This window comes from Cognatilysobacter xinjiangensis (assembly GCF_014651995.1).
GTDB lineage: Bacteria > Pseudomonadota > Gammaproteobacteria > Xanthomonadales > Xanthomonadaceae > Cognatilysobacter > Cognatilysobacter xinjiangensis.
This window is the reverse complement of sequence record NZ_BMXY01000001.1, coordinates 229,389-341,909: the sequence shown is the minus strand read 5'-3', so window position 1 is coordinate 341,909 and position 112,521 is coordinate 229,389. Positions and strand designations below refer to the sequence as shown.

Sequence of the window (112,521 nt, the reverse complement as noted above, 5' to 3'; positions counted from 1 at the left end):
CCCGGCTTCTTGAGCTTGTCGACGGAGTTGGCGACCAGCATGCGCAGGAACTCGCGCACGCGCGCGCCGCGCAGGTCGACCACGGTCATGTGGGAGACGTCGAACATGCCGGCATCGCGGCGCACCTGGTGGTGCTCGTCGATCTGCGAGCCGTAGTGGATGGGCATGTCCCATCCGCCGAAGTCGACCATCTTGGCGCCGTGGGCGCGGTGGGTCTCGTTGAGGACGGTCTTGTTCGTCATGACGGGATCGCAGCCGGTTGGGGCCGACGATTATCCCGGATCGGCGCCGACCGCGCGGACGCCCGCGTAGGGCACCCGCGCCGGGGCGCATTACTGCGGCCGCACCTCGAGCGTCATGCCGCGCACACCGACGATACGAACACGCGTGCCGACGGGAAGGTCGGGGCCTTCCACGTCCCAGAGCGCGTCGGCGATCTGCACTCGGCCGCGGCCGTCGACGATGGGCGCGACGAGGGGCTCGACGCGGCCGATCAGCTGCTCGGCGCGACGGTTGAGCGCGGGTTGATCGCTGGACCGTCCGGCGCCACGGAACCAGTGGCGATAGGCGAGCACCGAGGCCACGCTCAGCACGGCGAAGACCAGCATCTGCGCGATCACCGGCAGCTCCGGCAGTGCGAACACGATCAGGCAGGTGGCCGCCGCGGCGATGCCCAGCCATAGCATGAAGGCGCCCGGTGCGATCACCTCGGCGGCGATCAGTCCCAACGCGGCGAGCGCCCAGGCGGTCGTGGCAAGTTCCCAGCGCATGGCGATGGCCTCAGCGTGGTACCGCGGGCGGACGCGGCGTGGACGGCCGGTCCAGCGCTTCCTTGGCGAGCTCGGCGATGCCGGCGATCGAGCCGATGATGCCGCTGGACTCCATCGGCATCATCACGAATTTCTGGTTCGGCGCCTCGGCCAGCGACTTGAACGCCTCGATGTACTTCTGCGCGACGAAGTAGTTGATGGCCTGCACGTTGCCGGCGGCGATCGCGTCGGAGACCAGCTGCGTGGCGCGCGCCTCGGCTTCGGCCAGGCGTTCGCGGGCCTCGGCCTCCCGGAACGCCGCTTCGCGGTCGCCCTCGGCCTCGAGGATCTTCGACTGCTTCTCGCCCTCGGCCTTGAGGATCGCGGCCTGCCGGAAGCCCTCGGCCTCCAGCACGTTGGCGCGCTTCTCGCGCTCGGCCTTCATCTGGCGCGCCATCGAATCCACGAGGTCGCGCGGCGGCGCGATGTCCTTCAGCTCGATTCGGTTGACCTTGACGCCCCAGGGGTGCGTGGCCTGGTCGACCGCCACCAGCACCTTCGTATTGATCTCGTCGCGCTTGGACAGCGACTCATCGAGGTCCATCGAGCCGATCGCGGTGCGGATGTTGGTCATCACCAAGTTGAGGATGGCGATCTCCAGCGTCGCCACCTCGTAGGCGGCCTTGGCCGCATCGAGCACCTGGAAGTAGACGACGCCGTCGACCTTGACCACCGCGTTGTCCTTGGTGATCACGTCCTGGCTGGGGACGTCCATCACCTGCTCCATCATGTTGATCTTGCGGCCAACGCCCTGGTAGATCGGGATCAGGAAGTGCAGGCCAGGCGACATGGTGTGGGTGTACTTGCCGAAGGCTTCCACCGTCCATTCGTAGCCCTGCGGCACCATGCGCACCGCCTTGAACAGCACGATGACGACCACGGCGGCGATGAAAAGCCCGACGATCGAAATGCCCATGGTGTTCCTCCCCTGTCGTTGAACCGAGTATAGGCGCCGGGCGGCTGCGACGGTTTCGCCGCACCGCGCATCTGGAAGGGGGATGACGCTCGCCATGACTGCCGACGCACCCCGGACCGCGACCGCTGCGCCCGCCCCGGCGCGCAGCAGCTTCGCGATCGACGTGCCGGCGTCGCTGCTCGAACGTGCCCGCGCCGGCGAGCACGCGGCCTTCGAGCAGCTGTTCCGCTGGTTCGAGCGGCCGGTCTACACGTTGGCGTTGCGCCTCTGCGGCGACCGCGACGACGCCGCGGACGTACTGCAGGACACCATGCTGAAGGTCTTCGGCAATCTGCGGTCGTTCCGCGGCGGCAGCCCGTTCTGGGGGTGGCTGCGCCAGGTAGCGGTGAACGAGGCGCTGCAGAAGCTGCGCCGTCGCCGGCTGCTGGACGACGAGCTGCCGATGGGCGAGCACGAGTTCGAGGATCTCGCACCGCCGCCCGCCGCTGCAGCGGATGCCGCGACGCTGACCCGCGCACTGCTGCGACTGCCGCCGTCGACGCGCAGCGTCCTCTGGCTCTATCACGCCGAGGGCTACACCCACGAGGAGATCGCCGGGCTGTTGCAGCGCACTGCGAGCTTCTCCAAATCGCAACTCGCGCGCGGCGGCCGTCGGCTTCGCGCGCTGCTGGAAACACCCGAGGAGGCCGACCGTGGCTGACGCCGAGCATCCGCGCACGCCGGATATTCCCAACTGGCAGCAGGCATTCGCGGCGCTGCCGCTCGACGGGCCGCCAGCCGACGCCTGGTCGCGTCTCGCGGTCTCGCTGCCGACAGGTACAGCCGCATCGCGACCCCACGGGCCGTCGTCGCAGCGCACGCGCTGGGCGATGGCGGCCGCGCTCGGCGTCGCGGCGGTCGGCGGCCGGGTGACGATGCGGACTTCGCAGCCGTCGCTGCCGCCGGTCGTTGCGACCGCCGATGGCAGCGCAGCAACCAGGCATCCGACGTCCGATGCGATGCCGGCGCGCGATGCGGGGCCGGTCGCCAACGACGCGCCGGCGGTTGCCGCGGGCGTCGGCGCGGTCGCATCCGAACCGGAAGCCATTGCGGCGGTAACCGGGGCCGCGCCGGCGACCCCACCGCGGCGCGAGAGGGCCGCAGGTCTCACGGCGTCATCTCCGAGCCGGCCGGCACAGGCCGTGACCACCGCACAGCGGTCGGGAAACGACGCGGTCGCCACATCGACAACCGCACTGGCGAGTGCGGCGCGCGCGGACGGCGTCGCCCGCGCGCTCGATGAGCTTCGCGGCGAATCGTCGCGCCTCGAAGCACTGGTCGCCCTGGCACGCCAGTCGGGCATGCAGAGCGGGCCGGCGCTGGTGCTTACCGCCGACATCGACGATCGCCTGCAACTCATCGACGCCGCGCTCTCGCAGCCGTCGCTGGACGAGGCCGAACGCGCCGACCTGTGGCGGCGTCGCGTCGACACGCTGGGGGAACTCGCCGCCGTCGAGGGTACGCAGCGCTGGATGGCCGCGCAGGGTTATTCCATGGACGCGGTCGCACGCGTCGACTGATTACAGACCACCACTCCGAGGTCGCCATGCAACGTCCATCTCCCCGCCAATCCCTGCTCGCGCTCGCGGTGGGCGCGCTCGTCGCCTTCGGCGCGGCCGCCCAGACCGATGATCGCGCCGCCAAACAGAAGGAACTGGAAGCCGCACGTGCCGAGCTGCAGGCGACCGCGCGGAAGGTCGCCGCACTGTCGCGCGAGCTCGGCGAAAGGAACGACGGCGTGTTCGTGTTCGAGCAACGCGCCCTGAGCCGGCCCGTGCTTGGCGTGCTGCTGGATGCGGATGCATCGCGCGGCGTGCGGGTCAGCGGCGTGACACCCGACAGCGGCGCGGCGAAGGCCGGCCTGCGTACCGGCGACCGCATCCTGAGCATCGACGGCAAGCCCGTCGAAGGCGCCGACGGCAATGCGCGACTTGAGCGCCTGCGCGCGATGCTCGCGGATATAAAGGAAGGCAGCACGCTGCGCATCGGCTATGAGCACGACGGCAAGGCTGCGGCCGCATCGGTGACGCCCCGGCGTTCGGCGTCGATGACGCTCTTCAACGCCGACGGCAGCGAGGTGAGGCCCCGCGGCGATGTCCGCTTCATGGGCAGCGCAGACGGCGGCATGACGTTCGAGGCGGATTCGGTCGAAATCAAGCCGGGCCAGCCGCTGCAGGTGCTCAAGAGCACGAGCGCCGATGGCAGGACCGTCACCCGTCGCATCGTCCGCACCGACGGCACGGGCGCCGGCCGCGATGTCCTGGCCGAGCTGCCCGGCGTCTCACCGCGTGTCCACAGCGAAATCCTGCGCCTGGCGCGCGACGGCAGCTGCAAGGACGGCGAGAACTGTCGCTCCTTCGCGCTCGCCGAGGCGTTCCGCTGGAACGGGCTCAACCTGGCGTCGCTGGACGCGAACCTCGGACGCTACTTCGGTACCACCGACGGCGTGCTGGTGGTCAGCGCGGGCCCGGAACTGGCGGGGCTGCAGTCGGGCGATGTGATCCGCAAGGTCGACGGTCGTGGCGTGGCCAGCCCGCGCGAGGTCATGGACGCACTGCGCGGCAAGCCCGAGGGCGCGACGGTCAGCGTCGAGTATCTGCGCGATCGCAAGGCCGCCACCGCACAGCTGAAGGTGCCCAAGGCCATGCGCATTCCGCTGCCGCCGGCACCGCCTGCCCCGCCCGTGCCGCCGGCACCGCCGAGCCATGCCGCGCCTGCACCGCCGCCGCCGCCGGGCGATGCGCCGCCACCGCCACCGCCGCCGGCGCCTCCCGCCGCACCGCCGGCACCGCGCGTCGCGGCACTGGTGCCTCCGGCGTTGCCTCCCGTGCCGCCCATGCCACGACAGGTCGACTGACCACCACAGCTTTCCCTCGGCGCCGGTCTCCGGCGCCTTTTTTTATGCGGCCGCAGCTTCGACCCGCTGCCACGCCGCCTCGTCGAGCGCGTCGACCAGCGCGAGCGCACCGAGGTTCTGCAGCAACTGCTCCACGCGGCTCGCGCCGAGGATCACCGTCGACACATGCGGATTGCGCAAGCACCAGGCAATGGCCAGCGTCGCCGGCGCATGGCCGAGAGCGCGCGCGGCCTCGGCGAAGTGGCGTGCCCGTTCCGGTCGACGCTCGCTCTCGTCGCCGACAACGATGCGCTTGAGCCAGCCCATGCCCTCGCGCTCGAGCCGCGCGGGGGCGTCGCCCGAGGGCTCGGCGTACTTGCCGGTGAGCAGGCCCGAGGCCAGCGGCGAGAACGTCGTGGTGCCGAGGCCGAGCTCGGCGTACAGCGGCGCGTATTCCAGCTCGACGCGCTCGCGGTGAAGCAGGTTGTACTGCGGCTGCTCCATCGTCGGCGCGTGCAGGTGATGGGCCCTGGCGACGCGATGCGCCTCGCGGATGAGCGGCGCGGGCCACTCCGACGTGCCCCAGTACAGCACTTTGCCCTGGCGGATCAGCGTGTCCATCGCCCACACGGTCTCCTCGACCGGCGTGTCCGGATCGGGTCGATGGCAGAAGTAGAGATCAAGCGCGTCGACGCGAAGGCGCCTGAGCGCGGCCTCGCAGGCATCGCGCACGTGCTTGCGCGAGAGGCCGCGCTGCGTGGGCCGCGGGTCCTGCGCCGAGCCGAAGAACACCTTGCTCGACACGCAGAAGCCGTCGCGCGGCAGCCGCAGGTCGGTGATGACGTCGCCCATCACGCGCTCGGCGTCGCCGTTGGCATAACCCTCGGCGTTGTCGAAGAAGTTGATGCCGTGGTCCCACGCGGCGGCGATCAGGTTGCGGCATTCGCTGCGCGAGATCTGGTTGCCGAAGGTCAGCCACGCGCCGAATGAAAGCGCGGAGAGCTTGAGGCCGGACGATCCGAGTCGGCGGTACTGCATGGGTCGGCTCCGTGGTGGGCGCCGCATCGTAAACCGCGCGCCGCGGCCGGCATGCGAGCAGCGACGATTGGCGGGGCCCTGTGGCGGGCGGGTACAATGCGCGCACCTTTCGGGGAGTAGTCCGCCGTCGCAACGACGGCCCGCGCGTCAACACACTCGGCCAGCCGGCCGTGGCGCGCGGAGGATCGCCTGGCGATCCGGGGCAAGACCGGAGGCGATGCGCGACCGCCGGGCCGTGCCTCGCCTTCGTGCATGCCCGGCCCCTATCGGACAGTCCCTTGAGCGCATTCCTGATTTCGACCGGCACGGTCGCCCTTGCCGAGATCGGCGACAAGACCCAGCTTCTCGCCCTGATGCTTGCCGCGCGCTACCGGCGCCCTTGGCCGATCGTCGCCGGCATCACCGTCGCCACCGTGCTGAACCACGCGCTCGCTGCCGCGCTGGGCGACTGGCTGTCCACCGTGCTGACACCGGAGATGCTGCGCTGGATCGTCGCCGCCAGTTTCCTTGCCGTGGCGCTGTGGACGCTCAAACCCGACACGCTGGACGAGGGCGACGCCAAGGCCGCGCGCTATGGCGCCTTCTTCGCCACCACGATCGCCTTCTTCATCGCGGAGATCGGCGACAAGACGCAGGTGGCGACCGTCCTGCTGGCGGTGCGTTTCCATGATTTCTGGTGGGTGGTGGCCGGCACGACGGTCGGCATGCTGCTCGCCAACGTGCCTGTCGTGCTGCTCGGCAGCCGCTTCGCCGACCGCCTGCCGCTGAAGGCCGCGCGCCTCACCGCCGCCGCCGTATTCGCGGCGCTCGGCCTGTGGGCGCTGTTCGTCGGCATCGGCTAGTCAGCTTCCCGCGCGGCCGGCGTCTTCACCACGGCCGCTTTTGCCTCTACGCTGCGGCGACTTCCGCGCCGCACCAGGACCGCCCGTGAACCTCAAGCTCCGCCTCACGCTGATGAACTTCCTCCAGTTCTACATCTGGGGGGCCTGGCTCATCACCATCGGGCGCTACTGGTTCGAGAACCGGGGCTGGTCGGGCACCGAGTTCGGCTGGGTGTTCTCGACGATGGGCTTCGCGTCGCTGTTCATGCCGGCGCTGATGGGCGTACTGGCCGACCGCAAGATCAACGCCGAGCGCCTGTACGGCGTGCTGCACATCGCCGGCGGCATCCTGCTGGCCTGCGTGCCGCTGATGGACAGCCCGCGCGCGCTGATCGGGCTCATGATGCTGACCATGTGCTGCTACATGCCGACGCTCGCGCTCGGCATCGCGGTGGCTTACAACGCGCTCAAGCGCGAAGGCATGGACGTCGTGCGCGACTACCCGCCGATCCGCGTCTGGGGCACCGTCGGCTTCATCGCCGCGCTGTGGACGACCAGCCTGCTCGGCCTCGAAACCTCGCCCGGCCAGTTCTACATCGCCGCCGGCGCCGCCGTCGCGCTGGGCCTGTACGCCTTCACCCTGCCGCCCTGCCCGCCCAAGCTCGTGCGCGGCGACAGCCGTTCGATGGTGGACGTGCTCGGCCTGTCTTCGTTCCGCCTGTTCCGCGACCGCAACATGGCGGTGTTCTTCATCTTCGCGATGATGCTGGGCGCGGCCCTGCAGCTCACCAATGCGTACGGCGGCACGTTCCTCGGCGAGTTCAGCGCCGACCCGACCTATGCCGACAGCCTCGCGGTGAAGTACCCCGCGATCATCATGTCGATCTCGCAGATCAGCGAAACGCTGTTCATCCTGACCATCCCGTTCTTCCTGCGCCGCTTCGGCATCAAGACGGTGATGACGATCTCGATGATCGCGTGGTTCCTGCGCTTCGGCCTGCTCGCCTACGGCGACCCGGGTGCAGGCCTGTGGATGATCATCCTGAGCTGCATCGTCTACGGCATGGCCTTCGACTTCTTCAACATCTCGGGCAGCCTGTTCGTCGAGCAGCAGAGCGATCCGACGATCCGCGCCAGCGCGCAGGGCCTCTTCATGGTGATGACCAACGGCATCGGCGCGGTGCTGGGCAGCCTGGTATCGGGCTACGTCATCGATGCGTTCTTCACCGGCGCCGACGGCGCGAAGGACTGGCACGGCATCTGGTCGGCGTTCGCGCTTTACGCGCTGGCCATGGCCGTGCTGTTCGTGCCGCTGTTCCGCCATCGCCACGACGCTGGCGCGCGCGTCGCGGTGCACGGCGCGGCCGACGTCAACAATCCCTGACCGATGGGCGCGACGGTCGTGGTGGTCGGCAGCTTCAACGTCGACCACGTGTGGACGCTCGATGCCCTGCCCGCGCCGGGCGAGACGCGCTCGGGCGCGTACGCCAGCGGCCCGGGCGGCAAGGGATTCAACCAGGCCGTCGCGTCCGCACGTTCCGGCGTCGCGACGCGCTTCGCCTGCGCACTCGGCGACGACGCGGGCGGCCAGTACGCGTGCGCACTGGCCGTCGCCGACGGCATCGACCTGCGCGACGCTGTGGCCGATGCACCCACCGGCTCGGCCGGCATCTTCGTCGACGCCAACGGCCGCAACTCCATCGTGGTGGCGCCCGGCGCGAACGACGCACTGGACGCCGCGCACGTCCAGGCCGCGTTCGACGGCGAGCCGCCGCGCGTGGTGCTGTCGCAGCTCGAGACGCCCGCGGCCGGCGCGCAGGCCGCCTTCGCCGCGGCTCGTGCCGCCGGTGCGCTGGCGATCCTCAACCCTGCCCCGGCGAATGCCGCGGTCCCGGCATCGCTTCTCGACCAGGTCGACCTGCTGACGCCGAACGAGACCGAGTTCGCCGCGCTGGTGCGTACGCACCTGGGCGTGGCTCTCGACCCCAACACGCTCGCCGCCAGCACCGACACCGACCTGCACGCGCACTGCCGACGCCTGCTGCCGCGGGGCAGCGTGGTGGTGACGCTCGGCGCGGCCGGCGTCTTCATCTCGCACGCGTCGGATGTGCTGCGTGGCGACGGCGACGCCTGCTACCGCGTGCCCGCCTGCAAGGTCGCGGTGGTCGACACGACGGGCGCCGGCGATGCGTTCAACGGCGCGCTCGCGGCCTCGCTCGCGGCGGCGCCCGAGCGGCCGTTCGCGGCGCATGCGGCTTATGCAGTCGCCTATGCCGGCCTGTCGACCGAACGACCGGGCGCTGCGCTATCGATGCCCTCGCATGCCGACGTCGCCGCCCGCTTCCCGGATGCCGCCGGCCCCGCCTGAGCCCGGCGCGTAGAATCGCGACATGCGCATCGGCCCCTATGAGATCGCGCCCCGCGTGGTCCTCGCGCCCATGGCGGGCGTTACCGACAAACCCTTCCGGCTGCTGTGCAAGCGGCTGGGCGCCGGGCTGTGCGTGTCGGAAATGACGACCTCCGACCCGCGTTTCTGGAACACGGCGAAGTCGCGCCACCGCATGGATCACGTCGACGAGCCCGCGCCGATCAGCGTGCAGATCGCCGGCACGGTCCCCGAGGTGATGGCCGAGGCCGCGCGCTACAACGTCGAGCACGGCGCGCAGATCATCGACATCAACATGGGCTGCCCGGCCAAGAAAGTCTGCAATGCCTGGGCGGGCTCGGCGCTGATGCGCGACGAGGCGCTGGTCGGCCGCATCCTGGATGCCGTGGTGAACGCGGTCGACGTGCCGGTGACGCTGAAGATCCGCACGGGATGGGCGGCGGACGCGAAGAACGCGCTGACGATCGCGCGCATCGCCGAAAGCGCAGGCATCGCCTCGCTCGCGATCCACGGCCGCACGCGCGACCAGCAATACACCGGGTTCGCCGAATACGACACGATCGCGATGGTCAAGGCCGCGCTGTCGATCCCGGTGGTCGCGAACGGCGACGTCGATTCGCCGCGCAAGGCCGCCGATGTCCTGGCGTACACCGGCTGCGATGCGGTGATGATCGGCCGCGCCGCGCAGGGTCGGCCGTGGATCTTCCGCGAGGTCGCGCATTACCTCGCCACCGGCGAGGAACTGCCACCGCCGTCGCTTGAGGAAGTGCGCGACGTGCTGCTCGGCCATCTCGACGCGCTGCATGCCTTCTACGGCGAGATCTCCGGCGTGCGCATCGCCCGCAAGCACCTGGGCTGGTACGCCAAGGACCGGCCGGAGAACGCGGCGTTCCGCGCCGTGGTCAATCGCGCGGAAACGGCCGAGGCACAGTCGCGCCTCACCCGCGACTACTTCGACGCGCTGATCGCCGGCGAGCCGCCGGCACGGGAAGCGGCCTGACCTCACGGCGGCTTTCCGGGCGCGACGCGGGAATCCGCGCACCAGGAGTTCCGCCATGACCGACACGAACGACGCCGCCGTCTACCTGCACGGCTTTTCGCGCACCGAGCAGGCGCGGCTCATGAAGCAGGCGCGCATCGCCGAATCGACGATCTTCCGCAACATCGACTACACCGGCGCGCGGCACCTGCTGGAGGTCGGCAGCGGCGTGGGCGCGCAGACCGAGATCCTCCTGCGCCGCTTTCCCGAGCTGCACGCCACCTGCGTCGACCTGAGCGACGCGCAGCTCGCCGCCGCGCGCGAGCACCTAGGCGGCATGCCGCACCTCGCCGACCGCTACACGCTGCAACAGGCCGATGCCGGTGATCTGCCGTTCGAGCCGCGCAGCTTCGACGCTGCGTTCCTGTGCTGGGTGCTCGAGCACGTGCCCTCGCCCGCGCGCGTGCTGAGCGAGGTGCGCCGCGTGCTCGCGCCGGGCTCGCCGGTCTACATCACCGAGGTGATGAACTCCTCGTTCCTGCTTGATCCGTATTCGCCCAACGTCTGGCGTTACTGGATGGCGTTCAACGACTTCCAGCACGAGCACGGCGGCGACCCGTTCGTGGGCGCGAAGCTCGGCAACCTGCTGCTGGCAGGGGGCTATCGCGACGTCACCACCGAGCTCAAGACCTTCTATTTCGACAACCGCGAGCCGGCGCGCCGCAAGGTGATGATCGGCTTCTGGGAGGAACTGCTGCTGTCGGCCGCCGACAAGCTCGTCGAGGCGGGCGCGGTCACGCAGGAGATCGTCGACGGCATGCGCCGCGAGATGCACCAGGTGCAGAACGACCCGAAGGCGGTGTTCTTCTACGCCTTCGTGCAGGCCCGCGCGGTCGTCTACTGACGCGCGTCCGCGCCGCGTGCGCCCGCCACGATCGGCTCGGCCCAGATGCGATGCCACATGTCCGGCAGCCGGCGCGTCGCCTCCCACGGCCACTGCGGCTGCTCGGGCGGGACCGCCGACCATCGCCCCCGCGCATCGCGGCGCGCGACGGCGAAGCGGAACGTGTAGTCCGGCTCGGCGCCCATGCGCAGGTCGCTCAGCACGAGCCGGCCGTCGCGCACCTCCGCCTTCATGAAGCCGCGGTTGAACCAGGCGAGCCGCCGCACCGCGGGCAGCGCCGACACCGCCTGCAGTGCTTCGACGTCCGAGCGGTAGCGGCGGAAGCGCATGGGCCCGCGATCGGCCACGATCGAGCGCTCGCCCTCGACGAAGCCGTCCGGCGTCATCGCGACGACGCGCCAGAGCAGCGTGTTGAACGGCATCGGCACCGAGAAGCGCGGCGCATCGGCGAGCCCGAGGGCCGCGAGATCGCGCCCGGCCTGGCGGTCGACGATCGACTTCGCGACGAGCGACCAGCCGAGATAGCCGGTGCTCAGCACCAACGCGACGACCAGTGCACGCTGCGCACCGCGGCGCTCGCGCAGCCACCACGCCGTGGCGCAGCCGATGATCAGCCACACGGTGTAGAGCGGATCGACGATGAAGACGCTCGACCACATCGTCGGCGGCGGGTGCAATGGCCACAGCAGCTGCGTGCCGTAGACGGTGAACGCGTCCAGCAGCGGATGCGTGACGAGCGCCAGCTGCATCGCCCAGAACCAGCGCCGCGGCGCCTCGGCCACGCGTCCGCCGCGCGAGCGCAGCCAGGCCCACAGCAGCGTCCCCAGGATCGGCAGGACGAACAGCGAATGGCTGAAGCTGCGATGCCAGGTCATCCGCGCGACGGGGTCGTCAGTGAACGGGTTGATCAGCAGCACGTCGAGGTCGGGCAGCGTCCCGAGCGCGGCGCCCGCCAGCAGCGCGGCCCGGCGATGACGCGGCGGCGCGACGGCGGCGGCCACCGCGGCGCCGAGCACGATCTGGGTCAGCGAATCCATCGCGCGATGCTAGCCGCCCGGGCGGCCGTGGCGTTTCCTTGACCGGAACGGAATGGCACCGCGCGCAGAATGCGCGGGCGGGGCCGAGCCTGTATCATGCGCGGCCATCCTTTCATTCGAATACAAGGATATAGCCGATGTCCAGCTATCTCTTCACCTCCGAATCGGTCTCCGAAGGCCATCCGGACAAGATCGCCGACCAGATCTCCGACGCCGTCCTCGACGCGATCCTCGCGCAGGACAAGCGCGCCCGCGTGGCCTGCGAGACGATGGTGAAGACCGGCGCCGCGATCGTCGCCGGCGAAGTCACGACGTCGGCCTGGGTCGACATCGAGTCGCTCGCCCGCAACGTGATCAACGCGATCGGCTATGACAACTCGAACGTCGGCTTCGACGGCCACACCTGCGCGATCATCAACATGCTCGGCAAGCAGTCGCCGGACATCGCCGCTGGCGTGGATCGCACCTCGCCGGAAGAACAGGGCGCGGGCGACCAGGGCCTGATGTTCGGCTACGCCTGCGACGAAGCGCCGGAGTTCATGCCCGCGCCGCTGTACTACAGCCACCGCCTCGTCGAGCAGCAGGCGCGCGTGCGCAAGAACGGCACGCTGAACTGGCTGCGCCCGGACGCGAAATCGCAGGTCACGCTGCGCTACGACGCCAACCACAAGGTGCAGGGTCTCGATGCCGTGGTGCTGTCGACCCAGCACGATCCGGACATCGCGCAGAAGGACCTCGTCGAGGCCGTCTACGAGGAGATCCTGAAGCCGGTGCTGCCGGAGGAATGGCTGTCGGCGCTGCCCAAGCACAAGGTGCACATCAACCCGACCGGCATCTTCGTGATCGGCGGTCCGGTGGGCGACTGCGGCCTGACCGGCCGCAAGATCATCGTCGACACCTACGGCGGCATGGCCCGCCACGGCGGCGGCGCGTTCTCGGGCAAGGATCCGTCGAAGGTCGACCGCTCGGCCGCCTACGCCGCGCGCTACGTCGCCAAGAACATCGTGGCCGCCGGCATCGCCGAGCGCTGCGAGGTGCAGGTGTCGTACGCGATCGGCGTCGCCGAGCCGACCTCGATCTCGGTCACCACGTTCGGCACCGGCAAGATCTCCGACGAGCAGATCGAGAAGCTGATCCGCGCGCACTTCGACCTGCGCCCGTACGGCATCGTCAAGATGCTCGACCTGATCCATCCGGTGTACCAGCCGACCGCCGCCTACGGCCACTTCGGCCGCGCGCCGTACGAACTGACCTACACCGGGCAGGACGGCAAGTCGGAAACAGCGACCGCGTTCTCTTGGGAAAAGACCGATCGCGCCGACGCGCTGCGTAAGGAAGCCGGGCTGTAATCGCCCCCGCGTTTGGATGTACATGGAACGGGCCGCGAAAGCGGCCCGTTTCTTTTTGGGTGCGAGGCAAGCGCCGACGTACGCAGCTCTGCCCCCGCGGCGCCGCTCGCCTTGACCTCCATGCGTGGCCGCGGCTACCGTCGACGCGACCCACACGGACCGTGACCATGACCAAGCGCCCGCCGTGGCCCGCTGCCACGCTCGCCTCGCCGCTTCTGTTCCTCGCCCTGCAGGGATGCGCAACGCCGATGCCCCCATCCGACGCCCGTCCGACCTATCCGCCACCGGGGCATTTCCCGCCGACGTTGAATCGCGTGGCGGACGGTCCGCTGCGCTTCTGGCAGCACAATTTCGGCGCTTATTGCTTCAGTACGTGGGGCTGCCGCGTTCGTTACGGGTCGATGCTCGTGGTCGACCATTCCCCGGACGAGTGGCAACGGCCGCTCGAAGACGCTGTGGGCGACTTTCGCGCGCGCATGCGCGGCGGGTACATCGGCCTGCGCAACTTCGAGGGGCCCGTCGTCCTCGAGTGGCAGGACGCAAAGCGCAATCCACTTCACATGGAGCTGGACCTCGGCACGATCTTCGCCGACGGTCTGATTCGTCACCGCGTGCCCTTGGACGAGATTCGGAGAGACTCGTCGGTCGGCAATCCCGACATCATCGTCGAGATCAACGATCGCACTGTCCGCCTGTACATGCGCGCGCACATTCCACTCGAAAAGCCGCGTGATCCAGGCAATCGTTATTCGAATTTCGTGGACGAAAACGTTCTGGTGCTTGAACAGATCCTCTAAGGAGATGTGCCATGGAAGGCCGCTATCCGGGTGGCGTCTCACGCCACGCCGCCGATGCTCACGACCTTGCGAGCTACGCCAACACGGAGCACGAACTCTCGCGGATGCCTGTCCCCGTCCTGCACGACAGTCGAGATCCGTCGTCGCGCATGTTCATCGCGTTCTTCGACGGCACCGGAAACGACATGCGAAAGACGGACCGGGGGCAGACCAATGTGGCCCAGCTGTTCGACGCCACCAAGGAGGCTTCCCGCCAGCACCCCGGGCTAGGCAGTCATTACGTTCCGGGCCCAGGAACGCAGTCCAATGCGTTGGTTGCGCTGGCCGATGGCGCGCTGGGTGTGAGCTATGACGCCCGACTGGAAACGATGTACGTCGAGTTCTGCCGGCAGGCGAAGCAATGGCTGGCTGAAGATTCGAACGTGCGCATCAGCCTTGCGAACGTTGGCTTCAGCCGCGGCGCCGAGCAGGCCGCCGGCTTCGCAAGGCTTGTTGCCGAGCGCGGGATTATCGATGTCGACGAGGGCCACCTGACTCGCAATCGCGACGGCTTGATCGTCAATGCGCGCTACAGCGGCAAGGTCCTGATGACTGGCGATCAAATCGCCCAAGCCGAACTCCTGTTCGACCCCGTCGGCACCGGCATCCCGCACGAGCGCGATCGCCGGCCGCCGCCGCAGGTGCTGACGGGCCTGCAGATCACCGCCGAGGACGAGCGTCGCGACGCGTTCAAGGGCTCGTGGATCATGGATCCCGGTTTCACCCATGGCGGGCGATTCCTCAACGTCATGGTCGGCGGCTGCCATTCCGACATCGGCGGCAGCTATGGCGAGGACGGGCTCGCCCGGCGTAATTACAACCTCGGCGTGGACTTCCTCAACGCGCTGTCCGACCGCCCGTTCCTGTCCAAGCAGCACCTGCGACCGGATCTCGATGTCGTCCATCGCTCGGTCGAACACGCGCACTTCTACGACGACGACGTCTATCGCCGAAACGAGCGCAGGGGCCTGCCGGAAGAGTCGCGGCGCGGCATGGTCGATGCGATCGGCGGCAACCGCCGGGATCGCAGCCCGGCAGCGAGGGACGCCGAGCCGATCGACAGCGCACTCGATGCGCGCTATCCGCGCAGACCGGTGGAGATCATGCCGGTGCCGGAAACACCCGCGGAGGTCCGCGATCGGCCGCCCGCGAGCGAGCGTCAGGATCTGCAACCGCATGCGCAGCCGCGACCGATTCTGCAGCGCGTGATCGGGATCGTCGCGGAGTCGGAGATCAAGGGCGATCGCGACCTTCGCGACGAAGCGCTCGATGCTTACCTCGCCAGCGCCTACGGCAAGGCCTTCGCAGCGCGCGTCGATGCGGCCTACGAGGCGGCCCGCGATCACCAGCGCGAGGCGGCCGTGGTCGCGAGCCAGGATTCGCAGGCGCCACGCGCGCGAGCGATGGCGGTCTGACATGGCGCTTCCGAACGATCTGGACTTGCTCACCGAGCAGACACTGCAACTGGCGGTCGTGGCCCGCGCGCTCGACGAGCGCAGCCAGCAGGCGACGCGCACGCTCGAACGCGCCGCGCAGGAGCTCGCGGCCGCCGCGGCGCAATTGACGGGCGCGGGCGAGCGTGTCGGACGCGACGCCTCGCGTGTCATCGCACACGAGGCCTCGGCACAGGCCCGGCGCGCCGCGGCCGACGCATTCGCCGATGCGCGCGCAGCGCTGGATACGCATGCGGCGCGCGTGCGGGAACTCGATGCGACGCTGCAGGCAAGCCGCGACGCGGTGGTGGCGATGCAACGCCGCTGGCTGCTGATCGCGCCGGCGGCGGTGCTGGCGGGTTGCGTGCTGTCGGTCATCGGAGCCACAGCCTGGGTCGCCGCGGCACGCGCTGACGTCGAGCGCCATCGCGTGGACGCGGCGACGTTGCGGGCGGTGGATGCCGCGGACCTCGTGCGCTGCGGCGATTCGCTGTGTGCGCGCGTGGAGCGCGGCGCCGCGCCCGACGGCTATCGGCGAGTGGCGCTGCGCGGCGGCCCCTAAGCGCTGCGGCGTCGCCCGCGACCCGCGGTTTCCGCTCCCGCGGCGCCTGCTCCTCCCCGCGTACGACGACGTTGGAGGCGCCGGCCCACATCCAGTCTCTGCGTTTCGGCTTATGGCTTTCGACGTCCGGTTTCCGACTCTCGTCTGCCGTCTCACCGCTCGCGGCTTGCGGCTTGCGGCTTGCGGCTGGACGCTAGCCGCTGGTCCCGTCCGCGCGTTTCCGACCATTGCAAGCGTCGGCCGCCGGCAGAAAACGGGCCGCATGCGCGGCCCGTTTAGATACCTCCAGCGCGCCCCGCTTACTTCCCCGGCGCGCTCTTCGATGCCGCCGTGGCGTTCTTGACGTACTTCGTCAGCCAGTCGTCCGACTCGGCGAGCATGGTCATGATCGACTCGCGCGCGCGGTAGCCGTGCGCCTCGCGCGGCAGCATCACCAGCCGTGCCGTGCCACCGGTGCCCTTGATCGCGGCGAACATGCGCTCGCTCTGGATCGGGAAGGTGCCGGAGTTGTTGTCGTCCTCGCCGTGGATCATCAGCAGTGCGTCCTTGATGTCCTTGACGTAGTTGAAGGGCGACATCGTCATGTAGGTGTCGCGCGCGTCCCAGTAGTTGCGCTCCTCAGCCTGGAAGCCGAACGGCGTCAGCGTGCGGTTGTAGGCGCCGCTGCGCGCGATGCCGGCCTTGAACAGGCGGGTGTGCGCCAGCAGGTTGGCGGTCATGAACGCGCCGTACGAATGCCCACCCACGGCGACGCGGTTGCGGTCGGCGACGCCGCGGCGAACGACCTCGTCCACCGCTGCCTGCGCGCTCGACGTGAGCTGCTCGAGGTAGGTATCGTTCGGCTCGCGATCACCCTCGCCCACGATGGGCATCGACGGATCATCGAGCACCGCGAAGCCGCGCGCGAGGAAGGGCAGCGGGCCCCAGTAGCTCACGGCGTTGAAGCGGTACGGCGAATCGGTGACCTGCGACGCGGCCGCGGCGGATTTGAACTCGGCCGGGTAGGCCCACATCAGCAGCGGCAGCGGACGGTCCTTGCCCGGCTTGAAGCCCGGCGGCAGGTAAAGCGTGCCGGTGAGCTCGACGCCGTCGGCGCGCTTGTAGCGGATCTGCTCCTTGCGGATGTCCTTGAGCTGCGGCGTCGGGTGCTTGAACGCGGTCAGCGCGCGCAGCGGGCCCTTCGCATCGCGCACGAAGTAGTTCGGCGGGTTCGCCGGCGACTCCTGCGTGACCAGCAGGCGATTGCCCGTGTCGTCGAGCACCGCGACCGGCGCCGTGTAGTTCGGCGCCTCGGAGCGGAACACGCGCGTCGTAGCGAAATCGGCGAGGTTCACGCGATCGACGAACGGGCGATCACCTTCCGGGGAGGCACCCGCACCGATTCGGAAGAACGCGCTGCCGTCGCCAGTGAACTGCAGGCGCGGCAGGTACGAGCCCGTGCGCGAGGCGACGGCGCGTCCCGGGTCGGCGTAGCGATCCTCGCTGGACCCTTCATGCACCAGGCGCGGCGCGGTCGACGGTGCGTCGGGCGCCACAAGCCACTGCTTCTCCTGCCGGTTCTTCCACCAGTACTCGTCGATCAGCGCGACGTCGCCGCGGCCCCAGGTCGCGCCCGCGAAGCGCGTCGAAAGCTTGGCGAGAACCGCCGGCTTGCCGTCGAACGGCGCGGCCTGCTGGTAGACGATGTCGCGTACGTCGACCTGCTTCGCCGGATCGCCACCGTCCTGCGCCTCGGCCCAGACCAGCGCGGCCGGCGCATCGCTGCGCCATTCGATGTCGCGCACCCCGGTCGGCACGGCGTCGTTGCCGTTGGGCAGGCCTTCGAACAGCGGCAGCCTGGCGACCGTGTGCTCGACGCGACCGTCGAGGCCGATCACCTCGATGCGCCGCGGGAAGTAGAACAGCGGGACGATGTAGGAGTACGGACGGTCGATCGTCTGCGCGAGCAGGTGGCGGCCGTCCGGCGACGGCGCGAGATCCACGTACTTCGCGGGTTCGCCGATGCGCGTGACGCTGCCGTCGAGTGACACGATGGCCGGCTGCACGGTGAGGTAGTGGTCGAGCACGCGCGCGTCCTGTTCGCTGCGCAGCATGTCCTGGTACGTGCGCAGCTGGCGGACGGTGCCCGTGCCCGCGGTTTCCTGCACGTTCGGGCCCGTCGGGTCGGTGTCGCCGGCCGGCGGCTCGCCCTGCCCGGCCGGGCGCAGGTTGACCAGCAGGCGCTTCGAGTCCGGCATCCAGCGCGGCGGATCCATCACGGTGTTGAGGCCGCCGGCGAGGCGACGGGCCTTGCGTGCCTGCACGTCGACCAGCCACAACTCGTTGGCGCCGGTGACCGGGTCCTGCTGGTTCAAGGCTACGTGGCGCTGGTCCGGCGACCACACCGCCGACGCCAGCGAGAGCGGCTGCGGCAGGCCGTCGATGCGGATGTCCTTGCCGGTGGCGACGTCCTTCAACCAGAAATCGCTGCCGAACGAGAAGCGGCTCTGCGCGTAGCTGCGTGCATTGATGCGCACGCCCGCGAGCTTGAGCTCGGGCTGGGCAACGAGCTGGATCGACGGTAGCGGCGGCACCTGCATCATCGCGGCGACGTCGCGCTGCGGGCCGAGGATGAGCTGCGGCGGACGCGGTGCATCGACGATGGCCTGCAGTTCGGCGGCCGGCATGCGGTAGCTGTTTTCCGACTTCGCGGCGGCCGGCGCGGTGGCGGGCTGGGCCGCCAGCGTGCCCATGCACGCGAGCGAGATCAGGGCGGGAAGGACGAGGCGGCGCAGGACGGGGGCGGCGGTCGGCACGGTGGCATCCGTAAAGTCGATCGGACCGCGATGCTTCGCGTACGGCCGGCTGCCTGTCAATGCGCCGGAAGTGCTGGTCGGGCGATGGGGATCGCGCTTCGGGCTCACGAGCGCATCGGCCGTGGTTGCACCGTGGTGCCGCCTGACGAGCCTCGCTTCTTCGGCCCTCCACGGCACACAGCGTTCAGGTCGCGCCTTCGGCCCATTGCACGCCGCGGTACAATGTGCGGCCCATCGAGGGGCGCTGCGACCGTCGCGCGGACCTCCGCGCCGGCCCTTCATCGAAGGCGCCGACGGCCAGGCTCGGTGGCTTTCTTTCCAACGGCGCCCGTGCAGGAACCGAACGCATCCACTGCCGGTTCCCCACGACCACGGAGCTACCCATGAACGCAATCCAGAAGTCCTTCTCGACCGAAGGCGATTACAAGGTCGCCGACATCTCGCTGGCGGACTGGGGCCGCAAGGAACTCGACATCGCCGAGCAGGAAATGCCGGGCCTGATGTCGATCCGCCGCAAGTACGCGCCGAGCAAGCCGCTCGCCGGCGTGCGCGTGACCGGCTCGCTGCACATGACAATCCAGACCGGCGTGCTGATCGAGACGCTGAAGGACCTCGGCGCCGACGTGCGCTGGGCCTCGTGCAACATCTTCTCGACGCAGGACCATGCCGCCGCCGCGATCGCCGCGTCGGGCACGCCGGTGTTCGCGTGGAAGGGCGAGTCGCTCGAGGAGTACTGGGACTGCACGCTCGACGCGCTGACCTTCCCCGGCAACCTCGGCCCGCAGCTCGTCGTCGACGACGGCGGCGACGTCACCCTGCTGATCCACAAGGGCTACGAGCTCGAGAACGGCTCGACGTGGGTCGACGAACCGGCGTCCTCGCACGAGGAGCAGGTCATCAAGAACCTGCTCAAGCGCGTCAAGAACGAGCGCCCGGGCTTCTGGCACACCGTCGTCAAGGACTGGAAGGGCGTCTCGGAAGAGACGACCACCGGCGTGCACCGTCTCTACAAGCTGGCCGAGGAAGGCTCGCTGCTGGTGCCGGCGATCAACGTCAACGACTCGGTCACCAAGTCGAAGTTCGACAACCTCTACGGCTGCCGCGAGTCGCTGGCCGATGGCCTCAAGCGCGCGATGGACGTGATGCTCGCCGGCAAGGTCGCGGTGGTCTGCGGCTACGGCGACGTCGGCAAGGGCTCGGCGCACTCGCTGCGTGCCTACGGCGCGCGCGTCGTGGTCACCGAGATCGACCCGATCAACGCCCTGCAGGCCGCGATGGAAGGCTTCGAGGTCAATACCGTCGAGTCCACGCTCGGCCGTGGCGACATCTACGTGACGACGACCGGCAACAAGGACGTCATCACGCTCGATCACATGAAGCGCATGAAGGACCAGGCGATCGTCTGCAACATCGGCCACTTCGACAACGAGATCCAGGTCGATGCGCTGTACCAGTCGGGTGCGAAGCACACGAACATCAAGCCGCAGGTCGACAAGTACACGTTCGAGGGCGGTAACTCGATCTTCCTGCTGGCCGAAGGCCGCCTGGTGAACCTGGGCTGCGCGACCGGCCACCCGAGCTTCGTGATGTCGAACTCGTTCTCGAACCAGACGCTCGCGCAGATCGACCTGTGGGCGAAGAAGGACGAGTACGAGGCGAAGGTCTACATCCTCCCGAAGAAGCTCGATGAGGAAGTCGCCCGCCTGCACCTCGAGAAGATCGGCGTGAAGCTGACGGTGCTGACCGACGAGCAGGCGGCGTATCTCGGCGTCGACAAGGACGGCCCGTACAAGCCTGACCACTACCGCTACTGATCCAGGCAGCGGTATCGACGAAAGGAACGGGCGCTTCGGCGCCCGTTTCCGTTTGCGCCCATCACTCCCGATGTGAGTGCCGAGTGAAGCAACTTGCACGAATCGCGCAGCCGCGCACATTCATTTAGGAAGCCACACGACTTTCTGCGATCGCGCGCACGGAGCGGGGCTGCCGTTGCGCGAGGATTCCCCCAGGGGATTCGTTCGCGGGACATCGTGTGAAGCGCGCTTGCATGGCGGCAGTGGCCGCCCTTTTCGCCGTCGCGGGGAGCGTCGGCATGGCTTCGGCGGCCGAGACCATCGTCGATGCCGACGTCCGATTCCTGCCTGCCGACCAGGCGATCCGCATCGAGGGCGCCATCGGCGCGCGCTTCGACGCCGACGTGCGCGCCGCGCTGGAGGCCCATCCCGACGCACGCCACATCGTCATCACAAGCCCGGGCGGCATGCGCGCACCGGCGATGCGGGTGGCGGAGCTGGCGAACGCGCGGGGCCTCACCGTGCGCGTATCCGGCCGCTGCGCGAGCGCCTGTGCCCTTCTGTGGGCGGCCGCCGACCGCCGCGAGATGACCTACGACTCCGGCCTCGGGCTGCACCGCAGCGGCCTGGACCCGTCGCTCGGCCTGCCCGACGTGCTGCGTCGACGGATCATGGCGCGCAACGATCGCCAGACCGACGACGTGCTGCGAAATGCCGGCTTTCCGGAACGCGTGATCGCCGTCGGGGCGGCGACGCCGGCGGAGTCGATGAGTTGGTTCAGCCCCTACGAGCTGCAGACGGGCGGCGTGTCCTTCGTGCTGCTCGACGGCACCGGCCATGCGGCGGCGTTGGACATTGCGACGGGCCACGTGCTGACGGGCGCGACCGTCGCGCGCTGAAGGCGGAAGTCGAGCGGTTTCTCTTCATCGCGATAGAAAGATAGAATCGATGCCAGATTCCGCCGCGGCGTCGACATGGTCCCGATCAGCTTCGAGTTCTACCCCCCGAAGACTCCCGAACAGCATGTCCAGCTCGACAAGACGGTTGCCAAGCTGCAGGCCCATGCGCCGGAGTACGTGAGTGTCACCTTCGGCGCCGGCGGCTCGACGCTGAGCCATACGCCGGAAACGATCCGCAAGTTGCGCGGAACCGGCCTCGACGCCGCCCCGCACATCACCTGCATGGGCGGCTCGCGCGAGGAGATCCGCAGCCTGCTCAAGCTCTACCGCGCGCTCGGTGCGAAGCGGCTGGTGGCGCTGCGAGGCGACCTGCCCTCGGGCATGGTCAGCGCCGGCGAGCTGCGTTATGCCGACGAGCTGGTGCGCTTCATCCGCGAGGAGACGGGCGACCACTTCCACATCGAGGTCGCGGCTTATCCCGAGATGCATCCGCAGGCGCGCGACGCGCAGGTCGACCTGAAGAACTTCATCGGCAAGGTGCGGGCCGGCGCGAATGGCGCGATCACGCAGTATTTCTACAACGCCGACGCCTATTTCCGCTTCGTCGACGACGTGCGCCGAGCGGGCATCGACGTGCCGGTGGTGCCCGGCGTAATGCCGATCGCCAACTTCAGCCAGATCCGCCGCTTCTCGGAGCTTTGCGGCGCCGAGATTCCGCGCTGGATCTCGCAGCGCATGCTGGCCTACGCGGACGATGCGGACAGCATCCGCGCCTTCGGTGCGGAAGTCGTGGCGCAACTCTGCCGACGGCTGGTCGACGGAGGTGCGCCGTCGCTTCACTTCTACACGCTGAACCTCTCGAGGCCGACGCTGAACGTTCTCGCACAGCTGGGCTGATTCCGGCAGGACGGTTCGAAACCGGTTCAGTTCCGGGCGGTTCGTCACACTTCTCGTTGACACGCGCGTTCCGAGCATCTCCCGCATCGGTTGCGGAAGGTGCGTGCCATGAAAACTTCGATGTCCGTTCTGACCCTCGCGCTCGGCCTGGGGCTCACCCTGCCCGCCGCCCCCGAGGTCCAAGCCGCCTATACCGGCATCCAGCGCTGCCGCGCGCCCGATGGCACCACGCTCTACACCGACAAGCCCTGCGCCGCGTTCAACGCAACGCCCGAGGCGGCATCGGTCGAGCTCGGAATGCGGCTCGCCAACGAAGCTCGCATCGATCCCCGGGCTTACGAGGACGCCGCACGCAACGACGAAATCGCCGCGACCGGCGCGGCGCCGGGGCGCCGTTCGCTGCAATCAGGCTGCGCGCGCAGCCCCACGCAGCTGGCCATGGACATCCAGGGCGCGATCGCGCTGCATGACGTCAACCGGCTCGCGGAGAGCTGGTACTGGGTCGGCATGACGCAGAAGCAGGCGATGCCGATCATGTCGAAGCTCGACAGCATCGCGCGCGGCGACGTGGTGTCCACGCAGTACTACAACGCGCAGATCGGCTTCGGGCTGCAGCTCGCATCCGCCGACGACGCCCAGGTCGATGGCCGCGCCGGCATCCTCCAGGTGGCCGTTTCCGGGCGACATGCGCAGTCGCTCGAGCTGAACGTCGAACGCTACGCAGGCTGTTACTTCGCCCGCTTCTGAACCATCGCCGCTCCATGGGGCGCCGCGCCGGCTTAACCTTCCGGGATGCCGTCGCGTCCTTACGTCCTCATCGCCCTGCTTGCACTGGTTGCGCCATCGTCCGCGCTGGCGGAGGTCAGGCGCTGCGCGTTGCCCAACGGCTCGATCGTGTTCACCGATCGCCGCTGCGACACGATCGGCGGCGAGGAGCGCGCGGCACCCACGGAGACCGCGCAACTGCGCAGTCATCGTGCTGCGTGCCCGCGCACGCTTCGCGATCTCGCCTACGAGGTACGCGCGGCGGTGGACGCGCATGACGTCAACCGCCTTGCCAGCGTGTACCTGTGGAGCGGCATGGGAACGCGCCAGGGCTATGCGCTGATGGACCGACTTCAGGCGGTCGTCGACCGCCCCCTCGTCGACCTGCAGCCGATCTACCCCGGTACCGACGAGCCCTATCCGACCACGGTTCCGCTGCGTCCGCCGACCGGCCTGCGGCTCGAACAGACCTCGATCCGTGGCGGCACGCCGCTGCGCGCGGTGTTCGGGCTGCGCAAGCACCTGGGTTGCTGGTGGATTGTCGAGGGCGGCACCCGACGCGTCACCCCACCGCCCTCCGTCGAGGACCTCCCGGAACCCGCGCCGGTTCCCGTGGACTGACGGCGCGGCGCGCCCTCATGGGAGAATGCGCGCTGTTTCCCACCCTGGAAGGCGCGCATGCAGTACCCCGAATGGATCTGGCACAACGGCTCGATCAAGCCCTGGGCCGAGGCGACCACCCATGTCATGTCGCATGCGCTGCACTACGGCTCGTCGGTGTTCGAAGGCATCCGCTGCTATCGCACGCCCAACGGCCCGGCGATCTTCCGCCTGACCGAGCACAACCGCCGCCTGTTCGCCTCGGCGCGCATCTACGACATGGCCATGCCCTATTCGCTCGAGCAGCTCAATGCGGCCTGCCGCGAGGTGGTGCTGAAGAACGGGCTGGAGCAGGCCTACCTGCGCCCGGTCGCCTATCGCGGCCTCGGCGGCTTCGGCCTGTCTGCGGAAACGCCCACCGACGTCGCGGTCGCCGCCTGGCACATGGGCCCGTACCTCGGCGAGGGCGTGCTGGAAGCGGGCATCGACGCCTGCGTGTCGAGCTGGCAGCGTTTCGCGCCGAACACGATTCCGGCCGGCGCCAAGGCGGGCGGCAACTACCTGTCCGGCCAGCTGGTCGCGCGCGAGGCACGCCGCCTCGGCTTCGGCGAGGGCATCGCGCTGGCGTCGACGGGCCTTCTGAGCGAAGGCGCGGGCGAGAACCTGTTCCTGGTGTTCGACGGCGCCCTGCACACCACGCCCGTCAGCGCCGCCCTGCTCAACGGCATCACGCGCAACACCATCATCACCCTCGCCCGCGACGCCGGCATCCCGGTCGTCGAGCGCGACCTGCCGCGCGAATACCTCTATCTCTGCGACGAACTGTTCATGTGCGGCACCGCAGCGGAGATCACGCCGATCCGCTCGGTCGACGGCCGCCAGGTCGGCAGCGGCGAGGCCGGCCCGCTGACGCGCCGCGTCCAGCAGATGTTCTTCGGCCTGTTCGACGGCACGACGCCCGACCGCTACGGCTGGCTCGAGCCGCTGGAAGGCTGAGCGCGTCCTGCGAGCACGAAAAAAGGCCGGCGAATGCCGGCCTTTTTTTCGACTGTGCAATCGTCCCGCCGTCAGCCGAACGTGAGTGTCGCCACCACACCGCGTTGGGCACCGGGCTTGACCTGCACGTCCCAGCCGTAGAGCTCGCAGAGCCGGCGCACGATCGACAGGCCGATGCCGCCGCCCTGCGAATGGCCGGCGTGCGTGCCGCGATAGCCGCGCTCGAACAGGCGCGCAGCGTCTTCCGGGCTCAGGCCGGGGCCGGAGTCGATCACCTCGACCGAATGCGGATGCAGGCGCACCACCACCTCGCCGTCCGCCGTGTACTTCACCGCGTTGCCGATCAGGTTGTTGAGTGCGACGGTCACCGCGGCCTCCGGCGCATCGGCAGTCAGTCCGCGCTCGCCCTCGATTCGCAGCTGCACCGGCTTGCCGCCGAGTTGCGCGCGATGCGCGTCCAGCAACTGCTCGGACACCTTGGCCACGTCGGTGGTGCCTTGCCCGCGTTCGCCGCGCGAGAGCAGCAGCAGCGCGCTGATCAGGTCGGTGCACTGCTGCTCGGCGCGCTGGATGCGCAGCAGGCGGCTGCGCGTCTTTTCGTCGATGTCCGGGCGCGTCAGCAGCAGCTCGATCGCGCCGCGGATCACCGCGAGCGGCGTGCGCAGTTCATGGCTGACGTCGGCATTGAATTCGCGATCGCGCTGCACGACCTGAGTGAGCCGCGCGGAGTAATCGTCGAGCGCCGCCGCGAGCTGGCCGACCTCGTCGTCCGCGAAGTCGTTGGCGAGTGGCTCGGTGAGGCCCGCGCGCCCCGAGCGCTTGAGCCGCTTGGCGAGTTCGAGCACGGGGCTCATCACGCGAGACGCGGACCACCAACCGATCAGGAACGACACGAGGGTGAACAGCAGCACGGCGCCGATGATGCTGTGGCGCAGCTTGTTCGCGTTCTCCGCGGCACCCGTGACGTCGTAGCGGACCAGGCTGGTGAACGGCTTCCCGTCCGGACTCGTGCCGCGTCGAACGGCGACCTTGTAATCGCGCCATTGGCCATCCGGCGCCTGCTGACGCACGTTGTGCAGTCCGGGCGCTAGGTCGCGATAGGTGGGATCGATCTTGCGTGCGTTGTCGTCGCTCCACGTGCGAGCGTCGAAGATCAGGAAGTAAGGCGGCAGATCCGGATTCGTCTCGACCTGATCGACGAGGTTGCGCACTTCGCGTTCCAGCGTGCGCTCCACCAGCTGGCTCTCGAGCCGGTCCCGCAGCCAGAGCGTCGCCACGGCGAACATCGCGGTCAGGCTGAAACCCAGCAGCACGAAGCCGAGGATGATCCGGCTGCGCAGGCGGCGGCGATAGCGGGTGCGGATTCCCGCGCGACGTTGCGCGGACGGACTGGCGGTGGCCATCGTCGATGGGTTCGGACGGAGACGCGCAGTCTATGCGCTCGCGCCACCGTCCATGAAACGGCGGCGCGGGCGCATGCAGGCGATCAGGCGTTGCCGCCGTCGGGCGCGGCGATGCGGTAACCGATGCCGTGACGCGTCTGGATCAGAGGGTTGCCGAACGGCTTGTCGACCACCGCGCGAAGCCCGTGGATGTGCACGCGCAGGCTGTCCGAGTCGGGCAGCTCCTCGCCCCACACGCGCGTCTCGAGTTCCTGACGCGTCACCACCGCGGGCGAGGCTTCCATCAGCGCCTGCAGGATCTTCAGCGCGGTCGGGTTGAGCTGCAGCAGCTTGCCGCCGCGGCGGACTTCCAGCGTGTCGAGGTTGTACTCGAGGTCGGCGACGTTGAGCACGCGCGTCTGCACGCCGCGGCCGCGACGCGACAGCGCGGCGAGGCGCACCTCGACCTCCTGCAGCGCAAACGGCTTGATGAGGTAGTCGTCGGCCCCGGAGTCGAAGCCCGCGAGCTTGTTGTCGAGCGAGTCGCGCGCGGTGAGCATCAGCACCGGCGTCTGCTTGCGTGCCTCATTGCGGAGCTTGCGGCAGACCTCGAGGCCGTCGAGGCCCGGCAGGTTGAGGTCGAGCACGATCGCGTCGAAGTCGTGCACCACGGCCAGGTGCAGGCCGGTGATGCCGTCGGCCGCGAAGTCGACGGTATGGCCGCGGTCCTCGAGGAAATCGCCGAGGTTGGCGGCGATGTCGGGGTTGTCCTCGATGACGAGAATGCGCATGGAGGTGTCCTGGGGCTGGAGCCGGCCGCCGGCCGCGAGCACCGCATCGGGTGTCGAGGTGGGGCGCGAATCGGGGGTGGGCGTCTGCATCGTTCGATTGTGTCAGACGGCTGTTCATGCGCCGTCTTCACGTCCGACCGGCGGCGGCAAAAAAAGTGCCCGGACACGAAGGCCCGGGCAAAAAGGTGTTACCCCGATTACCGCGGCCCGCCGAGGAGCCACCCCGGGATGAGCTGCGGAAGGGGCACGCTACGCCCGAAACCCTTAAACGATGGTTAAGGGCTGGCCCGGTTTTTCGTTAGGAATTCGTTATTTCCGGCGGCGACCGGCGGACGGTTTTCGCGGTGGGCATCCCTGTGCAACGAAGGCCACGATTTCACCCGCAATGTCCTTCCCGGAGGCACTTTCGATGCCCTCCAGCCCCGGCGAGGCGTTCACCTCCAGGACCAGTGGGCCCCGGTCGGAGCGGATCAGGTCGACGCCAGCGATGCCCAGTCCCAGCACCTTCGTCGCGCGGACGGCCACCTCGCACTCGGCCTCGCTCGGACTGACGCCGACGGCCGTGCCGCCACGGTGCAGGTTGGAGCGGAACTCGCCCGACGGCGCCTGGCGGCGCATGGCCGCCACCACGCGGTCGCCGACGACGAAGCAGCGCAGGTCCGCGCCCTTGGCCTCGGCGACGAACTCCTGCACCAGGAAGTTCGCATAGAGGCCGCGCAGCGCCTCGGTGATGCCACGCGAAGCCGAGAGCTTCTCGGCGAGAATCACGCCCGCGCCCTGCGAACTCTCGGTCAGCTTGATGACGTGCGGCGGCGGGCCAAGCAGGTTGAGCAGGTCGCCGGTATCGTCGGGGTTGTCGCCGAACACCGTGACCGGCATGTGGATGCCCTGCGCAGCCAGCAGCTGGTGCGCGCGCAGCTTGTCGCGCGCCTTGAGGATGGCGTCGGACGGATTGGGCGTGCATGTGCCCATCAGCTCGAACTGCCGCAGCACCGCGCTGCCGTAACGCGTCACCGACGCGCCGATGCGCGGGATCACCGCGTCGTAGCCGGTCAGCGGCTTGCCCTTGTAGTGCATCGCGAAGTCGCCGGCGGCGATGCGCATGTAGCAGCGCAGCGGATCGAGCACGCGCACCGTGTGGCGTTGCTCGCGTGCCGCTTCGATCAGGCGCCGCGTGGAGTACAGCGAGCTGTTGCGCGAAAGGATCGCGAGTTTCATGGCGTCGGAAGCGAGGAAGTCGACCGGCGGGGGGCGCGGCCGTGGACGAAAGATCGTGAGGGATCGACTGCGAACAAGCCGGCGAGCGCCGAGCGGCCGACCAGCATCGGGAAACGCATGCCGCGCCGGTCGGCGAGATTGATCTCCACCTCGCGTTCGACACCCGCCAGCCGAAGCCGCGTGCGCAGGAAAACGCGTACGCCACGATGGCCGCCCGAATCGACGACCTCGCGTTCGTCCTGCACGGGCGCCCGCAGCTCGACCACGCGGCCGCCTCCGGGGCTGACGCGGAAGCCGACCCACGGCGTGCCACCATCGAGGAAGCGCCACTGCGCGTCGACGTGCAGCGCGCAGGTGCGCGCGCCGGTGTCGATCTTCGCGCGCAGCGCCGGCACGTCGAGGTCCGGCAGGCCGACGCACTCGCGCCAGCCGACCACCACGGAGGGCGACGGATCGGTCAACGCGGGCTCCCCTTGGCGGAATGAAAAAAACGGCGACCAGTTTTGCCCGGTCGCCGTTTCGATTTTGTGGAGCGGGTGATGGGAATCGAACCCACGCTAGCAGCTTGGGAAGCTGCAGTTCTACCATTGAACTACACCCGCATGACGCGAAGTCTAGGCCGCGCGCGCGCCGCTTGGCAACGCGCGCGGCAGTCGGTCAGAAGCTGCCGCCGACAGTGAGGTAGACGGTGGCGTCGTTGCCGGCCTTCTGCGCCTGCGTGAGGCTCGCGCCGACGTCCGCGTTCAGGCCGAACAGCTTCGAACGCACGCCGAACTGCAGCGTGGCGTAGGAGTCGTCGAAGTCCACGCCCGGCACCGCGTACTCGCCGGTGGTCGAGAGCGTCTGCGAGCGCGCGAACGCCTCTTCCGGACGGTCCTCGAGCTCGCGGTCGTAGGTCAGGCGGGCGTACGGCGTGGCGGTCTCGCTTTCGAAGCGGGCCTGCCAGCCGACCTTGCCGATCAGCGAATCGAAAGACTGGTCGGGGTAGGCCAGCGCGGTCGACAGCGTGCCCTGGTCCTCGGCGAAGCCGTCGATGTCGATGCGCTGCGCCAGCAGGCCGAGCACCGGGCCGTGGCGGAAGCCGCCGCTGCCGAAGTCCCAGCCGCCCTCGACGCCGGCCGTCACCACGCTGCCGTCGGCTTCGCCGTGGTGGATGCGGGTGGCCTGGCCGAGCTCGACGCGACGGTCCAGGTCGTATTTGGTCTGCGTGTAGCCGAGCTGCGCGTTTACCCAGCCGGCGCCCGCGCGCCAGCCGACGTAGCCGCCGATGGACGCTTCGCTCTGGTCGAATTCGCCCATGCGCTGGCCCCAGTCGAAGCTGCTGCGGCCGAAGCCGGCGAAGCCGCCGTAGACGAAGTTGCCGGACTTCTGGTCGACGCCGACGGTCAGCGACGGGCCGACGCCGTCGTACAGGTCGCCCTTGCCGTAGCGCTGGAAGTCGCCACGCGCGTTCGCCCACCAGTGCGTGCCGTCCTCGTCGTCGTAGCCGCGGGCCAGCGTCTCGCCCGAGACGATGTCGGCGCGCGCGCGACCGGTCACGGCCGTCGTGTTGAGCAGCAGCTGCACCTGGCGCGGGGCTTCGAGCACGGAGAGCGCGAAGTCGGCGAGGATCGCGTGGCCGGCCAGCGACGGATGCACGCCGTCGGCAAACAGATAGGTGTTCGGCGCGTTGACGTTGGCGTAGTTGGTCGGGCTGCAGGTCAGCGACGAGGCGGTGATCTGCGGGTTGCAGGCCGTGCCTGTATTGGTGACCGCGATGCCGAACTGCGTCGGGTTGGCGATGACTTCGTTAAGCAGGTGGAACGTGTCGAGCGGGATCACGCGCACGTTCGCGGCGGCGAGGCCGCCGAACAGCGCGGTGTTGTACTGGTTCGACAGCGCGGTGCCGGTGGCCTGGGCGGTGGCGCCCTGCGCACGGAAGGCCGGCGTCGAGCCAATGTCCGGCAGCGTGGGAACGAGGATGTAGCGCGCGCCCGCGTTCGACAGCTGCTTCACCATCGCGACCTGACCGTTCACCGCGGTCGCGAGCGAGCTCACCGGCGCGCCCGCGTTGGTGATCGCGAACAGGTCGTTAGCGCCGCCCCACACCGTGTACAGCGCGTTCGCGTCGGCGCGGCCGCCGTTGGCGGCGAGGTAGTTGTTGACCTGCGTCTGCAGCGACGGGACGGTGACGGCGACGCCGGGCGCGAAGACCTGCGAGCCGTTGCTGCCGATGCGCGCGCCGCCCACGGCGTAGTTGGTCCCGCCCTGGTTGGACGGCGCGGCGTTGGTGCCGTAGAAGTCGGCCAGGTACTCGGCCCAGATCAGCGCCGGGTTGGTGGTGAAGCGGCCGACCGAGCCCGCCGACGGGCCGGCGACCTGCACCAGCGTCGGGCGGAAGTAGCCGGTATCGGTCAGCGAGTCACCGAAGAAGACGGTCGACGAATAGGTCTGCGCGAAAGCCGGCATCGCGGCGAGCGCCAGCGCGGCCGCCAGGGCGGTACGGACAGGTTTCATGCATTGCGTCCTTGGAAAGCGTTGGGAAACCGCCGGCATACGCGGGCGGACGGGCGGCATCCAAACACGCCGTATGTTGGCGGCGCAAGCGACGAAGGTGGGGCTGCGCGGCCCGGTGCGTACGCCGCGCGTGCGGGCGACAATGCGGCATGGCCGAAAACTTCCAGATCCTCCTCAACGGCGAGCCGCGCGACCTGCCCGGCGATGCCGACATCCAGCGCCTGCTTGAACAGGAAGGCCTCGCCGGCCGCCGCGTGGCGGTCGAGGTCAACGGCGAGATCGTGCCGCGCGGCCGGCACGCGGGCCATGCGCTGCGCGCCGGCGACCGCGTCGAGATCGTGCACGCACTGGGGGGCGGGTGAGGAACGGCCGCTCACGCGGCACTGCCGCGTGGCCGTTCCGAACGCCCGCCGCCCTGCGGCGGGCCGGAAGCTAAATCCGTACGCGACGCCCCTCATTTGCGCCGAACGCCCCACCCTCCGTGTGGCCGTTCCGAGCGCTTGCTGGGCCGCAGCGAGGTGAAACCGCGATCCGTGGATCATGCCTTCGTATCCCCCACTTGACTGATCGAAGTCCCGTTGCCCGGCCATGAGCGGCAACGAATCCAAACGCCATCCCGTCGCCTGTCGCCCCTTCTCGGCCACCTCCCCTCCCTATTCCGCTGCACTGCCGCACGAAGTTCCGCGTAGCGCACTCGACGGGGACGGATGAATCGCGGCAGGTCCCCGCCCGGAACGCCATGCGATCGTGGCCCGGGCGAGGCCACCCGAACCCCACCGAAGCGGGATGCCCGATGCCCCGCACCGCGCCGCCGGCCGATGCGATAATCCCTCGATGACCGATTTCGCCAAGAACGATCCGCTCGTCGTCGCGGGCGTCAACTATTCCTCCCGACTGCTCACCGGTACCGGCAAGTTCGCCGACCTGCAGCAGACGCGACTGGCCACCGAGGCCGCGGGCGCGCAGATCGTCACCGTGGCGATCCGCCGCACCAACATCGGCCAGAACCCGGGCGAGCCGAACCTGCTCGACGTGTTGCCGCCCGAGCGGTTCACCATCCTGCCGAACACCGCCGGCTGCTACACCGCCGACGACGCCGTGCGCACCTGCCGGCTCGCGCGCGAGCTGCTCGACGGCCACAAGCTGGTGAAGCTCGAGGTGCTGGGCGACCAGCGCACGCTGTATCCGGACGTGGTGCAGACCCTCGCCGCGGCCGAGAAGCTCGTAGCCGACGGTTTCGACGTGATGGTCTACACCTCCGACGATCCGATCCTCGCCAAGCGCCTCGAGGAAATCGGGTGCGTGGCGGTGATGCCGCTGGCCGCCCCGATCGGCTCGGGCCTCGGCATCCAGAACCGCTACAACCTGATCGAAATCATCGAGAACGCGAAGGTGCCGATCATCGTCGACGCCGGCGTGGGCACTGCCTCCGACGCGAGCATCGCGATGGAGCTCGGCTGCGACGGCGTGCTGATGAACACAGCGATCGCCGGCGCCAAGGATCCGGTGCTGATGGCGCACGCGATGAAGCTGGCCGTCGAGGCCGGCCGCGCGGCGTTCAGGGCCGGGCGCATTCCGCGCAAGCGCTTCGCCAGCGCGTCCTCGCCCGTGGACGGGCTCATCGGCTGATGACCGAGCCGCACGTCCCGCAGGCCAAGCCGTTCACGGTCGAGGAAGGGCATCGCCGCATCCGCAGCTTCGTGCTGCGGCAGGGGCGTTTCACCGATGCCCAACAGCGCGCGTTCGATGAGCTGTGGCCGCGCTTCGGGCTCGACTACACCGGCGCGCCGCGCGATTTCGACGCCGCCTTCGGCCGCAGCGCACCGCGCATCCTCGAGATCGGCTTCGGCAACGGTGAGGCGCTGCGCTTCGCCGCGGCGAACGACCCGGCGCGGGACTACATCGGCATCGAGGTACACGCGCCCGGCGTCGGCCGGCTGCTCAACGCGCTGGCCGCGGACGGCACCACGAACGCCCGCGTCTACCACCACGACGCGGTCGAGGTGCTGGAGAACGAAGTGGCCGACGGCGCGCTGCAGGAAGTGCGCATCTACTTCGCCGACCCCTGGCACAAGAAGAAGCACCACAAGCGCCGCATCGTGCAGCCCGCCTTCGCGCAGATGCTGGTGCGCAAGCTCACGCCCGGTGGCCTGCTGCACCTGGCCACCGACTGGGAGGGCTATGCCGAGCACATGTGGGACGTGCTCGACGCGACGCCCGGCCTGGTCAACCGCGCCGGTCCGCGCGGCCACGTGCCGCGGCCGGAGTGGCGGCCGGAAACGCATTTCGAGAAGCGCGGCCTGAAGCTCGGCCACGGCGTCTGGGACCTTCTGTACGACCGCGTGGGATGAGTCCGGACGTCGCCCCCGCCCTTCCCGCCGCATGCGCGCATCGCGCGATCCCGCGAGCCGGCTGAGCGATGGACGACACCGCCCTCCCGTTGACGCGCGACATGGTGACCGTGCTGGCGATCGCCGGCTTCACCATGGTGATGTTCCTGTTCGAGCGCATCCGCGCCGACGTCGTCGCGCTGGTGGTGCTGGTGCTGCTGGGCCTGACCGGCCTGGTGGAGCCCGAGGCGCTGTTCGGCGGCTTCTCCGGTAACGCGGTCATCTCGATCATGGCGACGATGGTGCTGGGCGCGGGCCTGGACCGCACCGGCGCGCTCAACCGGCTGGCCGGCTGGCTGCTGCGGCGCTCGCATGGCGACGAGAAGCGCCTGATGCTGCTCACGACGGGCATCGCCGGCATCAACTCGGCCTTCATGCAGAACCCGTCGGTCATGGCGCTTTACATGCCGGTGGCCGCGCGCCTGTCCTCGCGCACCGGCCTGCCGTTGCCGAAGCTGCTGCTGCCGATCGCCGCCGCGATCCTGATGGGCGGCGGGCTGACGATGGTCGGCAATTCGCCACTGATCCTCCTGAACGACCTGCTGGTCGCCGCCAACGCGAACCTGCCCAGCGGCGCCGCCACGCTCGAGCCCCTGCAGATGTTCCGGCCGCTGCCGATCGGCCTGGTGCTGCTGGCTGCCTCGCTCGCCTACTTCCATTACGTGGGCTCGAAGAAGCTGCCCGACGAGGACGCCAAGGGCGTCACGCCCGGTCGCACGCAGAGCTACTTCGCGCAGGCCTACGGCATCGAGGGCGACGTCTTCGAGCTCGAGGTCACGGACGACAGCCCGCTCGCGGGCATGAGCATCGGCGAGATCGAACTCCTGCCTGGCGTGCCGATGCTGCTCGCGCTGAAGTCGGGCGAGGAAGCGCGCCTCTCGCCCGCCGCAGACGCCCGCCTGCAGTCCGGCAGCGTGCTCGGCGTGATGGGCCCGCACCAGCTGGTGACGGATTTCGCGCAGAGCCAGTTCCTGCGCGTCGGCCCGCGGCTGCGCCACTTCGCCGACCTGTTCAACCCCGCGCGCGCGGGCATTTCCGAAGCGGTGGTGCCCGCGACGTCGCGCTACATCGGCCACAGCGCCGGCCAGCTGCAGCTCCGCCGCCGCTACGGCATCTACCTGCTGGCGATCAACCGCGGCAAGGAAGTGATCCGCGACAACGTGCGCGACGTGGCGCTGCGCGCCGGCGACATGCTGGTATTCCACAGCGTGTGGACCGACCTCGCGCAGATCGCGGCCACGCGCGAGGTCGCGATCATCACCGACTATCCCAAGTCCAAGCAGCGCCCGCACAAGCTGAAGATCGCGCTCGCGATCTTCGTGGTCGCCATGCTGCTCGCACTGTCCTCGCGCCTGCCGGTGTCGATCGCGCTGATGACCGGCGTGGCGGGCATGCTGATCGCGGGTGTGATCGACATCGACGAGGCCTACCAGGCGATCAACTGGAAGACCGTGTTCCTGATGGCCTGCCTGATCCCGCTGGGCTGGGCAATGGACTCCAGCGGCGCGGCCGCGTGGCTGGCCGGCCATACCGTCGAACGCCTGCCCTCGGGCACGCCGCCGTGGCTGCTGCAGGTGCTGGTCGCGCTCGGCACCACGGCGATGTCGCTGGTGATCAGCCACGTGGGCGCGACCATCGTCGTCGTGCCGCTGGCCATCAACCTCGCGCTCGCCACCGGCGGCGACCCGACCGCGTTCGCGCTCACCGTCGCGCTGTCGGCCTCGAACAACTTCATGACCGCGTCGAATCCCGTGGTGTCGATGGTCGCCGGCCCCGCCGGCTACACCAGCCGCGACCTCTGGCGCATCGGCGGGCCGCTGTCGCTGTGCTACTGCGCAATCACCGTGGTCATGGTGAACGTGCTGTTCTGATCCGCGCCCCTACCGTTCGTCGGCCGATGACGCGGCGATGTCGAAACGGCGCCTCTCCGTCCGTCGTATGCGATGAAGGCCCGGCATCCTGCCCGGCCGACGGGAGATTCCGATGCGCGTAATGGTGTTGGTGAAGGCCAGTCCGTCCTCCGAGGCGGGCGTGATGCCGGAAACGGAGCTGTTCGAGGCGATGGGCCGCTTCAACGAGGAGCTGGCGAAGGCCGGCGTGCTGCTGGCGGGGGAAGGGCTCAAGCCGTCGTCGCAGGGTGCGCGGGTGCACTTTTCCGGCGCCGCGCGCAGCGTGCAGGACGGCCCGTTCGCCGAGACGCGGGAGTTGGTCGCCGGCTTCTGGCTCTGGCAGGTGCGCTCGATGGACGAGGCGATCGAATGGGTGCGCCGCTGCCCGAACCCGATGCCCGAGGACTCGGAGATCGAGATCCGCCCGGTCTACGAGGCTGAGGACTTCGGGGACGCCTTCACGCCCGAGCAGCGCGAGCGCGAAGCGCGCCTGCGCGCCGACATCGCGTGACCAGGGAGGAGACCGACATGCAACTCGTTCCCTACCTCGCCTTCGACGGCGACTGCCGCGAGGCCTTCGATTTCTACCGCGACGCCTTCGACGGCGAGATCGTCTTCACGATGACCGTCGGCGAGTCGCCGATGGCCGCGCAGATGCCGCCGGAATCGCATGCGCGCCTGATGCACATCGAACTGAGGGCCAGCGGCGCATCGCTGATGGGCGCGGACATGCAACCCGGCTGCGGCGACGGCGGCGGCCACCACGGCGGCTGCGTCAGCATCGGCCTCGACACCATCGAGGAGGCCGAGCGCGTGTGGGCCCGGCTTTCGCAGGGCGCCACCATCGGCATGCCGCTGGAACCCACGTTCTGGGCGACGCGCTTCGGCATGCTGACCGACCGCTTCGGAAAGGCCTGGATGATCAACGGCCCGCAACTCGAGGGAGCCCAGGCATGAGCCACCCGCTCTATCTCAACCTGCCGGTCACCGACGTCGCACGCGCGAAGCGCTTCGTCGAGGCGCTCGGCCTGGCGGTCGACACGACCTTCAGCAACGAACAGGCGACCTGCGTGCGCCTCAACGACGGCGTGATGCTGATGCTGCTCGCAAGGCCGTTGTTCCAGTCGTTCACGAAGAAGGACGTGGGCGATCCGATGACGTCCACGCAGCACTTCATCACCCTGTCGTTCGACTCGCGCGAAGCCGTCGACGACTTCCACCAGCGTGCGGTCGATGCCGGCGCGACGACCGAGCACGACGCCGAGGATTCGGGCTTCATGTACCAGCGCGGCTTCAACGACCCTGAAGGCCACCAGTGGGGCCTGTTCTGGATGGACGCGTCGCAGATGCCGCCGGCGGCGTAATCGATGCCCTGTGGCACGGCGCGCCAGCTCGACACGCTGTGGCGGATGGAATCGCCACGGTTGGTCGCGCGCGTCGCGCGCATGACCGGCGATGTGGGCACGGCCGAGGAACTCGTGCAGGACGTGTTCGAGCAGGCGCTGCGGCGCTGGCCGGCCGAAGGCGCGCCGTCGAACCCGGCCGCATGGCTGATGACCGCCGCGCGCCATCGCGCCATCGACCACCTGCGCCGTCGCGCGCTGCATGGTGAGCGCGGACGCGAATACGCGGTGGAGCTCGAGCTGCACGACGCATCGCAGGAGGGCACGCCCGACATGCAGGCGGACGACGACATCGGCGACGACCTGCTGCGGCTGATGTTCGTCGCCTGCCATCCGGTGCTGCCGCTCGACTCGCGCGTGGCGCTGACACTGCGGCTTCTGGGCGGCCTCACCGTCCCGGAGATCGCGCGGGCGTTCCTCGCCCGCGAGGCGACCATCTCGCAGCGCATCGTGCGCGCCAAGCAGGCGCTGCGCGACGCGCGCGTGCCGTTCGAGATCCCGCGGCACGACGAGCTCGACGAGCGTGTCGATGCGGTTCTGCAGGTGATCTATCTCGTCTTCAACGAGGGCTACGCGGCCACCTCGGGCGAGGACCTGCTACGTCCCGCGCTCTGCGAGGAGGCAATGCGGCTCGCCCGCGTGCTGGCCGGGCTGATGCCGCAGGCGCCGGAGGTGCATGGCCTCGTCGCACTGATGGAACTGCAGGCTTCGCGGTTGCACGCACGCACGGATGCGAACGGCGACGCCGTGCTGCTGGCCGACCAGGACCGCGCGCGCTGGGACCGCACGCTGATCCTCCACGGGCTGTCGGCGCTGGATCGCGCGATCGCGCTCGGCGGGCATGATGGCGTTTACGCACTGCAGGCCTCCATCGCCGCCTGCCACGCACGCGCCGCTACCGTCGACGCCACCGACTGGCCGCGCATCGCCGGCCTTTATGCGCGGCTGGCCGGCATCACCGGCTCGCCCGTGGTCGAGCTCAACCGCGCGATGGCCGAATCGATGGCGCACGGGCCGGCGGCGGCGCTCGTCCGCGTCGACCGGCTGGTCGAGCAGGGCGTGCTCGACGGTTACGCGATGCTGCCGGCCGTGCGAGGCGATCTGCTCGACCGCCTCGGCCGGGCGCCAGAGGCACGCATCGAGTTCGAGCGCGCCGCCGCGCTCACCCGCAACGCGCGCGAGCGCCGCGTGCTGCTCGATCGCGCCGCGCGCTGCACGGCGACGTGACAGCGCGGGCCTGCGCGCGCAGCATGTCGCCGACCGCCGACCGGACGCCGCCCATGCAGTTCATGCTGCTCGTGTACATCGACGAAGCCCGCCTCGCCGAACTGCCGGACGGCGAATTCGACGCGCACATGCGCCACTGCTTCGATAATGCCGATGCCCTGCGCGCGCAGGGCTGCCTGCTCGATTCGCAGCAGCTCGAGCCGCCGTCGACAGCCCGTGCCGTGCGCCATCGCGACGGCGCCATGCGCGTCACCGACGGCCCGTTCGCCGAAACCCGGGAATTCCTCGCCGGCTTCAACCTGATCGAGGCGGCGGACCTCGACGAGGCCGTGCGCATCGCCGAATCCATGCCGTGGACGCGCTTCGGCGCGATCGAGGTGCGTCCGGTGCGCGACATGGGCGCGGTGCGACGCCGCGTAGGCGCGGCGGCCTGATACGCGGCGCTTCAGCGCGCCAGCCGCACCTCGCCGTCCTGCACTGCCACGTCCACGCGTCGCAGCGCGTCGCCCTTGCACGGCCCGGCGATGCATTCGCCCGACGGCAGCGCGAACGAGGCGCCGTGCGCGGCGCAGACCAGATGGCCCTCGCGGCTGAGCAGGAACTTGCCCGGCGCCCAGTCGAGCCGGCGCCCGGCATGCGGGCAGATGTTGAGGAAGGCGTCGACACGGTCGCCCGCGCGCAGCAGCACCAGCGATTCGGCCTCGCCGTCTATCACGGCCTCGGCTTCGGCCGGCTGGCCGTCCTGCAACTGGTCCAGCTTCGCGACAACGCCGTTCATCGGTTTAACGCTTCCCTCACACGGTCCGGGGACGAGCGCCGGATACTCCCCGCTCGCAGACTTCACAAGTTTCTCATGCGACCGCAGCCACTGCTCCGCCTGTTCGAGATCTTTGCCCGCTACGACCGGCCCGCGCGCGTGTTCCGCGCCGTCATCGAGCCGCGCAAGCCGCGCCATCGCATGGCCCGCGTGCTGCTCGCCGTGACCGGCGTAGTCGTGTTGGGCGTGCTGGCCGTCGCGGCCATCGCCATCGGTGCGGTGATGATCCTCGGCGGCATCGGCTGGCGCCTGCTGCGCCGCTCGCCGACGGCGGCCGCGCCGCGCGATCGCGTGCTCGACGGCGACTACCGCGTCGTCCCGCGCGCCATGCTGTCGCGCTGAACATGGCCGACGTGATCCGACCGGCCGAGCCGGTCCGCATTCCCGTACAGGGCGGTTCCGATCGCTTTCCGGTGCGGCGCGTGTACTGCGTCGGCCGGAACTTCGCCGACCACGCGCGCGAGATGGGCGCCGCGGCGCCCGCGTCGAAGGCCGAACGCGGCACGCCGGTGTTCTTCCTCAAGCCCGCCGATGCGATCGTGCTCGACGGGCAGGTGCCCTACCCGCCCGGCACGCGCGACCTCCATCACGAGGTCGAGCTGGTCGTCGCGCTCGGCAAGGACGCGCCGGCTGGCGAGATCGATCCGGCGAATGCGCTGGATCTCGTGTTCGGCTACGGCGTCGGCCTGGACCTCACGCGCCGCGACCTGCAGGCGAACGCCAAGGCCAAGGGGCTGCCCTGGGACACCGGCAAGTCGTTCGACCATTCCGCGCCGATGAGCGAACTCGTGCCCGCGTCGCAGGTGGGCGACTACACCTCTCACTCGATCACGCTCGAGATCAACGGCCAGCGCCGCCAGCATGGCCAGCTCACCGACCTCATCTGGAATGTCGAGGACATCCTGCACGAGCTGTCGAAGCTCTATGCGCTCAAGGCGGGCGACCTCGTCTTCATGGGCACGCCCGCGGGTGTAGCCGCGCTGTCGCCCGGGGACGCGTTCCGCGCCACGCTCGATCGCGTCGCCACGCTCGAAGGCCGCATACTTCCCGCCTGATTCCCCGGGAGCGCGACGCATGCGTGTCATCGACGAATTCAAGGCCTTCATCGCACGCGGCAACGTCGTCGACCTCGCGGTCGGCGTAGTGATCGGCAGTGCATTCGCAAAGATCACCAGCAGCCTGGTCGACGGGCTGGTCATGCCCGTGCTCGGCATGGTCACCGGCGGCATCAAGGTCGATCAGTGGAAGCTGGTACTCAAGCCCGCGACGCTCGACGCGGCGGGCAAGGTGGCCGATCCCGAGATCGCGCTGATGTACGGCACGGTGCTGCAGGCGGCGATCGACTTCCTGATCATCGCCTTCGTCATCTTCCTGTTCCTGCGCGCCTACAACCGACTGCGCGCGCCGGCCGCGGCCGAGCCCCCGAAGCCCGCGGAAGACGTGCTGCTGCTGCGCGAGATCCGCGACCTGATGAAGGAGCGTTCCGCCGCGGGACCGTGACCGATGCCATGCAGCGCACCGGCGCTGCATTGCTAAGCTCGTCGACTTTCCTGATGGGGATCGACGCATGCGTATCCGGCTGATCGTGGCGGCACTGGCTCTAGGCATGGCGATGACGCCGGCCTTCGCGGCGAACAAGCCGGTGCGCATTCCGGACGCGGCGATGACGCAGGCGGCGACGCTGCGCGAGCAGGCGCTGACCAGCGACCTCGCCTACCGCATCACCGAGTCGATCACCACCGAAGTCGGCCCGCGCATGGCCGGCAGCGAAGGCGACGCGCGCGCCGTGGCGTGGGCGCAGGCGAAGTTCAAGTCGCTCGGCTACGACCGCGTGTGGACCGAACCGGTCACCTTCCCGAAGTGGGAGCGCCGCAGCGAGCGCGCCGAAGTGCTCGGCCGGCATGCGCAGCCGCTCGTGCTGACCGCGCTCGGCGGCAGCCCTGGCGGCACCGTCGAGGGCGAGGTGGTGCGCTTCACCGATCTCGCGTCGCTGGAAGCCGCGCCCGCCGGCTCGTTGGCCGGCAAGATCGTCTTCGTCGACTTCAAGATGGAGCGCAAGCGCGGCGGCGACGACTACGGCTTCGGCTCGCGCATCCGCTCGCGCGGCCCGACGACCGCGGCCGCCAAGGGCGCCGTGGGCTACCTCATGCAGTCGGCGGGCACCGATTCGCATCGCATGCCGCATACCGGCATCACCCGTTTCGACGAGGGCGTGAAGCCGATTCCGGCCGCCGCGCTCTCCGCGCCCGACTCGCGCCAGCTCTCGCGCCTCGTCGCGATGGGCCCGCAGCGCGTGCGCCTCGCGCTCGACTGCGGCTGGGACGGCGAAGCCACGTCCTACAACGTGATCGGCGAAGTGCGCGGCAGCTCTAAACCCGACGAGGTCGTGCTGATCGGCGGCCACCTCGATTCCTGGGACCTCGGCACCGGCGCGATCGACGATGGTGCGGGCCTGGGCATCACCATGGCCGCGGGCGCGATGATCGCCAAGCTGCCCAAGCGCCCGGCGCGCACCATCCGCGTCGTGGCCTTCGCCAACGAGGAACAGGGCCTCTACGGCGGCCGCGCGTACGCGGCGAAGTACGAGAAGGACGTCGGCAAGCACCAGATCGCCGCCGAGAGCGACTTCGGCGCCGGCCGCATCTACGGCTACGCGAGCTCGCTGCCGGAGTCGGCACGCGAGGCCGACGAGCAGATCCTGCAGGCGCTCGCGCCGCTGGGCATCCAGCGCCTCGAAGGCCGCGGCGAAGGCCCGGGCCCGGACATCGGCCCGTTCGCGCAGCGCGGCCTGGCATGGGCATCGCTGGCGCAGGACGGCACCGACTACTTCGACTTGCACCACACGCCGGACGACACCTTCGACAAGGTCGACCCTGCCGCGATCCAGCAGAACGCCGCCGCCTACGCGGTGTTCGCCTACCTCGCCGCCTCGGCCGACGGCAGCTTCGGCAGCAGGCCGGTCGCGCCGGCGACCCCCGCGCGCTGAGCGCCACGAGCACGGCGGCCATTCGCTACGGCCGCCGCTCGGTGGGCGCGGATCCGCCTAGACTTGCCGCATGAACCAGCGCTACGACGAGTACGGCAGCGTCCCGGTCGATCCGGTCACCGGGATCTACCGTCTCGGCGCGAACGGCCCGAGCCTCGCCACCGCGATCGCGGCGGCGGCGGCCACGCGGCGCAAGGTGTCGCTGCTGCACATCGACGTCGACATGTTCGGCTCGATCAACAGCAACATGGGCGAGTCGGTCGGCGACCAGGTGCTCGCCGCCGTCGCGCAGCGCCTGCGCAACGCGATGCCGCAGGACGCGTGGCTGTGGCGCCGCGGCACCGACGAGTTCATCGCCGGCATCGGCCATCGCGAAGGCGAGATGGACGGCGAGGCGCTTGCCGAGCGCCTGCGCGACGCCTTCGAGGTACCGCTCTCGATCCCGCCCTACACGCTGCCGATCACGCTCTCGATCGGCATCGCCGTGTTCCCCGACCACGCGCAGAACGCCGCCGCGCTGCTCGCGAGCGCCGAGCACGCGCTGCGAGATGCGAAGCAGACCGGCCTCGACAACGTCGGCCTCTACAGCGGGCGGCCCGAGCGGGGACCGATCAACGACGGCTTCGCGCAGCGATTCGCCGACGCCTTCGACCGCGACGAGTTCCGGCTGTACTACCAGCCCTTCGTCAATGGCCATGACGGCTCGCTCGCCGGTTTTTCCGCGCTGCTGCGCTGGAACTCCGAGTCCAGCGGCCTGCTGCGACCGAACCGCTTCCTCGACATCGTCGAGCGCGTCGGCCTGTCCGCGCGCCTCGGCGCCTGGGTGGTCGAAGCCGCCGCGCAGCAGCTCGCGCGCTGGCGCGACGAGGGCATCGACTACCTCAGCATCTCGATGCACCTGCCGAGCACGCTGCTCGCGCAGCCCGATTGCCGCGACCGCATCGGCGAGTTGCTGCATCGCCTGAACCTGCCGGGCAGCTCGCTGGAATTCGAGGTGCCCGAGAACGCGCTGTCGCTCGACGCGCGGCATACCTACGAGACGCTGGTCGGCCTGCGCGAGCTCGGCTCCACGCTGACGGTGCAGGACTTCGGCCTCGGCGGCCTGTCGTTCGCATCGCTCGCGCAGTACCCGCTGGACCGGTTGAAGATCGACCGAAGCTTCATCCGAAACGTCACCAGCGACACGCGCTCGGCGGCGATCGTGCGCGGCATCATCGCGATGGGCCATCGCCTGGACATGAAGGTCTGCGCGAAGGGCGTGGAAAGCGAGGCCGAGCTCGGCTTCCTGCGCCGCAACCACTGCGACTTCTTCCAGGGCTACATCTTCAGCGCGCCGCAGCCGGTGGAAGCACTGGACGCGTTGATCAAGAAGCGCTTCCTGCTGCCGGAAGCCTTCGCGCAGACGCGACCCGAGCGCACGCTGCTGCTGCTCGACGACGAGGAGAACGTACTGCGCTCGCTGGTGCGCCTGTTCCGTCGCGACGGCTACCAGATCCTTACCGCGAACTCGGTGCGCGAGGCCTTCGACCTGCTCGCCAGCAACCGTGTGCAGGTCATCGTCTCCGACCAGCGCATGCCCGACATGAGTGGCACCGAGTTCCTCGGCCGCGTGCGCGACCTCTATCCCGACACGGTGCGCATGGTGCTTTCGGGCTATACCGACCTCGCCACGATCACCGACGCGATCAACCACGGCGCGATCTACCGCTTCCTGACCAAGCCGTGGAACGACGACGAGTTGCGCGAACACATCCGCGCCGCGTTCCGTGCGCACGAGCGACGGGCGGCGGGCGAGGAAGTGGGCTTCTAGGCGTCAGTCGAGACCGGCCGCGAGCGCGGGCGCGCGAAGCGCGCGCGCCATCGGTCGAGCCGGTCCATCACGGGCTTGGCGGTGAAGCCGTGCAGGAGCACCGACAGCAGGACGACGAGGCTCACCACGGCCCAGAGCGAGCCCGCCTCCGCGAAGTGCGCATGGCCGGCGGCGAAGGCGAGGTAGTAGAACGAGCCGATCCCGCGCACGCCGAAGATCGCCACGGCCCAGCGATCGCGTTCGACGAGCGGCGATCCGGCGAGGCAGAGCCACGTGCCGATCGGCCGCAGCACCAGCACGATGGCCAGCGCGGCCCCGATGTCGCGCCAGCGCAGCGGCGCCAGCACACCGGTCACAAGCGCGCCGCCGAAGCCGATCAGCAGCAGCGCGATGAGCAGGCGCTCGCATTGCTCGGCGAAGAGGTTGAGCGTGCCCTGGTAATCGTGGTCGCGCTCGTAATGCCTGATCACCAGCGCGGCCACGAAGACCGCGAGGAAACCGTAGGTGTGCAGCAGCTCGGCGACGCCATAGACGATCAGGATGATCGCGAGTGCGGTCAGCCCGTCGCCACTGCGGCTGAGGCTGTCGGCGCGCTCGACGCGGAAGACCACGTGCATCAGCGCGTAGCCGAGGCCCCAGCCGACCGCGAGGCCGCCGCCGAGTCGCCAAAGCACATCGAGTGTTAGCCATCCCATCCAATCGACGCCCCGCATGCCGCTCGCGGCTGCGACGGCGATCGCCAGCCAGACGAAGGGAAAGGCGAGTGCGTCGTTGAGGCCGGCTTCCGAGGTCAGGCTGAAGCGGACGGGATCCTCGCCGCCCTCGCCCGGTGCGCCGACCTGCAGATCCGACGCGAGCACGGGATCGGTCGGCGCCAGCACCGCGCCGAAGAGCACCGCGGCGGCGGCGGAATAGCCGAGCACTCCGTAGCCGAGCAGCGCACCGCCGATGATCGTCAGCGGCATTGCGAGACCCAGCAGCCGCCAGGTGACGTGCCATCGCCGCCAGCCGAAGCGCGTGTCGATTCGAATGCCGGCCCCCAGCAGCGCCACCAGCACGGTCAGCTCGGTGAGCTTCTCGATCGCGGCGCGGTCCTCCGCGGGACGGATCTCGGGCAGGGGAAGCGGCAACAGGTAGAGCAGTGCGCCGAGCGCGACGTAGACGACTGGAAAGCTCAGCGCTCGACGCTTGAGCAGATGCGGCAGCCAGGCCGCGCCCAGCAGCGCGATGCCTGCGACCAGCAAGACAAATTTGTAGTTTTCCATCGCCCGATGATGCCGGAGGCCGTGCGAACGCCCCTGCGGCGGTCAGCCGACCGCCGGCTGGCGGATCGGCAGCACCACGCGGAACGTCGTGCCCATGCCGACGGTGCTTTGCACCTCGATGCGGCCGTGGTGCTTCTCGACGATGCGGTAGCAGATCGCGAGCCCCAGGCCCGTGCCGCGGCCGATCGGCTTGGTGGTGAAGAACGGATCGAAGATGCGACCCAGCGCGTCCTCGGGAATGCCGCAGCCGGTGTCGGCCACACTGACCCAAGCCTCGCCGTTCTCCTGCCCGCAGGCGAGCGTGATCACGCCGCGCTCGGTGATCGCCTGTCCGGCGTTGATCAGCAGGTTCATGAAGACCTGGTTGACCTCCGACGGCAGGCATTCCACCAGCGGCATGTCGCCGTAGATCTTCTCCAGCTGGACCTTGTACTTGAGGTCGTTCCACACGATGTTGAGCGTGGATTCGAGGCCCTTGACCAGGTCGGACGGCCGCATCGTCTCGTTGCGGCCGACGTGCGAGAACTCCTTGAGGTCCTGCACGATGCGCGTCACGCGCTCGATGCCCTCGCGCGATTCGTCGAGCAACTGCGGCAGGTCGCCGAGGATGAACTCGATGTCGAGCTTCTCGCGCTGCGCGAGCAGTTCGTCGCGGTGGGCGGCGGGATCGGGCGATGCGAGCGCGGTCGAGTATGCGTCGATCAGCCCGAACAGCGCGCCCATGTACTCGCGCAGCGTGCCGATGTTGCTGTGCACGTAGCCGATCGGATTGTTGATTTCGTGCGCGACGCCCGCGGCGAGCTGGCCGATCGAGGCCATCTTCTCCGACTGCAGCAGTTGCTCCTGAGTGCCGGCGAGGCGCTTGTAGGTGCGCTCGAGCTCGTCGTGGCGCTGCTGCAGCTCGCGCTCGCGCGCCGAGCGCATGGAGATGTCGGTGAGCGCGACGAAGCGGAGGCCGGCGTTCTCGCCGGTGCCGCAGAAGGCCTCGACGGCGATCACGAGGTCGGGCCGCAGGTCGACGTCGCGGCGCGCATGGCCCTGCGCGCAGGCGATCGTCCAGTCGGCTTCATGGGTCAGCGCGAGCAGTCGCGACGGGGCGTCGGCGGCCGGAGCGTCGGGATCGATGCGCTGGCCCAGGCGGCGCGCGCTGGCGTTCGCATAGGCGACGCCGCCCTGCGCATCGAGCAGCAGCACGGCCATCGGGGCGACGTCGGCTGCCCAGCGCATCTGGGCGGTCCAGCTTTTCGGATTGTTCGAAGGACTCGGAGTCTCGTTCCCGCTCATCCCACGCCCAGGCATCGCGACTGCGGGCGCATGCCCGCCTGACCACCGGCATCGTACACGCCGGCGGTTTCAACGCGACCCAGGTGACGCAGCGCCCACGAGACTTCGCGGCGGCGACGGGAAAGCAGGATGCCGTTGGCGCGATTGAGCTCGGACAGCGCCATCACGCGCTCGGCCTCGGCATGGCCGGGCTGCAGCGCCTCGGCGCGGCGCAGCGCGGCGAGCTTGGCCTGCGTGGAGCGCAGAAGCGCGTCGGCATCGTTGTCGAGCAGCGCCTGCCGCTCCTCCTGCAATGCACGCTCGAGCGCGTCGAGCGCTTCGCCAGCCTGGACGGGCGTGGATGCATTGGGGGAAGCGGCGAACATGGTCAGCCCGCCATCTGGCGCTCGAGGGCGACCAGGCGATTCGCGATCTCCTGCGGATTCACCTGGTAGCTGCCGTCGGCGAGCGCGGCGCGCACGGCGTTGATCTTGGCCATGTCCATCGGGGCGGACTGGCCGAGCTCGGCTTCGACCGCGGCCTGCAGGCCGGTGGCCTCGCCGGTCAGGCGGACGCTGTCGGCGGCCGGCGCGGCGGCGACGGGCTGGGCGCGATCGGTACCGGCGCGGGCCACGGCGGCCGTCGCTGCGGTATCCACGACGCGGGCCTGCGGCAGGCTCGGGCCATCGATCTTGGTGGTCATGACGAACTCCGGGGTTTGAGCGGTCAGGGCAGGTAACGGCGCCCGGCCGCCGGACTTGAGGCCCAGCCCACAGATTTTTCGCGGCGGTTCAGATGAGCGGTCATTGCAGCACCTCCACCACTCCGTCGGCGACCAGCCGTCCGCGCACGATCCGGCGCGACGCCAGGTTCTCCACCGCGACAACAGCCCCCGAAACCGCGTTGCCCAGCGCCCGCCCGCCCATGCGGACCTCGATGCCGCCGGCGCGGGAGACGATGACGACCGGATCGCCGCGCTTGAGCGCGCCGGCACCGTCGGCCAGGTCCCCGGCGGTGACGACGGCGCCCGCGGGCAGCGCGCGGCGGGCGATGCGGCCCGCCACCTGCGACGGGTCGGCCATGCCGACGCCGCTGCCGCCGGCGATGTCGCGGCGCTGCACGGCGAGCTGCGAGGCGTCGATGGCCATGCCGCCACGCACGGGCGCGGTCAGCACCACCACATCGGCCTCGCGGCGCACGCGGGCCGGCACGGTGAGCCGCCAACCGGATGGATCGGGGCAGCGCACCTCGGCCATGCGCGGGCCCAGCGCGACCGCCGACAGCGGCTGGCCGCAGGCCGGCATACGCACGGCGGCGTCGACCGTTGCCTCCACCTGTGCGCCGGCGCCACCCAGCGCGGTCTCGGCGGCTTTCAGGATGTCGGCGACGGGCGTGAACCCCGGCGCGGCGCGGCCGACCAGCGCGGCAGCCAGCAGCATCGAGGCGACGAGGAATCGGAGCAGAAGCGGCGGGCGACGGATCTGGTGCATGCCCGACCCCAGCAATCCGCGTGCCGGAGCCGCGACGACGCGCACGTCCCGCCGCCTCAAGGAAGCGCCTCGGGCGGCCGACAACGCGGGCATGAGCCGCGACCTCCTCGACCGCATCGACCAACGCACGCGCCTGGCCGGCCACAACCGGCTGGCCCTGCTGCTGTTCCGCCTGGGCTCGCGTCAGCTTTTTGGCGTGAACGTGTTCAAGGTGCAGGAAGTCATCCCGCGCCCGCCGCTGTTCACCCTGCCGCAGCTGCCGCCGGCCTTCGCCGGCGCCGCCGACGTGCGCGGGCGCACCGTGCCGGTGCTGGACTTGGGCCGCGCGGTCGGCCATGCGCCGCCTCCGGGCAGCCCGGAGGCACCGTACCTGGTCGTCACCGAGTTCAACCGCACGGTGCAGGGCTTCCTGGTCTCGGGCGTCGAGCGCATCGTCAACATCGCGGTCGAGGACATCCAGCCCCCGCCGGACCTCGGCGGCGAATGCCATTACCTGACCGGCGTGACGCGCTTCCACGGCGAGCTGATCCAGCTGCTGGACGTGGAAAGCGTGCTGGCCGAGTCGGCGCCGCGGCCGATGGACACCGCCGGCATCCAGCCGCTGGCGCTGGGCGCGGACATCCCGCGCGAGGTGCTGGTGGTGGACGACTCGCGCGTCGCCCGCAACCAGATCCGCCAGCTCCTGGACCAGCTGGGCCTGGCCGCGACGCTGCTCTCCGACGGCCGCCAGGCACTGGAACACCTGCAGCAGATCGCCGAGGGCGGCACCCCGCCCGACCACCGCTACGCCATGGTGATTTCCGATATCGAGATGCCGGCGATGGACGGCTATACCCTGACGACGGAAATCCGGCGCTCGCCCGCCCTGCGTGGCCTGCACGTGCTGCTCCACACCTCGCTGTCGGGCGTTTTCAACCACGCCATGGTCGAGCGCGTGGGCGCCGACGACTTCGTGCCGAAGTACTCCGAGCGCGAACTCGCGGCCCGTATCGAGCACCGCATCTCCACCTTGCTGCGCCAGCGCGCCGCGGCCTGACCGGCCTCCGGCCGCCCGCCCCCCGGCCGGCCGCCGGTCGGCCGAAAGCGCCCGCTGGCACGGGCCTTGCCTCAGCCCCTCCGAACGCACCGCCCTTCGGAGGGGCACATGGCCACGGAATCCTTCCTCGGCATCCACGGCACCGCCCTCGCCCTGCGCGAGCAGCGGCTGCAGCTGCTGGCCGGGAACATCGCCAATGCCGACACCCCGGGCTTCCGCGCCCAGGACATGGACTTCGCCAAGGCGCTGAACGCCGCGCTGGCGCCGGCCGCCGGCACGGGTGGCGATCCGCTCGGCGCCGCCGCCGAAGCCGCGCGCTTCGATGCGCCCACCAGCCAGCCCAGCCTCGACGGCAACACCGTCGACGGCGAGCGCGCCAAGGCCGCGTTCGCGCAGGCTTCGCTCGAGTACCGCGCCTCGCTCAATTTCGTCGAATCGAAGGTGCGCACCATGCTCACCGCGATCACCGGGCAGTGAGGACTGACGCATGAGCAACCTGCCCATCTTCGACGTCGCCGGCAGCGCGATGACCGCGCAGCAGGTGCGGCTGTCGACCGTCGCCTCCAACCTCGCCAACGCCGACTCGGTGTCGGGCAAGGCCGAAGACACCTTCCGCGCCAAGATGCCGGTGTTCGAGACGCAGCCGGTCGCGGGCGATCCGGCGCTCGCCGGCGTCAAGGTGCAGACCGTCACCGAATCGACCGCCGCGCCGCTCAAGCGCTACGAGCCGGGCAACCCGCTCGCCGACGAGTCCGGCTACGTGTACGCGCCGGACATCGATCCGGTCGCGCAGATGGTCGACATGATCTCCGCCTCGCGCAGCTACCAGGCGAACGTCGAGGTGTTCAACACGGCCAAGGAACTCGCGGTCGCCACGCTCAGCATGGGCCGCTGAGGCCTGAAGGACAGACGCCATGACCACCGTGGGCAACGCCACCGACGCACTCTCGCAGTACGCCGTCGGCAGCAACAAGAAGAAGAGCGATCTCGGGCAGGCCGATTTCCTGCGCCTGATGACCGAGCAGCTCAAGAACCAGGACCCGCTCAAGCCGCTCGACGGCACGCAGATGCTGGGCCAGCTGGCGCAGTTCTCCACCGTGCAGGGCATCAACGGCATGCAGGACGCGCTGGGCGCGGTGGCCAACGTCATGGAATCGGACCAGACGCTGCGGGCGGCGTCGCTGGTCGGCCACGACGCGCTGGTCGATACCGACACCGTGCAACTGCAGGCCGGCACCGGCATGGACGGCGAGGTCGTGGCGACCAGCGCCGGCACCATCACCATCGAGATCGTCGATTCGGCCGGTCAGGTGGTCGACCGCATGCCGGTCGAGGCCGCGGGCGCCGGCAACGTCGCCTGGAGCTGGGACGGCCGCAACGCCGATGGCGCGATCGCGCCGGCCGGCACGTACAAGATCCGCGCGGTCGCCGGTTCCGGCGCCTCGTCGCAGGCGCTGTCCACGCGCGTCGCCGCGCATGTCGACAGCGTGTCCATCGAAGCCTCCGGCCTGGTGCTCAACCTCGCCGGCGTCGGCCCGCAACCGCTTTCGGCCGTGCGACGCATCGGCTGATTCCACTGACACGTCGCACGCATATCCAGGAGTGAACCCATGAGCTTTCGCATCTCGCTGAGCGGCATGAACGCGGCGCAGGCCGATCTCAACGTCACGTCGAACAACATCGCCAACTCGAACACCACCGGCTTCAAGGAGTCGCGCGCCGAATTCGCCGACGTCTACCCGGCTTCGGCCTACGGCATCTCCAAGGACACCGTCGGTGCCGGCGTACGCCTGCAGCGCGTGGCGCAGCAGTTCACCCAGGGCACGGTGGAGAGCACCGGCAAGGCGCTCGACCTCGCCATCAATGGCAAGGGCTTCTTCACCCTGTCTTCGGGCGGCAGCACCGTCTATTCGCGCGCCGGCAACTTCGGCACCGACAAGGACGGCTTCGTGGTGAACCCGTCGGGCGCGCGCCTGCAGGTCTACCTGCCGAGCGCCGGCGGCACCGGCTTCGACACCGGCCGCATGTCCGACGTGCAGCTGCAGACCGGCGATTCCGCGCCGGCCCCGACCAGCAAGGTCACCGTGGGCAGCAACCTGCCAGGCAACGCGACCGCGCCGACCACCGCGACGTTCGACCCGACCGATGCCACGTCCTACAACTACACGACCTCGCTGACGGTGTACGACTCCCTCGGCGCCTCGCACAGCCAGTCGATCTATTACGTCAAGACGGCCAACCCGAACGAGTGGGAAGCGCACGTCTACGTCGACGGTACCGCCGTGGGCGGCCCGCAGACGCTGCAGTACACCAACGTCGGTACGCTGGCCTCGCCGTCGCCGGGCACCATCGCGCTCCCGTCGTACACGCCCAACACGGGTGCGGCGCCGATGGACATCTCGCTCGACGTGTCGAAGTCGACGCAGTACGGCAACAGCTTCAGCGTGTCCTCGCTGACGCAGGACGGCCACACCACCGGCCGCCTCACCGGCATCGAGGTGAGTGCCGACGGCGTGGTGCAGGCGCGCTACACCAATGGCGTGTCGACGCCGCTGGGCCAGGTGGTGATGACCAACTTCGCAAATCCGCAGGCGCTGCAGCCGCTGGGCGACAACGCCTGGGCCGAGACCGCCGAATCCGGCGAAGCGCTGCGCGGCGTCGCGGGCTCGTCGGAGTTCGGCGCGATCCAGGGCGGCGCGCTGGAGTCCTCGAACGTCGAGCTGACCGAGCAGCTGGTCAACATGATCACCGCGCAGCGCAACTTCCAGGCGAACGCGCAGATGATCTCGACACAGGACCAGATCACGCAGACGGTGATCAACATCCGCTAAAGGCTTCTCCGGGGGGAGATGGGTCGGCCGCCGCCGTCATGGGGCGGCCGATTTCTTTTGCGGCGGCGCCAACCGACGGGGCGCCGCGCCGCGAGTGGAAGGCCGCTGGCACGGCGCTTGCCTGAGTGTCGTTACCGGCCCAACGGCCGTCCTAGCGTGGCAACCGATGATCGACAAGTCCCTCTACGTCGCGATGACCGGCGCCAGCGCCTCGCTGCGCGCGCAGGCCAGCGTCGCGCAGAACCTCGCCAATGCCGACACCGTCGGCTTCCAGCAGCAGCTGGTGGCGACGAAGGCGATGCCGATCACCGGCGAAGGCCTCGCCTCGCGCGTCAACACCGCGCCGGTGATGGCCGGCGTCAGCGCCGCGCCCGGGCAGCTGATCAATACCGGCAACGATCTCGACGTCGCGCTGCACCAGGACCGTTGGCTCGCGGTGCAGGCCCCCGACGGCTCCACCGCCTATACCCGCGCGGGCGATCTCAAGCTCACCGCGAACGGCCTGCTGACCACCGCCGGTGGTCTGCCGGTACTCGATGCCGGCGGCGCGCCGCTGTCGATCCCGCCCTACCAGACGATGTCGATCGCCAGCGACGGCACGATCTCGATCGTGCCGCAGGGTCAGCCCGCTTCGACGATCACCGAATCCGGCCGCCTCCAGGTCGTCGCCGCACGGACGGCGGACCTCGTGCGCGGCGACGACGGCCTGATGCGCGCCAAGCCCGGTGCCGAGGCACCACCGCAGGCCGCGGGCCCCGCGCTCACGCCCGGCGCGGTGGAAGGCAGCAACGTCGAGGCCACCTCGATGCTGGTGTCGATGATCCAGTACGCCCGCCAGTTCGAGATGCAGGTACGCGTCTTGCAGAGCGGTGACGAGAACGCGCGCAGCGGCAATTCGCTGCTGTCCTCGAAGTAATTCCCGAAGCACTTCCGGCACCGAACAGGAACCGCCGCAATGACCCAGGCACTGTGGATCGCCAAGACCGGCCTCGACGCGCAGCAGACGCGCATGTCGGTCATCTCCAACAACCTCGCGAACGTCAACACGGCGGGCTTCAAGCGCGATCGCGCCAGCTTCGAGGACCTGCTGTACCAGACCGTGCGCCAGCCCGGCGGCTCCACGTCCGAGCAGACGCAGCTGCCCTCTGGCCTGCAGGTCGGTACCGGCGTGCGCGTGGTGGCCACCGCGAAGAACTTCTCGCAGGGCAATCTTTCCAATACCGGCAACGCGCTCGACGTCGCGGTGAACGGCCGCGGTTTCTTCGAGGTGCTGATGCCCGACGGCACGTCGGCCTACACGCGCGACGGCTCGTTCCAGATCAACTCGCAGGGCGAGATGGTCACCAATTCCGGTTATCCGGTGCAGCCCGGCCTGCAGCTGCCGCAGGGCACGCAGAGTGTGACCATCGGCGCCGACGGCACGGTGACCGCGCAGGTCGCGGGCCAGGCCGAGCCGGTGCAGGTGGGTTCGCTCACGCTGGTCGACTTCGTCAATCCCGCCGGCCTGCAGGCGAAGGGCGAGAACCTCTACGCCGAGACCGGCGCCAGCGGCCCCGCGCAGCAGGGCACGCCGGGCACCACGGGCCTGGGCATGCTGGTGCAGGGCTCGGTCGAAAGCTCGAACGTCAACGTGGTCGAGGAGCTCGTGTCGATGATCGAGACGCAGCGCGCGTACGAGACCAACGCCAAGGCGATCTCGACCGTCGACAACATGCTCGGCTTCCTCAACCAGAACCTGTAAGGCATCGCGATGAAGACGCTCGCCCTCGCGCTCGCCCTGCTGCCGATCGCCGGCTGCGCCACCGCCATGGGCGACGTGCGCACCTTCAAGCAGGACCCGACCGTGCCGACGCCGCAGCAGGTGCATGCGCAGATGGCCGCACAGGCCGCGCTGCGCGCGCAGGCCTCGCAGCCGATGGCGCAGCCCGTCGCGATGAACGTGGCCTACAACGACGGCGGCGGTTCGATCTACGGCGGCGCCACCGCCACGGGCACCAAGCCCATGCGCCTGTTCCAGGACAACAAGGCGCGCGAGGTCGGCGACATCCTGACGATCATCCTCGTCGAGACGACGAGCGCGTCGACCAAGGCCACCACCGCGGTCAACAAGCAGACCTCGATCGACCTCGCCGCACCGACGATCGCCGGCCAGTCGGTCACCTACAAGGGCAAGAACATCCTGCAGGTCGGCGTCGACGGCTCGCGCGGCTTCACCGGCAACGGCGATACAAAGCAGAGCAATTCGCTGGACGGCACCGTGTCCGTCACCGTCGTGCAGGACCTGGGCAACGGCAACCTGCTCGTCTCCGGCGAGAAGAAGCTGCGCCTGAACCAGGGCGACGAGGTCGTGCAACTGCAGGGCATCGTGCGCACCTCCGACATCGCCGCCGACAACACCATCAGCTCCGAGCGCGTGGCCGACGCCAAGATCGTCTACGGCGGCCGCGGCACGATCGCGCGCAGCAATGCGATGGGCTGGCTGGGCCGCTTCTTCAACTCCGCGCTGATGCCGTACTGAGGACGCGCCGATGACTCCCTTCTTCAACCGCACCGCGACCGCGCGCCTCTCCGTCGCGCAGGCGCTGTTCGCCGTGGTCGCGATGCTGATGGTCGCCACGCCCTCGCATGCCGAACGCATCAAGGACCTCGCGCAGGTCGCCGGCGTGCGGGGCAATCCGCTGGTGGGCTACGGCCTAGTCGTCGGCCTCGACGGCTCGGGCGACCGCACCTCGCAGACGCAGTTCACCGTGCAGTCGCTCAAGTCGATGCTCGACCAGCTCGGCGTCACCATTCCGCCGGGCGTGAACCCGCAGCTCAAGAACGTCGCGGCCGTCGCGATCAGCGCGGAGCTTCCGCCTTACGCGAAACCCGGCCAGAACATCGACGTCACCGTGTCGTCGATCGGCAACGCGGGCTCGCTGCGCGGCGGCACGCTGCTGATGGCGCCGCTCAAGGGCGCCGACGGACAGGTCTACGCGATCGCGCAGGGCTCGCTGGTGGTCAGCGGCTTCGGCGCCAACGGCAAGGACGGCTCGCGCATCCAGGTCAACGCGACCAACGCTGGCACGATTCCCAACGGCGCGATCGTCGAGCGCGCGGTGCCCGGCAATCCGCAGGGCGGCGCGGTCACGCTCAACCTCAACGAATTCGACTTCACCACCGCCTCGCGCATCGTCTCGGCGATCGACCGCACCTTCGGCCCGGGCCATGCGCGCGCGGTCGATGGCGTGACCATCGAGATCTCGCCGCCGGCGATGGACCGCGTGGCCTTCCTCGCCCAGCTCGAGTCGCTGGACGTCTCGCCGGGCGAATCGGCGGCCAAGGTGATCGTCAACGCGCGCACCGGCACCGTGGTGATGGGCGGCAACGTCAGCGTGATGCCGGCGGCGGTGTCGCACGGCTCGCTCACCGTGTCGATCACCGAGAACACGCAGGTCAGCCAGCCGATGGCCTTCGGCGACGGGCAGACCGCGGTGGTCGCGCAGTCGACCATCCAGGCCAGCCAGACCGGCGGCCGCATGTTCAAGTTCGAAGGCGGCACCTCGCTCGACGCGATCGTGCGCGCGGTCAATGCCGTGGGCGCCGCGCCGGGCGACATCGTCGCCATCCTCGAGGCGCTCAAGCGCGCTGGCGCGCTGCGCGCCGAGCTGCAGGTGATTTAAGTCCCGCCCGCCCGCGGCCGTTACCGGCCTCGGGCATCCCTGCCTCGTCCCTCGCGAGTCCCACGCTCCGCACGAATTCCGTCGTGCCCTCGGGCACAGCCTTTGCATCGGTCCCGTCATGCGCCTGCAGACCGCCATCGCCCTGGACCACGCCGCGACCCAGTCGAGGTCGCGTCCTGCCATGGAGAAGGCCGCGCGCGACTTGGAAACCCAGTTCGCGAACATGCTGATCAAGACGATGCGCTCGACCACCGGCGGCGATCCGCTGTCCGGCGGCAATACGACGTATCGCGAGATGTACGACAGCCAGCTCGCCAAGGAGCTGACCAAGGGCCGCGGGCTGGGCCTCGCGCCGATGATCATGCGCCAGCTCGAGCGCAGCAGCGGGCAGTCGCCCGTGCCTGCCGCGCCCGGCGGCGCCCTGCCCCTTACGAAGCCCGCGGCGCCGATGATGCCGATCGTGCAGCCGATGGGGCTGTCGCCGATCGGCCTGGATTCGACGCTGCAGCTGGCGCCGACCAGCAGCGGCGTATCGATGGCCGCCGCCGCGCCGATGCCGATGCCGACGCCCGCACCGGCCGCGCCCGCGGGCGACGTCGCCTGCGGACCGCTGACGCCGCTGGACTGCTCGAGCCCCGAGGCCTTCGTGAAGTCGCTCTGGCCGCATGCCAAGAAGGTGGCGACCGAACTGGGCGTGTCGGCCAAGGGACTGATCGCGCAGGCCGCGCTGGAGACCGGCTGGGGCCGGCGCCTCGTCGGCGGTAATGGCAACGTCTCGCACAACCTGTTCGGCATCAAGGCCGGCGGCAGCTGGAACGGGCCGAAGGTCGCGTCGGGCACGCACGAATACGTCAACGGCGTGCGACAGAGCCAGCGCGCGAACTTCCGCGCCTACACCTCGCCTGCCGAAAGCTTCGCCGACTACGCGCGCCTGCTCGGCCGCGACCGCTACGCCGCCGCGCGCGGCACCGGCGACGACACCCACCGCTTCGCCAGCGCGCTTCAGCATGCCGGCTACGCGACCGATCCGTCGTACGCCAACAAGATCACCGCGATCGCCAACGGCAGCACCATGCGCCGTGCGCTCGCCGCGCTGGGAGATGCGTAAGCGATGAGCGTCCTGTCGACCGGCACGTCCGCCCTGCTCGCGTTCCAGCGCGCGCTCGGCACCGTCAGCCACAACGTGGCGAACGTCAACACCGAGGGCTACTCGCGCCAGCGCGTCGACCTCGAAGCCCGCCCCGGGCAGACCAGCGGCGCGGGCTACGTCGGCGCGGGCGTGTCGATCCAGAAGCTGCAGCGCCTGGCCGACGGCCTGACCTTCGCGCGCCAGGTCGACAGCAGCGGCGAACTCGGCCGCCTGACCCAGCTCAGCACGTTCGCCGATCGCATCGACAGCCTGTTCAACAACAGCGCGACGGGCCTGGCGACGCCGTGGGCGAACTTCTACGGCGCGGCGAAGGGCGTGGTGTCCGAGCCCGGCTCCAGCGTCGCGCGGCAGGCCATGCTCGACTCGGCCAACCAGCTCGCCTCGCGCTTCCGCGCCGTCGATTCGCAGCTCACATCGATGGGCAAGGAAGCGGACCTGCGCCTCGCCGCGCAGGTGGACGTCGCCAACCAGCTCGCGACCGAGATCGCGGCGCTGAACCAGCAGATCTCCGCGTCCGGCACGAACGCCAGCCCCGACCTCATCGACCAGCGCGACGTACGCGTGCAGAAGCTCGCGGGCCTCACGGGCGCCGAGATCGTGCCGCAGGACGATGGTTCGCTGAACGTCTTCAGCGGCGGACAGGCGCTGGTGCTCGGCACGCGCGCCGGAAAACTGGCGCTGTCGGCCGACCCGTACAACCCCGAGCGCCAGGTGCTGGCGCTGTCGACGCCCTCCGGCGCGGTGAAGCTGCCGTCCGGCACGCTGTCGGGCGAGATCGGCGGCCTGCTCGAGTTCCGCGAGCGCGTGCTGGACCCGGCGCGCGCCGACCTCGGCCGCATGGCCACCGCGTTCGCCGTCGCCTTCAATCAGCAGCAGCGCGCGGGCGTCGACTACAAGGGGAATGCGGGCCAGGACCTGTTTGCGATTCCGTCGCCGCCGGTCGATGCCAGTGCGGGCAACACCGGCACCGCGTCGTTCAGCGCGAGCATTTCCGACGTCGGCGCGCTCAAGGGCAGCGACATCGAACTGCGCTTCGCCTCGGGCAGCTGGAGCGCCGTGCGCGCCGGCACCGGCGAGCCGCTTCCGATGTCGGGCACCGGCACCGCGGCCAGCCCGTTCGTGATCGAGGGCGTATCGCTGGTGATGAGCGGTGCGCCTGCCAACGGCGACCGCTTCATGCTGCGCCCCACCTCCGAGGCCGCCGCCGGCCTGCAGGTGGTGCTCAAGGATCCCGACGCCATCGCCGCCGCCTCGCCGCTGCGCGCGCAGGTCGATGCGTCCAACCTCGGCAGCGCCAAGCCGGGCACGATGAGCGTCACCGACGCCGGCGCGTTCGCTTCGTTCGCGGGTGCGCAGGTCGAGTTCATCGATGCGACCAGCTACACCGTCGATGGCGCCGGGCCGTTCGCCTACACGCCCGGCGCGGCAATCACCGGCAACGGCTGGTCGATGACGCTCGACGGCGCACCCGAAGCAGGCGACACGTTCAACCTCTCGCGCACGCCCGCACGCTCGACCGACAACTCCAATGCGCGCCTGCTGGCAGGGCTCGACGGCAAGAGCATCCTCGACGGCGGCACGGTGAACCTCACCTCCGGCCTGAGCCGCATCACTTCGCGCGTGGGCACCGAGTCGCAGCACGCGCAGATGAACCTCGCCGCGCAGCAGGCGCTGCACGACCAGGTCGTCGCCGAGCGCGATTCGGTATCCGGCGTGAACCTCGACGAGGAAGCGGCCGACATGCTGCGCTACCAGCAGGCCTACCAGGCTGCGGCGCAGATCATCTCGACCGCCGACACCATGTTCCAGACGCTGCTCGGCGCCGTGCGTCGCTGATCCGGGAGACCCGCATGCGCATCTCGACGAATGGCCTCTACCAGCAGGGACTCGCCGCGCTCATGGCGCGCCAGACGCAGCTGGCGAAGACGCAGCAGGAAATGGCGACCGGCAACAAGCTCACGCGCGCGGCCGACGATCCCGCGGCCGCCGCGCAGGCGCAGACGCTCGACCATGCGCTCGGCCAGCTCGACCAGTACGCGAAGACCGCGGGCCTGCTGCAGAACCGCCTCCAGGCGCAGGAAGGCGCGCTCAGCGACGCCAACGACTACCTCAACCGAGTGCGCGAGCTCACGGTGCAGGCGAACACCGCGACGTTGAGCGCCGATGACCGCAAGGTCATCGCGAGTGAGATCCGCCATCTGCGCGCGAGCCTGCTCGATGTCGCCAATCGCAGCGACGGCAACGGCCGCGCGCTGTTCGCCGGCCAGCGCGACGGCGTGGTGCCGTTCGCCGACAGCGCGGGCGTGGTGACCTACAACGGCGACGACGGCCAGAACCTGCTCGACGTCGCGCCCGGCATGACCGTCGCCGATGCCGACGCCGGCAGCGCCGTGTTCATGCGCATCCGCAGCGGCGACGGCACGATCCGCGGCAGCGCGGCTGCGGCCAACGCCGGCACCGGCGTGCTGCAGGGCGCGAGCGTCACCGATCCGTCGGCCTGGGGCGGCCGCACGCTCACGCTCGAATTCACCTCGCCGACCGAATGGCGCGCGCTTGATGCGAACGGCGAAGTCGCTACCGGCACTTACACCCCAGGCGACACGCTCAAGGCGGCCGGGGTGCAGGTGCGCATCACCGGCACGCCCGCCGCAGGCGACAGCTTCACACTGCAGAGCGCGCCGCGGCAGGACATCTTCGCCACGCTCGAGGGCTTGGCCGACGCGCTCGACGCGCCTACGATCACGCCGCAGCAGAAGGCGGTGCTGTCGAACTCGCTCGGCAATGCGCTCGCCGACGTCGCCAGCGCGCAGGAGCATTTCACCGCGATCCGCGCGACCACCGGCTCCCGCCTGGCCTCGATCGACCAGTCCTCCGACGACCGCGCCGAGACGCAGCTCTCGCTCAAGGCCACCCTGTCGGGCCTGCGCGACGTGGACTATGCCGAGGCCAGCGCCCGCTTCTCCCTGCAGCTGACGGCGATCGAGGCTGCGCAGAAGACCATGCTCCGGGTACAGTCGCTGTCCCTCTTCGACAAGCTGTAAGGCGCCGCATGCCTCCTCCGACGCGGCGCCCGACCACCGCCTTCCGGAACGCGCACGCATGAGCGACCCCCAGCCGGTCACCACCGAAGGCGAGAGCCTGTACGAGAAGTACATGCTCCACCATCCGGCCGACATCCGCGGCTGCCTCAAGCAGCTCGTGGACAAGCGCTGCGTGCTGCTGGTCCACGCGGCCGGCACCGACAACGCCGTCAGCGTCGCGCTGGCGGCGGGGCCGACCTCGTTGGTGATCGACGTGCCGCGCGAAGAGGCGCTGACCGCGCAGCTGCTCGCCGCCGATCGCCTGCGCTTCGAAAGCTCGGTGGACCGCATCACCGTGCGTTTCGCCACCGGCGCCGCACGCCAGGTGCTGCACGAAGACCTGCCCGCGCTCGAAGTACCGATGCCGGTCAAGCTGATGCACCTGCAGCGCCGTGAGTACGTGCGCCGCGAGCCTCACGGCGCCGTCTCCTGCCTGCTGCCGGTTCATGTGCAGGGCGGCGCGCGCCGCAGCGTGCGTGCGGCCATCGCCGACATCGGTGGCGGCGGCCTGGCGGTGCTGACCAGCGACGACAGCTCGCTCGAGCTGCGCGCCGGCGACATCCTGCCCGATGTGTTGCTCGAGCTTCCCGAGCAGGAGCCCATGAACGTCACCCTGCGCGTGCAGCACGCGCAACGCGTCGACCAGAACGGCCGCCGCGCATGGCGCGCCGGCTGCAGCTTCGTCGACCTCAACGTGCAGGAACAAGCGCGTTTGCTGCGTTACGTCATGCAGCTCGATCGGCTGCATGCGGCGAAGCTGCGGGAGTTCTGAGCGCGGCTTGCGACGCGATACGTCGCCGGTCGTGCAGACCGCAGCTTGTGTCCGCCCGCCGACAGCCACGACTGATCCGATGCGCGCGCTGTAGTACCCGTGCGCATCCGCCTTGCCGCCGCGCCCATTCTCGTCGCCCGGCGGCGCCGCAACGCGCTGCTTCCCAAGCGTGAACTGCGGCGCGAAGCACCGGTTTTTCGCGCAGCTTCACCGTCGGAATGAACTTCTCCGCCTTCATCACCGATCCACGAAAGGCGGTGAGCGAGGACGCCCGCATCAATCGAGCGATCCGACAGGCCGCGCTCGCAGATCGAACGCGGCGCTCGCCGCCCACCTCGATGCAATGCCCTGCATGCGAATGAACGCGTTCGCGTGCCGCGACGCGTCGCGCAGCAGGTGGTCATGTGCGGCCTCCCGCAGCCCGGCTTGAAACGCGCGGCCGTAGTGCGCGGTCTACATACCTGCCTTTCCGCTTCATCCGCACATTGGCCGGGCTATCCGACGAAACTTTCGTTTGCGCTCGCCGATAACGACACGGGACGCTATCGCCCTACGGCCGCTTCCGTGCGCACTTCGTGGCTGCGATGTCCCTCAAGTTTTTCCGCGTGCTGTCGTACGCGCATGCGCATCCGGCGGGACGTCCATCACGATCCGTGAAATTTCCGCTTGACGGGCGCAAGCGGCCTAAAGGCCCGCGACGGAGTGCCGTTACTCCTCACAGCAGCGGCGAAGGCAATCCCGCCGAACCCTGCGGAAACCGGCCACGAAGGCTTTCGCCGCCCCGCCGGACCCTCTCTAGGAGACAAGACAATGTCCGTCATCAACACCAACGTGATGTCGCTCAACGCGCAGCGCAACCTGACGACGAGCGGCTCGAGCCTGGCCACCAGCATCCAGCGCCTGTCCTCGGGCCTGCGCATCAACAGCGCGAAGGACGACGCCGCCGGCCTCGCCATCTCCGAGCGCATGACCTCGCAGATCCGCGGCATGGACCAGGCCGCCCGCAACGCGAACGACGGCATCTCGCTCGCGCAGACCGCCGAAGGCGCCCTCGGCGAGATCGGCAACAACCTGCAGCGCATCCGCGAGCTGGCCGTGCAGTCGCGCAATGCCACGAACTCGGCTGAAGACCGTGAAGCGCTGCAGAAGGAAGTTTCGCAGCTGACGTCCGAAATTGATCGCGTGGCTAAGACCACGTCTTTCAATGGAACCAAGTTGCTCGACGGCAGCTTTACCGCAAAGTCGTTCCAGGTCGGCGCAAACCAGGGCGAAACGATTGACGTCGATGCCATCGCCAATGCTCAGATGGACGCTCTGGGCAGCTGGACTTCGGTCTCCTATCAGGAGGCTAAGGTTACGGTTACGGCCGCCAATCTAGTCGCCCCGACCGTGGGCAATGGCGCAGACGCCGCGGCCGGCGGTGGCGACGATACCCAGGAGTTCGCCGCGACGAGCTTCACGATCAACGGCACCACGGTCAACGTGGCTGCCTACAGCGGCGCAGCCGGTGGCACGGCAGCCGATGCGCGCACCGCGCGCCTCGCCCAGGTTCGCGACGCAGTGAACAACGCCAGCATCGCTGGAGTATCGGCCGGTCTCAACGCGACCACCGGCGACCTCGAGCTGACGTCTTCCGCTGCAATCACCATCACAAACGGGACGAACGTCGCGACCACTGGACTTGCCACGGCAGCGCTTGCCACTGTGGCCGGCTCGCCTCAGACCGGCTTCGAGGACCTCGATATCTCCACGGTCCGCGGCGCTGACAACGCGATTTTGGCAATGGACGCGGCGCTCAAGTCGGTAAATGGCGCGCGCGCTGACCTTGGTGCAATCCAGAACCGCTTCAGCTCGGTCGTCTCGAACCTCAACACGACGTCCGAGAACCTGACCGCCTCGCGCAGCCGCATCCGCGATGCCGACTACGCCAAGGAGACCGCCGAGCTGTCGCGCACGCAGATCCTGCAGCAGGCCGGCACGGCGATGCTCGCCCAGGCCAACCAGGCGACGCAGGGCGTCCTCAGCCTCCTGCGCTGATCGACACGCCGTAGGAAAGACCGCCCGGGACGCGGACCTCCGCGTCCCGGGTTTTCCGTGGTTGACCCGCCATGTCCGACATCGCGTCCGTCAAACCCGCAGCACCCGTCTCCCCGGCCTCGACCGGGGTTTCGTCGTTGCAGCCCGCCCTACCCGTCAAACCCCACGTCGAAGTGCCGCGCACGCCGCATGCGCTGCAGGAGCAGCTCGATGCGATGCTCGCCGATGCCGATACCTCGCTGCGCTTCCGCGTCGACGACACCAGCCGACGCATCGTCGTGACCGTGGTCGACGGCGCGGGCGAAGTCATCATGCAGATCCCCGGCGAAGCCTCGCTGGCTATCGCGCGCCGCCTCGCGCTCACCGGATCGCTCCTCGACGGCCGCGCCTGACGCGATTACGGCCGCCTGCTAAAGCGACGCGCCGATCCGCCGATAACGTCCCCGGGAAAGCGCCGCGTCGCGGCGAACCGGAGGCTTCATGGCCAGCATCTCCACAGGCTCGTCGATCGACGTCAACACGCTGGTGAGCCAGCTCGTCGCCGCCGAGCGCGCGCCGACCGACAAGCGCTTCAGCGCGATCGAAACCACGACCAAGGCGCAGATCTCGGCCTTCGGCCAGCTGACCAGCGCGCTTTCCAGCCTTGACAGCACCATCAAGCGCTTCGACGGCGACGGTGCCCTGCCCGGCCGAAAGGCGACCGTGGCCGCCGACGCCGGTTACACGGCCAGCGCCGGCGCCACCGCGCGCCTGGGCAGCTACTCGATCAGCGTCGAACGCCTCGCCACCGCGCAGAAGCTGCAGTCCGCCCCACTCGCGAAGGACACGCAGCTCGGCCACGGCCGCATCAGCATCCAAGTCGCCGATGGCGACGCGATCGATATCGACATCGCCGAAGGCAAGGGCACGCTGGCGCAGATCCGCGACGCGATCAACGCCAAGTCCGCCGACAACGGTTTCACCGCGACCATCGTGCACGGCGACGCCGGCGACGTGCTGATGCTGTCGGCGACCAAGACCGGTACCGCCGGCAAGCTCACCGTGACCACCAGCGGCGGCGACGGCGGCCTCGGCAAGCTCGCCAGCAGCGGCGGCACGATGACCGAGGTCGTCGCGGCCAACGACGCGAAGGTGATCGTCGACGGTGTCGTGCGCACGTCCAGCAGCAACACGATCACCGACGGGCTGGACGGCGTGAGCCTCACGCTGACCAAGGCCAACCCGGGCACCACGTTCGCGCTCGACGTCGCCAGCGATGCGAGCACGCTCAAGGCGTCGCTGCTCACGCTGGTGAGCACCTACAACACCGCCATGACGCAGATGCGCTCGCTGGGCCAGGCCGGCACCGACGGCAAGACCGCGGGCACGTTGGTCGGCGACGCGATGCCGCGCAACATCATGCAGAGCTTGCGCTCGATGGTGTCGGCCTCGTATGGCGACCTCTCCAAGCTCGGCTTCAAGACCGCAGTGGACGGCTCGCTGTCGCTGGACGGCGCGAAGTTCGACGCCGCGATCGCAGCGGATCCGAACGCGATCAGCAAGCTGTTCGGCAACGAAGCGCCGCTGGGCAAGCAGATGCGCTCGCTGACGGCGAATTACGTCGGCACCGACAACGCGATCGGCTCGCGCACCGAAAGTCTCAATAAAAAGCTCAAGGATCTGACCCGACAGCGCGATAACTACGAGGTAAGGATCGAGAAGCTTACCGCGCAGTACCGCACGCAGTTCACCGCGCTCGACTCGCTGCTGAGCAAGCTGTCCTCGACCAGCTCGTATCTGTCGCAGCAGCTGTCCGCGCTGTCTTCGTCGTCGTCCTGATTGCATTCCAGAGCCCCGCCATGAGCCACCACGCCTACGCCAGCCAGTATCGACAGACCGCGGTCAGCAGCGCAGTGCTGGACGCGGACCCGCATCGCCTCGTCGCGCTGATGTTCAACGGCGTGCGCGAACGCCTGCAGCTCGCCGCCGCCTGCGTCGAAGCCGGCAATGTCCCGCGCAAGGGCCAGGCGATCACCGAGGCCTCGACCATCGTCGGCCACCTCGCCGGCAGCTTGAACATGGATGCTGGCGGCGAGATCGCGCAGAACCTGCTCGCGCTCTACGACTACGTGCAGCGTCGGATGCTCGATGCCAACGTGCGCAACGACACCAGCGCGCTGCTCGAGTGCGACGGCCTGATCGCGGACATCGAATCGGCCTGGAACGCGATCGCACCGGGCGCCGCGCCCGCTCGCATGGCGGCCGGCGCGTGAGCGCGGTGCGCCTGCCTACCGACGCGATCCGCGCCTGCATCGCCGCCAGCGATTTCGACGGCGCGCATGCGCTGCTGGTCGAGCACGAGAACGCGTTGCGCGCCGTGTTCGAGGACGGCACGGCCGCCGAGAAGGGCTGCCGCGAAGCCTGGCTCGAATTGCTTGCAGCGCAGCGTTCGCTGATCGACGAGCTGCGCAGCGCGCGCGACGAGGCCGCGCGTGCGCTCGACCGCGCCGGCCAGGATCGCCGCGCCGTGAACGCCTACCTGCGGAGCGGCGGGTGAACATCGAGGCCGCGCGCGAAGCCCTGTTCGGCGATGCGATCGCCAGCGAGGACGCGCGGCCGCTCTCCCTCCTGCCCGCCCTGCCGGAAGGCCGTCAGCGCGCCGCGCTCGCGCGTGGCGAAGCACTGATGCGCGCACTCGCATTAGTCGACGAGGCGCGCGCCGACGAACCCGAGGACTCGGGTGCCGACCCGGCCCTGCGGCGTCTGGAAGCCAAGGTCGACCTGCTGGTCGGCCTGGTCGGCGCGCTGATCCAGCGCGACCAGCCGGCCGATCCGGTGCGCAGGCTGCACTGGTCGTCGCGCGGCGCTTCCGTCGTGCTGGACGCCGACGACGACGCACCCATCGTCGGCGATGCCGTGGTGCTGCGCCTGCAACCCTCCGACACGCTGCCCGAGGCGCTGCAGTTGCCCGCGCACGTGCTCGCGATCGAGACGATCGAGGGCGCCCCGCGCGCCTGGCTGCGCTTCGATCCGCTGCCGCCGAACCTCGAAGCCCTGCTCGAGCGTCACCTGTTCCGGCTGCATCGCCGCGCCGTGGCCGAGCGCCGCCGGCAGCGCTGATTCGTTGCCGCGGCCCGCATCGCTGGTTAAGGTGCCCGGGCCCTCGAACGGAATCGCCGCCGCTTGCGCGTCCTGATCTGCGACGACCACACCCTGATCCGTGCCGGCCTGCGCCGGCTGGTCGAAGCCTTCGACGGGGTCGAAGTGGTCGGCGAGGCCGCGAACGCCGACGAAGTGGTGATCCGCACCCGCGACGTCATGCCCGACGTCGTGCTGCTCGACCTCTCCATGCCCGGCCGCAACGGTTTCGAGGCGCTGGACGAACTGCGCCGCGTCGCCCCCGACACCGCCGTCGTGATCATGTCGATGCATGACGACACGGCCCATGTGCGCGAAGCCCTCGCTCGCGGCGCCCGTGGCTTCGTGGTCAAGGAAGCCGCGCCGGCCGAGCTGGAGATCGCGCTGCGCGCCGCATTCGCCGGCCGCGTGTTCCTGAGCCCGCAGGTGTCGGCGGCCACGCTGGCCGACGTCGCCGCGCGCCCGCGACGCGGCGAGCCGGCCGACCTGCCGCCGCGCCAGCGCGAGATCCTCGCCGCGCTCGGCGCCGGCCGCACCACCAAGCAGATCGCCGCCGACCTCGGCCTTTCGGTCAAGACGGTCGAGACCCATCGCGCGCGGCTGATGGAGGCGCTCGGTTGCCGCAACGCGGTCGAGCTGGTGCGTGCGGCGGTGCAATGGCACGACCGCGTGCCGCGCATCTGAGCGCGGCCGGGTTCGGTCCGCTGTCGTTCATCTAGCCGAGCGGCCGGCGGGCGGTTTTTCGGACCAGTCCACAGAACGCGCCGGAATGTCGACGCGGTCGTCGGAAATCCCCCTACACGTCGCAGTTCTGCAGGCGCCAACTTGTGGGGAACGCCCCTATCCTGAGGTTGGCACGGCTCCTGCACGATGCTGTGCAGGATTCATGCCGTACTAACGAACGTTCGGAGGGGGAGGCTCGCATGAAGGCGTCGGTTCGCGCGCAGATGTCGCAGTCGCTCAATCTGACGCCGCAGTTGCTGCAGTCGATCCGTCTTCTCCAGCTGACCGCGCCGCAGCTCGAGATGGAGCTGCGCCAGGCGCTGGACCGCAACCCGATGCTGGAGCTCGACGAGGGGGACGAGGCCGGCGAGACGGACGCGGACGGGCACGAGGCGGCGGCCGACGAGGCGTCGTACGAGGCGGCGGCTTGGGACGAGCTTCCCGAGCCGCAGTTCCTGTCGGGCGTGAGTGGCGGCGTCACCGTGGGGGATGACGACGCCACCGCGCGGATCGCGGACGGGGTGTCCAGCGATTGGCGCGTGCGCCTGCTCGACGAGCTGCGCCTGGACTGGCGCGCCGCCGACCTCGCGCTGGCCGCGTGGTGGCTCGACCGCACCGCCGACACCGGCCTGCTCGAGGGGGAGCCGGCCGGGCTCGTCGCGGAAGGCGTGGCCGAGCTGCGCGTGCCGGCCTCGGCGCTGGAGATCGTCCGCCAGCGCCTGCTGCACGGCGACTGGCCGGGGCTGTGCGCGGCGGACGCGGGCGAATGCCTGGCCGCGCAGCTCGACCGCCTGCCCGCCGACGAGGTGCGTGCGCTCGCGCACCGCATCGTGCGCGAGCACCTCGCCACCCTCGCCCGCCACGACGCCCGCGCGCTCGCGTTGGCCCTGGGCTGCGACGTCGACGCCTGCGACCGCGCCGTCGCGCTGATCCTCTCGCTGGACGCCTGCCCCGTGCCGATGCCGGTGATGCAGGACGACGACCACGTCATTCCCGACGTCGTCGTGCGCAAGCTTGGCGGCGTCTGGCGGGTGAACCTCAACGGCCGCACGCTGCCGAAGGTGCGGATCTCGGCGCATTGCGAATCCGGGCTGTCGGGCGCGTCGGGGGACGTGTCCGCGCTGCGCGGGCTGCTCGACGAGGCGCGCTGGCTGGTGCGCGGCATCGCCATGCGCAACGACACGCTGCTGCGCACCACGCAGGTGCTGGTCGAGCGCCAGCAGGCCTTCCTCGACCAGGGCGAGGAAGCCATCGCACCGCTCACCCTGCGCGAGGTCGCCGACGCCATCGGCATGCACGAGTCCACCGTCTCGCGCATCACCACCGGCAAGTACATCCAGACGCCGCGCGGCACCCTCGAGCTCAAGCGCCTCTTCGCGGTGCGACTGGAAGGCGCGGAGGTCTCGGGCGCGGCGGTGAAGGCGATGGTCAAGCGCCTCATCGACGCCGAGCCGCCGCACGCGCCGCTCGCCGACGAGACCATCGCCGGCCTGCTCGCGCGACAGGGCGTACGCATCGCGCGCCGTACGGTGGCAAAGTACCGGGACCAGCTGGACATCGCCCCCGCGCGGGCGCGCCAGCGTCCGTCAATCCGGGCCCAGGCCCGGTGACCCGCAGGGTCAGGAGATCGCAATGCTGAGCGTCCTGCTCGTCGACGACCACGAAGGCTTCATCAACGCGGCCGTGCGCCACCTGCGCCGGCTCGACTGGGTGAACATCGTGGGTTCCGCCGGCAACGGCATCGAAGCGATCGCGCAGTGCGAGGCGCTGCGGCCGGACGTGGTGCTGATGGATCTCGCCATGCCCGAGATGGGCGGGCTGCAGGCCACGCGCCTGATCAAGGCGCAGGACGCTCCGCCCTACGTCGTCATCGCCAGCCACTTCGACGACGCGGAGCACCGCGAGCACGCGCTGCGCGCCGGCGCCGACGCGTTCGTGAGCAAGTTGTCCTACATCCACGACGTCATGCCGTTGCTGGAGAAACTGGCCGGCCGCGCGGGCGCGGAGGCCGGGGCCGCCGAATGAGCGAGTCGCGCATTCTGGTCGTCGACGGCGACATGGCGCGGGCCGAGCGCGTCGCCACGCTTCTGGAATTCATGGACTTCACGCCCCGGCTGGTCGCGGACGCCGCCGACATCGACCTGTCGCGCGCGAAGCCGACCGACTGGGTCGCGATCGTCGCGGGCGATGTGGGCGATGCCGATGCCTGGCTGAAGTTCTGCGACTGGCTGTCGCGCCAGCCACTGCATCCGCCGCTGATGGCGCTGCCCGGCCACGACGAGCGCGCCGCCTGGCGTGCGCTCGTGCACCCCGATTCGGTCTGGCCGCTCGACTACCCGATCCGTCGCCCGCAACTGCAGGAAGCGTTGCGTCGCGCAAGCCTCAAGCGCATCGACGACGAGGAGCGCGCCGAGGCGTCGCAGGGCTCGGGCCCGACCGGCACCTCCGAGGCGGTCGTGCGGCTCAACCGCATGATCGACCAGGTCGCCGGCTTCGACACTACGGTGCTCATCCTTGGCGAGTCCGGCACCGGCAAGGAAGTCGTCGCGCGCACCATCCACGACCGCAGCAAGCGCGCGGGCAAGCCCTTCGTCGCGATCAACTGCGGCGCGATCCCGCCGGACCTTCTCGAAAGCGAACTGTTCGGCCACGAGAAGGGCGCGTTCACCGGTGCGCTCACCCAGCGCAAGGGCCGTTTCGAGATGGCCGAGGGCGGGACGCTGCTGCTGGACGAGATCGGCGACATGCCGATGGCCATGCAGGTGAAGCTGCTGCGCGTGCTGCAGGAACGCACGTTCGAGCGCGTCGGCGGCACGCAGCTGTACCACTGCAACGTGCGCGTGGTGGCGGCGACGCACCGCAACCTCGAGGACCAGATCGCCAAGGGCGGCTTCCGCGAGGACCTGTTCTACCGCCTCAACGTGTTCCCGATCGAGATGCCCGCGCTGCGCGAGCGCACCGAGGACCTGCCGGACCTGATCGCCGCGATCACCCGCCAGCTGGCCGACAGCGGCCGCGGCCGCGTGTCGCTCACCGGCGAGGCGGTCAACGTGCTCAAGCACTACCACTGGCCCGGCAACGTACGCGAGCTCCACAACCTGCTCGAGCGCCTCGCCGTGCTGCATCCCAACGGCCAGGTGCGCGCGGCGGACCTGCCTGCGCGCTATCGCGCCGGCGTGGCCGATCTTCCGGTCGAGCCGGCGCCCGCGCCGGTGCAGACGGCGGTGCAGGCCGCGCGCGCGGTCGTACCGCCGCCTGCGGCACCCGATCCGTCCACGTTGTCGGCGCGCGCCACGCTGCCGCCCGAGGGCATCGATCTCAAGGGCCACATGGCCGAGCTGGAACTGGAGCTGATCCAGGCCGCGCTGCAGCAGGCCAATGGCGTGGTCGCGCATGCCGCCCCGCTGTTGGGCCTGCGCCGCACCACGCTGGTCGAGAAGCTGCGCAAGTACGGCATCGACCGCGATTCCGACTGAGCCCCGGGCCTAGTACGGGCGATCGAGCGGGCTGAGCACGGCGCCCGCGCCGCGGCCGAGCACGTGCGTGTAGATCTGCGTGGTGCCGAGGTCCTTGTGGCCCAGCAGCTCCTGCACCGTGCGGATGTCCTGCCCCGCTTCGAGCAGGTGCGTCGCGAACGAATGCCGCAGGGTGTGGCAGGTCGCCGGCTTGGCGATGCCCGCGACGCCGCGCGCCCGCTTCACCGCGCGCTGCAGCGAACTGTCGTCGACATGGTGGCGGTGTGTCCTGCCGGTGCGCGGATCAACGGAGCGCTGCGCCGACGGGAATACGAACTGCCAGCCGGCTTCGCGCGCGGCGTTCGGGTATTTCTTCGCCAGCGCATGCGGCAGGCGGGCTTCGCCGAAGCCGTCGGCGAGATCATGGCGGTGCAGCATCGACGCGCGCTCGATCGCTCGCCGCAGTTCCTCGCGCAGCGCCTGCGGCAGGGGAACACGGCGGTCCTTGTCGCCCTTTCCCTCGCGCACGAGGATCTCGCCGCGCTCGAAGTCGACGTCCTTGATGCGCAGGCGCACGCATTCCATCAGGCGCATGCCGGTGCCGTAGAGCAGCGCGGCCATCAGCCGCGAGGGGCCTTCCATCGCGCCGAGCAGACGCTCGACCTCGCCACGCGAGAGCACGACGGGCAGCCGGCGTGGGCGCTTGGCGCGCACCACGTCCTGCATCCACGGCAGCTTCAGGCCGAGCACGTCGCGATACAGGAACAGCAGTGCCGCAAGGGCCTGGTTCTGCGTGCCGGCTGCCACGTCGTCGCGGGCGGCGAGGTCGGTGAGGAACCGCTCCACTTCCGCGCCGCCGAGTTCGCGCGGATGGCGCCGGCCGTTGGCGATGACGAAGCGCCGTACCCAGCCGACGTAGGCGCGCTCGGTGCGCACGCTGTAATGCCGCAGGCGGACACGCTCGCGGACCTGGTCGAGCAGGCGTGGGCCCATCGCGGACGCCGGGGTGGTCGGATCAGCGGGCAGTGATGGCTCGTCGCGACGGGCGTGCCCTCCTGTCGGCCTCCGCCTTTGCGAAACGCCGACGTCGTCGAAGGGTGGATGCCGACGCGCATCGCGCCCGGCGTAGCCCGGCCGCCGGTCCTCGCGCAGCCGCAGGCCGAGCCTGCGCCCGATCCGCCGATACAGCCCCGCCAGCGCGTCCATGCCCGCCTCCGTCCCTTGCCAGGCGGCAGTGTCGTAGGCCTGGCCGCCCGGCGGTGTCGGCAATGTCGGACACACGGGTCGGACAACGCCGGCCCGCGGCGTCGGAAAGCGGTTGTTCGGCACTCCGGCACGACAGGCCGCACCGACCGCGGGTGCTAGGCTTGCGCGCCCCGCGGCTCGGTGCATCCCTTGAAAGCGAACGTCCTCCAGCTGAAAGCCGACTGGCAGTACGAGGAGAGCGAGCACCGGCAGCACTACGTGATCGAGGCCTGGCTCGACGGCGAACTCGCCGGCCGGGCCTACGGCTGGTTCCAGCCGGGCGCCGAGTTCGTGCTGGAGAAGATCGAGGTCGACCGCGCCCAGCGCTCGCGTGGCTACGGCACGGCGGTGATCGAGCAGCTTCGCGCCAAGGCGCGCGAGAAGGGCTGCCGGGAGTTCGTGATCAAGGGCGTGCGCGCCGCCAACACGCGCGCGATCCGGCTCTACGAGTCGATGGGCGCGCAGCCGGTGCGGACCTCCGACACGCTGATTTCGTTCGTCATCGCCCCGCCCTGACGGCCGTGTCGGCCGCGGCGACGGCCGGCCGGCCATGCCCGTTCCCATCCGCCTGACTCCGCCGCTACGGACGGCTCCGCGCAGGCCGCTGTCCCCGCCTTGAAGCGCGCCGGCGCCCCGTGACCGCCCACCGCCGGTTTCCCGGCACCCGCGTGGCACGCGCCTTGCCTGAGTGGGTCGAGTCCCCGTGACGCGACCCGCCAGGCCATGACCGACGCGATTTCTTCCGTTCTCTCCCAGATCCGCGCGCACGAGATGCGCATGAAGGGCGTGGGCGACACGGCCGCCGGCAGTGCCATCGCGCCCACCGCCGCTGGCATCGGCGGTACGCAGGCGACCGAGGGCGGCGGCTTCCGCTCGGCGATGTCGAATGCCATCGACAACGTCAGCAAGGTGCAGAACGAGGCCGGCGAGCTGCAGAAGGCCTTCGAAATGGGCGACCCGCGCGCCGACCTCGCCCGCGTGATGGTGGCCATGCAGCAGTCGCAGGTGGCGTTCCGCGCCACCGTGGAAGTTCGCAACCGACTGGTACAGGCGTACCAGGACGTCATGAACATGCCGGTCTGACGCCGCCTCCGACCTGACGAACGAATCGAATCGAGACCCGCTCCATGGCCGTGATCGCGCTCCCCAAAACCACCGACAAGCTCGAGAAGCTGGGACGCCTGCAGGACATCCCGGCGATCCGGCAGGTCGGCATGATCGCGCTGGTCGCCGCCGCCATCGCCGCCGGCCTGTGGCTGTTCTTCTGGACGCAGAAGCCGAACTACGTGCCGGTGTACGCGGGGCTGGACGCCAAGGCGACCGAGGAAGCCGCGCAGCTGCTGGGCACGTCGCAGATTCCGTATCGCATCGACACCGGCACCGGCGCGCTCGCCGTGCCCGCCGACCAGCTCGGCGCCGCCAAGATGGCGCTGGCTTCCGCCGGCCTGCCTGCGGGCGGCGAGAAGGGTTTCGAATCGATGCAGGGCGACCAGGGCTTCGGTACCAGCCAGTTCGTCGAGAACGCGCGTTACCAGCACGCGATGGAAGTCGAGCTGGCCCGCACCATCGCCAACCTGCGCCCGGTCCGCGAGGCGCGCGTGCATCTCGCGCTGCCCAAGCCGAGCGCGTTCACCCGCGACAAGCAGGACGCCAGCGCCTCCGTGGTGCTGCAACTGCGCACCGGCAGCACGCTGGAGCAGAACCAGGTCGACGCCATCGTCAACCTCGTCGCCACCAGCGTGCCGAACCTGCCGACCAACCGCGTGACCGTGGTCGACCAGTTCGGCCGCATGCTCTCGCAGCGCGACCCGACCTCGGCGGAAGCCGTCGGCCAGCAGCAGCTCGACCAGCAGCACCGCCAGGAAGCCGTCTACGTGCAGCGCATCGAGCAGTTGCTCGAGCCGATGACCGGCCCGGGCCGCATCAGCGCACAGGTCAGCGTGGACATGGACTTCGACCAGACCGAGGAAGCGCGCGAGACCTACGGCCCCGACCAGATCGTGCGCAGCGAACAGACCTCCGAGAGCGGCGACCTGTCCGCCACGGGCGCGGCCGCGCCGCCGCAGCGTGGCGTGCCGGGCAGCGTGAGCAATACGCCGGTGCCGCCGGGCACCGCGCCCGTGGCGTCGAACGCCCCCGCGCAGCCGGCGCAAGGCACCCGCAACGCGGTGCGCAACTACGAGGTCGACCGCACGCTGACCCACAAGCGCCAGGCGCCGGGCAAGATCCGCCGCGTCACCGCCGCGGTGCTGGTCGACAACGTGCCGGCCAGCGCGCCGGGCAAGGACGGCAAGGTCAACCTGCGCGCGCTCACCCCGGCCGAGCAGCAGCGCATCCAGACGCTGGTGCAGCAGGCCATCGGCTTCAACGCCGAGCGCGGCGACGCGGTGTCGGTGGTGAACGCGCCGTTCGCCCGCGACCTCGCCGCCGGCGACGACAACTCGCCTCCGATCTGGCAGGACCCGCAGGCGCGCGACCTGCTGCGCACCATCCTCGGCGGCGTCGCAGTGATCGTGCTGATCTTCACCGTGCTGCGCCCCGCGTTCCGCCAGATGCTGCAGCCCAAGCCGGTGGTGCCGGCGCAGTCGACGGTGGCGACGATCATCGCCGAGGAGCTGGAGCAGGAGGCCGCCGCGCCGCGCGATCGCATCCCCAACGGCGGCGACCCGGCCCTGCCGACGGCGGCGATGCAGTTCGACCAGAAACTCGAAGTCGCGCGCAGCGCGGTGACCAACGACCCCAAGCGCGTGGCGCAGGTGGTCCGCGACATGGTGGCGCAGGATGGCTGATAACCCGCAACTGACCGGCACGCAGAAGGCCGCGATCGTCCTGCTCTCGCTCGGCGAGCAGCAGGCCGCCGAGGTGCTCAAGCACATGAGCGCCAAGGAAGTGCAGAAGCTCGGCGTGGCCATGACCTCGGTGAGCGGTGTGACGCGCAACCAGGTGGTGGACGTCGTCGACGATTTCGTCGAGACGCTGCAGCAGCCGTCCGGCCTCGGCGCCGGCGCCGACGAATACGTGCGCGCCGTGCTGGTGCAGGCGCTCGGCGAAGATCGCGCGTCGAGCCTCATCGACCGCATCCTGCTCGGCCGCAACACGTCGGGCCTGGACACGCTCAAGTGGATGGAGCCGCGCGCGATCGCCGAACTGGTGCGCAACGAGCATCCGCAGATCATCGCCATCGTGATGGCGCACCTCGACCCCGACCAGGGCGCCGAGGTGCTCAAGTGCTTCCCCGACCGCGTCAAGAGCGACGTGCTGGTGCGCGTGGCCACGCTCGACGGCGTGCCGCCGCATGCGCTCAACGAACTCAACGACGTGATGGCGCGCCAGTTCGCCGGCAGCCAGAACATCAAGTCGTCGACGCTCGGCGGCGTGAAGGTGGCCGCGAACATCCTCAACTTCATGGACGGCGGCCAGGACGAGGCGATCCTCGGCTCGATCAACGGCATCGACGAGAACCTGTCGGGCCAGATCCGCGACCTGATGTTCGTCTTCGACAACCTCGCCGAGATCGACGACCGCGCGATGCAGGCGGTGCTGCGCGAGGTGCCGAACGAGAAGCTCGCCGTCGCCCTGCGTGGCGCCGACACCAAGGTCAAGGACAAGATCATCGGCAACATGTCGCAGCGCGCCGCGGAGATCCTCAAGGACGACATGGAGGCCCGCGGCCCCGTGCGCCTGGCGGACGTCGAGGCCGCGCAGAAGGAGATCCTCGGCATCGTGCGCAAGATGGCCGATGACGGCACGATCACCCTCACCGCCAAGGCGGAGACGTTCGTATGAGCGAGGCCGCCGTGCTGCGCTGGATCGCGCCGGGCTTCGAGCCGCTGCCGCCCGCCGAGCCCATGCCGCAGCCGCCGAGTGTGGAGGAGCTGCAGGCGATCACCGATGCCGCCTACCAGGACGGCTTCCAGCGCGGCCACGCTGACGGTTTCGCATCCGGCCAGGCCGAAGTGCGCCGCATGGCCGCGCAGATCGAGGGCATCCTCGACAGCTTCACGCGTCCGCTCGCACGCCTCGACGGCGAAGTCGCCGATGCGCTGGCCGACCTCGCCACCCGCATCGCCGGCACGCTGGTCGGCCAGGCCTATCGCGCCGATCCCACGTTGCTGGCGGACCTCGTGCGCGATGCGCTCGACGCCGTCGGCACCAGCACGCGCGACGTCGAGCTGAGGCTGCATCCCGACGACCTCGGCCTGCTGATGCCGCACCTGATGACGCTCGACGGCGTGCGCCTGACCGGCGACACCACCCTCGCCCGCGGCGAGCTGCGCCTGCACAGCGAGGGCATGCGCATCGATGGCACGCTCGATGCACGGTTGAAGGCCTGCCTCAACGCCATCCTCGACGGGTCCAAGAGCGCCGCATGACCAGCATCGCCGCCGCGCAGTGGGAAGAAGCGCGCAACCTGCGTCTGGCCGCGCGCCTGTCGCAGGTCGACCCGACCGCCGCCGGCAGCGGCCTCGCACGCGAAGGCGTGCTGCGCCGCGCGGTCGGCCTGACGCTCGAAGCCAGCGGCTGCTCGGCGCCCATGGGTTCGCGCTGCCGCGTGGAAGTCGCCGGTGGGCGCTGGGTCGATGCCGAAGTGGTCGGCTTCGCCGGCGACCGCACCTTCCTCATGCCGACCGCGCACCTCGAAGGCCTACTGCCGAATGCGCGCGTGGTGCCCAACCCCATGCAGGGCGAAGTCGCCGTGGGCGAAGGCCTGCTCGGCCGCGTCATCGATTCCGACGGCGTGCCACTCGACGGCCGCGGCCCGATCCGCGCCGAGAGCCACATGGGCCTTGCCGGCACGTCGATCAATCCGCTGATGCGCGAGCCGATCACCCGCTCGCTCGACGTCGGCGTGCGTGCGATCAATGCACTGCTGCCGATCGGCCGCGGGCAGCGCGTCGGCCTGTTCGCCGGTTCCGGTGTCGGTAAATCGACGCTGCTCGGCATGATGACCAAGTTCACCGCGGCCGACGTCATCGTCGTCGGCCTGATCGGCGAGCGAGGCCGCGAAGTGCGCGACTTCGTCGAGGCGACGCTGGGCGAGGAAGGCCTGCGCCGCTCCGTGGTCGTTGCGGCGCCGGCCGACCGCCCCCCGCTTGCCCGCCTGCACGGCGCGCTGCGCGCCACCGCGATCGCCGAGTACTACCGCGACCAGGGCCTGCACGTCCTACTGCTGATGGATTCGCTGACGCGCTATGCGCAGGCGCAGCGCGAGATCGGCCTGTCGGTCGGCGAGCCGCCGACCACGCGCGGCTATCCGCCGAGCGTGTTCGCCAAGCTGCCCGCACTCGTCGAGCGCGCGGGCAACGGCGCCGATGGGCGCGGCTCGATCACCGCGTTCTACACGGTCCTTACCGAGGGCGACGACCAGCAGGAGCCGATCGCCGACGCCGCGCGCGCGATCCTCGACGGCCACATCGTGCTCAGCCGCCGCATCGCCGATTCGGGCCAGTACCCGGCGATCGACGTCGAGGTGTCGGTGTCCCGCGTCATGCAGGACATCACCGACGCGCCGTGGCGCGAGCGCATCCGCAAGCTCAAGCGCCTGATGTCGGCATATTCGACGCAGCGCGACCTGATCGCGATCGGCGCCTACCAGCGCGGCAGCGATCCGCTGGTCGACGAAGCACTCGCGCGCTGGCCGGCGATCCAGGAATTCCTCGGACAGGACGTCCGCGAAGCCAGCGACGTCGAGCAGAGCAAGGCCGCGCTGATGCGCCTGCTCGACGACGGCAACCCGCTCTAACCGGAACCTTCCATGGCACCGCGTTCCCAACGCCTCGATCCGATCCTCAAGATCAAGCAGCGCCAGCAGGACGACGTCGCGCAGCAGGTGGCCGCGCGCGAAGCCGCGCACGCCGAGCAGCAGGCGCGGCTGGAAGCGCTGCAGCGTTATGCCGCCGAGTATTCGCAGCCGCTGCAGGGTTCGACGATCAACCCGGCGCTGCTGGCCAATCGCCTCGCGTTCCAGGAAAAGCTGCAGCAGGCCGTGCAGCAGCAGTCGCAGATCGTCGACCGCACCCGCGAAGCCACTGAGGTGGAGCGCGCGCGCCTCATGCTCGCGAGCCGCGAGACGCACGTGCTGGAGAAGCTGGCCGCCAGCTATCGCGCCGAGGAGACGCGCGTGGCCGACCAGCGCTCGCAGAAGGAACTCGACGACCTCGCCGGCCGCCGCGTACGCGCGGCACTCGGCAGCGAGGGCGACGGCCGGTGAACATCGACCGCGCGCTGCCGCAGCTCGGCATCGGCCCGGCGACGGGCGATACGCGCACGTCGTCGTCCCAGGCCGACGCGCCAGCGTTCTCGCTGGACGCCGGCTCGCAGGGCGCGGCGCAGGAAAGGAAGTCCACCTCCTTCGCAGCGCGCGACACCGCGCGCGCCGAAGCCGCGGTACAGGCGGCGCGGACGCGTGCGTCCTCGCAGCCCGCGCGCGAGCGTGCGCATGTGCGCGCGACCGACGACGTGCCGCACGAGGAGGCGGCCGCCAAACCGCAGGAAGCCGTAAAGCCCGACGCCGCGCGTGGACCGCACGATGCCGCGAAGTCCTCTGCGCGCGCGGAGCGTGGCGCGAGTGCGCCGCAGGATGAGGCGGTCGAAGCCCCTACCGATGCGTCAAGCGATGCCGTGGCTGCGGCCGACGACACGCACGCTCCTGCGAAAGCCGTCACCGACGACGCCCTGCCCGACCGCATGCTCGCGTTGCTGTCGGGCGACTGGGCGATGCCGACGGCAGCGCCGCCGCCTGCGTCGATCAGCCCGGCCACCGCTGATACGTCCGCAGTCACGGCGCCCCTGGCCGCGACGGCAGGGCCATCGCCGATCGGCGTCGCACCCCTCCTCGCGGGCATCGCCACGGCGGCCGAGTCTGTCGCTACGTCGCCCGCATCCGTCGACGCGGCTGCGCCGGCGATCCCGCCGGTACTTCCCGATGCACCGATGGCACCGATGGCACCGGTGTCGCCGCTTGCGACGACTGCCGCAGGCGTTGCGCTCGCCGCGCTGCAGCCCAGCGCGCCGTCGAACGCCGGTGCCGACGCGGCCTCGAACGATGCCTTCGCCGCGCTCGCGGCGCTCGCCGAGGGTGCGGGCGAACGCAACGCGGCCGTCGCGACGTCCACCGACACCGGCACGCCCGCGACGCCGGGCCTCGCCTTCAACACGCCGGCAGCGCGTGGCGCGGACACGCTGCAGACCGTCACGCGCGCCGTCGCCGTGGCCGGTCCCACCTCGATTCCGCTCGCGCTCGACGCCGCCTTCGACGACGGCATGGGCAGCCGCATCCTTTGGATGGCCGACCAGCGCGTCGATCGCGCGGAGATCCGCCTCAATCCCGATTCGCTCGGCCCGATCGACGTGCGCCTGCAGATGGACGGGCACCGTCTCAACGCGCAGTTCCACAGCGCCAACGCCGACGTGCGCCAGGCGCTCGAATCCGGCATGGACCGCCTGCGCGACATGCTCGGCCGCCAAGGCATGGAGCTCGGGCAGGCACAGGTCGGCACGGGCGCGCGTCAGGGCGACGGTCGCCAGACCGCGTCGAACGGCAACGGAAGTGGCGGCGAGGCGGCAGCCGGCGAGCCCCACGTGACCACCGTGCGCACGCTGCGTTCCCGCGGGCTGCTGGACGAGTACGCCTGACGTAAGGGGTGTCCTGGCGCTGTCCTCGTCAGATCGGCGTTCCGCGTCCCCTTGTTGCGATGGCGACCGCGTGCCACGGATGCCTGGATCGTCAGCGCGACTCGCTCGGCATGAGCCGCAGCACTGTCCGCGGCGTCTCCAACCGCTGCACGCGTAGACCGGCATCGCGACCGGCCGCCGGCGCCATGGCGGCGGCCGCATGGGCGCCCCGCGCCGGCCGTATGCCGCGCACCGCCGCCGTCGCCTTTCCGGCGCGGCCGCGTCAGCGGACCGACGCGCCGCCATTCAGGCTTCCGTCAAATCCCCGTCGATCCGCCGCGCAGCTCCGGCACGCCCCTTGCACAGCGCTGGCGAGTCCAAGGAGTTTCCTGCGTGTCCGCCAAAGCCCCCGCTGCCGCTGCTGCCGTCCCCGCCGATGCCCCGACGAAGAGCCGCAAGAAGCTCTTCGTCATCGTGGGCGCCGTCCTGTTGATCGCCGCGGGCAGCGCGGCCGCGTACTTCTTCACCGGCCACTCGGGCGGCGAGTCGAAGAAGGAGGCGGCCAAGCCGCAGCCCACGCAGTATTTCGCGATGGAGCCGTCGTTCGTGGTCAACCTGGCCGACGTCGACGCCACGCGTTACCTGCAGGCCGACGTGCAGCTGGCCACGCGCGACGCCGAGACGCTCAAGACGCTGGAGGAGCAGGCACCGGCCATCCGCAACCGCCTGCTGCTGCTGTTCGGCCAGCAGACCAGCGACACGCTGATCCAGCGCAGCGGCAAGGAGCGGCTCCAGGAGAAGGCACTGGTCGAGGTGAAGTCGGTCCTCAAGCACGAAGGCGCGCCCGACAAGGTCGACGCCGTGATCTTCACGAGCCTGGTCACCCAGTAAGGACCGCCATGAGCGCCGACCTGCTGTCACAGGACGAGATCGATGCCCTGCTCCACGGCGTGGATGCGGGGGCGATCGAGGTCGAGCCGCCGGCCGCCCCGGGCGAGGCGCGCACTTACGACTTCGCCAGCCAGGACAAGATCGTCCGCGGCCGGCTGCCCACGCTCGAGATGATCAACGAGCGCTTCGCGCGCTCCTGGCGCATCGGCCTGTTCAACCTGTTGCGCCGCTCGGCGGACCTCTCCGTGCGCGGCATCGACCTGATGCGCTTCGGCGAGTACATGCATTCGCTGCAGGTGCCGAACAACCTCAACCTGGTGAAGATGAAGCCGCTGCGCGGCACCGGCATCATCGTGTTCGAGCCGCGGCTGGTGTTCACCACCGTCGACAACTTCTTCGGCGGCGCCGGCAAGTACCACACCCGCATCGAGGGCCGCGAGTTCACGCCGACCGAGATGCGCGTGATCCAGTTGCTGCTGCGCCAGACCTTCGCCGACCTCACCGAGGCCTGGGCGCCGGTGATGCCGGTCGAGTTCGAGTACGTGAACTCCGAGGTCAACCCGCATTTCGCCAACATCATCTCGCCGCGCGAGTACATCGCTGTCAGCCGCTTCCACGTCGACCTCGAAGGCGGCGGCGGCGAGCTGCACGTCGCGCTGCCCTACTCGATGCTCGAGCCGATCCGCGAGCTTCTCGATGCCGGCGTGCAGAGCGACCGCATCGAGAAGGACGAGAACTGGACCCGCGCGCTGCGCACGCAGCTGCAGGACGCCGAGGTCGAGGTGTCGAGCTGCCTCGCGCAGCGACAGATCTCGCTGCGCGCGCTCAGCCGCATGAAGGTCGGCGACATCATCCCGATCGAGCTGCCGCCGCAGCTGTCGGTCGAAGTCGAAGGCACGCCCCTTTTCCACGGCGAATTCGGCACGCACAACGGCAAGAACGCGATCAAGATCACGCAGGTCAACCAGCCGCGTTCGCTGATTCCCCTCGATTCCCTGGATTGACGCCATGAATGCTTCCGACGCCGCCGCGCCCGCGGCCTTCGACACCCTCACCGCCGATGCCGGCAACGGCGCCGACCTCAACCTCGACGTCATTCTCGACGTCAACGTGACGCTGTCGCTCGAAGTCGGCCGCGCGCGCATCCCGATCCGCAACCTGCTGCAGCTCAACCAGGGCTCGGTGGTGGAACTCGAGCGCGCCGCCGGCGAGCCGCTGGACGTCTACGTCAACGGCACGCTGATCGCGCAGGGCGAAGTGGTGGTCGTCAACGACCGCTTCGGCGTTCGACTCACGGACGTGGTCAGCCCGTCCGAGCGCATCAAGCGCCTGAAGTGAGCGGCATCGGCCCGGCCATGGACGACGTGGTGCCCACGGTGACGCAAACGCAGGCGACGGCAGCGCAGCCGGCGCAGCCCGCGACGGTGCAGCCGGCCGTGACGCCGGTGGCGCATGAAACCGCTGCGGCGACGTCGCAAGCCGCGCCCGCCACGGGCGCCGCGGCTGCACAGCCCGTCGCGCAGGCGCAGGCCGATTCGACGGCGACGGCGACCCGCGGCGTCAGCTTTCCCGTTCGCCCCGCCACCACCGCTCAGGTCGCCGCACGCCCGGCGACGCCCGCCAATGGCGTCGACGCCGGCAGCATCGGCGGCGCGGTGTTCTCGCTGCTGCTGATCATCGGCCTGATCCTCGGCCTGGGCTGGCTGGCCAAGCGCATGCCGGGCATGAAGCGCGGCGCGAACGCCGCGCAGCTCAAGGTGGTGGCGAGCGTGGCGCTCGGCCCGCGCGAGCGCGCCGTCGTGCTCGACGTCGGCGGCCAGCAGCTGCTGGTGGGTGTCGGCCAGGGCGGGGTACGGACCTTGCACACGCTCGAGCATCCGCTGCCCGTCGTCGAATCGACCGCACCTTCGCCCTTCGCACAGGTGCTCGCGCAGCATTTCGGCAAAAAGTCATGACCGGAAGGCTCGACCGTTTCCCGCGCGTGCTCTGCGCGCTCGCGCTGCTGCTCGCGCTGGCCTACAGCCTCGTCGGCGGCGTCGCGCATGCGCAGGCCGCGCCAGCCGCTGCACCCGCGACCGTCGCCCCACCCGCAGCGGCGCCCGCGCAGCCGCTGCCGTCCGTGAATGTCGGACAGATCGGCCAGCAGCCGGTGAGCATGCCGCTGCAGGTGCTGCTGCTGATGACGGGCATCACGCTGCTGCCGGCGGCGCTGATGGGCATCACCGCGTTCACGCGCATCATCATCGTGCTGGGCCTGCTGCGGCAGGCGCTCGGCACCGGCCAGCAGCCCAGCAACCAGGTGCTGCTCGCGCTCGCGCTGTTCCTCACCTTCATGGTGATGACGCCGACGTTCGACGCCGCCTGGGCCGCCGGCATCTCGCCCTACCTTGACGGCACGATGGACTTCAAATCGGCCTGGAGCGCCGCCGCGCAGCCGTTCCGCGGTTTCATGCTGGCACAGGTCCGCGAGACCGACCTGATGACGTTCGCCGGGCTGTCGAACAGCGGCCCGTATGCGACGCCCAACGACGTGCCCTTCAGCGTGCTGGCCGCCTCGTTCCTGACGAGCGAGCTCAAGACCGCGTTCGAGATCGCCTTCCTGATCTACATCCCGTTCGTGATCATCGACCTCGTCGTGGCGAGCGTGCTGATGAGCATGGGCATGATGATGATGTCGCCGATGATCGTGTCGGCCCCCTTCAAGATCCTGCTGTTCGTCCTCGTCGACGGCTGGGTCCTCGTGGTCGGCTCGCTCGCCGGCTCGTTCAACCCGGTGGGATGACGCATGACCCCTGAAACCGCAATGACGGAAATCGGCCGCGGCCTCGAAATGGCGCTGGTGCTGGGCGCGCCGCCGCTGCTCGCCGTACTCGGCGTGGGCGTGGTGGTGGGCGTGGTGCAGGCGGCCACGCAGATCAACGAGCAGACGATCGGCTTCGTGGTGAAGGCGGTGGCGCTGACGGCGACGATCGCGTTGATGGGACATTTCCTGCTGGGGCGGCTGGTGTCGTTCACCGCGGATCTGTTCGGGCGGATTCCGCAGCTGATTGGGTAGTGAGCGGCAGCGCTGGGGACGCGACAGCGTCCTGCTGTCGCGAACGCCATCGCGAATAGCGATGGCAGGAAGCGAAGTCACCGATCGCGCGAAATGTCGTGGCGCGCTTGCCTCGCGTCTTTGCAGACCAAAGGCATTCCGCCACCCTTCAGCGCCCGAGCCGCCTTCTGGCTGCACCGACGCCACAAGCCCGCGCCGCATGAAGCCTCACGCCCTCCTCCTGCCGCTGGTTCTGGCAACACAGGCCCACGCTGCGGACTTCGCGACCCGTGTCGCCGCCGCCAAGGCCGCCACGACCAAGCTCGAAGGCTTCGCCTACGACACCGCGATGGGCCCGGCGATCCATCACGTGCTCGTCCCCTGCGTACCGAAGGGCACCGACCCGGGTCGTGGCGGCGAGTTCGTGCTGGTCGCGAACGTCGATGCCGCCGGGCGTCCAAGCGCCATCGAGGCGCGCCCGGACACTCCGCTCGCCCGCTGCTTCGCGAAGGGTTTCGGCGGCTTGCGCCTGCAGCCGCCGCCGAAGCGGCCGTCGCCCTACCCGGTCCTGGTGGAGATGCAGACCCGCCGCTGACGGGCGCCAGAGGTACGGGCCTTGCATCCCGCAGGGCCGATGGATCCCGTCACCCTCACCACCGCCGACGGCCTGAACCTGTTCGGGCTGCTGTCGGCCACGCTCTGGTATGCGATCCGCATCGGCGCGGCCATGCAGGCGCTGCCGATGGTGGGCGGCCGTGGCATCCCGGCCCGCTCCCGGCTGGTGCTGACGATCGCGATCTCGGTCGCCCTGTCGCAGTTGCTGCCGGCGCCGCCGCCGGCGGGCGTCAACGCGGCGACGGCGCTGGCGGTGATGCGCGAGTTCGCCACCGGCATCGCGATCGGGCTGATGCTGCGCATCGCCTTCGAGGCGGGCGAGATCGCCGGCCAGCTGATCAGCCAGGGCATGGGCCTGTCCAACGCGACGCTGGCCAATCCCACCAGCGGCGAGGCTTCGCCGGTGGTTTCGCAGTGGTTCTTCCTCGCCTTCGGGCTGGTGTTCTTCACCAGCGACGGCCATCTGGCGCTCGTACGGCTGCTGTTCGACAGCTACGCCGCCATGCCCGTGGGTGCGCCCTTCGCCGACTGGCCGGGCTTCGTGACGTCGGTGCCGACCTTCTTCGGCGAGGCCCTGCGCACCGGCGTACTGCTGGCGCTGCCGGTGATGATGGCGCTGCTGGCCGTCAACGTGGCCGTGGGCGTGCTGTCGCGGGCCGCCCAGCAGCTGAGCCCGATGTCGCTGGGCTTCCCGATCGCACTGCTGGTGGGGCTGCTGCTGCTGATGCTGCTGGCAAGGGAATTGCAGGGGCCGGTGCAACGGCTGTTCGAGCAGGCCTTCCAGGCCGCCCGCGCCCTCACCGGTTGATCCGCTGCGATGTCCGAGACCGACAACGAAGACCGCACCGAAGCCCCATCAGAGAAACGATTGCGGGAAGCCCGCGAGCGTGGCGATTCGCCGCGCTCGCGCGAGCTCGCGAACGTGGCGGTGCTGGGCTGCGCGACGCTGGCGCTCAAGGTCACCGGGCCGCACATCGGCGGCGCCTCGCGCGACTGGATGCGCAACGCCCTGCAGTTCGAACCCGGCCTGATCGGCCAGCCCGATCGCCTGCCGGCCTATGCGGCCAAGCAGCTGCTTTCGCTGATGCTGCCGGTCACGCCGCTGCTGGCGGCCGCGCTGGTCGGCTGCCTGCTCGCCCCGGCCGCGATGGGCAGCCTGCGCTTCTCCGGGCAGGCGCTGAAGACCGACCTCACCCGCCTGAGCCCGATGGCGGGCATCAAGCGCATGTACGGCAAGGAATCGCTGGTCGAGTTCGCGCGTTCCGTGCTGCGCCTGCTGCTGATCGGCGGCATCGCGGCGCTGGTCATCAAGGGTTCGCTGCCGCGGCTGATGGACCTGCCCTCGCAGTCGCTCGAAGGCGCCGTGTCGAACGGCGTCGACATGGTGCTGGGCGTGTTCCTCGCGGTGGTGGTGTCGATGGGCCTGCTGGCCGCGCTCGACGTGCCCTACCAGCGCTTCGCCTGGGGCGCCAGGCTCAAGATGACCAAGCAGGAGCTGCGCGACGAGGCCAAGGAATCCGACGGCAACCCCGAGGTCAAGGCGCGCATGCGCCATGCGGCGCGCGAGATGGCCAACCGCCGGATGATGGATGCGGTGCCGACGGCCGACGTGATCGTCACCAACCCCACGCACTACGCCGTCGCGCTCAAGTACGAGGCCGGTGCGATGCGCGCGCCGAAGGTGGTGGCCAAGGGCGTGGACGAGATGGCGCTGCGCATCCGCGAACTCGGCAGCCAGAACAAGGTCGCGCTGGTCGAGGCGCCGCCGCTCGCGCGCGCGCTGTACCGCCAGTGCAAGGTGGACGAGGAAATCCCGGTGAAGCTCTACGCGGCGGTCGCGCAGGTGCTCACCTACATCTTCCAGTTGAAGAAGTGGCACCCGTCGCGCGGCCCCATGCCGCAGCTGGTGCAAGTGGACGTGGGCGCCGACGGCGCGCCCGACCTGGTCGGAGATAACGCATGAGTCGCGCTGCAGGAATCATGCAGTCGTTGAAGGGCGGCGCCGGTGCGCCGCTGGTGGTGCTGGGCATGCTGGCGATGGTGACGGTGCCGCTGTCGCCGCTGGTGCTCGATGCCTTCTTCACGATCAACATCGCGCTGTCGCTGGTGGTGCTGCTGGCGGTGGTTTACGTCAAGCGCCCGCTGGAGTTCTCGATCTTCCCCAGCGTGCTGCTGATGGTGACGCTGCTGCGCCTTGCGCTGAACGTCGCCTCCACCCGAGTGGTGCTGCTGCACGGCCATCAGGGCGGTGCGTCGGCCGGCCACGTCATCGAATCGTTCGGCCAGTTCGTGATCGGCGGCAGCTACGCCGTCGGCCTGGTGGTGTTCGCGATTCTCACCATCATCAACTTCGTGGTGGTGACCAAGGGCGCGGGGCGCATCTCCGAAGTGTCGGCCCGCTTCATCCTCGACGCGATGCCCGGCAAGCAGATGGCGATCGACGCCGACCTCAACGCCGGCCTGCTCTCGCGCGAGGAAGCCAAGGCGCGCCGCGAGGACGTGCGCAACGAGGCCGACTTCTACGGCTCGATGGACGGCGCCGGCAAGTTCGTGCGCGGCGACGCCATCGCCGGCCTGCTGATCCTCTTCATCAACCTCATCGGCGGCATGCTGATCGGCATGCTGCAGCACGGCCTGGGCTTCGGCCAGGCGGCAGAAACCTATTCGCTGCTGGCGATCGGCGACGGCCTCGTCGCACAGCTGCCGGCGCTGCTGGTGTCGACCGCGACGGCGATGCTGGTGACGCGCGCGACCACCGAACAGGAGATGGGCGAGACCGTCAACAAGCAGGTCTTCGGCCACCACCGCGCGCTCAGCGTGTCGGCGGCGATCCTCGGCCTCGTCGGTCTGGTCCCGGGCATGCCGAACATCCCGTTCCTGCTCGCCGCCGCCGGTATGGGCTATGCCGCGTGGCGCCTGCACAAGAAGGCGCAGGAGCCGGCGGCCGAGCCGGCGTCGGACATCACCGCCCCGCCCGCGCCGTCGCCCAATGCCGAGCTGACCTGGGACGAGCTGCGCCCGGTCGAGCCGCTCACGCTCGAAGTCGGCTATCGCCTCATTCCTCTGGTGGACAAGGCGCAGGGTGGCGAGCTGCTCGCGCGCCTGAAGGGCGTGCGCCGCAAGCTCACGCAGGACCTCGGCTTCCTGATTCCCGCCGTGCACGTGCGCGACAACCTCGAGCTCGCACCGAACGCTTATCGCCTGATGGTGCATGGCGTGCCGGTCGCCACCGGCGAGCTGCAGCCCGACCGCGAGATGGCGCTCGACCCCGGCCGCGTGTTCGGCCAGCTCGACGGCATCCCGACGCGCGATCCGGCCTTCGGCCTCGACGCGGTGTGGATCGTGCCCACGCAGCGCGCGCATGCCGAATCGCTGGGCTACACCGTCGTCGATCCGGCGACCGTGGTGGCCACGCACCTGTCGCACGTCGTGCGCGAAAAGGCATCGGAGCTGCTGGGCCACGACGAGGTGCAGCAGCTGCTGGCCAACGTGGGCAAGCAGTCGCCCAAGCTCGTCGAGGAATTGACGCCGAAGCTGTTGCCGTTGTCGACCATCGTCCGCGTGCTGCAGTCGCTGCTGGGCGAGAAGGTGCCGCTGCGGCAGATGCGGCAGATCGTCGAGGCGCTGCTGGAGCACGGCGCGATCACGCAGGACCCGGCGCAGCTCGTCGCCGCCGTGCGTACCGCGCTGGGCCGCTTCATCGTGCAGGAGCTCAACGGGCTCAACGCGGAACTGCCGGTGTTCACCCTCGCCCCGCAGCTCGAGCGCGTGCTGCAGGACTCGGTCAGCGGCCAGGGCGCCGCGCTCGAACCGGGCCTCGCCGAACGCCTGCACCAGAACCTCAGCGAATGCGTGACGCGCCAGGAAAGCCGCGGCGAACCCGCCGTGCTGCTGGTGCCGTCGCAGATCCGCTCGTCCATCGCCCGCCTCGTGCGCCACAGCGTGCCGCAGCTCGCGGTGCTCGCCTACGGCGAGGTGCCGGAGGACAAGCGGCTGCGGCTGGTGGGGTCGATCGGCTGAGCGGAAGTGGCGCGACAACGCGCCGCGTGGAGCGCGCGGATTGGTTGGCGCCCGCATGCCGCGGACGACGCCATCGCGACGCTCCACCGCCTACCGGATTCCGCCCGTTCGAGCGCGCAGCGCCGCTCTACGGTCGAAGAGCGCGACTTCACCTGCGCATCAACTTCGCCCCGCGCCGGGTCCACGCACGCGGCCGAGACTGGCGGCCCTTCGTTCCGGACCCGGCCGCATGCCCACGCCTTCCGCCCGCACGGGCATCACCTCGACGACGCGGACGTTCGTCATCGCCTCCGCCGTCGGCGTCGCGATCTACGTCGTCCTGCTGCTGACCGTCGGCGCACGGCTGAGCGTCCTGGCGTACGTTCTGCTCGCGATGGCGCTGTCGCTGCTGGTGCTGGTCACCGCCGTGCGGCTGCTGATCGACGGCTGCGCGAGGCTCCGCCGCGCGCTGTCGCGGCGCGTCTTCGTGACGACCGTCGCCCTGTTCCTGGCATCGCCCGTGCTCGCGGCGGGCCTCGGGTACGCGGCGTTCAAGCGCGCGTTCCTGCTGAGCTTCGTGCCCGACGCGCTGCACGTGCGCCGCATCGTCTACGAGAAGGAGGCGCGTTGGGGCCTGCCCTTCCTCGCCCTGCCCGGCGACAACGAAACCGGCCTGCGGATCTACGCGTTGCCCGCGGCCGTCGCCGCCGACGTGCACCGCGGCGGCGTCGACTGGCTGGACCGCATGCCGCGGGAAGCCCGGGCGCCGTCGCCCGACCAGCGCGACGTGTACGACGACTGGCACGAAACGCCGCTGGACGCGACCGCACGCGGCCAGGCCACCGCGACCTACAGCGGCATTCCCGGCGATTGCGGCTTCTGCATCGAGGTCGAGCCGGAGGTCTGGGCCGAGGTGCAGTCGATCGTGAATGCGCCCGGCAGCTATTACGCGCTGGGCCGCAGCGGGGTGATCGTCGTCAGCCCGTCGCACCGGCGCGTGGTCTTCATGTTCAACGGGTGACGGCCGGTTTCCCGTCACAACGGTCGCGGGGCGCTGCGGCACGCCGGCTGCCGCGCGGGCGTCTGGACGACGTAAGCGCGACGGCGACACGCGCGGCGGGCCCACCGCCGAACGGCCGGTATGACCGCGGCCCCACCGCCGAACGGCCGGTATGACCGCGGCCCCACCGCCGCTTCGGCCCGGGCGGACGCGACAGCCGCGCCCCGGTACGCCGGTACGACGGCAGCAGCACGGGGCCGCCGCGTCGCCCTTCCGTCACCTGCCTCTGGCACGCCCATTGCACAAGCCTCCGGCATGAGCCGCACGCCCCTGCAATCCGCCACCGCCCGCCTCGAGGCCGTCGCATGAGAATCAAGCGTTTCGTCGCCCCGGACATGCGCACCGCGCTGAAGATGGTCCGCGAAGAACACGGTCCCGACGCCGTGATCCTGTCGAACAAGCCGGTCCACGGCGGCATCGAGGTCGTGGCCGCGACCGACTACGACGAGGCGCTGGTGCAGCAGGCGCTGCGCACCGCTTCGGAGGAACCGGCCGCGCCGGCGACCGCGCTCGACGCGATGCCCGCCTTCGCGCCCGCCACGCTGCCGGTCCAAGCCGCCGCGCCCTCGCGCGCCGACGCCATGATCGCCGCGCTCGCCGGCAACTCGGCGCAGGCCGCCGCTGCGCGCACCGCGCTGGCCGACCGCGCCCGTGCCGCGGTGAAGGGCGACAAGCCCGCGCTTTCGGCACTGCTGCGCAAGCCCGTCGCCGAGCCGATGCCGGAACCGGAGCACGCCGCGCCGGCCAATGCCCGTCCGGGCGACGACTTCCGCGCGCTGCTGCGTCGCCTCAGTGACGAGGAAGACGAGCCCACCGCGACGTTCAGCCCGCGCGCCGCCGAAATGGCGCAGGCCGAGGCCGAGTACGTGCAGGCCCGCGCGCAGGCGCAGGTCGAGGTCACCGCGCCGCAGGCTGCCGCGCCCGCCGACGACATCCAGGCGCCGGTCGAGGCCGAGGTCGTCGAGATTCCGGCGCCGGTCGCCATGCGTCCCGCGCCGCCGGCGCAGGCCATCGTGGAGACGCCGATCGCCGAGCCGAGCTTCGCTGAGCTGGCCGCGCCCGCGCCGGTGGCCGCCGTCGCGCTGCCCGCGCCGAGCTTCGTCGACGCCTTCGATCCGCTGGCCGAGATGGCCGCGGTGCAGGCGCCCGCGCTCGTCGCCGTCGCCGCTCCGGTGGCGACCGTCGCCGCGCCGCCGACGCTGCAGCTGGTCGTCAACCAGTCCGAGGATCCGACCATCGTGGCGATGCGCAACGAGCTGGCCTCGATGCGGCAGATGATGGAGCGCCAGATGGGCCAGTTCGCGGTCGAGCGCCTGCGCGGCTCGCCGGCGCGCGCCGCGGCGTTCGAGACGCTGCAGGCCTACGGCTGCGACGACGCGCTGGCGCAGACCATCGCGCAGCGCATCGACCCGAAGCTCGAGCCGGCCAAGGTCAAGGCGCCGCTGCTCGCCGAGCTCGCGCGTCAGCTCACCATCGCGCGCTCGGAACCGCTCGAGGACGGCGGCGTGTTCGCGCTGATCGGCCCGACCGGTGCCGGCAAGACCACGACGCTCGCCAAGCTTGCCGCGCGCTTCGCGCAGCGCCACCGCGCCCGCGACGTGGCGCTCGTCACCACCGACATCGAGCGCCCCGGCGCGCGCGAGCAGCTGCATGCGCTCGGCCGCAAGCTCGGCATCACCGTGTGCGAAGCGGAAGGCCCCGAAGGCCTGACCGACGCACTCGACCAGCTCGTCGACTATCCGCTCGTGCTCGTCGACACCGCGGGCTACGCGGCGCGCGACAAGGCGCTGCTCGGCCAGGTGACCTGGCTGCGCGCCACGCGCGGCCTGCGCTCGCTGCTGGTGCTGCCCGCCAACCTGCAGCCGCAGGACATGTCGGAAGCCGTTCGCCGCTACCGCATGGCGCAGCCGGAAGCGGTGGTGCTGACCAAGCTCGACGAAACCGGTCGCCTCGGCAGCGCGATTTCCGTCGCCATCAAGCACGGCCTGCCCCTTGCATACACCACGGCGGGCCAGCAGGTGCCGGCCGACCTCGAGGCCGCCGATGCATCGCGCCTCGTACTGCAGATCGAAAAACTCCGTCGCGCCGCCGACAACCCGCTCGCCACCGAGGAACGCCATGTCGTCGCCTAACCCCATCGCTTCCCCCGTGCGCGCCTCGAACGATCCGGGCCCCGTCCGCGTCATCGCGGTCGCGAGCGGCAAGGGCGGCGTCGGCAAGACGTCGGTGAGCGTCAACCTTGCGATGAGCCTGCAGAACGCCGGCCAGCGCACGCTGCTGCTCGATACCGACCTCGGCCTCGCCAACGTCGACGTGATGCTGGGCCTGAGCCCGCGCTTCACGCTGAGCGACGTGTTCGCCGGCCGCTGCGAGCTGGCCGATACGCTGCTCGAAGGCCCGAACGGCCTGCTGGTGGTGCCCGCCGCCAGCGGCAAGCGCCATATGACCGAGCTCACGCCGGCGCAGCACGTGGGCCTGGTGCACGCCTTCAGCCAGCTCGACGTGCCGGTCGACGTGATGATCATCGACAACGCCGCCGGCATCTCCGACAGCGTACTGACCTTCTGCCAGGCCGCGCAGGACGTGATCGTGGTGGTCTGCGACGAGCCGGCATCCGTTACCGACGCCTACGCGCTGATCAAGGTGCTCTCGCGCGAGCGCGGCGTCACCCGCGTGCAGGTGCTGGCCAACCAGGTCGGTCATCCGTCCGAGGGCCGCCAGCTGTACGACAAGCTCGAGCGCGTGACCGCGAAGTTCCTCGACGTGACGATGAACTACCTCGGCGCGATCCCTCGCGACGAATGGCTGCGCCGCGCGATCCAGCGCCAGGAAGCCGTCGTCGACGCCTTTCCCGCCGCCCCGGCGTCGATGGCCTTCCGCGAGATCGCCAAGCGCGCCGAGAAGTGGCAGACCCCGAACGGCCCGCGCGGCCACGTCGAGTTCTTCATGGAACGCCTGATCCCCACGACCAGGAGTGCGACCGCATGAGCACGACCGCCACGGCCGTGAAGGCCAATGCGTACAAGCAGACACGCAGCGCGAGCGCCGATTTCGACGCCACCGCGATCGTCGTCAAGCACGGCGAACTGGTGCGCCGCATCGCCCACCATCTCGCGGCGCGCCTGCCGGCGAGCGTGGAGGTCGACGATCTCATCCAGGCCGGCATGCTCGGCCTGATCGAGGCCGCGAAGAACTTCCAGGCCGACCAGGGCGCGGCGTTCGAGACATATGCCTCGATCCGCATCCGCGGCGCGATGATCGACGAGATCCGTCGCGGCGACTGGGTGCCGCGCAGCGTGCACCGCCGCTACCGCGACGTGGTCGCCGCCACGCGGCAGGTCGAGCAGGCCAACGGCCGCGCAGCGAACTCGTCGGAAATCGCCGAGGTGCTGGGCGTGTCGGTCGACGACTACCACCACATGCTCGAGGACGCCTCGCGCGGCCAGCTGCTTTCGCTGGACGAGCAGATGGACGACTTCGACGGCGAGCCGCGCCTGGCCGCCAGCTGCAACGTCACCCCGGCGCGCGAGCTGGAGCACCAGGTCTTCCGCCAGGCGCTCGGCGAGGCCATCGGCACGCTGCCCGAGCGCGAGCAGCTGGTGCTGTCGCTGTACTACGAGCAGGAGATGAACCTGCGCGAGATCGGCGCAGTGCTGGGCATCAGCGAATCGCGCGTCTGCCAGATCCACGGCCAAGCGATGCTGCGCCTGCGCGGCCGCCTCGGCGACTGGCGCGACACCGCGGTCGAGCAGGTCGAGAACTGAAACGCCCGTCACGGATGCGGGGGCCGCGCCCCTCAAGCCCGGCCCCGCCGGGCCGATAGCACTACCCAGAAAAGCGAGGGCCCCCGTCCCATGGACAAGAACATCAAGATCCTGATCGTCGACGACTTCTCGACGATGCGCCGCATCGTCAAGAACCTGCTCAACGACCTGGGCTTCTTCAACACCACCGAAGCCGACGACGGCACCACCGCGCTCGTCGAGCTGCGCAAGGGCCCGTTCGACCTCGTCATTACCGACTGGAACATGCCGGGCATGCCGGGCATCGACCTGCTCAAGGCGATCCGTGCCGACGAGGCGCTGAAGAAGATCCCGGTGCTGATGGTGACCGCCGAAGCCAAGCGCGAGCAGATCATCGAGGCCGCGCAGTCGGGCGTGAACGGCTACGTTATCAAGCCGTTCACCGCGGCCACGCTGGCCGACAAGCTCAACAAGATCTTCGAGCGCGTCGAGGCCGCCGCATGACCACCGCGGCCGCCGTTCCGGTGGAGCGCGCCGCGATCGTCGAGGTGCTGCAGGCCGCGTTGCACGCGGTCGAGACCGGCGACGACGCCGGCGCGCGCGCCGCGCTCGATGGCCTGGTGCAGTGGCGCACGCAGCCGCTCGTCCAGGGTCTCGTGCGCCTCGCGCGCGAGCTCGCCGTGGTGCTGGGCGACGGCGGCCACGGTACCGCGTCGCTGCCCGAGGCCTGCTCGCGCCTCGAGCACGTGGTGCAGCTCACCGAATCCTCCAGCATGCGCACGCTCGACCTGATCGACGAGTGCTCGCGCCTGCTCGCCGCGCTGCCGCCCGCGCAGGACGACGCGCAGCGCGAGGCCATCGCCGGCCTGCGCTCGCGGTTCTCCGAGATGTCGCTAGCGCAGGGCTACCAGGACCTCACCGGGCAGATCATCCTGCGCGTGGTCGAGCTGGTGCGCGCCGTGCACACGGGGCTGGGCGACATCGTCGGCGGCTCCGAGCCGCTGCACCTGCACAACAACCGCGGCCACGGGCCGTCCGTGGGCGGCGTCGATCCGACGCCCGCCACCCAGGACAACGCCGACGAGCTGCTGTCCGCGCTGGGCCTCTGATTTTCTCCGGACGTGACGGCATGAGCGCCAGCGAAGGCATCAGCGAGATCTGCGCGGACTTCCTCGTCGAGGCCCGCGAGATCGTCGACCAGCTCGGCGAGCAGATGGTGGTGCTCGAGCGCGCGCCGGAAGACCGCGACGCGCTGAACACCGTCTTCCGCGGCTTCCACACCATCAAGGGCGGCGCGGGCTTCCTCGACTTCCCGCCGATGGTGACGCTCTGCCACGCCGTCGAGGACCGCCTCGACGTCGCGCGCAACGGCAGCCTCCCGCTCGATGGCTTCGCCTTCGACGGTGCGCAGCAGGCGATCGACCTGCTGGCCGACATGCTCGACTGCGTCGCGCACGGCCGCGAACTGCCGGCCGTGCCGCAGGCGCTGCTCGACAGCATGCACGTCGACGGCAAGAGCCATGCACCCGCCGCCACGACCATTTCCGCCGAGGATCTCCCCGAGAACCTCGACGACCTCGATTTCGATTCGCTGCTCGATGCGCTCCACGGCAAGGGGGCACTCCCCGGCGCCGCACCGGTGTCCGAAGCACCGGTGCCGGCCGCGGTCGCCCCCGCGCCTTCGCCCGCGCAGGTCGCGCGCCCCGAGCCGGTCGCGGGCGGACGCCGCAGCCCGGCGTCCAACGACGCCGGCGAAACGACGGTGCGCGTGGACGTGCGCCGCCTCGACGCGATGGTCAACCTCGTCGGCGAACTCGTGCTGGCGCGCAACCGCCTGAAGACCATCCGCCCGCGCCTGCGCGACGAGGATCTCGATCGCGCGGTGACCTCGCTCGATGCCGCCACCAGCCGCCTGCAGTCGGCGGTGATGATGGCGCGCATGCAGCCGGTCGGCCGCGTGTTCTCGCGCTTTCCGAAGCTCGCGCGCGACGTCGCGCGCCAGGTGCAGAAGTCGGTCGAACTCGAAGTGATCGGCGCCGAGACCGAGCTCGATCGCAACCTCGTCGAGGCGCTGTCCGATCCGCTGGTGCACCTAGTGCGCAACGCGATCGACCACGGCATCGAATCGCCCGAGGCGCGGCGCGCCGCCGGCAAGCCCGAGCAGGGCAACGTGCGCCTGTCCGCGCAGCAGGAAGGCGACCACGTGCTGATCGAGGTGCGCGACGACGGGGCCGGCATCGATCCCGACCGCATCCGCGACAGCGCGATCCGCAAGGGCCTGATCGATCCGGAAGCGGCCGCGCGCCTGTCGTCCGACGAATGCCTGCAGCTGATCTTCATGGCCGGCTTCTCGACCAAGGCCGAGGTCAGCGACCTCTCCGGCCGCGGCGTCGGCATGGACGTGGTGCAGAGCAAGATCCGCGAACTCTCGGGCACCGTGCAGATCCAGTCCGAGGTCGGCCGCGGCACGCGCATGTCGATCAAGGTGCCGCTCACGCTCGCCATCCTGCCCACGCTGCTCGTCGAGATCGACGGCGACGTGTACGCGCTGCCGCTCGTGCGCGTGGTCGAAGTGCTCGCGCACGAAGGGCGCGGCGCGATGTGGATCGACGGCCAGAGCGTGCTGGACCTGCGCGAGCAGCCCACGCCCGTGCTCGACCTGCGCCACTGGCTGGGCCTCGATGCATCCAGCGAAGGCGCGTCCACCGGCGTGGTGCTGCAGGCCGGCGAGCAGCGCTTCGTGCTGCTGGTGGACCGCGTGCGCGGCCGCGAGGAAGTCGTCATCAAGGCGCTGCCGCGCACCCTGCGCGGCCTCAAAGGCTACGCGGGCGCCAGCCTCATCGGCGACGGCCGCATGGCGCTGATCCTCGACGTCGACTCGCTGCACGAGACGGGCGTGCGCACGCGCAGGGCGGCGCTGGCCGGCTAGCACAACGCAAAGCCGCTTGCACTGACCACCCTCAAACGGGCCGCCGCCGGGCGGCCCTATCGTTGCGCCCGTCCGTCGGCCGACTGCCAATCGCGTCACGACATCTCGCAAGGGAGCCGACCGACACAGGGGATCCCAGCCGAGTCGCGCCCATGCGCCAGAACCTACCCGTGACACAGGTCGAAGTGTTGCTGCCCGAGGGCGAGGAGATCGTCTCCCGCACCGACCTCAAGGGCCGCATCGTGTCGGTGAATCCCACCTTCGTCCGGGTGAGTGGATTCACCGAGGCCGAACTGATCGGACAGCCGCACAACATCGTGCGCCATCCCGACATGCCGTCCCAGGCCTTCGCCGATCTATGGGCGACCCTCCAGGCCGGTCGCCCGTGGGTCGGCTTGGTCAAGAACCGTTGCAAGAACGGCGACCACTACTGGGTGCAGGCCAACGCCGTGCCCGTGCACGAGAATGGCGCCCACGTCGGCTACATGTCGGTGCGCCGCCAGGCCACGCGCGACCAGGTTCGCGAGTGCGAGGCGGCCTACGCGGCGCTGCGCGCGGGCACGTCGAGCAAGCAGCTGCGGCAGGGACGCCTGTGCGGCCCCGAACGGTGGACTCGCCGCTTCAATCCGCTCTGGAAGATGTCGCTGCGCGCGCGGCTGTTGAGCGCCGCGCTCGGCATGGGCGCGTATGGGCTGGTGCTGATGGCGCTGCAGGCGCGCGGGGCACCGTCCTGGCTGATCCTCGCGACCATCGGCGGCGGCACCGCGTTCGCGCTGTACTGCGCCTGGTGGCTCGCGCGCGACGTCGTCGGCCGGCTCGAAGAGGCTGGCCGGCAATTCCGCTTGCTCGCCAGCGGACGCTACGACGCCCATCTGCCGATCGACCGGGATGACGAGGTTGGCGCGATGTTCCTGGGCATCAAGGCGATACAGGTGCGCCTCGGATTCGAGATCCAGGATCAGGCGCGACGTGCCGCCGAATCGGCGCGCATCCGAAGCGCACTCGACGCGGCCGACGTGAACATGATGATCGCCGACGCGGACCTCACCATCCTGTATGTCAATCCCGCGATGCAGCGCATGTTTGCGGCCGCCGAAGACGACCTGAAGGCCGCGTTGCCGGGCTTCCGTGCGGACGCCCTCGTGGGTCGGTCGATCGATGTGTTTCATCGCGACCCCGCCCACCAGCGCGCCATGCTCGCGACGCTCGACCGGCCGCACCGTGCACGAATCGCGCCCGGCGGCCGCCGCTTCGAGCTGATGGTGACGCCGGTATTTGACAATGCGGGCCGCCGCGTCGGCTTCGTCACGGAATGGCGCGACCTGACGATGGCGATGAAGGCGCTGGCCCGCGAGGTGGGCGACGTGGTTCAAGCGGCGGCGCGCGGCGATTTCAGCCGCCGCATCGGCCTCGACGGCCAGGACGGTTTCCTCGAAGTTCTGGGCAGCGGCGTCAACGAGCTGCTGGAGACGACCGAGCTGAGCCTTCGCGCCACCGCCGACGCACTGGATGCCCTCGCCCACGGCGACCTGCGGCCGCGCATCACCGCCGAGATGCACGGCCTCTTCCACGAGATGAAGTCGCGCGCCAACCAGACCTTCGAGCAACTCGGTGCGATCGTCCGGACGATTCGAGAGGCCAGTGCGCACATCCACATCGCCTCCCGCGAGATCGCCGAAGGAAACGAGGATCTTTCGCGTCGCACCGAGCAGCAAGCCGCCGCGCTCGAGCAGACCGCGAGCTCGATGGAGGAACTGACCACCACGGTTCGGCAGTCCGCCGGCAACGCCGCACAGGCGCGGACGCTGGCCGACGACGCCGCGGCGCAGGCCCGCGACGGCGGAGAACTGGTCGAACGCGTGGTGGCGACGATGGCGCAGATCCACGACGCCTCCGTGAAGGTCGCCGATATCGTGTCGGTCATCGACGCGATCGCGTTCCAGACCAACATCCTCGCGCTCAATGCCGCGGTCGAGGCGGCGCGCGCCGGCGAGCAGGGGCGCGGATTCGCGGTGGTGGCGAGCGAGGTACGGGCACTCGCCCAGCGTTCGTCCGCATCCGCGCGGGAGATCCGGCAGCTGATCGGGCGCTCCACCCAAGCGGTCGACGAGGGTCGCGCGCTGGTCGCGCGTGCCGGCATGTCGATGGATGGCATTGTCATGCGCATAACCGAGGCCGCCGCCCTGGTCGCGAACATCGCCGGCGCGGCCGCGGAGCAGTCCACCGGCATCAGCCATGTGAATCAGGCGGTGGTGCACATGGACGAGAGCACTCAGCAGAACGCCGCGCTGGTCGAGGAGGCCAGCGCTTCGGCGCAGGCACTGGAGACGCAGGCGCGGCAACTCGTCGAAGCGGTGTCCGTTTTCCAGCTGGGCGACGCGACGTCTTCGCGTGACAGCGCACGGACGCCGGCGCGGGTCACCTAGTCGCGGCCACCACCGTCGCCAGCCAGTCCAGCAGTGCGCCGGCATCGACCGGCTTGGTGAAGTGGCGGTCGAAGCCGGCGGCGAGCGCGCGGCCCTGGTCCTCGGGACGACCCCAGCCGCTGAGCGCGGCGATGTGCGGGCCCGGCGCGGGCAGGAATTCGCGTAGCGCGATGACCACGTCATACCCGGAGATGTCGGGCATGCCGATGTCGAGCAGGGCGACGTCGGGCGGTGCGCGACGCGCCTGCGCGATCGCATCCTCGCCGCTGTAGACGGTGGTGACGTCGTGGCCGCCGAGGCCGAGCAGCGCCGCCAGCATGTCGGCCGCGTCGTGGTTGTCGTCGGCAACCAGGATCGACAGCGGTTTCGTCGCGGCGCCCTCGCCCGCCGTCGTGCCGGCCTCGCGCTGCACGTGGCCGGCCGGAACGCGCACGGTGAACGCGCTGCCCTTGCCCGGCCCCTCGCTCGACGCCTGCACGCGGCCCCCATGCAGCTCCACCAGCCCGCGCACCAGCGCGAGGCCGATGCCGAGGCCGCCTTCGGCGCGCGAGAGCGCTTCCTCGCGCTGCGAGAACATGTCGAAGATCGAATCGATGCGGTCGGGTTCGAGGCCGATGCCGCTGTCGGTCACGCGCAGCACGGCGTCGTGGCCGTCGACCCGCGCCGACAGTGCGATGCGGCCGCCGCGATCGGTGTATTTCGCCGCGTTCGCGAGCAGGTTCGACAGCACCTGCGACATGCGCACCGGGTCGAGCCGCACCGGCGCGTCCGGCGCGGGCATGTCGACTTCCAGCACGTGGCCGCGCGCGTCGATCGCGTCCTGCACGCTTTCGAGCGCGCTGCGAACGATGTCGCCGAGCGACGCGTCCTGCGGCTGCAGGGTAAGCCGGCCGCGGGTGATGCGCGCGACGTCCATGAGGTCTTCCAGCAGCCGGCCCATGTGGCCGACCTGGCGCTGGATCACTTCGCTCGCCCAGGCGACGCGCGCGGGATCGTGCGCGGCCTGCGCGAGCAGGTGCGCCGCCGTGCGCACCGGCGCGAGCGGGTTGCGCAGCTCGTGCGCGAGCGTGGCGAGGAAGACGTCCTTCTGCCGACTGGCCTCGCGCATGGCGTCGAGGTGTCGACGCTGCTCGGTGACGTCCCAGAGCACGCCGGCGAACCGCACCGCGCGACGCTCGCCGTCGACGACATCGAAGTGCGCCTGGCCGATCGCGTCGACCCAGCGCATGCTGCCGTCGCGATGGATCACGCGGTACTGCTCGTGGTAGCGGCCTTCGTCCTCGCCGCGCAGCGCGAGTGCGATCGCGTCGCCGACGCGCTGGCGGTCGTCCGCATGCATGCGCGAGACCGGATCGCTCAGGTGCACCGTCTCGTCATCGCCGCCGATGTCGAACAGGCGCCGCGCGCTCGGCGACCAGTACACCTCGAAGGTGTCGGGATTGACGTCCCACCAGCCCAGCGACGAGGAGGACATCGCCAGCAGCAGGCGCTCTTCCGCCTCGCGCAGCGCGGACTGGCTGACCTCCAGGCTGCGCGCCGCCTCGACGTCGGCGGTGACGTCGAACACCAGGCCGCTGAGACGCAGCGGCACGGCACGGCCGTCCTGCTCGCCGAACACCAGCCGGCCGATGGAATCCACCCAGCGCACGCCGTCGCCCGCGAGGATGCGGAAGCGATGGCGCCATTCGTGCGTACTACCGGCTGCGAGCGCCTGCTGCAGCGCCGCGTCGAACGGCTCGCGGTCGTCGGGATGCATGCGCGAGAGCAGCAGCTCGGCGTTGGGCTCGGCGTCTGCCGGCACGCCGTAGATGGCGCGCGCGCAGGCATCCCAGCTCAGCACGTCCGTCGGCACGTCCCAGTCGAACAGGCCCGCGGACACCGAATCGAGCGCGAAACGCAGTTGCGCGCGGCTGGCCTGCAGCGCCGTCCAGGCTTCCTCGCGCGCGGCCTCGAGGCGACGGTCGGCGCTGACGTCGCGGAAAAGCAGTGCCAGCTGGTGCGGCGCGGCCACCGGATCGAGCGGCAGCGCCTCCACCTCGAACCAGCGGCCGATCGACGGCACCAGGTCGACGACCTTCAGGCGCTCGCGCGTTTCCAGCACTGCGGCGTAGCGCTCGATCCAGCCCGCGCGGATGTCCGGCACGAGTTCGCGGATGGTGCGGCCCACGGCATCGTTCAGGCCGGTCTGCTGCTCGAAGACACCGTTGGTTTCGAGATAGCGGTAGTCGACCGGATGCCCAGTCGCGTCGAAGAGGATCTCGATGATGCAGAAGCCGATGCTCATCGCGTCCAGCACGTCGCGATGCCGGGTGTCGAAGGCGGGCGCGAGCTGGATCTGGTCGGACGCGGGAGCGGACACGGCGGTGGGCTGGGCAGCGGCGGCCGCGGAGGATCGCATGCACCACCGAGGCCGCTCTCACCCGCCCGTCACGCCGTTTCGCGGCCGCCACGGCGCGGCTGCTATGAACGTACCCTCCTTGTCCGGAGCCGCCGCATGCGCCTGCTCGTCCTGCTGCTTTCGCTGTCGATGCCCGTGATCGCCTGGTTCGCCCAGCGCGGCGCGTTCGGGCCCACCAACGGCGAGATCTCCGACCGCTATCCCACGCTGCTGGTCGCCGCGGGCTATGCGTTCTCGATCTGGGGCCTGATCTTCCTCCTCGACGTGCTGCACGGGCTGCTGCAGGCCGGTGGCCGCCGGCGCGCGCTGGCCTCGCTCGATCGGGCCGCGCCGTGGACGGCGCTGGGCTTCGGCGGCAGCGCGATCTGGATGCCGCTGTTCTCGGCCGGGCATTACGCGCTGTGCGTCGCGATTATCTTCGCGGCGACGCTGGGCATGGTGCAGGCCTCGCGCATCGTGCTGGCCGATCCGGCGACCCGGGCGGTCTCGCGCTGGGCGCTGCCGCTGCACGCGGGCTGGCTGACGCTGGCGAGCTTCCTCAACCTCGCGCAGACGATCGTCGCCTACCGCTGGCTGCCGACCGGCGACATGCTCGGCTGGAGCCTGGTGCTGCTGGCGCTCGCCACGCTCGCGCTGCTGCTGGTCAACGCGCGGCTGCGCAGCCTGCCCTATGCGGCCGCGGCGGCCTGGGGGCTCGTCGCGGCCTGGGTGCAGCAGCACGATTCCACGCTGCCCGGCGCGAACGTGACGGCCGTCGCGGCGCTGGTCGCGGCCGCGCTGGTCGTCGTGCAGCTTCTCGTCGCAGGCCGCCGCCGACGCCGCCACTGACCGCATGACCCGGGCGGTACCGGCTCAAGAAAGCGGCACCGCTGCCCGTTAACGGGGCCGATGGACAGGCTCACTCTCATCGGCGTCGTGCTCGCGCTGGTCGCCCTCGTCGGCGGCAGCGTGCTCAAGGGCGCCGGGCTTTCGGGGCTGTGGTCGCCCGCCGCCTTCGTGATCGTGATCCTCGGCACGCTGGCCGCAACGCTGGTGCAGACGCCGATGGCGACGTTCCGCCGCGCCATGAAGATCCTCGGCTGGGTGTTCCGCCCGCCGGCGCGCGACGGCGCCGCGCAGATCCGCCGCCTCGTCGAATGGAGCAACATCGCGCGCCGCCAGGGCCTGCTGGGCCTCGAGCCCGAGCTGTCGAACGTCGACGACGAGTTCCTGCGCAAGGGCCTGCAGATGGTGGTGGACGGCAACGAGCCCGAGCAGATCCGCCAGACGCTCGAGATCGAGATGCAGGGCCAGCAGCAGCGCGACATGGCCGCCGCCAAGGTCTTCGAGGGCATGGGCATCTACTCGCCCACGCTGGGCATCATCGGCGCGGTGCTGGGCCTGATGGCGGTGATGAAGAACCTCGCCGACCCGAGCAAGCTCGGCCACGGCATCGCCGCCGCGTTTACCGCGACCATCTACGGCATCGGCGCGGCCAACCTCGCACTGCTGCCCATGGCGGCCAAGCTCAAGGGCGTGGTCAACGGCCAGGCGCTGGAGCGCGAGATGCTGATCGAGGGACTGATCGCCATCGCGCAGGGCGAGAACCCGCGCAACATCGAATCGCGGCTGTCGGGCTACCTGCACTGATGGCGCGCCGGCACGTCCACGAAGAGCACATGAACCACGAGGCCTGGGCGATCCCCTACGGCGACCTCGTGACGCTGCTGCTCGCCTTCTTCGTGGTGATGTACGCCATTTCCTCGGTCAACGCCGGCAAGTACCGCGCGGTGGCCGACTCGCTGTCGAACGCGCTCGGCGGGCCGCCCAAGGCAATCACGCCGGTGCAGCTGGGCAAGACGCAGGTGCGCGGCGCCGACCACGACCGCCCCACGCTCGCCACCAAGGGCAGCACCGCGCCCACGCGCGCTGCCGCGGTGCAGCTCGCACCGCTGCCGCTGCCGGCCGCGGAGGCCGCCGCCGATGCGCAGGCGCGCTCGGCGAAGCAGTTGCAGGGCATCGGCAACCGCATCGGCGACGCGCTTTCCGGGCTGGTCAAGCAGAAGCTGGTGCGCGTGCGTCGCGGCACCGATTACCTCGAGGTCGAGATCCAGAGCGACCTGCTGTTCGCCAGCGGCTCGGCGCGGCCCAGCGCGCTCGCCATCGACACCGTCCGCAAGGTCGCCGACGTGCTGCGCGACGAGCCCAACGCCCTGCGCGTGGAGGGCTATACCGACAACCAGCCGATCGCCAGCCCGCAGTTCCCGTCGAACTGGGAACTGTCGGCCGCGCGCGCGGCCAGCGTGCTGCATGTGATGGTCGATGCCGGCATCGCGCCGCAGCGCCTGTCGATGACCGGCTATGCCGAATTCCAGCCCGTGGCCGACAACGCCACGTCCGAGGGCCGCAACGCCAACCGCCGCGTGATGCTGGTGATCCTGCCCGCGGGCCTGGGCACCGACGCGGTGACTCGCAGCGGCACGGTGTCCGTCGCGATGCGCGAGACCCGCTCCGACCGGAGGACCGCCTGATGCAGACCTGGGCCATCGCCAACCAGAAGGGCGGCGTCGGCAAGACGACGACCACGCTGTGCCTCGCGCGCGGCCTGGTCGGCGCGGGCCACCGCGTGCTGCTGGTCGACCTCGACCCGCATGCCTCGCTGTCGCATGCCTTCGGCGTGCCGACCGACCCGACGCCGCGCGGCGCGTACGAGCTGTTCACCGACGCGGCGCCGACGCTGTCGCGCCTCGCGCGCGAAACGCCGGTGGACGGACTGACGCTCTGTCCCGCGCAGCCCGCGCTCGCCACGCTCGAGCGCCGCGGTGCCACCCAGCCGGGCCTCGGCCTTGCGCTCGGCCGCGCGCTGCACGCCTCGCGCGGCGCCTACGACTACGTGCTGCTCGACTGCCCGCCCACGCTCGGCCTGCTGATGGTCAACGCGCTGGCCGCGGCCGACCGCCTGGTCGCGCCGACGCAGACCGATCCGCTGGCGCTGCACGGCCTGCGCGACATGATGCGCACCGCCGACATGGTGGAGCGCTCGCGCCGCCGCCCGCTGCCGCGCGCGGTGATCCCGACGCTGCACGATCGCCGCACCCGGTCCGGCCAGCAGAGCCTCGATGCGCTGCGCGAGACCTACGGCGAGCAGGTCAGCCCCGATCCGATCCCGCTCGACACGCGCCTGCGCGACGCCGCGGCGGTGGCGACCGGCCCGACGCTCGCCAGCCGCGGCGCCGATGCCTATCGCGAGGCGCTGCAGTGGCTCCTCGATCCCATATCCCTCGAATGCGAAGCCGCGTGACCATGGCCCCCATCGACGCCTACCTCGACGAACTGCTCGGCGGCGAGTTCCAGCCCGCCACGATCGCGGCCGACGCGCTGCCGAAGCCGCTGCGCGAGGCGAACGCGCCCGAACCCCCGCCGGCGCCCATCGCGCCTGCAATGCCGGTCGAGCCGCCCGCACGCATGCAGGCCCCCGCGCCCGGCCCGGCGCGTGCGATGCCGTCGCTGGCAAACTTCATCGCCACCGATCCGATCGCGCCCATCCCGCGCACGCCGATCGCGTCCAGTGGCCGCGCCCGCACCGCCACCGGCGGCAACCGCTGGCTGCGCGTCTGCGTCGACCACGATTCCTATGCCTTCGAGCTGCTGCGGGTGCAGGAGGTCGTGCGCGTGGCGCCGGTGGTGGCCATGCGCGGCGCCGCGCATTCGGTGCTGGGCGTGATGAACCTGCGCGGCCGCATCGTGCCGGTGTTCGACCTCGGCCTGTGGCTGGACGTCGGCGCCGTGCGCGTCGAGGAACGCTCGCGCGTGGTGGTGATCGAGCGCGACGACGAGCTGATCGGCGTGCTGGTGACCTGCGTCGAGGACGTCGTGTCGCTGGAGGCCGAGCACGTCGAGCCGCCGCTGCCGGGCGCCGACCCGGGCCCGACGCTGGGCGTGGCGCGCGTCACCGACGCCCCGACGGTGCTGCTCGACGCCGACGCGCTGTTCGACTGACTCGCACCGCCCGGATCGACCGGCAGCCCGTGCCGGTCGCCTCGCCGTGCGCGCTCCTCGCCACGTCGCGACGGCCGCCGGCCTCCCGAACTGCGACGCGCCTCGCACCCCGGCCGCCTCAAGTCGCCCGTGACGCCGCCGTTAAACCGGTCGTATTCCTTTCCGCGGCGAGGTGCGTCATGGCCGAACTGAGCCTTCAATCCGACCTCGGCATCGAGCACGTGGGCGAGCTGCACCAGGTGCTGCTGCCGCATCTCGAGGACGACGAGCCCGTGTCGCTCGTCGCCGACCAGGTGCAGCGCGTGCACGCCGCCGGGCTGCAGCTGCTGCATGCCTTCGTGCGCGACCGCAGCGTCGCGGGCCGCCACACCACCGTCACCCTCGCCTCCTCTGCCCTGGTCAACGCCGCGCGACAGCTCGCGCTGGCGACGAGCCTGGGCGTCGATAACACTCAAGCTGTAAACGGAGATATTGCGTGAGCGCGCAACTGCTGATCGTCGACGACTCCACTTCCATGCGACAGATGGTCGCGTTCGCGCTGTCGTCGGGCGGCTATAACGTCAGCGAGGCCGAGGACGGCCAAGCCGCGCTCGACATCGCCAAGACCAAGCGCTTCGATGCGGTGGTGACCGACGTCAACATGCCGCGCATGGACGGCATCGAGCTGATCCGCAACCTGCGCCAGCTGCCCGACTACCGCTTCACCCCGCTGCTGATGCTCACCACCGAGTCGGGCACCGACAAGAAGCAGGAAGGCCGCGCCGCCGGCGCCACCGGCTGGCTGGTCAAGCCGTTCGATCCGGAGCAGTTGCTCGCGACGGTCCGCAAGGTCCTCGGCTGATCCGCAGGAGCGCGTCCCCATGGACATGAGCCGGTTCCACGCGGCGTTCTTCGAGGAAAGCCGCGAAGGCCTGGACACGATGGAGTCCGGCCTGCTCGGCATGGAGGCGGGGCGTTCCGACGCGGACACGATCAACCTGATCTTCCGTGCCGCGCACTCCATCAAGGGCGGCGCCGGCACGTTCGGCTTCAGGTACATCAGCGACTTCACCCACGTGATGGAGACGCTGCTGGACGAGGCCCGCGCCGGCAAGCGCCATCTCGATTCGGCCGCGATCAGCGTGCTGCTGACGTCCGTGGACGTGCTGCGCGGCATGATCGACCACGCCGAGAACGGCAGCGGCCTCGACCAGCCGGCGATCGACGCGAGCAAGCGCGAACTCGACACGCTGCTCACCGGCGTCGCCCCGGCGGCGCCGACCGCCGCGGCCGCCAAGCCCGGGAGCGACGGCCCCGAGTGCTGGCGCATCGTATTCCGCCCGTATCCGTCGCTGTTCCTCAGCGGCAACGATCCGCTGCGCATGCTGCGCGAGCTCGACGAGCTCGGCGCGCGCGACATGGCCTGCTTCGACGACACGCTGCCCGCGTTCGCCGAGCTCGATCCCGTCAACGCGTATCTCGGCTGGTCGTTCGAGCTGCCGGGCAGCGTGAAGCGCGGCGCGATCGACGACGTGTTCGCCTGGGTCGAAGATCAGTGCGACCTCGTGATCGAAGCGATCGAGCCCGAGCCGGCGCCGGTCGTCGAGGCCGCGCCGGTCGTGGCCGAGGCCGCCGCGGACGCGCATGCGCCCAGCGCCGGTGGCGGCGCCGCCGAAAGCTCGATCCGCGTCGGCGTCGGCAAGGTCGACGCGCTGATCAACCTCGTCGGCGAACTGGTGATCACGCAGGCGATGATCCGCCAGCGCGCCGAGTCGCTCGACCCGGTGCAGTTCGAAGGCCTGCTGGCCGCGATCAACCAGCTCGAGCGCAACTCGCGCGACCTGCAGGAAGCGGTGATGAGCGTCCGCATGCTGCCGGTCGACTTCGCCTTCAGCCGTTTCCCGCGCATGGTGCGCGACCTCGCCACGCGCCTGGGCAAGAAGGTGCGCCTGAAGACCACCGGCGAGCAGACCGAGCTGGACAAGGGCGTGATCGAGAAGATCGTCGATCCGCTGGTGCACCTGATCCGCAACTCGATCGACCACGGCCTCGAGGCGCCCGAAGAGCGTCGCGCCGCGGGCAAGGACGAGACCGGCACGATCGCGCTGAGCGCGATGCACCAGGGCGGCCACATCGTCATCGAAGTGACCGACGACGGCCGCGGCCTCAACCGCGACAGGATCCTGCGCAAGGCGATCGAGCGGAACCTGCCGATCGGCGAGAACCCGAGCGACGCGCAGGTCTGGGAGCTGATCTTCCATCCGGGCTTCTCCACCGCCGACACGCTCACCGACGTGTCCGGGCGCGGCGTCGGCATGGACGTGGTGCGCAGGAACATCCAGGCGCTCGGCGGCGGCGTCGACATCCGCAGCGAGACCGGCCGCGGCTCGACGATGACGATTCGCCTGCCGCTCACTCTCGCGATCCTCGACGGCATGACCGTCGCGGTCGGCGACGAGGTGTTCGTGGTGCCGCTCAACGTGGTCGTGGAATCGCTGCAGCCCAAGGGCGACGAGGTGCGCACCATCGGCGGCGGCGACCGCGTGCTGCGCCTGCGCGAGGATTACATCCCGATGCTCAACCTCGCCGAGCGCTACGGCATCGATACCACCGCGAGCGCGCTGCTCGATACGCCACCGATCGCGGTGGTGGTGGAGAGCGAGCGCGGCCGCATCGCCTTGGAGGTCGACGAACTGCTCGGCCAGCAGCAGGTCGTGATCAAGAACCTCGAAAGCAACTACCGCAAGGTCCCCGGCGTATCCGGCGCCACCATCCTCGGCGACGGTCGCGTCGCGCTGATCGTCGATGCCGACGGCCTCGCGCAGCACGTGCGCCTGAAGGACGCGGCCTGAGCCGCGCAGAGACAGAGAACCCCATGAGCACCGAAGCCATCGAAGACGTCGCCGGCCTCACCGAGCACGAGTACCTCACCTTCACCCTCGGCAGCGAGGAGTACGGCGTGGACATCCTCAAGGTGCAGGAGATCCGCGGCTACGATCAGGTCACGCGCCTGCCGGGCGCGCCGGACTTCGTGAAGGGCGCGATCAACCTGCGCGGCCTGATCGTGCCGGTGGTGGACATGCGCATGAAGTTCCAGCTGTCGCAGGCCACCTACGACGACACCACGGTAATGATCGTGCTGAGCATCGCCGGCCGCACCATCGGCATCGTGGTCGACAGCGTGTCCGACGTGCTGCGCCTGCAGCCCGACCAGCTGCGCGCGGTGCCGGACCTGGGCTCGGCCATCGACCGCAAGTTCCTCATGGGCCTGGGCGTCGTCGACGAACGCATGCTGATCCTGCTCGACATCGAGCGGCTGATGACGAGTGAAGAGATGGGGCTCGTGGAGCAGGCCGTCGCCGCCTGATTCGCGCCAGCACCGCTTTGCATGCAACGGCCGCTTATGAGCGGCCGTTCATGTTTCCGCGCACCGTTCGGCGGACAAACGGCGTGCGCGCGTTGCTATTCATGAAAGCCCCTGTACCGTGATGGCTGTCCGCATTGCGGAACGTTCCACGGAATCGCGGGCAAGTCGCTACCGTCGCTTCCGTCAGCTGCAGCCCTTCCCCGTCGATCCGGGGACGCCGTCCACCGGCGGGCGCTGCCTCCCAGCGCGCCAGGATTCCCCATGAACTTCCACATCTTCGAGCGCACCGACGGGGCGTTGCTTCTGATGCCGTCCATGCTCGATCCGCAGGGCGGCCACGGCCGTTCCGACGAGCTGCGCCCGCGCGGCGCCCTCGACTGCGACCTGTCGGTCTTCAGCGCCGAACTCGTCACCCAGCTCGGCCTGCACGGCCGCGCCGTCGTGCAGGGGCACGACCGTGAACTGCTGATCACGCGGATGCGGCTGGCCGATACCTCGGCAGCGGGCAGCGACGAGGCGGTGTCGCTGTCCAACAACTGAGGCGCTTCGCACGTCGCACAAAAAAAGCCGCGCATCAGCGCGGCTTCTTTTTGTGCGCGACATGCCCGCCGGCGATCCGGCGGACTGACCTTCCGATGGATCACATCGAGAAGTTCAGGCGCACCTTGCCCTTGCCGCCGCCCGGGGCGAACTGCCACTGCTTGACTGCGCGAACGGCGGCCTGCTCGAAGGTGCGGGTGGGCTTAGCATTGACGACGGACACGGCCGCGACCTTGCCGGCCGGATCGACTTCGAACTCGACGTCGACGTAACCGGTGGTGCCGGCGCGGGCCGCTTCCGGCGGATAGGTCGGTTCGACGCGCTTGATCGGCTGCAGGTCGGCCGCCCGGACCGGCAGCGCGGTGCCCAGCGCCATCGCGACCGCGAATACGAGGGAACGATTCATGGGGGGTCTCCTGAAAAATACGTGGCGCGGCGCTCGCGGCGCCGTAACCGGGGGATCGGCCATCCCGCGGGGTTCTTTAACCCTCGACCCCACTTCCGGCCGCCCTCGTGCGCCGTTCATGACGCGCATCCCAGAAGCGACCGGACCAAGGTCGCACTGGGGCGTGGCTCGTCACGAAACCTGCACCCGCGGCCCGAAAACCGGGCGGCCGTCACTAAAGTTCATGGCGCGCGCGCCGATGACGCTCCCAGTCGACCCATGAAGGGTCTTCGTCCGAGGCTGTCATGAGTTCCAACACTTCCTCCATCGCCGATCGCATCCTCGCGCCGGCCACGCGACTGATGAGCCGGCTGCGTTTCACGCAGAAGGCGATGCTCATCGGCGGCGCATTCGCCCTTACCTGCGCGGTGCTCGGCACGCTGGTCGTGCGCAATACGCAGCAGCAGATCTCGGACGCCAAACTGGCCGGCAGTACTTCGGTCGAGCTGCGCACGCTCAACGATGCGATGTTCGCCATGCAGGCGCATCGCGACCTGATGATGCTCAAGCTCTACAACTCGCCGCCCAGCGCGGCGAAGATCGACGACATCAACAAGCGCGTCGCCGAAGCCTTCAAGGCCGTCGAGACCTGGCGGAAGGATTACGAAACGACCGCTTCGCTGGACGCGCAGCTGGCCGCGGCCAGGACCGCCTGGGCCGCCGCGCAGACGCCGCAGGCCGACGCGAGCGCGATGGTCGCCGCGCATAACAAGGCGCTGCGGCAGATGCGCCTCCTGACGCGCGAATACGCCTCCACAGGTGGCGTGGACGTCACCTCCGATCCGGGCGAGTTCTATACCGGCCGCGCCATCTCCGAATGGATGCCGCTACTGAGCAACGCCAGCGCCACCTACGGCACCACGGCCGCGCACGTGCTGGGCGAGCAGTCGATCTGGACCGAGGACCGCGCCGACTTTGCTTCCTCCAGCAGCATGGCGGACTTCCTGATCGACCGCGTGACGCTCGACGTCGCCAACCTCAAGCGCTCCTCGCCGCACGTGGCTGCGCTGGTTTCGAAGCAGATGGACGACGCGGTCAAGGCCGTCCTCGCGCACCGCGAGTTCGTGCAGAAGAACGTGATCGACGCCGAAACCCAGGACATGCCGTTCCCGGCGCTGGTCGCCCAGAACAAGAAGCTGCAGGACGCCGTGATGGCGGCCTCGGAGGCGATGGGCCAGGCGATGGACACCGCGTCGGAAGACAACGTCGCCGCGCTGCAGCGCCAGGCCGCGATCGTCTTCGCGATCGTGCTGCTGACCCTGCTGCTCTCGACCTACCTGTTCTTCGGCTTCAGCCGCAGCACGCAGGACTCGCTCGCCAAGATCAAGAACGCGGCCGAGATGCTGGCGGTCGGCCAGTTCCCGGACAAGGTCGGCGTGAAGAGCCAGGACGAGCTGCGCGTGATCGGCGACGGCATCGAGAACGCCGTCGGCGCGCTGCGCGGCTTCGCGAAGGCGCAGCAGGACATGTTCAACGAGCACCAGGCCGGCAACATCGAGTACCGCATCGACGCCGAGCAGTTCCCGGGCTCGTACGGCGTGATGGCCGACGAGATCAACTCGCTGACCTTCTCGCACGTCGATTCGATGCTGGACATGCTGTCGATCGTCGGCGAGTACGGCCGCGGCGACCTGACCCGCGACATCGAGCGCTATCCGGGCAAGAAGGCGGCCGCCACCGACGCGGTCGACGCCGTCAAGGCCGGCATGCTGAGCGTCAACGGCGAGATCCGCCGCCTGGTCGAGGCCGCGCGCAACGGCGACTTCCGCCAGCGTGGCGACGCCGAGGCGTTCGAGTTCGTCTACCGCGAGATCATCTCCAACCTCAACGAGCTGATGGAGAGCGCGGACCGCGGCCTCGGCGAAGTGGGCTCGCTGCTCGCGGCGGTCTCCGACGGCGACCTCACGCAGAACGCGGACGAGAACCTGCCGGGCCAGTTCGGCGAGCTCGCGCACAACGCCAACCGCACCGTGCAGCAGCTGGCGGGCATCGTCGGCCAGATCCGCATGGGCAGCCAGCTGATCAACACCGCGGCCGGCGAGATCGCCTCCGGCAACAGCGACCTCTCGGCGCGTACCGAGTCGCAGGCCGCGTCGCTGGAGGAAACGGCCTCGTCGATGGAGGAACTCACCTCCACCGTGCGCCAGAACGCCGACAACGCGCGCCAGGCCAACCAGCTCGCTGTCGGCGCCGCCGACGTCGCGCAGCAGGGCGGCCAGGTGGTCAACAAGGTCGTCGACACGATGGGCGCGATCAACGCGGCCAGCCGCAAGATCGTCGACATCATCAGCGTCATCGACGGCATCGCGTTCCAGACCAACATCCTCGCGCTCAACGCGGCGGTGGAAGCGGCGCGCGCCGGCGAGCAGGGCCGCGGCTTCGCGGTTGTGGCGGCCGAGGTACGCTCGCTCGCGCAGCGTTCGGCGCAGGCGGCGAAGGAGATCAAGGGCCTGATCACCGACTCGGTGGAGAAGGTCGGCGAAGGCACGCAGCTGGTCGACCAGGCCGGCCAGACGATGCAGGAGATCGTCACCAGCGTGAAGCGCGTGAGCGACATCATCGCGGACATCTCGGCCGCCTCGCAGGAGCAGTCGACCGGCATCGAGCAGGTCAACCAGGCCATCCTGCAGATGGACGAATCCACGCAGCAGAACGCGACGCTCGTCGAGGAAGCCTCGGCGGCTGCGCGCTCGCTGGAGCAGCAGGCCGTGCAGCTGGTCGAGACCGTCGCCGCGTTCCGCCTCGACGAGGCTCAGGCCGAGGTCAACGCCGCGCTCGCGCGTGCGGTCGATCCGGTGAAGAAGGCCGCACCGGCCAAGGCCGCCCCGATCGCGGCGGCGAAGACCCGCAAGACGGCCAAGAGCAGCGGCAACGAGCAGCACTGGCAGGAGTTCTGATCCCGCCGTGGCAACGACGAACGACGCCGGCCCAGCGCCGGCGTCGTTCGTTTGGCGAATCGCGCGGTCGCACCGCAGCCGTGACCGGCTTCGCACTCCCTGAATGCTCACCGCCCGCGACGCTTCAGCCAGGGTCGTACGGGGCCGTTAACTGACGGGCGCATAGCCCGGTTCACCGCACGGACCGCAACCGGCCGCCCATCGAAGGACCTCAATGGCGCTCTCCTCCACCCCGTCGGACCTTTCGCTGCCCTCACCCTCGTTGCTGGCGGAGGCGCTCGCCCATGCCTCGGGCTGGGGCGCGGAGTTCGACGACGTGGTCGCGCTCGCCGCGCGCGTCGCCGATGCGCCCTTCGCCTGGCTCACGCTGGCCGATGCGTCGGGTGCCATGCAGGTGGTCGCGCGCTTCGGGCTCGACGAGGGCATGGACGACTCGCTGCTGGCGCTGGTCGAGTCGCTGAATCCCGAGTTGCCGCGCCTCACCGTGCCCGATGCCCAGGATGACCCCTGCTTCGTCGACGAACCCGTCGTCGCCGGCGCGCCCGCGCTGCGCTTCGTGCACGCGCAGGCGCTGCTGGGCGACGCCGGCCACATCGGCACGCTGGCGATCGCCGACGCCGCGCCGCGTGCGTCCTGCGGACGCGAAACGATGCAGGCCCTCGCCCGCGTGGTCCTGCTGGGCGAGAAGCTGATCGAGCGTCACTGCCTGCAGCGCCGCAACCGCATCGCCACGCAGATCATGCAGGCCGGCTTCAACGCGATGATCGTTACCGACGAGCACGGCCAGCTCACCCTCGCCAACCGTGCCGCCGAGATGCTGTTCGGCATGCGCGTGCGGCAGATCCGCGGCATGCCGCTGGACGTGCTGTTCCCCGCGCAGCTGCAGGCCGATCCGGCGGCCGTCACCGCCTGGTTGCAGGCCGACGACGCCGAGGCCACCGGGCGGGCCCCGCAGCAGCAGCTACAGGTGCGCGGGCCGAACGGCGACGTGCGCACGCTCGAAGGCACGCGCTGCGTCTGGCGGCTCGGCCAGGGCCATGGCCGTGCCTTCATCCTGCGCGACATCACCGACGACCTCGCACAGCAGGCCACGCTGCGCCAGCTCGCGCTCTACGACGCGCTGACCGGCCTGCCCAACCGCACCGCGCTGGTCGAGGCGCTGACCGCGCGCCTGGAGGCCACCGAGTCCCCGCTGGCGCTCGCACTGCTGGGTCTCGACAACTTCAAGACCATCAACGACACGCTCGGCCACGCGGCCGGCGACACGGTGCTGCAGGCCGTGGCCTCGCGCCTGCGCCTGGCGCTTCCCGCGGGCGTGCAGGTGGGTCGCTTCGGCGGCGACGAATTCGGCGTGCTGTTCGACGGCATCGCCACCGCCGACCTGCCGCCGCTGCTCGAATGCATGCTGCAGGCCGTCGGCGAGCCGATGGAGGTGGTGGGCACGCCGGTCCATTTCGAGGCCAGCGTCGGCATCGCCGTGCGCGAGGACCTGCACAGCGAGGACTCACTGCCCAACGCGAGCGAGCTGATCGCGCGCGCCGACCTCGCGCTGTACAAGGCCAAGGCGCGCGGCGGCCGGCAGTGGTGCCGCTACGACCTCGGCATGCGCCGCGAGGTGATCGACCGCCGCATGCTGGAAGTCGAGCTGCGGCGTGCATTCGCGCGCGGCGAGTTCGAGCTGCACTACCAGCCGCAGGTCGACCTCGCCAACGGGCTGACCTTCGGCGCCGAGGCGCTGCTGCGCTGGCGCCATCCCGAGCGCGGCCTGCTCGCGCCGGCGGCCTTCCTCGACGTGCTGGCCTCTAGCGCGCTCGCCAACGACGTCGGCCGCTGGATCATCCGCCAGGCCTGCCGCGACGCCGCGACGTGGCCGGAAGTCGGCGGTCGCCGCATCGACATCAGCATCAACCTGTTCCCCGGCCAGGTGCACGAGACCGACCTGCGCCACGACGTCGACGTCGCGCTGCGCGAAAGCGGGCTCGCGCCGGAACGGCTGGAGCTCGAGATCACCGAGACCATCGCGCTCAAGCCCGACGACAGCGCGTCCTACGCGCTGGCTGCGCTACGTGACCGCGGCGTGCGGCTGTCGTTCGACGACTTCGGTACCGGCTTCGCATCGCTGTCGATGCTGCAGCGCTTCCCGATCGACCGGGTCAAGATCGACCGTTCGTTCGTGCGCGACATGCTCGACAACCGCGGTGACGCCGCGATCGTAAAGTCCATCGTGCTGATCTCGCGCAACATGGAGCTGCACGTCACCGCCGAGGGCGTGGAAAGCCAGGCGCAGGCCGAACTGTTGCGCGGCCTGGGCTGCAACGCGGCACAGGGTTTCCTGTACTCGCCGGCGCTGTCGCCGCGCGCGTTCGAGGACTGGCTGGCCG

At 70.0% G+C, this 112,521-nt stretch carries 113 protein-coding genes, 1 tRNA gene and 1 riboswitch (2 of these 115 running past the window's edge); of the genes, 93 read left to right on the top strand and 21 right to left on the bottom strand.

The features are described from left to right. The 3 genes from gcvT to IE066_RS01575 form a co-directional block, all read right to left on the bottom strand. On the bottom strand, window positions 1-242 hold the start of the coding sequence (gcvT, locus tag IE066_RS01585; RefSeq protein ID WP_189446575.1) for a glycine cleavage system aminomethyltransferase GcvT. It extends 853 nt beyond the left edge of the window; only the first 242 of its 1,095 coding nucleotides appear in the window; it begins with the start codon at window positions 240-242; its stop codon lies off the left edge, out of view. A 90-nt stretch (window positions 243-332) separates the two neighbouring features. Continuing rightward, entirely contained in the window at window positions 333-770 is a 438-nt protein-coding gene (locus IE066_RS01580; protein WP_189446574.1) for an NfeD family protein, read from the bottom strand. 10 nt (window positions 771-780) lie between these two features. Further along, window positions 781-1,725 carry an SPFH domain-containing protein gene (locus IE066_RS01575; protein ID WP_189446573.1) on the bottom strand — a complete coding sequence of 315 codons (945 nt, stop codon included), beginning with the start codon at window positions 1,723-1,725 and terminating at the stop codon, window positions 781-783. 82 nt (window positions 1,726-1,807) lie between these two features. Here IE066_RS01575 and IE066_RS01570 point away from each other — a divergent pair, with 82 nt between their 5' ends. Genes IE066_RS01570 through IE066_RS01560 form a run of 3 tightly spaced genes read left to right on the top strand, consistent with a single transcriptional unit; the run spans window position 1,808 to window position 4,621 of the window. Continuing rightward, window positions 1,808-2,425 (top strand): RNA polymerase sigma factor, encoded by a 618-nt coding sequence (locus IE066_RS01570; protein ID WP_229790622.1) that lies wholly within the window; start codon window positions 1,808-1,810, stop codon window positions 2,423-2,425. After that, window positions 2,418-3,284: a hypothetical protein gene (locus tag IE066_RS01565; protein ID WP_189446572.1), complete on the top strand. Its 867-nt coding sequence runs from the start codon at window positions 2,418-2,420 to the stop codon at window positions 3,282-3,284. Before IE066_RS01570 ends, IE066_RS01565 begins: the two co-directional genes overlap by 8 nt. A 26-nt stretch (window positions 3,285-3,310) precedes the next feature. Then, entirely contained in the window at window positions 3,311-4,621 is a 1,311-nt protein-coding gene (locus tag IE066_RS01560) for a PDZ domain-containing protein (protein ID WP_189446571.1), read from the top strand. A gap of 42 nt (window positions 4,622-4,663) precedes the next feature. On the opposite strand, the gene IE066_RS01555 is transcribed toward IE066_RS01560, so the two are convergent. Continuing rightward, a complete protein-coding gene (locus IE066_RS01555) occupies window positions 4,664-5,638 on the bottom strand; it encodes an aldo/keto reductase (protein WP_189446570.1) in 975 nt (324 codons plus the stop codon). A 278-nt stretch (window positions 5,639-5,916) separates the two neighbouring features. Here IE066_RS01555 and IE066_RS01550 point away from each other — a divergent pair, with 278 nt between their 5' ends. The 5 genes from IE066_RS01550 (at window position 5,917) to IE066_RS01530 (ending at window position 10,728) form a co-directional block, all read left to right on the top strand. Continuing rightward, window positions 5,917-6,480 (top strand): TMEM165/GDT1 family protein, encoded by a 564-nt coding sequence (locus tag IE066_RS01550; protein WP_189446569.1) that lies wholly within the window; start codon window positions 5,917-5,919, stop codon window positions 6,478-6,480. 85 nt (window positions 6,481-6,565) lie between these two features. After that, the gene (locus IE066_RS01545) at window positions 6,566-7,843 is read left to right on the top strand and encodes a nucleoside permease (protein WP_189446568.1); all 1,278 of its coding nucleotides are present in this window, start codon (window positions 6,566-6,568) and stop codon (window positions 7,841-7,843) included. 3 nt (window positions 7,844-7,846) lie between these two features. Next, complete coding sequence (locus IE066_RS01540) at window positions 7,847-8,827, top strand: PfkB family carbohydrate kinase (protein ID WP_189446567.1); 981 nt, start codon at window positions 7,847-7,849, stop codon at window positions 8,825-8,827. A 22-nt stretch (window positions 8,828-8,849) separates the two neighbouring features. Continuing rightward, a complete protein-coding gene (gene dusB / locus IE066_RS01535) occupies window positions 8,850-9,845 on the top strand; it encodes a tRNA dihydrouridine synthase DusB (RefSeq protein WP_189446566.1) in 996 nt (331 codons plus the stop codon). 55 nt (window positions 9,846-9,900) lie between these two features. After that, window positions 9,901-10,728 carry a class I SAM-dependent methyltransferase gene (locus IE066_RS01530; RefSeq protein WP_189446565.1) on the top strand — a complete coding sequence of 276 codons (828 nt, stop codon included), beginning with the start codon at window positions 9,901-9,903 and terminating at the stop codon, window positions 10,726-10,728. Here the strand turns inward: IE066_RS01530 and IE066_RS01525 are convergent. Continuing rightward, window positions 10,722-11,765, bottom strand: a complete 1,044-nt coding sequence (locus IE066_RS01525) for a metal-dependent hydrolase (protein WP_189446564.1) — start codon at window positions 11,763-11,765, stop codon at window positions 10,722-10,724. The genes IE066_RS01530 and IE066_RS01525 overlap by 7 nt on opposite strands. Window positions 11,766-11,902: 137 nt before the next feature. Here IE066_RS01525 and metK point away from each other — a divergent pair, with 137 nt between their 5' ends. The 4 genes from metK to IE066_RS01505 all read left to right on the top strand — a co-directional run bounded on the left by metK (window position 11,903) and on the right by IE066_RS01505 (window position 15,945). Then, on the top strand, window positions 11,903-13,114 hold the full coding sequence (metK, locus tag IE066_RS01520; protein WP_189446563.1) for a methionine adenosyltransferase: 1,212 nt from the start codon (window positions 11,903-11,905) through the stop codon (window positions 13,112-13,114). 167 nt (window positions 13,115-13,281) lie between these two features. Beyond that, complete coding sequence (locus IE066_RS01515) at window positions 13,282-13,911, top strand: hypothetical protein (RefSeq protein WP_189446562.1); 630 nt, start codon at window positions 13,282-13,284, stop codon at window positions 13,909-13,911. Window positions 13,912-13,922: 11 nt separating this feature from the next. Beyond that, window positions 13,923-15,365: a phospholipase effector Tle1 domain-containing protein gene (locus IE066_RS01510; protein WP_189446561.1), complete on the top strand. Its 1,443-nt coding sequence runs from the start codon at window positions 13,923-13,925 to the stop codon at window positions 15,363-15,365. 1 nt (window position 15,366) lies between these two features. Then, the gene (locus tag IE066_RS01505; RefSeq protein WP_189446560.1) at window positions 15,367-15,945 is read left to right on the top strand and encodes a hypothetical protein; all 579 of its coding nucleotides are present in this window, start codon (window positions 15,367-15,369) and stop codon (window positions 15,943-15,945) included. Between the two features lie 299 nt (window positions 15,946-16,244). Here IE066_RS01505 and IE066_RS01500 read toward each other — a convergent pair whose 3' ends face one another. Next, window positions 16,245-18,677: a S9 family peptidase gene (locus IE066_RS01500; protein ID WP_189448719.1), complete on the bottom strand. Its 2,433-nt coding sequence runs from the start codon at window positions 18,675-18,677 to the stop codon at window positions 16,245-16,247. 293 nt (window positions 18,678-18,970) lie between these two features. Beyond that, window positions 18,971-19,077, top strand: a riboswitch (S-adenosyl-L-homocysteine riboswitch). Window positions 19,078-19,123: 46 nt separating this feature from the next. On the opposite strand from IE066_RS01500, the gene ahcY reads away from it, so the two are divergent. From ahcY to IE066_RS01470, 6 genes are all read left to right on the top strand, one after another. Further along, entirely contained in the window at window positions 19,124-20,554 is a 1,431-nt protein-coding gene (ahcY, locus tag IE066_RS01495) for an adenosylhomocysteinase (RefSeq protein WP_189446559.1), read from the top strand. 278 nt (window positions 20,555-20,832) lie between these two features. After that, window positions 20,833-21,432: a hypothetical protein gene (locus IE066_RS01490; RefSeq protein ID WP_189446558.1), complete on the top strand. Its 600-nt coding sequence runs from the start codon at window positions 20,833-20,835 to the stop codon at window positions 21,430-21,432. A 75-nt stretch (window positions 21,433-21,507) separates the two neighbouring features. Then, a complete protein-coding gene (gene metF / locus IE066_RS01485) occupies window positions 21,508-22,329 on the top strand; it encodes a methylenetetrahydrofolate reductase [NAD(P)H] (RefSeq protein WP_189446557.1) in 822 nt (273 codons plus the stop codon). Window positions 22,330-22,449: 120 nt separating this feature from the next. Further along, a complete protein-coding gene (locus IE066_RS01480; protein WP_189446556.1) occupies window positions 22,450-23,076 on the top strand; it encodes a hypothetical protein in 627 nt (208 codons plus the stop codon). Window positions 23,077-23,121: 45 nt separating this feature from the next. Continuing rightward, window positions 23,122-23,715, top strand: coding sequence for a hypothetical protein (locus IE066_RS01475; RefSeq protein WP_189446555.1), 594 nt, complete (start codon window positions 23,122-23,124; stop codon window positions 23,713-23,715). Between the two features lie 57 nt (window positions 23,716-23,772). After that, a complete protein-coding gene (locus tag IE066_RS01470; protein WP_189446554.1) occupies window positions 23,773-24,690 on the top strand; it encodes a branched-chain amino acid transaminase in 918 nt (305 codons plus the stop codon). A gap of 71 nt (window positions 24,691-24,761) precedes the next feature. Here the strand turns inward: IE066_RS01470 and IE066_RS01465 are convergent, their stop codons facing one another. The 6 genes from IE066_RS01465 to IE066_RS01440 form a co-directional block, all read right to left on the bottom strand. Continuing rightward, the gene (locus tag IE066_RS01465) at window positions 24,762-26,093 is read right to left on the bottom strand and encodes a sensor histidine kinase (RefSeq protein WP_189446553.1); all 1,332 of its coding nucleotides are present in this window, start codon (window positions 26,091-26,093) and stop codon (window positions 24,762-24,764) included. An 83-nt stretch (window positions 26,094-26,176) separates the two neighbouring features. After that, window positions 26,177-26,863: a response regulator transcription factor gene (locus tag IE066_RS01460; protein ID WP_189448717.1), complete on the bottom strand. Its 687-nt coding sequence runs from the start codon at window positions 26,861-26,863 to the stop codon at window positions 26,177-26,179. Between the two features lie 309 nt (window positions 26,864-27,172). Beyond that, on the bottom strand, window positions 27,173-28,081 hold the full coding sequence (gene rimK / locus IE066_RS01455) for a 30S ribosomal protein S6--L-glutamate ligase (protein WP_189446552.1): 909 nt from the start codon (window positions 28,079-28,081) through the stop codon (window positions 27,173-27,175). Beyond that, on the bottom strand, window positions 28,078-28,542 hold the full coding sequence (locus IE066_RS01450; RefSeq protein ID WP_189446551.1) for an ATP-dependent zinc protease family protein: 465 nt from the start codon (window positions 28,540-28,542) through the stop codon (window positions 28,078-28,080). The genes rimK and IE066_RS01450 overlap by 4 nt, the downstream gene beginning before the upstream one ends. Window positions 28,543-28,609: 67 nt before the next feature. Beyond that, window positions 28,610-28,683, bottom strand: a tRNA-Gly gene (locus IE066_RS01445). 55 nt (window positions 28,684-28,738) lie between these two features. Then, a complete protein-coding gene (locus IE066_RS01440; protein WP_189448715.1) occupies window positions 28,739-30,556 on the bottom strand; it encodes an autotransporter domain-containing protein in 1,818 nt (605 codons plus the stop codon). Between the two features lie 170 nt (window positions 30,557-30,726). Here IE066_RS01440 and thiS point away from each other — a divergent pair, with 170 nt between their 5' ends. The 9 genes from thiS (at window position 30,727) to IE066_RS01395 (ending at window position 37,920) form a co-directional block, all read left to right on the top strand. Beyond that, window positions 30,727-30,939, top strand: coding sequence for a sulfur carrier protein ThiS (gene thiS, locus IE066_RS01435; RefSeq protein WP_189446550.1), 213 nt, complete (start codon window positions 30,727-30,729; stop codon window positions 30,937-30,939). 472 nt (window positions 30,940-31,411) lie between these two features. Continuing rightward, complete coding sequence (locus IE066_RS01430) at window positions 31,412-32,206, top strand: thiazole synthase (protein WP_189446549.1); 795 nt, start codon at window positions 31,412-31,414, stop codon at window positions 32,204-32,206. Beyond that, window positions 32,206-32,928: a tRNA (guanosine(46)-N7)-methyltransferase TrmB gene (trmB, locus tag IE066_RS01425; RefSeq protein WP_189446548.1), complete on the top strand. Its 723-nt coding sequence runs from the start codon at window positions 32,206-32,208 to the stop codon at window positions 32,926-32,928. The genes IE066_RS01430 and trmB overlap by 1 nt, the downstream gene beginning before the upstream one ends. A 68-nt stretch (window positions 32,929-32,996) precedes the next feature. Beyond that, complete coding sequence (locus tag IE066_RS01420) at window positions 32,997-34,838, top strand: SLC13 family permease (RefSeq protein WP_189446547.1); 1,842 nt, start codon at window positions 32,997-32,999, stop codon at window positions 34,836-34,838. Between the two features lie 112 nt (window positions 34,839-34,950). Next, window positions 34,951-35,367, top strand: coding sequence for a YciI family protein (locus IE066_RS01415; protein ID WP_189446546.1), 417 nt, complete (start codon window positions 34,951-34,953; stop codon window positions 35,365-35,367). A gap of 17 nt (window positions 35,368-35,384) precedes the next feature. Beyond that, window positions 35,385-35,813, top strand: coding sequence for a VOC family protein (locus tag IE066_RS01410; RefSeq protein WP_189446545.1), 429 nt, complete (start codon window positions 35,385-35,387; stop codon window positions 35,811-35,813). Then, complete coding sequence (locus IE066_RS01405) at window positions 35,810-36,220, top strand: VOC family protein (RefSeq protein ID WP_189446544.1); 411 nt, start codon at window positions 35,810-35,812, stop codon at window positions 36,218-36,220. The genes IE066_RS01410 and IE066_RS01405 overlap by 4 nt, the downstream gene beginning before the upstream one ends. 3 nt (window positions 36,221-36,223) lie before the next feature. Next, complete coding sequence (locus IE066_RS01400) at window positions 36,224-37,486, top strand: RNA polymerase sigma factor (RefSeq protein ID WP_189446543.1); 1,263 nt, start codon at window positions 36,224-36,226, stop codon at window positions 37,484-37,486. Window positions 37,487-37,539: 53 nt separating this feature from the next. Then, window positions 37,540-37,920: a YciI family protein gene (locus tag IE066_RS01395; RefSeq protein WP_189446542.1), complete on the top strand. Its 381-nt coding sequence runs from the start codon at window positions 37,540-37,542 to the stop codon at window positions 37,918-37,920. An 11-nt stretch (window positions 37,921-37,931) separates the two neighbouring features. On the opposite strand, the gene IE066_RS01390 is transcribed toward IE066_RS01395, so the two are convergent. After that, complete coding sequence (locus IE066_RS01390; RefSeq protein ID WP_189446541.1) at window positions 37,932-38,264, bottom strand: Rieske (2Fe-2S) protein; 333 nt, start codon at window positions 38,262-38,264, stop codon at window positions 37,932-37,934. 75 nt (window positions 38,265-38,339) lie between these two features. Between IE066_RS01390 and IE066_RS01385 the strand changes: the two genes are divergently transcribed. The 5 genes from IE066_RS01385 (at window position 38,340) to IE066_RS01365 (ending at window position 43,099) form a co-directional block, all read left to right on the top strand. After that, on the top strand, window positions 38,340-38,645 hold the full coding sequence (locus IE066_RS01385) for a hypothetical protein (RefSeq protein ID WP_189446540.1): 306 nt from the start codon (window positions 38,340-38,342) through the stop codon (window positions 38,643-38,645). Between the two features lie 2 nt (window positions 38,646-38,647). Further along, the gene (locus IE066_RS01380; RefSeq protein ID WP_189446539.1) at window positions 38,648-39,358 is read left to right on the top strand and encodes a fumarylacetoacetate hydrolase family protein; all 711 of its coding nucleotides are present in this window, start codon (window positions 38,648-38,650) and stop codon (window positions 39,356-39,358) included. Window positions 39,359-39,377: 19 nt separating this feature from the next. Beyond that, entirely contained in the window at window positions 39,378-39,803 is a 426-nt protein-coding gene (mscL, locus tag IE066_RS01375) for a large-conductance mechanosensitive channel protein MscL (protein WP_189446538.1), read from the top strand. A gap of 67 nt (window positions 39,804-39,870) precedes the next feature. Then, complete coding sequence (locus IE066_RS01370; RefSeq protein ID WP_189446537.1) at window positions 39,871-41,289, top strand: M28 family peptidase; 1,419 nt, start codon at window positions 39,871-39,873, stop codon at window positions 41,287-41,289. 70 nt (window positions 41,290-41,359) lie between these two features. Then, entirely contained in the window at window positions 41,360-43,099 is a 1,740-nt protein-coding gene (locus tag IE066_RS01365) for an EAL domain-containing protein (RefSeq protein WP_189446536.1), read from the top strand. Here IE066_RS01365 and IE066_RS01360 read toward each other — a convergent pair. The 5 genes from IE066_RS01360 to flgA form a co-directional block, all read right to left on the bottom strand. Then, window positions 43,096-44,343, bottom strand: a complete 1,248-nt coding sequence (locus IE066_RS01360; RefSeq protein ID WP_229790621.1) for a cation:proton antiporter — start codon at window positions 44,341-44,343, stop codon at window positions 43,096-43,098. The two genes, IE066_RS01365 and IE066_RS01360, sit on opposite strands and share 4 nt — an antisense overlap. A 63-nt stretch (window positions 44,344-44,406) precedes the next feature. Then, window positions 44,407-45,591, bottom strand: a complete 1,185-nt coding sequence (locus tag IE066_RS01355; protein WP_189446534.1) for an ATP-binding protein — start codon at window positions 45,589-45,591, stop codon at window positions 44,407-44,409. Window positions 45,592-45,644: 53 nt separating this feature from the next. Next, complete coding sequence (locus IE066_RS01350; protein WP_229790620.1) at window positions 45,645-46,013, bottom strand: flagellar protein FlgN; 369 nt, start codon at window positions 46,011-46,013, stop codon at window positions 45,645-45,647. A gap of 2 nt (window positions 46,014-46,015) precedes the next feature. Next, the gene (gene flgM, locus IE066_RS01345) at window positions 46,016-46,330 is read right to left on the bottom strand and encodes a flagellar biosynthesis anti-sigma factor FlgM (protein WP_189446533.1); all 315 of its coding nucleotides are present in this window, start codon (window positions 46,328-46,330) and stop codon (window positions 46,016-46,018) included. 100 nt (window positions 46,331-46,430) lie between these two features. Next, a complete protein-coding gene (gene flgA / locus IE066_RS01340) occupies window positions 46,431-47,117 on the bottom strand; it encodes a flagellar basal body P-ring formation chaperone FlgA (protein WP_189446532.1) in 687 nt (228 codons plus the stop codon). 91 nt (window positions 47,118-47,208) lie between these two features. On the opposite strand from flgA, the gene IE066_RS01335 reads away from it, so the two are divergent. The 23 genes from IE066_RS01335 (at window position 47,209) to IE066_RS01225 (ending at window position 69,001) form a co-directional block, all read left to right on the top strand. After that, a complete protein-coding gene (locus IE066_RS01335; RefSeq protein ID WP_189448711.1) occupies window positions 47,209-48,153 on the top strand; it encodes a chemotaxis protein in 945 nt (314 codons plus the stop codon). A gap of 108 nt (window positions 48,154-48,261) precedes the next feature. Beyond that, complete coding sequence (gene flgB, locus IE066_RS01330; RefSeq protein ID WP_189446531.1) at window positions 48,262-48,630, top strand: flagellar basal body rod protein FlgB; 369 nt, start codon at window positions 48,262-48,264, stop codon at window positions 48,628-48,630. Between the two features lie 10 nt (window positions 48,631-48,640). Next, window positions 48,641-49,048, top strand: a complete 408-nt coding sequence (flgC, locus tag IE066_RS01325; RefSeq protein WP_189446530.1) for a flagellar basal body rod protein FlgC — start codon at window positions 48,641-48,643, stop codon at window positions 49,046-49,048. 19 nt (window positions 49,049-49,067) lie between these two features. Then, on the top strand, window positions 49,068-49,724 hold the full coding sequence (locus tag IE066_RS01320) for a flagellar hook assembly protein FlgD (protein ID WP_189446529.1): 657 nt from the start codon (window positions 49,068-49,070) through the stop codon (window positions 49,722-49,724). A 39-nt stretch (window positions 49,725-49,763) separates the two neighbouring features. After that, window positions 49,764-50,984 carry a flagellar hook protein FlgE gene (gene flgE, locus IE066_RS01315; RefSeq protein WP_189446528.1) on the top strand — a complete coding sequence of 407 codons (1,221 nt, stop codon included), beginning with the start codon at window positions 49,764-49,766 and terminating at the stop codon, window positions 50,982-50,984. Window positions 50,985-51,153: 169 nt separating this feature from the next. Next, entirely contained in the window at window positions 51,154-51,900 is a 747-nt protein-coding gene (locus IE066_RS01310) for a flagellar basal body rod protein FlgF (RefSeq protein WP_189448710.1), read from the top strand. A 39-nt stretch (window positions 51,901-51,939) separates the two neighbouring features. Then, window positions 51,940-52,725, top strand: coding sequence for a flagellar basal-body rod protein FlgG (flgG, locus tag IE066_RS01305; protein ID WP_189446527.1), 786 nt, complete (start codon window positions 51,940-51,942; stop codon window positions 52,723-52,725). Between the two features lie 9 nt (window positions 52,726-52,734). Beyond that, the gene (locus IE066_RS01300; RefSeq protein ID WP_189446526.1) at window positions 52,735-53,502 is read left to right on the top strand and encodes a flagellar basal body L-ring protein FlgH; all 768 of its coding nucleotides are present in this window, start codon (window positions 52,735-52,737) and stop codon (window positions 53,500-53,502) included. A gap of 10 nt (window positions 53,503-53,512) precedes the next feature. After that, on the top strand, window positions 53,513-54,646 hold the full coding sequence (locus tag IE066_RS01295) for a flagellar basal body P-ring protein FlgI (protein WP_189446525.1): 1,134 nt from the start codon (window positions 53,513-53,515) through the stop codon (window positions 54,644-54,646). A gap of 118 nt (window positions 54,647-54,764) precedes the next feature. Continuing rightward, a complete protein-coding gene (gene flgJ, locus IE066_RS01290) occupies window positions 54,765-55,754 on the top strand; it encodes a flagellar assembly peptidoglycan hydrolase FlgJ (protein WP_189446524.1) in 990 nt (329 codons plus the stop codon). A 3-nt stretch (window positions 55,755-55,757) separates the two neighbouring features. After that, a complete protein-coding gene (gene flgK, locus IE066_RS01285) occupies window positions 55,758-57,632 on the top strand; it encodes a flagellar hook-associated protein FlgK (protein WP_189446523.1) in 1,875 nt (624 codons plus the stop codon). Between the two features lie 14 nt (window positions 57,633-57,646). Further along, complete coding sequence (flgL, locus tag IE066_RS01280) at window positions 57,647-58,837, top strand: flagellar hook-associated protein FlgL (protein ID WP_189446522.1); 1,191 nt, start codon at window positions 57,647-57,649, stop codon at window positions 58,835-58,837. Between the two features lie 58 nt (window positions 58,838-58,895). Then, window positions 58,896-59,648, top strand: coding sequence for a flagellar brake protein (locus IE066_RS01275; protein WP_189446521.1), 753 nt, complete (start codon window positions 58,896-58,898; stop codon window positions 59,646-59,648). 810 nt (window positions 59,649-60,458) lie between these two features. Then, complete coding sequence (locus tag IE066_RS01270; RefSeq protein ID WP_189446520.1) at window positions 60,459-61,685, top strand: flagellin; 1,227 nt, start codon at window positions 60,459-60,461, stop codon at window positions 61,683-61,685. 71 nt (window positions 61,686-61,756) lie between these two features. Continuing rightward, window positions 61,757-62,077, top strand: coding sequence for a flagellar protein FlaG (locus IE066_RS01265; protein ID WP_189446519.1), 321 nt, complete (start codon window positions 61,757-61,759; stop codon window positions 62,075-62,077). Between the two features lie 88 nt (window positions 62,078-62,165). Continuing rightward, window positions 62,166-63,503, top strand: a complete 1,338-nt coding sequence (gene fliD, locus IE066_RS01260; protein WP_189446518.1) for a flagellar filament capping protein FliD — start codon at window positions 62,166-62,168, stop codon at window positions 63,501-63,503. A gap of 20 nt (window positions 63,504-63,523) precedes the next feature. Further along, window positions 63,524-63,937, top strand: a complete 414-nt coding sequence (gene fliS / locus IE066_RS01255) for a flagellar export chaperone FliS (protein ID WP_189446517.1) — start codon at window positions 63,524-63,526, stop codon at window positions 63,935-63,937. Then, a complete protein-coding gene (locus IE066_RS01250; protein ID WP_189446516.1) occupies window positions 63,934-64,221 on the top strand; it encodes a hypothetical protein in 288 nt (95 codons plus the stop codon). The genes fliS and IE066_RS01250 overlap by 4 nt, the downstream gene beginning before the upstream one ends. Beyond that, on the top strand, window positions 64,218-64,784 hold the full coding sequence (locus IE066_RS01245; RefSeq protein WP_189446515.1) for a PilZ domain-containing protein: 567 nt from the start codon (window positions 64,218-64,220) through the stop codon (window positions 64,782-64,784). The genes IE066_RS01250 and IE066_RS01245 overlap by 4 nt, the downstream gene beginning before the upstream one ends. A 63-nt stretch (window positions 64,785-64,847) precedes the next feature. Continuing rightward, entirely contained in the window at window positions 64,848-65,486 is a 639-nt protein-coding gene (locus IE066_RS01240; RefSeq protein ID WP_189446514.1) for a response regulator, read from the top strand. 239 nt (window positions 65,487-65,725) lie between these two features. Further along, window positions 65,726-67,135, top strand: a complete 1,410-nt coding sequence (gene rpoN, locus IE066_RS01235) for an RNA polymerase factor sigma-54 (protein ID WP_189446513.1) — start codon at window positions 65,726-65,728, stop codon at window positions 67,133-67,135. Between the two features lie 16 nt (window positions 67,136-67,151). Continuing rightward, window positions 67,152-67,550 carry a response regulator gene (locus IE066_RS01230; RefSeq protein WP_189448707.1) on the top strand — a complete coding sequence of 133 codons (399 nt, stop codon included), beginning with the start codon at window positions 67,152-67,154 and terminating at the stop codon, window positions 67,548-67,550. Beyond that, window positions 67,547-69,001, top strand: coding sequence for a sigma-54 dependent transcriptional regulator (locus IE066_RS01225; RefSeq protein WP_189446512.1), 1,455 nt, complete (start codon window positions 67,547-67,549; stop codon window positions 68,999-69,001). Before IE066_RS01230 ends, IE066_RS01225 begins: the two co-directional genes overlap by 4 nt. Window positions 69,002-69,010: 9 nt before the next feature. On the opposite strand, the gene IE066_RS01220 is transcribed toward IE066_RS01225, so the two are convergent. Beyond that, window positions 69,011-69,973 (bottom strand): integron integrase, encoded by a 963-nt coding sequence (locus IE066_RS01220; protein WP_189446511.1) that lies wholly within the window; start codon window positions 69,971-69,973, stop codon window positions 69,011-69,013. Window positions 69,974-70,375: 402 nt separating this feature from the next. Here IE066_RS01220 and IE066_RS01215 point away from each other — a divergent pair, with 402 nt between their 5' ends. The 26 genes from IE066_RS01215 (at window position 70,376) to IE066_RS01090 (ending at window position 96,536) form a co-directional block, all read left to right on the top strand. Then, window positions 70,376-70,741, top strand: a complete 366-nt coding sequence (locus IE066_RS01215; protein WP_189446510.1) for a GNAT family N-acetyltransferase — start codon at window positions 70,376-70,378, stop codon at window positions 70,739-70,741. A gap of 207 nt (window positions 70,742-70,948) precedes the next feature. After that, window positions 70,949-71,308: a flagellar hook-basal body complex protein FliE gene (gene fliE, locus IE066_RS01210; protein WP_189446509.1), complete on the top strand. Its 360-nt coding sequence runs from the start codon at window positions 70,949-70,951 to the stop codon at window positions 71,306-71,308. 44 nt (window positions 71,309-71,352) lie between these two features. Then, the gene (fliF, locus tag IE066_RS01205) at window positions 71,353-73,014 is read left to right on the top strand and encodes a flagellar basal-body MS-ring/collar protein FliF (RefSeq protein WP_189446508.1); all 1,662 of its coding nucleotides are present in this window, start codon (window positions 71,353-71,355) and stop codon (window positions 73,012-73,014) included. 10 nt (window positions 73,015-73,024) lie between these two features. Then, window positions 73,025-74,011 carry a flagellar motor switch protein FliG gene (gene fliG / locus IE066_RS01200; protein WP_189448705.1) on the top strand — a complete coding sequence of 329 codons (987 nt, stop codon included), beginning with the start codon at window positions 73,025-73,027 and terminating at the stop codon, window positions 74,009-74,011. Beyond that, complete coding sequence (locus tag IE066_RS01195) at window positions 74,008-74,598, top strand: FliH/SctL family protein (RefSeq protein ID WP_189446507.1); 591 nt, start codon at window positions 74,008-74,010, stop codon at window positions 74,596-74,598. The genes fliG and IE066_RS01195 overlap by 4 nt, the downstream gene beginning before the upstream one ends. Beyond that, a complete protein-coding gene (gene fliI / locus IE066_RS01190; protein WP_189446506.1) occupies window positions 74,595-75,968 on the top strand; it encodes a flagellar protein export ATPase FliI in 1,374 nt (457 codons plus the stop codon). The genes IE066_RS01195 and fliI overlap by 4 nt, the downstream gene beginning before the upstream one ends. 12 nt (window positions 75,969-75,980) lie before the next feature. Then, window positions 75,981-76,436 carry a flagellar export protein FliJ gene (gene fliJ, locus IE066_RS01185; RefSeq protein ID WP_189446505.1) on the top strand — a complete coding sequence of 152 codons (456 nt, stop codon included), beginning with the start codon at window positions 75,981-75,983 and terminating at the stop codon, window positions 76,434-76,436. After that, a complete protein-coding gene (locus IE066_RS01180) occupies window positions 76,433-77,860 on the top strand; it encodes a flagellar hook-length control protein FliK (protein WP_189446504.1) in 1,428 nt (475 codons plus the stop codon). Before fliJ ends, IE066_RS01180 begins: the two co-directional genes overlap by 4 nt. Window positions 77,861-78,232: 372 nt before the next feature. Continuing rightward, window positions 78,233-78,730, top strand: coding sequence for a flagellar basal body-associated FliL family protein (locus IE066_RS01175; RefSeq protein WP_189446503.1), 498 nt, complete (start codon window positions 78,233-78,235; stop codon window positions 78,728-78,730). An 8-nt stretch (window positions 78,731-78,738) separates the two neighbouring features. Next, window positions 78,739-79,734 (top strand): flagellar motor switch protein FliM, encoded by a 996-nt coding sequence (gene fliM, locus IE066_RS01170; protein ID WP_189446502.1) that lies wholly within the window; start codon window positions 78,739-78,741, stop codon window positions 79,732-79,734. Between the two features lie 4 nt (window positions 79,735-79,738). Then, window positions 79,739-80,068, top strand: a complete 330-nt coding sequence (gene fliN / locus IE066_RS01165) for a flagellar motor switch protein FliN (RefSeq protein ID WP_189446501.1) — start codon at window positions 79,739-79,741, stop codon at window positions 80,066-80,068. Continuing rightward, on the top strand, window positions 80,065-80,685 hold the full coding sequence (fliO, locus tag IE066_RS01160) for a flagellar biosynthetic protein FliO (protein WP_229790619.1): 621 nt from the start codon (window positions 80,065-80,067) through the stop codon (window positions 80,683-80,685). The genes fliN and fliO overlap by 4 nt, the downstream gene beginning before the upstream one ends. Further along, the gene (gene fliP / locus IE066_RS01155) at window positions 80,682-81,512 is read left to right on the top strand and encodes a flagellar type III secretion system pore protein FliP (RefSeq protein ID WP_189446500.1); all 831 of its coding nucleotides are present in this window, start codon (window positions 80,682-80,684) and stop codon (window positions 81,510-81,512) included. The genes fliO and fliP overlap by 4 nt, the downstream gene beginning before the upstream one ends. A gap of 3 nt (window positions 81,513-81,515) precedes the next feature. After that, window positions 81,516-81,785: a flagellar biosynthetic protein FliQ gene (locus IE066_RS01150; RefSeq protein ID WP_189446499.1), complete on the top strand. Its 270-nt coding sequence runs from the start codon at window positions 81,516-81,518 to the stop codon at window positions 81,783-81,785. A 199-nt stretch (window positions 81,786-81,984) separates the two neighbouring features. Beyond that, window positions 81,985-82,359 (top strand): hypothetical protein, encoded by a 375-nt coding sequence (locus IE066_RS01145; protein ID WP_189446498.1) that lies wholly within the window; start codon window positions 81,985-81,987, stop codon window positions 82,357-82,359. A 39-nt stretch (window positions 82,360-82,398) separates the two neighbouring features. Next, window positions 82,399-83,187 (top strand): flagellar biosynthetic protein FliR, encoded by a 789-nt coding sequence (fliR, locus tag IE066_RS01140; RefSeq protein WP_189446497.1) that lies wholly within the window; start codon window positions 82,399-82,401, stop codon window positions 83,185-83,187. Window positions 83,188-83,196: 9 nt separating this feature from the next. After that, window positions 83,197-84,342 (top strand): flagellar biosynthesis protein FlhB, encoded by a 1,146-nt coding sequence (flhB, locus tag IE066_RS01135; protein ID WP_189446496.1) that lies wholly within the window; start codon window positions 83,197-83,199, stop codon window positions 84,340-84,342. Continuing rightward, window positions 84,339-86,399, top strand: a complete 2,061-nt coding sequence (gene flhA / locus IE066_RS01130) for a flagellar biosynthesis protein FlhA (protein ID WP_229790618.1) — start codon at window positions 84,339-84,341, stop codon at window positions 86,397-86,399. Before flhB ends, flhA begins: the two co-directional genes overlap by 4 nt. 229 nt (window positions 86,400-86,628) lie before the next feature. Next, window positions 86,629-87,399 carry a hypothetical protein gene (locus IE066_RS01125; RefSeq protein WP_189446495.1) on the top strand — a complete coding sequence of 257 codons (771 nt, stop codon included), beginning with the start codon at window positions 86,629-86,631 and terminating at the stop codon, window positions 87,397-87,399. A gap of 344 nt (window positions 87,400-87,743) precedes the next feature. Then, on the top strand, window positions 87,744-89,570 hold the full coding sequence (gene flhF / locus IE066_RS01120) for a flagellar biosynthesis GTPase FlhF (protein WP_189446494.1): 1,827 nt from the start codon (window positions 87,744-87,746) through the stop codon (window positions 89,568-89,570). Then, window positions 89,557-90,426 (top strand): MinD/ParA family protein, encoded by an 870-nt coding sequence (locus IE066_RS01115; RefSeq protein ID WP_189446493.1) that lies wholly within the window; start codon window positions 89,557-89,559, stop codon window positions 90,424-90,426. The genes flhF and IE066_RS01115 overlap by 14 nt, the downstream gene beginning before the upstream one ends. Beyond that, the gene (locus IE066_RS01110; protein ID WP_189446492.1) at window positions 90,423-91,202 is read left to right on the top strand and encodes an RNA polymerase sigma factor FliA; all 780 of its coding nucleotides are present in this window, start codon (window positions 90,423-90,425) and stop codon (window positions 91,200-91,202) included. The genes IE066_RS01115 and IE066_RS01110 overlap by 4 nt, the downstream gene beginning before the upstream one ends. A 90-nt stretch (window positions 91,203-91,292) precedes the next feature. Continuing rightward, window positions 91,293-91,685 carry a chemotaxis response regulator CheY gene (cheY, locus tag IE066_RS01105; RefSeq protein WP_189446491.1) on the top strand — a complete coding sequence of 131 codons (393 nt, stop codon included), beginning with the start codon at window positions 91,293-91,295 and terminating at the stop codon, window positions 91,683-91,685. Continuing rightward, window positions 91,682-92,290, top strand: a complete 609-nt coding sequence (locus IE066_RS01100; RefSeq protein ID WP_189446490.1) for a protein phosphatase CheZ — start codon at window positions 91,682-91,684, stop codon at window positions 92,288-92,290. Before cheY ends, IE066_RS01100 begins: the two co-directional genes overlap by 4 nt. A 20-nt stretch (window positions 92,291-92,310) precedes the next feature. Continuing rightward, the gene (locus IE066_RS01095; RefSeq protein ID WP_189446489.1) at window positions 92,311-94,110 is read left to right on the top strand and encodes a chemotaxis protein CheA; all 1,800 of its coding nucleotides are present in this window, start codon (window positions 92,311-92,313) and stop codon (window positions 94,108-94,110) included. 62 nt (window positions 94,111-94,172) lie between these two features. After that, window positions 94,173-96,536 (top strand): methyl-accepting chemotaxis protein, encoded by a 2,364-nt coding sequence (locus tag IE066_RS01090; RefSeq protein WP_229790617.1) that lies wholly within the window; start codon window positions 94,173-94,175, stop codon window positions 96,534-96,536. On the opposite strand, the gene IE066_RS01085 is transcribed toward IE066_RS01090, so the two are convergent. Next, window positions 96,529-98,934 carry a hybrid sensor histidine kinase/response regulator gene (locus IE066_RS01085; RefSeq protein ID WP_189446487.1) on the bottom strand — a complete coding sequence of 802 codons (2,406 nt, stop codon included), beginning with the start codon at window positions 98,932-98,934 and terminating at the stop codon, window positions 96,529-96,531. The genes IE066_RS01090 and IE066_RS01085 overlap by 8 nt on opposite strands. A 96-nt stretch (window positions 98,935-99,030) precedes the next feature. Between IE066_RS01085 and IE066_RS01080 the strand changes: the two genes are divergently transcribed. The 10 genes from IE066_RS01080 (at window position 99,031) to IE066_RS01035 (ending at window position 106,798) form a co-directional block, all read left to right on the top strand. Continuing rightward, window positions 99,031-99,762, top strand: a complete 732-nt coding sequence (locus tag IE066_RS01080) for a hypothetical protein (protein ID WP_189446486.1) — start codon at window positions 99,031-99,033, stop codon at window positions 99,760-99,762. A gap of 60 nt (window positions 99,763-99,822) precedes the next feature. Continuing rightward, a complete protein-coding gene (locus tag IE066_RS01075; protein ID WP_189446485.1) occupies window positions 99,823-100,563 on the top strand; it encodes a flagellar motor protein in 741 nt (246 codons plus the stop codon). Next, window positions 100,563-101,444 (top strand): flagellar motor protein MotD, encoded by an 882-nt coding sequence (gene motD / locus IE066_RS01070; protein WP_189446484.1) that lies wholly within the window; start codon window positions 100,563-100,565, stop codon window positions 101,442-101,444. The genes IE066_RS01075 and motD overlap by 1 nt, the downstream gene beginning before the upstream one ends. Next, window positions 101,444-102,214 (top strand): ParA family protein, encoded by a 771-nt coding sequence (locus tag IE066_RS01065; protein WP_189446483.1) that lies wholly within the window; start codon window positions 101,444-101,446, stop codon window positions 102,212-102,214. The genes motD and IE066_RS01065 overlap by 1 nt, the downstream gene beginning before the upstream one ends. A gap of 2 nt (window positions 102,215-102,216) precedes the next feature. Continuing rightward, the gene (locus IE066_RS01060; protein WP_189446482.1) at window positions 102,217-102,912 is read left to right on the top strand and encodes a chemotaxis protein CheW; all 696 of its coding nucleotides are present in this window, start codon (window positions 102,217-102,219) and stop codon (window positions 102,910-102,912) included. A 179-nt stretch (window positions 102,913-103,091) separates the two neighbouring features. Further along, window positions 103,092-103,391 (top strand): STAS domain-containing protein, encoded by a 300-nt coding sequence (locus tag IE066_RS01055; protein WP_189446481.1) that lies wholly within the window; start codon window positions 103,092-103,094, stop codon window positions 103,389-103,391. After that, entirely contained in the window at window positions 103,388-103,753 is a 366-nt protein-coding gene (locus tag IE066_RS01050; protein WP_189446480.1) for a response regulator, read from the top strand. Before IE066_RS01055 ends, IE066_RS01050 begins: the two co-directional genes overlap by 4 nt. A 19-nt stretch (window positions 103,754-103,772) precedes the next feature. Continuing rightward, window positions 103,773-105,743: a chemotaxis protein CheA gene (locus tag IE066_RS01045; protein ID WP_189446479.1), complete on the top strand. Its 1,971-nt coding sequence runs from the start codon at window positions 103,773-103,775 to the stop codon at window positions 105,741-105,743. A 23-nt stretch (window positions 105,744-105,766) separates the two neighbouring features. Beyond that, window positions 105,767-106,258 carry a chemotaxis protein CheW gene (locus IE066_RS01040; protein ID WP_189446478.1) on the top strand — a complete coding sequence of 164 codons (492 nt, stop codon included), beginning with the start codon at window positions 105,767-105,769 and terminating at the stop codon, window positions 106,256-106,258. A 261-nt stretch (window positions 106,259-106,519) separates the two neighbouring features. After that, window positions 106,520-106,798, top strand: coding sequence for a hypothetical protein (locus IE066_RS01035; protein ID WP_189446477.1), 279 nt, complete (start codon window positions 106,520-106,522; stop codon window positions 106,796-106,798). A 100-nt stretch (window positions 106,799-106,898) separates the two neighbouring features. Here the strand turns inward: IE066_RS01035 and IE066_RS01030 are convergent, their stop codons facing one another. Beyond that, entirely contained in the window at window positions 106,899-107,204 is a 306-nt protein-coding gene (locus tag IE066_RS01030) for an energy transducer TonB (RefSeq protein ID WP_189446476.1), read from the bottom strand. Between the two features lie 284 nt (window positions 107,205-107,488). On the opposite strand from IE066_RS01030, the gene IE066_RS14920 reads away from it, so the two are divergent. Continuing rightward, entirely contained in the window at window positions 107,489-110,140 is a 2,652-nt protein-coding gene (locus IE066_RS14920) for a methyl-accepting chemotaxis protein (protein ID WP_308427405.1), read from the top strand. Window positions 110,141-110,354: 214 nt separating this feature from the next. Further along, on the top strand, window positions 110,355-112,521 hold the 5' portion of the coding sequence (locus tag IE066_RS01020; protein ID WP_189446475.1) for a putative bifunctional diguanylate cyclase/phosphodiesterase. It continues 59 nt past the right edge of the window; 2,167 of the gene's 2,226 nt are visible here — the first part of the coding sequence; it begins with the start codon at window positions 110,355-110,357; the stop codon falls past the right edge of the window.

Excerpts from the sequence above, each read along its gene's own strand:
- IE066_RS01580 (WP_189446574.1), bottom strand. The coding sequence starts at position 770 with ATGCGCTGGGAACTTGCCACGACCGCCTGGGCGCTCGCCGCGTTGGGA.
- IE066_RS01575 (WP_189446573.1), bottom strand. The coding sequence starts at position 1,725 with ATGGGCATTTCGATCGTCGGGCTTTTCATCGCCGCCGTGGTCGTCATC.
- IE066_RS01570 (WP_229790622.1), top strand. The coding sequence starts at position 1,808 with ATGACGCTCGCCATGACTGCCGACGCACCCCGGACCGCGACCGCTGCG.
- IE066_RS01560 (WP_189446571.1), top strand. The coding sequence starts at position 3,311 with ATGCAACGTCCATCTCCCCGCCAATCCCTGCTCGCGCTCGCGGTGGGC.
- IE066_RS01555 (WP_189446570.1), bottom strand. The coding sequence starts at position 5,638 with ATGCAGTACCGCCGACTCGGATCGTCCGGCCTCAAGCTCTCCGCGCTT.
- IE066_RS01540 (WP_189446567.1), top strand. The coding sequence starts at position 7,847 with ATGGGCGCGACGGTCGTGGTGGTCGGCAGCTTCAACGTCGACCACGTG.
- dusB (WP_189446566.1), top strand. The coding sequence starts at position 8,850 with ATGCGCATCGGCCCCTATGAGATCGCGCCCCGCGTGGTCCTCGCGCCC.
- IE066_RS01530 (WP_189446565.1), top strand. The coding sequence starts at position 9,901 with ATGACCGACACGAACGACGCCGCCGTCTACCTGCACGGCTTTTCGCGC.
- IE066_RS01525 (WP_189446564.1), bottom strand. The coding sequence starts at position 11,765 with ATGGATTCGCTGACCCAGATCGTGCTCGGCGCCGCGGTGGCCGCCGCC.
- metK (WP_189446563.1), top strand. The coding sequence starts at position 11,903 with ATGTCCAGCTATCTCTTCACCTCCGAATCGGTCTCCGAAGGCCATCCG.
- IE066_RS01515 (WP_189446562.1), top strand. The coding sequence starts at position 13,282 with ATGACCAAGCGCCCGCCGTGGCCCGCTGCCACGCTCGCCTCGCCGCTT.
- IE066_RS01510 (WP_189446561.1), top strand. The coding sequence starts at position 13,923 with ATGGAAGGCCGCTATCCGGGTGGCGTCTCACGCCACGCCGCCGATGCT.
- IE066_RS01505 (WP_189446560.1), top strand. The coding sequence starts at position 15,367 with ATGGCGCTTCCGAACGATCTGGACTTGCTCACCGAGCAGACACTGCAA.
- IE066_RS01500 (WP_189448719.1), bottom strand. The coding sequence starts at position 18,677 with ATGGGCACGCTGGCGGCCCAGCCCGCCACCGCGCCGGCCGCCGCGAAG.
- ahcY (WP_189446559.1), top strand. The coding sequence starts at position 19,124 with ATGAACGCAATCCAGAAGTCCTTCTCGACCGAAGGCGATTACAAGGTC.
- IE066_RS01490 (WP_189446558.1), top strand. The coding sequence starts at position 20,833 with ATGGCTTCGGCGGCCGAGACCATCGTCGATGCCGACGTCCGATTCCTG.
- metF (WP_189446557.1), top strand. The coding sequence starts at position 21,508 with ATGGTCCCGATCAGCTTCGAGTTCTACCCCCCGAAGACTCCCGAACAG.
- IE066_RS01480 (WP_189446556.1), top strand. The coding sequence starts at position 22,450 with ATGTCCGTTCTGACCCTCGCGCTCGGCCTGGGGCTCACCCTGCCCGCC.
- IE066_RS01475 (WP_189446555.1), top strand. The coding sequence starts at position 23,122 with ATGCCGTCGCGTCCTTACGTCCTCATCGCCCTGCTTGCACTGGTTGCG.
- IE066_RS01470 (WP_189446554.1), top strand. The coding sequence starts at position 23,773 with ATGCAGTACCCCGAATGGATCTGGCACAACGGCTCGATCAAGCCCTGG.
- IE066_RS01465 (WP_189446553.1), bottom strand. The coding sequence starts at position 26,093 with ATGGCCACCGCCAGTCCGTCCGCGCAACGTCGCGCGGGAATCCGCACC.
- IE066_RS01460 (WP_189448717.1), bottom strand. The coding sequence starts at position 26,863 with ATGCGCATTCTCGTCATCGAGGACAACCCCGACATCGCCGCCAACCTC.
- rimK (WP_189446552.1), bottom strand. The coding sequence starts at position 28,081 with ATGAAACTCGCGATCCTTTCGCGCAACAGCTCGCTGTACTCCACGCGG.
- thiS (WP_189446550.1), top strand. The coding sequence starts at position 30,727 with ATGGCCGAAAACTTCCAGATCCTCCTCAACGGCGAGCCGCGCGACCTG.
- IE066_RS01430 (WP_189446549.1), top strand. The coding sequence starts at position 31,412 with ATGACCGATTTCGCCAAGAACGATCCGCTCGTCGTCGCGGGCGTCAAC.
- trmB (WP_189446548.1), top strand. The coding sequence starts at position 32,206 with ATGACCGAGCCGCACGTCCCGCAGGCCAAGCCGTTCACGGTCGAGGAA.
- IE066_RS01420 (WP_189446547.1), top strand. The coding sequence starts at position 32,997 with ATGGACGACACCGCCCTCCCGTTGACGCGCGACATGGTGACCGTGCTG.
- IE066_RS01415 (WP_189446546.1), top strand. The coding sequence starts at position 34,951 with ATGCGCGTAATGGTGTTGGTGAAGGCCAGTCCGTCCTCCGAGGCGGGC.
- IE066_RS01410 (WP_189446545.1), top strand. The coding sequence starts at position 35,385 with ATGCAACTCGTTCCCTACCTCGCCTTCGACGGCGACTGCCGCGAGGCC.
- IE066_RS01405 (WP_189446544.1), top strand. The coding sequence starts at position 35,810 with ATGAGCCACCCGCTCTATCTCAACCTGCCGGTCACCGACGTCGCACGC.
- IE066_RS01400 (WP_189446543.1), top strand. The coding sequence starts at position 36,224 with ATGCCCTGTGGCACGGCGCGCCAGCTCGACACGCTGTGGCGGATGGAA.
- IE066_RS01395 (WP_189446542.1), top strand. The coding sequence starts at position 37,540 with ATGCAGTTCATGCTGCTCGTGTACATCGACGAAGCCCGCCTCGCCGAA.
- IE066_RS01390 (WP_189446541.1), bottom strand. The coding sequence starts at position 38,264 with ATGAACGGCGTTGTCGCGAAGCTGGACCAGTTGCAGGACGGCCAGCCG.
- IE066_RS01385 (WP_189446540.1), top strand. The coding sequence starts at position 38,340 with ATGCGACCGCAGCCACTGCTCCGCCTGTTCGAGATCTTTGCCCGCTAC.
- IE066_RS01380 (WP_189446539.1), top strand. The coding sequence starts at position 38,648 with ATGGCCGACGTGATCCGACCGGCCGAGCCGGTCCGCATTCCCGTACAG.
- mscL (WP_189446538.1), top strand. The coding sequence starts at position 39,378 with ATGCGTGTCATCGACGAATTCAAGGCCTTCATCGCACGCGGCAACGTC.
- IE066_RS01370 (WP_189446537.1), top strand. The coding sequence starts at position 39,871 with ATGCGTATCCGGCTGATCGTGGCGGCACTGGCTCTAGGCATGGCGATG.
- IE066_RS01365 (WP_189446536.1), top strand. The coding sequence starts at position 41,360 with ATGAACCAGCGCTACGACGAGTACGGCAGCGTCCCGGTCGATCCGGTC.
- IE066_RS01355 (WP_189446534.1), bottom strand. The coding sequence starts at position 45,591 with ATGCGCTGGGCAGCCGACGTCGCCCCGATGGCCGTGCTGCTGCTCGAT.
- IE066_RS01350 (WP_229790620.1), bottom strand. The coding sequence starts at position 46,013 with ATGTTCGCCGCTTCCCCCAATGCATCCACGCCCGTCCAGGCTGGCGAA.
- flgM (WP_189446533.1), bottom strand. The coding sequence starts at position 46,330 with ATGACCACCAAGATCGATGGCCCGAGCCTGCCGCAGGCCCGCGTCGTG.
- flgA (WP_189446532.1), bottom strand. The coding sequence starts at position 47,117 with ATGCACCAGATCCGTCGCCCGCCGCTTCTGCTCCGATTCCTCGTCGCC.
- IE066_RS01335 (WP_189448711.1), top strand. The coding sequence starts at position 47,209 with ATGAGCCGCGACCTCCTCGACCGCATCGACCAACGCACGCGCCTGGCC.
- flgB (WP_189446531.1), top strand. The coding sequence starts at position 48,262 with ATGGCCACGGAATCCTTCCTCGGCATCCACGGCACCGCCCTCGCCCTG.
- flgC (WP_189446530.1), top strand. The coding sequence starts at position 48,641 with ATGAGCAACCTGCCCATCTTCGACGTCGCCGGCAGCGCGATGACCGCG.
- IE066_RS01320 (WP_189446529.1), top strand. The coding sequence starts at position 49,068 with ATGACCACCGTGGGCAACGCCACCGACGCACTCTCGCAGTACGCCGTC.
- flgE (WP_189446528.1), top strand. The coding sequence starts at position 49,764 with ATGAGCTTTCGCATCTCGCTGAGCGGCATGAACGCGGCGCAGGCCGAT.
- flgG (WP_189446527.1), top strand. The coding sequence starts at position 51,940 with ATGACCCAGGCACTGTGGATCGCCAAGACCGGCCTCGACGCGCAGCAG.
- IE066_RS01300 (WP_189446526.1), top strand. The coding sequence starts at position 52,735 with ATGAAGACGCTCGCCCTCGCGCTCGCCCTGCTGCCGATCGCCGGCTGC.
- IE066_RS01295 (WP_189446525.1), top strand. The coding sequence starts at position 53,513 with ATGACTCCCTTCTTCAACCGCACCGCGACCGCGCGCCTCTCCGTCGCG.
- flgJ (WP_189446524.1), top strand. The coding sequence starts at position 54,765 with ATGCGCCTGCAGACCGCCATCGCCCTGGACCACGCCGCGACCCAGTCG.
- flgK (WP_189446523.1), top strand. The coding sequence starts at position 55,758 with ATGAGCGTCCTGTCGACCGGCACGTCCGCCCTGCTCGCGTTCCAGCGC.
- flgL (WP_189446522.1), top strand. The coding sequence starts at position 57,647 with ATGCGCATCTCGACGAATGGCCTCTACCAGCAGGGACTCGCCGCGCTC.
- IE066_RS01275 (WP_189446521.1), top strand. The coding sequence starts at position 58,896 with ATGAGCGACCCCCAGCCGGTCACCACCGAAGGCGAGAGCCTGTACGAG.
- IE066_RS01270 (WP_189446520.1), top strand. The coding sequence starts at position 60,459 with ATGTCCGTCATCAACACCAACGTGATGTCGCTCAACGCGCAGCGCAAC.
- IE066_RS01265 (WP_189446519.1), top strand. The coding sequence starts at position 61,757 with ATGTCCGACATCGCGTCCGTCAAACCCGCAGCACCCGTCTCCCCGGCC.
- fliD (WP_189446518.1), top strand. The coding sequence starts at position 62,166 with ATGGCCAGCATCTCCACAGGCTCGTCGATCGACGTCAACACGCTGGTG.
- fliS (WP_189446517.1), top strand. The coding sequence starts at position 63,524 with ATGAGCCACCACGCCTACGCCAGCCAGTATCGACAGACCGCGGTCAGC.
- rpoN (WP_189446513.1), top strand. The coding sequence starts at position 65,726 with ATGAAGGCGTCGGTTCGCGCGCAGATGTCGCAGTCGCTCAATCTGACG.
- IE066_RS01225 (WP_189446512.1), top strand. The coding sequence starts at position 67,547 with ATGAGCGAGTCGCGCATTCTGGTCGTCGACGGCGACATGGCGCGGGCC.
- IE066_RS01220 (WP_189446511.1), bottom strand. The coding sequence starts at position 69,973 with ATGGGCCCACGCCTGCTCGACCAGGTCCGCGAGCGTGTCCGCCTGCGG.
- fliE (WP_189446509.1), top strand. The coding sequence starts at position 70,949 with ATGACCGACGCGATTTCTTCCGTTCTCTCCCAGATCCGCGCGCACGAG.
- fliF (WP_189446508.1), top strand. The coding sequence starts at position 71,353 with ATGGCCGTGATCGCGCTCCCCAAAACCACCGACAAGCTCGAGAAGCTG.
- IE066_RS01195 (WP_189446507.1), top strand. The coding sequence starts at position 74,008 with ATGAGCGAGGCCGCCGTGCTGCGCTGGATCGCGCCGGGCTTCGAGCCG.
- fliI (WP_189446506.1), top strand. The coding sequence starts at position 74,595 with ATGACCAGCATCGCCGCCGCGCAGTGGGAAGAAGCGCGCAACCTGCGT.
- fliJ (WP_189446505.1), top strand. The coding sequence starts at position 75,981 with ATGGCACCGCGTTCCCAACGCCTCGATCCGATCCTCAAGATCAAGCAG.
- fliM (WP_189446502.1), top strand. The coding sequence starts at position 78,739 with ATGAGCGCCGACCTGCTGTCACAGGACGAGATCGATGCCCTGCTCCAC.
- fliN (WP_189446501.1), top strand. The coding sequence starts at position 79,739 with ATGAATGCTTCCGACGCCGCCGCGCCCGCGGCCTTCGACACCCTCACC.
- fliP (WP_189446500.1), top strand. The coding sequence starts at position 80,682 with ATGACCGGAAGGCTCGACCGTTTCCCGCGCGTGCTCTGCGCGCTCGCG.
- IE066_RS01150 (WP_189446499.1), top strand. The coding sequence starts at position 81,516 with ATGACCCCTGAAACCGCAATGACGGAAATCGGCCGCGGCCTCGAAATG.
- IE066_RS01145 (WP_189446498.1), top strand. The coding sequence starts at position 81,985 with ATGAAGCCTCACGCCCTCCTCCTGCCGCTGGTTCTGGCAACACAGGCC.
- fliR (WP_189446497.1), top strand. The coding sequence starts at position 82,399 with ATGGATCCCGTCACCCTCACCACCGCCGACGGCCTGAACCTGTTCGGG.
- flhB (WP_189446496.1), top strand. The coding sequence starts at position 83,197 with ATGTCCGAGACCGACAACGAAGACCGCACCGAAGCCCCATCAGAGAAA.
- flhA (WP_229790618.1), top strand. The coding sequence starts at position 84,339 with ATGAGTCGCGCTGCAGGAATCATGCAGTCGTTGAAGGGCGGCGCCGGT.
- IE066_RS01125 (WP_189446495.1), top strand. The coding sequence starts at position 86,629 with ATGCCCACGCCTTCCGCCCGCACGGGCATCACCTCGACGACGCGGACG.
- flhF (WP_189446494.1), top strand. The coding sequence starts at position 87,744 with ATGAGAATCAAGCGTTTCGTCGCCCCGGACATGCGCACCGCGCTGAAG.
- IE066_RS01115 (WP_189446493.1), top strand. The coding sequence starts at position 89,557 with ATGTCGTCGCCTAACCCCATCGCTTCCCCCGTGCGCGCCTCGAACGAT.
- IE066_RS01110 (WP_189446492.1), top strand. The coding sequence starts at position 90,423 with ATGAGCACGACCGCCACGGCCGTGAAGGCCAATGCGTACAAGCAGACA.
- cheY (WP_189446491.1), top strand. The coding sequence starts at position 91,293 with ATGGACAAGAACATCAAGATCCTGATCGTCGACGACTTCTCGACGATG.
- IE066_RS01100 (WP_189446490.1), top strand. The coding sequence starts at position 91,682 with ATGACCACCGCGGCCGCCGTTCCGGTGGAGCGCGCCGCGATCGTCGAG.
- IE066_RS01095 (WP_189446489.1), top strand. The coding sequence starts at position 92,311 with ATGAGCGCCAGCGAAGGCATCAGCGAGATCTGCGCGGACTTCCTCGTC.
- IE066_RS01085 (WP_189446487.1), bottom strand. The coding sequence starts at position 98,934 with ATGCGATCCTCCGCGGCCGCCGCTGCCCAGCCCACCGCCGTGTCCGCT.
- IE066_RS01080 (WP_189446486.1), top strand. The coding sequence starts at position 99,031 with ATGCGCCTGCTCGTCCTGCTGCTTTCGCTGTCGATGCCCGTGATCGCC.
- IE066_RS01075 (WP_189446485.1), top strand. The coding sequence starts at position 99,823 with ATGGACAGGCTCACTCTCATCGGCGTCGTGCTCGCGCTGGTCGCCCTC.
- motD (WP_189446484.1), top strand. The coding sequence starts at position 100,563 with ATGGCGCGCCGGCACGTCCACGAAGAGCACATGAACCACGAGGCCTGG.
- IE066_RS01065 (WP_189446483.1), top strand. The coding sequence starts at position 101,444 with ATGCAGACCTGGGCCATCGCCAACCAGAAGGGCGGCGTCGGCAAGACG.
- IE066_RS01060 (WP_189446482.1), top strand. The coding sequence starts at position 102,217 with ATGGCCCCCATCGACGCCTACCTCGACGAACTGCTCGGCGGCGAGTTC.
- IE066_RS01055 (WP_189446481.1), top strand. The coding sequence starts at position 103,092 with ATGGCCGAACTGAGCCTTCAATCCGACCTCGGCATCGAGCACGTGGGC.
- IE066_RS01045 (WP_189446479.1), top strand. The coding sequence starts at position 103,773 with ATGGACATGAGCCGGTTCCACGCGGCGTTCTTCGAGGAAAGCCGCGAA.
- IE066_RS01040 (WP_189446478.1), top strand. The coding sequence starts at position 105,767 with ATGAGCACCGAAGCCATCGAAGACGTCGCCGGCCTCACCGAGCACGAG.
- IE066_RS01035 (WP_189446477.1), top strand. The coding sequence starts at position 106,520 with ATGAACTTCCACATCTTCGAGCGCACCGACGGGGCGTTGCTTCTGATG.
- IE066_RS01030 (WP_189446476.1), bottom strand. The coding sequence starts at position 107,204 with ATGAATCGTTCCCTCGTATTCGCGGTCGCGATGGCGCTGGGCACCGCG.
- IE066_RS14920 (WP_308427405.1), top strand. The coding sequence starts at position 107,489 with ATGAGTTCCAACACTTCCTCCATCGCCGATCGCATCCTCGCGCCGGCC.